This window comes from Bacillus sp. DHT2, from assembly GCF_026241455.1.
Lineage (GTDB): Bacteria > Bacillota > Bacilli > Bacillales > Bacillaceae_G > Bacillus_A > Bacillus_A pseudomycoides.
Map to the genome: position 1 here is coordinate 1 of NZ_JAPHWH010000013.1, position 115,343 is coordinate 115,343.

100 protein-coding genes and 3 pseudogenes (1 of these 103 running past the window's edge) are annotated in these 115,343 nt (G+C 35.1%); 72 read left to right on the forward strand and 31 right to left on the reverse strand.

Translation table 11 applies throughout. From position 1 onward, the window contains the following. Window positions 1-121: 121 nt before the first annotated feature. Window positions 122-373 (reverse strand): annotated as a pseudogene (locus tag ORL93_RS24025) (Rpn family recombination-promoting nuclease/putative transposase); the annotation flags it as partial. 209 nt (window positions 374-582) lie between these two features. On the opposite strand from ORL93_RS24025, the pseudogene ORL93_RS24030 reads away from it, so the two are divergent. The 8 genes and pseudogenes from ORL93_RS24030 to ORL93_RS24065 all read left to right on the forward strand — a co-directional run. Beyond that, window positions 583-741: pseudogene (locus ORL93_RS24030) on the forward strand (sporulation protein YhbH); the annotation flags it as partial. Window positions 742-1,127: 386 nt separating this feature from the next. Further along, on the forward strand, window positions 1,128-1,676 hold the full coding sequence (locus ORL93_RS24035) for an NfeD family protein (protein WP_097794587.1): 549 nt from the start codon (window positions 1,128-1,130) through the stop codon (window positions 1,674-1,676). A 12-nt stretch (window positions 1,677-1,688) separates the two neighbouring features. Further along, entirely contained in the window at window positions 1,689-3,248 is a 1,560-nt protein-coding gene (locus ORL93_RS24040; protein WP_006093447.1) for a flotillin lipid rafts scaffold protein FloT, read from the forward strand. 1,396 nt (window positions 3,249-4,644) lie between these two features. Then, window positions 4,645-5,358: a response regulator transcription factor gene (locus ORL93_RS24045; RefSeq protein ID WP_006093449.1), complete on the forward strand. Its 714-nt coding sequence runs from the start codon at window positions 4,645-4,647 to the stop codon at window positions 5,356-5,358. Then, on the forward strand, window positions 5,355-6,413 hold the full coding sequence (locus ORL93_RS24050) for a sensor histidine kinase (protein ID WP_018765619.1): 1,059 nt from the start codon (window positions 5,355-5,357) through the stop codon (window positions 6,411-6,413). The genes ORL93_RS24045 and ORL93_RS24050 overlap by 4 nt, the downstream gene beginning before the upstream one ends. Before the next feature lie 120 nt (window positions 6,414-6,533). Further along, window positions 6,534-8,837 carry a binary toxin-like calcium binding domain-containing protein gene (locus tag ORL93_RS24055; RefSeq protein WP_018781887.1) on the forward strand — a complete coding sequence of 768 codons (2,304 nt, stop codon included), beginning with the start codon at window positions 6,534-6,536 and terminating at the stop codon, window positions 8,835-8,837. A 361-nt stretch (window positions 8,838-9,198) separates the two neighbouring features. Then, complete coding sequence (locus ORL93_RS24060; RefSeq protein WP_000587631.1) at window positions 9,199-9,510, forward strand: heavy metal-binding domain-containing protein; 312 nt, start codon at window positions 9,199-9,201, stop codon at window positions 9,508-9,510. Between the two features lie 222 nt (window positions 9,511-9,732). After that, entirely contained in the window at window positions 9,733-10,002 is a 270-nt protein-coding gene (locus tag ORL93_RS24065) for a hypothetical protein (RefSeq protein ID WP_033795860.1), read from the forward strand. Window positions 10,003-10,155: 153 nt separating this feature from the next. Here ORL93_RS24065 and ORL93_RS24070 read toward each other — a convergent pair whose 3' ends face one another. Next, a complete protein-coding gene (locus ORL93_RS24070) occupies window positions 10,156-10,950 on the reverse strand; it encodes an EcsC family protein (RefSeq protein ID WP_098018065.1) in 795 nt (264 codons plus the stop codon). 466 nt (window positions 10,951-11,416) lie between these two features. Here ORL93_RS24070 and ORL93_RS24075 point away from each other — a divergent pair, with 466 nt between their 5' ends. The 3 genes from ORL93_RS24075 to ORL93_RS24085 all read left to right on the forward strand — a co-directional run bounded on the left by ORL93_RS24075 (window position 11,417) and on the right by ORL93_RS24085 (window position 14,371). After that, the gene (locus ORL93_RS24075) at window positions 11,417-12,001 is read left to right on the forward strand and encodes a DUF4274 domain-containing protein (protein WP_257130430.1); all 585 of its coding nucleotides are present in this window, start codon (window positions 11,417-11,419) and stop codon (window positions 11,999-12,001) included. Window positions 12,002-12,068: 67 nt separating this feature from the next. After that, window positions 12,069-13,679: an ATP-binding protein gene (locus tag ORL93_RS24080; protein ID WP_179864006.1), complete on the forward strand. Its 1,611-nt coding sequence runs from the start codon at window positions 12,069-12,071 to the stop codon at window positions 13,677-13,679. Further along, window positions 13,679-14,371, forward strand: a complete 693-nt coding sequence (locus tag ORL93_RS24085; protein WP_098018068.1) for a response regulator — start codon at window positions 13,679-13,681, stop codon at window positions 14,369-14,371. The genes ORL93_RS24080 and ORL93_RS24085 overlap by 1 nt, the downstream gene beginning before the upstream one ends. Window positions 14,372-14,497: 126 nt before the next feature. On the opposite strand, the gene ORL93_RS24090 is transcribed toward ORL93_RS24085, so the two are convergent. Continuing rightward, complete coding sequence (locus tag ORL93_RS24090) at window positions 14,498-15,805, reverse strand: CitMHS family transporter (protein WP_098018069.1); 1,308 nt, start codon at window positions 15,803-15,805, stop codon at window positions 14,498-14,500. Window positions 15,806-16,059: 254 nt separating this feature from the next. On the opposite strand from ORL93_RS24090, the gene ORL93_RS24095 reads away from it, so the two are divergent. The 7 genes from ORL93_RS24095 (at window position 16,060) to ORL93_RS24125 (ending at window position 21,789) form a co-directional block, all read left to right on the forward strand. Beyond that, a complete protein-coding gene (locus ORL93_RS24095) occupies window positions 16,060-16,314 on the forward strand; it encodes a hypothetical protein (protein WP_016113028.1) in 255 nt (84 codons plus the stop codon). 167 nt (window positions 16,315-16,481) lie between these two features. Next, complete coding sequence (locus ORL93_RS24100; RefSeq protein ID WP_098018071.1) at window positions 16,482-17,756, forward strand: right-handed parallel beta-helix repeat-containing protein; 1,275 nt, start codon at window positions 16,482-16,484, stop codon at window positions 17,754-17,756. Further along, window positions 17,756-18,274: a nitrous oxide reductase accessory protein NosL gene (locus tag ORL93_RS24105; RefSeq protein ID WP_006093458.1), complete on the forward strand. Its 519-nt coding sequence runs from the start codon at window positions 17,756-17,758 to the stop codon at window positions 18,272-18,274. Before ORL93_RS24100 ends, ORL93_RS24105 begins: the two co-directional genes overlap by 1 nt. A gap of 95 nt (window positions 18,275-18,369) precedes the next feature. After that, complete coding sequence (locus tag ORL93_RS24110) at window positions 18,370-19,182, forward strand: ABC transporter permease (RefSeq protein ID WP_098018072.1); 813 nt, start codon at window positions 18,370-18,372, stop codon at window positions 19,180-19,182. Next, window positions 19,179-19,874: an ABC transporter ATP-binding protein gene (locus tag ORL93_RS24115; RefSeq protein ID WP_098018074.1), complete on the forward strand. Its 696-nt coding sequence runs from the start codon at window positions 19,179-19,181 to the stop codon at window positions 19,872-19,874. The genes ORL93_RS24110 and ORL93_RS24115 overlap by 4 nt, the downstream gene beginning before the upstream one ends. Before the next feature lie 167 nt (window positions 19,875-20,041). Further along, window positions 20,042-20,986, forward strand: coding sequence for an alpha/beta hydrolase family protein (locus ORL93_RS24120; protein ID WP_098018075.1), 945 nt, complete (start codon window positions 20,042-20,044; stop codon window positions 20,984-20,986). Beyond that, window positions 20,959-21,789, forward strand: coding sequence for an ankyrin repeat domain-containing protein (locus tag ORL93_RS24125; RefSeq protein WP_018781893.1), 831 nt, complete (start codon window positions 20,959-20,961; stop codon window positions 21,787-21,789). The genes ORL93_RS24120 and ORL93_RS24125 overlap by 28 nt, the downstream gene beginning before the upstream one ends. Before the next feature lie 48 nt (window positions 21,790-21,837). Here ORL93_RS24125 and ORL93_RS24130 read toward each other — a convergent pair whose 3' ends face one another. From ORL93_RS24130 to ORL93_RS24155, 6 genes are read right to left on the reverse strand one after another with little or no spacing between them, the layout of a single operon-like run. Next, the gene (locus tag ORL93_RS24130) at window positions 21,838-22,983 is read right to left on the reverse strand and encodes a hypothetical protein (protein ID WP_098018077.1); all 1,146 of its coding nucleotides are present in this window, start codon (window positions 22,981-22,983) and stop codon (window positions 21,838-21,840) included. Further along, window positions 22,980-24,317, reverse strand: coding sequence for a F390 synthetase-related protein (locus ORL93_RS24135; protein WP_040119109.1), 1,338 nt, complete (start codon window positions 24,315-24,317; stop codon window positions 22,980-22,982). The genes ORL93_RS24130 and ORL93_RS24135 overlap by 4 nt, the downstream gene beginning before the upstream one ends. Next, the gene (locus ORL93_RS24140) at window positions 24,310-25,161 is read right to left on the reverse strand and encodes an MBL fold metallo-hydrolase (protein ID WP_097794594.1); all 852 of its coding nucleotides are present in this window, start codon (window positions 25,159-25,161) and stop codon (window positions 24,310-24,312) included. Before ORL93_RS24140 ends, ORL93_RS24135 begins: the two co-directional genes overlap by 8 nt. Next, a complete protein-coding gene (locus ORL93_RS24145) occupies window positions 25,158-26,144 on the reverse strand; it encodes an NAD-dependent epimerase/dehydratase family protein (protein ID WP_018765606.1) in 987 nt (328 codons plus the stop codon). Before ORL93_RS24145 ends, ORL93_RS24140 begins: the two co-directional genes overlap by 4 nt. Beyond that, window positions 26,141-27,304, reverse strand: a complete 1,164-nt coding sequence (locus tag ORL93_RS24150; protein ID WP_097794595.1) for an ATP-grasp domain-containing protein — start codon at window positions 27,302-27,304, stop codon at window positions 26,141-26,143. Before ORL93_RS24150 ends, ORL93_RS24145 begins: the two co-directional genes overlap by 4 nt. Next, entirely contained in the window at window positions 27,294-28,283 is a 990-nt protein-coding gene (locus tag ORL93_RS24155) for a beta-ketoacyl-ACP synthase III (protein WP_006093467.1), read from the reverse strand. The genes ORL93_RS24150 and ORL93_RS24155 overlap by 11 nt, the downstream gene beginning before the upstream one ends. A 639-nt stretch (window positions 28,284-28,922) precedes the next feature. On the opposite strand from ORL93_RS24155, the gene ORL93_RS24160 reads away from it, so the two are divergent. From ORL93_RS24160 to ORL93_RS24215, 12 genes are all read left to right on the forward strand, one after another. Then, window positions 28,923-30,020 (forward strand): ABC transporter ATP-binding protein, encoded by a 1,098-nt coding sequence (locus ORL93_RS24160; RefSeq protein ID WP_141556358.1) that lies wholly within the window; start codon window positions 28,923-28,925, stop codon window positions 30,018-30,020. Then, window positions 30,020-30,952, forward strand: a complete 933-nt coding sequence (locus ORL93_RS24165; RefSeq protein WP_098018078.1) for a carbohydrate ABC transporter permease — start codon at window positions 30,020-30,022, stop codon at window positions 30,950-30,952. The genes ORL93_RS24160 and ORL93_RS24165 overlap by 1 nt, the downstream gene beginning before the upstream one ends. Beyond that, window positions 30,949-31,770: a carbohydrate ABC transporter permease gene (locus tag ORL93_RS24170; RefSeq protein ID WP_018781900.1), complete on the forward strand. Its 822-nt coding sequence runs from the start codon at window positions 30,949-30,951 to the stop codon at window positions 31,768-31,770. Before ORL93_RS24165 ends, ORL93_RS24170 begins: the two co-directional genes overlap by 4 nt. Window positions 31,771-31,797: 27 nt before the next feature. Further along, window positions 31,798-33,174 (forward strand): ABC transporter substrate-binding protein, encoded by a 1,377-nt coding sequence (locus tag ORL93_RS24175; protein ID WP_098018079.1) that lies wholly within the window; start codon window positions 31,798-31,800, stop codon window positions 33,172-33,174. Between the two features lie 523 nt (window positions 33,175-33,697). Then, window positions 33,698-34,369 (forward strand): response regulator transcription factor, encoded by a 672-nt coding sequence (locus ORL93_RS24180; protein WP_265959626.1) that lies wholly within the window; start codon window positions 33,698-33,700, stop codon window positions 34,367-34,369. After that, a complete protein-coding gene (locus ORL93_RS24185; protein WP_098018081.1) occupies window positions 34,366-35,628 on the forward strand; it encodes a sensor histidine kinase in 1,263 nt (420 codons plus the stop codon). The genes ORL93_RS24180 and ORL93_RS24185 overlap by 4 nt, the downstream gene beginning before the upstream one ends. Window positions 35,629-35,943: 315 nt before the next feature. After that, the gene (locus ORL93_RS24190) at window positions 35,944-36,729 is read left to right on the forward strand and encodes a hypothetical protein (RefSeq protein ID WP_051091458.1); all 786 of its coding nucleotides are present in this window, start codon (window positions 35,944-35,946) and stop codon (window positions 36,727-36,729) included. Window positions 36,730-36,750: 21 nt separating this feature from the next. After that, window positions 36,751-37,572: a C39 family peptidase gene (locus ORL93_RS24195; RefSeq protein ID WP_139358571.1), complete on the forward strand. Its 822-nt coding sequence runs from the start codon at window positions 36,751-36,753 to the stop codon at window positions 37,570-37,572. Window positions 37,573-37,956: 384 nt separating this feature from the next. Continuing rightward, window positions 37,957-39,564 carry a sensor histidine kinase gene (locus ORL93_RS24200; protein ID WP_003194978.1) on the forward strand — a complete coding sequence of 536 codons (1,608 nt, stop codon included), beginning with the start codon at window positions 37,957-37,959 and terminating at the stop codon, window positions 39,562-39,564. Continuing rightward, window positions 39,561-40,268, forward strand: coding sequence for a response regulator (locus tag ORL93_RS24205; protein ID WP_265959627.1), 708 nt, complete (start codon window positions 39,561-39,563; stop codon window positions 40,266-40,268). The genes ORL93_RS24200 and ORL93_RS24205 overlap by 4 nt, the downstream gene beginning before the upstream one ends. A gap of 122 nt (window positions 40,269-40,390) precedes the next feature. Then, on the forward strand, window positions 40,391-41,737 hold the full coding sequence (locus ORL93_RS24210; protein ID WP_018781906.1) for a 2-hydroxycarboxylate transporter family protein: 1,347 nt from the start codon (window positions 40,391-40,393) through the stop codon (window positions 41,735-41,737). A gap of 68 nt (window positions 41,738-41,805) precedes the next feature. Beyond that, entirely contained in the window at window positions 41,806-43,011 is a 1,206-nt protein-coding gene (locus ORL93_RS24215) for an NAD(P)-dependent malic enzyme (protein ID WP_265959628.1), read from the forward strand. 325 nt (window positions 43,012-43,336) lie between these two features. Here ORL93_RS24215 and ORL93_RS24220 read toward each other — a convergent pair whose 3' ends face one another. Together ORL93_RS24220 and ORL93_RS24225 are read right to left on the reverse strand one after the other, a co-directional pair. Next, complete coding sequence (locus ORL93_RS24220) at window positions 43,337-43,876, reverse strand: DUF4871 domain-containing protein (protein ID WP_040119113.1); 540 nt, start codon at window positions 43,874-43,876, stop codon at window positions 43,337-43,339. Window positions 43,877-43,995: 119 nt separating this feature from the next. Then, window positions 43,996-44,922, reverse strand: coding sequence for a DMT family transporter (locus ORL93_RS24225; RefSeq protein WP_265959644.1), 927 nt, complete (start codon window positions 44,920-44,922; stop codon window positions 43,996-43,998). Window positions 44,923-45,041: 119 nt separating this feature from the next. Here ORL93_RS24225 and pdxR point away from each other — a divergent pair, with 119 nt between their 5' ends. After that, window positions 45,042-46,439 carry a MocR-like pyridoxine biosynthesis transcription factor PdxR gene (pdxR, locus tag ORL93_RS24230; RefSeq protein WP_265959629.1) on the forward strand — a complete coding sequence of 466 codons (1,398 nt, stop codon included), beginning with the start codon at window positions 45,042-45,044 and terminating at the stop codon, window positions 46,437-46,439. Window positions 46,440-46,479: 40 nt separating this feature from the next. Here pdxR and ORL93_RS24235 read toward each other — a convergent pair whose 3' ends face one another. The 3 genes from ORL93_RS24235 to ORL93_RS24245 form a co-directional block, all read right to left on the reverse strand. Then, entirely contained in the window at window positions 46,480-46,992 is a 513-nt protein-coding gene (locus tag ORL93_RS24235) for a GNAT family N-acetyltransferase (RefSeq protein WP_097794606.1), read from the reverse strand. Between the two features lie 191 nt (window positions 46,993-47,183). After that, a complete protein-coding gene (locus tag ORL93_RS24240) occupies window positions 47,184-48,560 on the reverse strand; it encodes a HAMP domain-containing sensor histidine kinase (RefSeq protein WP_265959630.1) in 1,377 nt (458 codons plus the stop codon). Window positions 48,561-48,701: 141 nt separating this feature from the next. Next, window positions 48,702-49,373 carry a response regulator transcription factor gene (locus tag ORL93_RS24245; RefSeq protein ID WP_003194961.1) on the reverse strand — a complete coding sequence of 224 codons (672 nt, stop codon included), beginning with the start codon at window positions 49,371-49,373 and terminating at the stop codon, window positions 48,702-48,704. 337 nt (window positions 49,374-49,710) lie between these two features. Here ORL93_RS24245 and ORL93_RS24250 point away from each other — a divergent pair, with 337 nt between their 5' ends. Further along, complete coding sequence (locus ORL93_RS24250) at window positions 49,711-49,833, forward strand: hypothetical protein (RefSeq protein ID WP_003194959.1); 123 nt, start codon at window positions 49,711-49,713, stop codon at window positions 49,831-49,833. 420 nt (window positions 49,834-50,253) lie between these two features. On the opposite strand, the gene ORL93_RS24255 is transcribed toward ORL93_RS24250, so the two are convergent. Both ORL93_RS24255 and fdhD read right to left on the reverse strand, forming a co-directional pair. Further along, window positions 50,254-50,760, reverse strand: a complete 507-nt coding sequence (locus ORL93_RS24255; protein WP_006093482.1) for a GNAT family N-acetyltransferase — start codon at window positions 50,758-50,760, stop codon at window positions 50,254-50,256. A gap of 318 nt (window positions 50,761-51,078) precedes the next feature. Then, a complete protein-coding gene (gene fdhD / locus ORL93_RS24260) occupies window positions 51,079-51,888 on the reverse strand; it encodes a formate dehydrogenase accessory sulfurtransferase FdhD (RefSeq protein ID WP_018765589.1) in 810 nt (269 codons plus the stop codon). 293 nt (window positions 51,889-52,181) lie between these two features. On the opposite strand from fdhD, the gene fdhF reads away from it, so the two are divergent. The 8 genes from fdhF (at window position 52,182) to ORL93_RS24300 (ending at window position 64,579) form a co-directional block, all read left to right on the forward strand. After that, complete coding sequence (gene fdhF, locus ORL93_RS24265; protein WP_003194950.1) at window positions 52,182-55,124, forward strand: formate dehydrogenase subunit alpha; 2,943 nt, start codon at window positions 52,182-52,184, stop codon at window positions 55,122-55,124. Window positions 55,125-55,136: 12 nt separating this feature from the next. Continuing rightward, the gene (locus tag ORL93_RS24270) at window positions 55,137-55,619 is read left to right on the forward strand and encodes a helical membrane plugin domain-containing protein (RefSeq protein ID WP_097794608.1); all 483 of its coding nucleotides are present in this window, start codon (window positions 55,137-55,139) and stop codon (window positions 55,617-55,619) included. Between the two features lie 203 nt (window positions 55,620-55,822). Next, on the forward strand, window positions 55,823-57,694 hold the full coding sequence (locus ORL93_RS24275) for a glycerophosphodiester phosphodiesterase (protein WP_265959631.1): 1,872 nt from the start codon (window positions 55,823-55,825) through the stop codon (window positions 57,692-57,694). 550 nt (window positions 57,695-58,244) lie between these two features. Continuing rightward, on the forward strand, window positions 58,245-59,378 hold the full coding sequence (ald, locus tag ORL93_RS24280) for an alanine dehydrogenase (protein WP_018781915.1): 1,134 nt from the start codon (window positions 58,245-58,247) through the stop codon (window positions 59,376-59,378). 104 nt (window positions 59,379-59,482) lie between these two features. Continuing rightward, window positions 59,483-60,898 carry an amino acid permease gene (locus tag ORL93_RS24285; RefSeq protein ID WP_018765586.1) on the forward strand — a complete coding sequence of 472 codons (1,416 nt, stop codon included), beginning with the start codon at window positions 59,483-59,485 and terminating at the stop codon, window positions 60,896-60,898. Between the two features lie 122 nt (window positions 60,899-61,020). Continuing rightward, window positions 61,021-61,584, forward strand: coding sequence for a class I SAM-dependent methyltransferase (locus tag ORL93_RS24290; RefSeq protein WP_003205860.1), 564 nt, complete (start codon window positions 61,021-61,023; stop codon window positions 61,582-61,584). 223 nt (window positions 61,585-61,807) lie between these two features. Further along, entirely contained in the window at window positions 61,808-62,185 is a 378-nt protein-coding gene (locus ORL93_RS24295; protein ID WP_003195140.1) for an ArsR/SmtB family transcription factor, read from the forward strand. A 27-nt stretch (window positions 62,186-62,212) separates the two neighbouring features. Further along, entirely contained in the window at window positions 62,213-64,579 is a 2,367-nt protein-coding gene (locus ORL93_RS24300) for a heavy metal translocating P-type ATPase (RefSeq protein WP_097795433.1), read from the forward strand. 171 nt (window positions 64,580-64,750) lie between these two features. Here ORL93_RS24300 and ORL93_RS24305 read toward each other — a convergent pair whose 3' ends face one another. Then, the gene (locus ORL93_RS24305; protein WP_003195138.1) at window positions 64,751-66,214 is read right to left on the reverse strand and encodes a nicotinate phosphoribosyltransferase; all 1,464 of its coding nucleotides are present in this window, start codon (window positions 66,212-66,214) and stop codon (window positions 64,751-64,753) included. A gap of 264 nt (window positions 66,215-66,478) precedes the next feature. Here ORL93_RS24305 and ORL93_RS24310 point away from each other — a divergent pair, with 264 nt between their 5' ends. The 3 genes from ORL93_RS24310 to ORL93_RS24320 all read left to right on the forward strand — a co-directional run bounded on the left by ORL93_RS24310 (window position 66,479) and on the right by ORL93_RS24320 (window position 69,760). Further along, complete coding sequence (locus tag ORL93_RS24310) at window positions 66,479-67,756, forward strand: helix-turn-helix domain-containing protein (RefSeq protein WP_265959632.1); 1,278 nt, start codon at window positions 66,479-66,481, stop codon at window positions 67,754-67,756. Further along, window positions 67,753-67,881 carry an NprX family peptide pheromone gene (locus ORL93_RS24315; protein WP_018765584.1) on the forward strand — a complete coding sequence of 43 codons (129 nt, stop codon included), beginning with the start codon at window positions 67,753-67,755 and terminating at the stop codon, window positions 67,879-67,881. Before ORL93_RS24310 ends, ORL93_RS24315 begins: the two co-directional genes overlap by 4 nt. Before the next feature lie 178 nt (window positions 67,882-68,059). Next, a complete protein-coding gene (locus ORL93_RS24320) occupies window positions 68,060-69,760 on the forward strand; it encodes a M4 family metallopeptidase (protein WP_097795435.1) in 1,701 nt (566 codons plus the stop codon). Between the two features lie 46 nt (window positions 69,761-69,806). Here the strand turns inward: ORL93_RS24320 and ORL93_RS24325 are convergent, their stop codons facing one another. Further along, window positions 69,807-70,355 (reverse strand): TVP38/TMEM64 family protein, encoded by a 549-nt coding sequence (locus ORL93_RS24325; RefSeq protein WP_006093499.1) that lies wholly within the window; start codon window positions 70,353-70,355, stop codon window positions 69,807-69,809. A 178-nt stretch (window positions 70,356-70,533) separates the two neighbouring features. On the opposite strand from ORL93_RS24325, the gene ORL93_RS24330 reads away from it, so the two are divergent. The 5 genes from ORL93_RS24330 to ORL93_RS24350 all read left to right on the forward strand — a co-directional run bounded on the left by ORL93_RS24330 (window position 70,534) and on the right by ORL93_RS24350 (window position 74,501). Beyond that, window positions 70,534-70,836 (forward strand): metal-sensing transcriptional repressor, encoded by a 303-nt coding sequence (locus tag ORL93_RS24330; RefSeq protein ID WP_097795436.1) that lies wholly within the window; start codon window positions 70,534-70,536, stop codon window positions 70,834-70,836. A 16-nt stretch (window positions 70,837-70,852) separates the two neighbouring features. Next, window positions 70,853-73,243, forward strand: a complete 2,391-nt coding sequence (locus tag ORL93_RS24335; protein WP_018765581.1) for a heavy metal translocating P-type ATPase — start codon at window positions 70,853-70,855, stop codon at window positions 73,241-73,243. 103 nt (window positions 73,244-73,346) lie between these two features. Next, complete coding sequence (gene copZ, locus ORL93_RS24340; protein ID WP_003195128.1) at window positions 73,347-73,550, forward strand: copper chaperone CopZ; 204 nt, start codon at window positions 73,347-73,349, stop codon at window positions 73,548-73,550. 144 nt (window positions 73,551-73,694) lie between these two features. Then, window positions 73,695-74,213, forward strand: coding sequence for an RNase A-like domain-containing lipoprotein (locus ORL93_RS24345; protein ID WP_033798615.1), 519 nt, complete (start codon window positions 73,695-73,697; stop codon window positions 74,211-74,213). 15 nt (window positions 74,214-74,228) lie between these two features. Beyond that, window positions 74,229-74,501: a hypothetical protein gene (locus ORL93_RS24350; protein WP_265959633.1), complete on the forward strand. Its 273-nt coding sequence runs from the start codon at window positions 74,229-74,231 to the stop codon at window positions 74,499-74,501. Between the two features lie 4 nt (window positions 74,502-74,505). Here ORL93_RS24350 and ORL93_RS24355 read toward each other — a convergent pair whose 3' ends face one another. From ORL93_RS24355 to ORL93_RS24365, 3 genes are all read right to left on the reverse strand, one after another. After that, window positions 74,506-75,759 carry a VanW family protein gene (locus ORL93_RS24355; protein WP_006093503.1) on the reverse strand — a complete coding sequence of 418 codons (1,254 nt, stop codon included), beginning with the start codon at window positions 75,757-75,759 and terminating at the stop codon, window positions 74,506-74,508. 246 nt (window positions 75,760-76,005) lie between these two features. After that, window positions 76,006-77,019, reverse strand: a complete 1,014-nt coding sequence (locus tag ORL93_RS24360) for an LCP family glycopolymer transferase (RefSeq protein WP_018781923.1) — start codon at window positions 77,017-77,019, stop codon at window positions 76,006-76,008. Between the two features lie 194 nt (window positions 77,020-77,213). Next, a complete protein-coding gene (locus ORL93_RS24365; protein ID WP_006093505.1) occupies window positions 77,214-78,392 on the reverse strand; it encodes a NupC/NupG family nucleoside CNT transporter in 1,179 nt (392 codons plus the stop codon). 91 nt (window positions 78,393-78,483) lie between these two features. On the opposite strand from ORL93_RS24365, the gene gloA2 reads away from it, so the two are divergent. From gloA2 to aspA, 3 genes are all read left to right on the forward strand, one after another. Then, on the forward strand, window positions 78,484-78,870 hold the full coding sequence (gene gloA2 / locus ORL93_RS24370) for an SMU1112c/YaeR family gloxylase I-like metalloprotein (protein ID WP_199666032.1): 387 nt from the start codon (window positions 78,484-78,486) through the stop codon (window positions 78,868-78,870). 160 nt (window positions 78,871-79,030) lie between these two features. Beyond that, on the forward strand, window positions 79,031-80,347 hold the full coding sequence (locus ORL93_RS24375; protein ID WP_018781926.1) for a hemolysin family protein: 1,317 nt from the start codon (window positions 79,031-79,033) through the stop codon (window positions 80,345-80,347). A 183-nt stretch (window positions 80,348-80,530) separates the two neighbouring features. Further along, a complete protein-coding gene (gene aspA, locus ORL93_RS24380; protein ID WP_097795441.1) occupies window positions 80,531-81,964 on the forward strand; it encodes an aspartate ammonia-lyase in 1,434 nt (477 codons plus the stop codon). A 104-nt stretch (window positions 81,965-82,068) separates the two neighbouring features. Here the strand turns inward: aspA and ORL93_RS24385 are convergent, their stop codons facing one another. Further along, window positions 82,069-83,688 carry a lactate permease LctP family transporter gene (locus ORL93_RS24385; RefSeq protein WP_003205851.1) on the reverse strand — a complete coding sequence of 540 codons (1,620 nt, stop codon included), beginning with the start codon at window positions 83,686-83,688 and terminating at the stop codon, window positions 82,069-82,071. A gap of 884 nt (window positions 83,689-84,572) precedes the next feature. Between ORL93_RS24385 and ORL93_RS24390 the strand changes: the two genes are divergently transcribed. Together ORL93_RS24390 and ORL93_RS24395 are read left to right on the forward strand one after the other, a co-directional pair. Continuing rightward, complete coding sequence (locus tag ORL93_RS24390; RefSeq protein WP_003195107.1) at window positions 84,573-84,860, forward strand: ArsR/SmtB family transcription factor; 288 nt, start codon at window positions 84,573-84,575, stop codon at window positions 84,858-84,860. A 178-nt stretch (window positions 84,861-85,038) separates the two neighbouring features. Continuing rightward, on the forward strand, window positions 85,039-85,218 hold the full coding sequence (locus tag ORL93_RS24395; protein WP_003195106.1) for an acid-soluble spore protein H: 180 nt from the start codon (window positions 85,039-85,041) through the stop codon (window positions 85,216-85,218). 29 nt (window positions 85,219-85,247) lie between these two features. Here ORL93_RS24395 and ORL93_RS24400 read toward each other — a convergent pair whose 3' ends face one another. Beyond that, entirely contained in the window at window positions 85,248-86,639 is a 1,392-nt protein-coding gene (locus tag ORL93_RS24400; protein WP_265959634.1) for a peptide MFS transporter, read from the reverse strand. A 380-nt stretch (window positions 86,640-87,019) separates the two neighbouring features. Beyond that, on the reverse strand, window positions 87,020-87,985 hold the full coding sequence (locus ORL93_RS24405; protein ID WP_003195102.1) for an ABC transporter substrate-binding protein: 966 nt from the start codon (window positions 87,983-87,985) through the stop codon (window positions 87,020-87,022). Window positions 87,986-88,180: 195 nt separating this feature from the next. Here ORL93_RS24405 and ORL93_RS24410 point away from each other — a divergent pair, with 195 nt between their 5' ends. Genes ORL93_RS24410 through ORL93_RS24420 form a run of 3 tightly spaced genes read left to right on the forward strand, consistent with a single transcriptional unit; the run spans window position 88,181 to window position 91,121 of the window. Beyond that, window positions 88,181-89,185, forward strand: a complete 1,005-nt coding sequence (locus ORL93_RS24410; protein WP_097795442.1) for a FecCD family ABC transporter permease — start codon at window positions 88,181-88,183, stop codon at window positions 89,183-89,185. Next, a complete protein-coding gene (locus ORL93_RS24415) occupies window positions 89,182-90,240 on the forward strand; it encodes a FecCD family ABC transporter permease (protein WP_097795443.1) in 1,059 nt (352 codons plus the stop codon). The genes ORL93_RS24410 and ORL93_RS24415 overlap by 4 nt, the downstream gene beginning before the upstream one ends. Window positions 90,241-90,293: 53 nt before the next feature. After that, entirely contained in the window at window positions 90,294-91,121 is an 828-nt protein-coding gene (locus tag ORL93_RS24420) for an ABC transporter ATP-binding protein (protein WP_097795444.1), read from the forward strand. Window positions 91,122-91,148: 27 nt separating this feature from the next. Here ORL93_RS24420 and ORL93_RS24425 read toward each other — a convergent pair whose 3' ends face one another. Beyond that, on the reverse strand, window positions 91,149-91,880 hold the full coding sequence (locus ORL93_RS24425) for a class I SAM-dependent DNA methyltransferase (protein WP_098641346.1): 732 nt from the start codon (window positions 91,878-91,880) through the stop codon (window positions 91,149-91,151). A gap of 214 nt (window positions 91,881-92,094) precedes the next feature. Here ORL93_RS24425 and ORL93_RS24430 point away from each other — a divergent pair, with 214 nt between their 5' ends. Together ORL93_RS24430 and ORL93_RS24435 are read left to right on the forward strand one after the other, a co-directional pair. After that, complete coding sequence (locus ORL93_RS24430; RefSeq protein ID WP_016113089.1) at window positions 92,095-93,285, forward strand: glycine C-acetyltransferase; 1,191 nt, start codon at window positions 92,095-92,097, stop codon at window positions 93,283-93,285. 35 nt (window positions 93,286-93,320) lie between these two features. After that, window positions 93,321-94,295 (forward strand): L-threonine 3-dehydrogenase, encoded by a 975-nt coding sequence (locus ORL93_RS24435; protein ID WP_265959635.1) that lies wholly within the window; start codon window positions 93,321-93,323, stop codon window positions 94,293-94,295. An 86-nt stretch (window positions 94,296-94,381) separates the two neighbouring features. On the opposite strand, the gene ORL93_RS24440 is transcribed toward ORL93_RS24435, so the two are convergent. The 4 genes from ORL93_RS24440 to ORL93_RS24455 all read right to left on the reverse strand — a co-directional run bounded on the left by ORL93_RS24440 (window position 94,382) and on the right by ORL93_RS24455 (window position 99,276). Continuing rightward, complete coding sequence (locus tag ORL93_RS24440) at window positions 94,382-94,660, reverse strand: hypothetical protein (protein ID WP_097795447.1); 279 nt, start codon at window positions 94,658-94,660, stop codon at window positions 94,382-94,384. A 154-nt stretch (window positions 94,661-94,814) separates the two neighbouring features. Then, complete coding sequence (locus ORL93_RS24445) at window positions 94,815-96,698, reverse strand: vWA domain-containing protein (RefSeq protein ID WP_265959636.1); 1,884 nt, start codon at window positions 96,696-96,698, stop codon at window positions 94,815-94,817. A gap of 3 nt (window positions 96,699-96,701) precedes the next feature. Then, window positions 96,702-97,595 (reverse strand): ATP-binding protein, encoded by an 894-nt coding sequence (locus tag ORL93_RS24450; RefSeq protein ID WP_018765567.1) that lies wholly within the window; start codon window positions 97,593-97,595, stop codon window positions 96,702-96,704. A gap of 151 nt (window positions 97,596-97,746) precedes the next feature. Next, complete coding sequence (locus ORL93_RS24455; RefSeq protein ID WP_097795449.1) at window positions 97,747-99,276, reverse strand: cardiolipin synthase; 1,530 nt, start codon at window positions 99,274-99,276, stop codon at window positions 97,747-97,749. A 184-nt stretch (window positions 99,277-99,460) separates the two neighbouring features. On the opposite strand from ORL93_RS24455, the pseudogene ORL93_RS24460 reads away from it, so the two are divergent. From ORL93_RS24460 to ORL93_RS24470, 3 genes and pseudogenes are all read left to right on the forward strand, one after another. Continuing rightward, window positions 99,461-99,703 (forward strand): annotated as a pseudogene (locus ORL93_RS24460) (hypothetical protein). An 87-nt stretch (window positions 99,704-99,790) separates the two neighbouring features. Next, window positions 99,791-100,105, forward strand: a complete 315-nt coding sequence (locus tag ORL93_RS24465; RefSeq protein ID WP_097795450.1) for a hypothetical protein — start codon at window positions 99,791-99,793, stop codon at window positions 100,103-100,105. 129 nt (window positions 100,106-100,234) lie between these two features. Next, window positions 100,235-100,579 (forward strand): MFS transporter, encoded by a 345-nt coding sequence (locus tag ORL93_RS24470; RefSeq protein ID WP_323055353.1) that lies wholly within the window; start codon window positions 100,235-100,237, stop codon window positions 100,577-100,579. A 79-nt stretch (window positions 100,580-100,658) separates the two neighbouring features. Here the strand turns inward: ORL93_RS24470 and ORL93_RS24475 are convergent, their stop codons facing one another. Further along, window positions 100,659-102,083, reverse strand: a complete 1,425-nt coding sequence (locus ORL93_RS24475; RefSeq protein WP_003195241.1) for an amino acid permease — start codon at window positions 102,081-102,083, stop codon at window positions 100,659-100,661. A 454-nt stretch (window positions 102,084-102,537) separates the two neighbouring features. On the opposite strand from ORL93_RS24475, the gene treR reads away from it, so the two are divergent. From treR to ORL93_RS24530, 11 genes are all read left to right on the forward strand, one after another. Next, window positions 102,538-103,248 carry a trehalose operon repressor gene (gene treR, locus ORL93_RS24480; protein WP_097795451.1) on the forward strand — a complete coding sequence of 237 codons (711 nt, stop codon included), beginning with the start codon at window positions 102,538-102,540 and terminating at the stop codon, window positions 103,246-103,248. 159 nt (window positions 103,249-103,407) lie between these two features. Continuing rightward, the gene (treP, locus tag ORL93_RS24485) at window positions 103,408-104,835 is read left to right on the forward strand and encodes a PTS system trehalose-specific EIIBC component (RefSeq protein ID WP_018781939.1); all 1,428 of its coding nucleotides are present in this window, start codon (window positions 103,408-103,410) and stop codon (window positions 104,833-104,835) included. 13 nt (window positions 104,836-104,848) lie between these two features. Then, entirely contained in the window at window positions 104,849-106,510 is a 1,662-nt protein-coding gene (treC, locus tag ORL93_RS24490; RefSeq protein WP_006093525.1) for an alpha,alpha-phosphotrehalase, read from the forward strand. 400 nt (window positions 106,511-106,910) lie between these two features. Beyond that, window positions 106,911-107,882 carry a phosphotransferase enzyme family protein gene (locus ORL93_RS24495; RefSeq protein ID WP_097795453.1) on the forward strand — a complete coding sequence of 324 codons (972 nt, stop codon included), beginning with the start codon at window positions 106,911-106,913 and terminating at the stop codon, window positions 107,880-107,882. A gap of 164 nt (window positions 107,883-108,046) precedes the next feature. Beyond that, window positions 108,047-109,507, forward strand: a complete 1,461-nt coding sequence (locus ORL93_RS24500) for an alanine/glycine:cation symporter family protein (protein ID WP_018765564.1) — start codon at window positions 108,047-108,049, stop codon at window positions 109,505-109,507. A 169-nt stretch (window positions 109,508-109,676) separates the two neighbouring features. Continuing rightward, a complete protein-coding gene (locus tag ORL93_RS24505; protein WP_003195229.1) occupies window positions 109,677-110,405 on the forward strand; it encodes an amino acid ABC transporter ATP-binding protein in 729 nt (242 codons plus the stop codon). A 12-nt stretch (window positions 110,406-110,417) separates the two neighbouring features. After that, entirely contained in the window at window positions 110,418-111,248 is an 831-nt protein-coding gene (locus tag ORL93_RS24510; RefSeq protein ID WP_003195227.1) for a glutamate ABC transporter substrate-binding protein, read from the forward strand. A 65-nt stretch (window positions 111,249-111,313) separates the two neighbouring features. Continuing rightward, the gene (locus ORL93_RS24515) at window positions 111,314-111,970 is read left to right on the forward strand and encodes an amino acid ABC transporter permease (protein WP_026008548.1); all 657 of its coding nucleotides are present in this window, start codon (window positions 111,314-111,316) and stop codon (window positions 111,968-111,970) included. Further along, window positions 111,971-112,615, forward strand: coding sequence for an amino acid ABC transporter permease (locus ORL93_RS24520; protein WP_003195223.1), 645 nt, complete (start codon window positions 111,971-111,973; stop codon window positions 112,613-112,615). Between the two features lie 233 nt (window positions 112,616-112,848). Continuing rightward, entirely contained in the window at window positions 112,849-114,273 is a 1,425-nt protein-coding gene (locus ORL93_RS24525; RefSeq protein ID WP_003195221.1) for an amino acid permease, read from the forward strand. Continuing rightward, window positions 114,251-114,631: an OsmC family protein gene (locus ORL93_RS24530; RefSeq protein ID WP_018781945.1), complete on the forward strand. Its 381-nt coding sequence runs from the start codon at window positions 114,251-114,253 to the stop codon at window positions 114,629-114,631. The genes ORL93_RS24525 and ORL93_RS24530 overlap by 23 nt, the downstream gene beginning before the upstream one ends. Window positions 114,632-114,688: 57 nt before the next feature. On the opposite strand, the gene ORL93_RS24535 is transcribed toward ORL93_RS24530, so the two are convergent. After that, window positions 114,689-115,343 carry the 3' portion of a sensor histidine kinase gene (locus ORL93_RS24535; protein WP_097795454.1) on the reverse strand. The gene runs 719 nt beyond the window's last position, so the window shows 655 of its 1,374 coding nt (coding positions 720-1,374); its start codon lies beyond the right edge, outside the window; its stop codon occupies window positions 114,689-114,691.

A 115,343-nucleotide genomic window follows, 5' to 3' on the forward strand; every position in this document is an offset into this window, starting at 1 on the left:
TATGCGTTCCTTCATGCAACCAACCCTGCCATTACTAGCAACGCTGTTTCGGGTGGAAATATTCTTGACAACTAGAATAGCGTATCCTTATGGATGCGCACTATTATGAAGCGACTTCTTGTCGCGCCTGGATCTCAATATTCACTTGAGTTCCATTATCGAGTGTTGCTAGTAAATCTAAAATGGATAACTTATCATCTTCGTATGACTTATGAAGATGCGGGTCTTCCAATTGTAGAGATGTAATCGGTGCATCCAAAGATTCCTCTAAAATGGCATTTAAGAACCCTGTTAAAATCTCTTCATTTCCTTTGGTTCCAAATAACTGTTTAAAAGCAAAATCGATTCGTAAATTTACTAATTGGTTGGACATGGGTTTTCTCTCCCTGACGATCATTTCTTTTTATTTTATAAGATAATTCCTTACATATGCAAATACTACTATTGTGAGTCTACCTTATATTCATGGCTAAGAAGTATTGTTTCAGAAATTACGAGCAAAGGTACTTCTTCGCTAATTATTTTATCAACAATGAATATAGCTGCTATGTTCAACCAGTAATAACATTAAGGGTATATGATGGAGGGCTCAACCAGTACAATCGTCACAGTACGCTTATGTCAGCCTATAAAAATATTAAAGATGAGAATTTCAGATACTATATTTTAAAGCAGAAAGCTGATGTGTTTCATGCAATGAAGAGCTTTTTTAGAGAAGAATCAGGTGAGAAAATGGCGTAACCCCTTTTTTAAGGGGTTTTTTATCATTTTAACCGAGAAGACTCCCTCCTCAAGCTCGTGTAGAGGTAGGTGGGGGGAGTTCAATAAGATTGAGTTTAAATAATAGAATATTCATTCATGTGTAATAAAAGGGAAAAAATCGAAGTAGAAATATTTATATAACTTTACTTTTTATGTAAAATAGTATATTATATAAATATATAATATAACGGTTATTTTCTAGGAGGAGCCTGTCACCATAGGCTCCTCCTGTTCTTTTTTAAGCAGCCTGTCGTACAGGTTTTTTTTAAAAGATTAAATAACTGAAAATTAGGAAAAATAATTTTTGAAAGAGGTGAGGCATACATATAACAAAGAGAGAGGTAATGATGAAAGGGGGATAAGGCATGACATTGTTGGGTTATCCGCTTGAGACAATTTATTTATATGGATTTATTATTGCTACCGTACTTACTGTTATTTATATCTTTTTTGGAGATATATTTGAATCCATATTTAGCTTCGGAGGTGGATCTACATCTATTGTAACGTTGCTGCTCAGTTTCTTTGCCATGCTTTGTGGTTTTAGTTATATAGGAGAGTATTTATTTACTTGGAATAGTATTGTTATTTTTAGTCTTTCTTTCGGCATATCTTTTATTGGAGTTTTTCTAATGAAAATATTGATTTTAAAACCAATTGCAGAAGCTGAACAAAATACAGTGCAACGTATGGCTGAATTTGTTGGATGCAAAGGAGAAGTGATTATTACCATCCCGAAAGAAGGATTTGGAGAAGTATTAGTTTCTTCGCAATTTGGAAGTAATGCGATACCGGCTAAGACAATTGGAAAGAAAGATATTTTACAAGGAACCGAGGTCATTATTGAGGAAGTTCAAGATGGTGTTTTGCTTGTACAGAACATCGCTTATTCTTTAAAAAAACCAAAGTTATAAGGGGGAATTTGAATGATTCCATTAATTATCGGTGGTATATTACTCGCAATCTTACTTTTACTTATTTTGGTGTTTATCACAAAATACCGTACAGTTGGTCCTGATGAGGCGCTGATTGTAACAGGAAACTGGCTTGGTGGCGGGAAAAACGTTGTCACAACAGATGATGGTAAAAAAATTAAAATTATTCGTGGTGGTGGTACATTTGTTGTACCAATTATGCAACGAGCGGAACTTCTTAGTTTATTAAACTATAAATTAGAAGTTGGAACACGTGATACGTATACAAAGCAAGGGGTGCCAGTTACGGTAAATGGTGTTTCTATTATTAAAGTAGGTTCAACAATTGAAGAAGTATCTACAGCAGCTGAACAATATTTAGGGAAAGAAACGGAAGAGTTAAAAGTTGAAGCGAAAGAAGTATTAGAAGGCCATTTACGTGCTATCTTATCTTCAATGACAGTGGAGGATGCTTATAGTAATAGAGAGCAATTTGCACAAAAAGTACATGAAGTTGCTTCGACAGATTTGAAGAAGATGGGGCTTCGGATTGTCTCCTTTACGATTAAAGAAATCATGGATAAAAATGGTTATTTAGATGCTTTAGGTCAACCGCAAATCGCAACAGTGAAACGTGATGCAACAATTGCGAATGCAGAGCGTGAAAAAGAAGCACGTATTGAAAAAGCTCGTGCGGAGAAAGAAGCAAAAGAAGCTGAATATCAACGCGATGCACAAATTGCAGAGGCTGAAAAGCATAAAGAATTAAAAGTACAATCATATAAGAGAGAGCAAGAGCAAGCACGTGCCGATGCGGACCTTTCTTATGAATTACAACAAGCAAAAGCACAACAAGGTGTTACAGAAGAGCAAATGCGCGTTAAAATCATTGAGCGTGAAAAGCAAATTGAATTAGAAGAAAAAGAAATTGCACGTCGTGAAAAACAATACGACGCGGAAGTAAAGAAGAAAGCAGATGCAGATCGTTATGCAGTGGAACAATCAGCGGAAGCGGAAAAAGTAAAACAAATGAAAAAAGCAGATGCAGATCAATATAAGATTGAAGCAGAAGCAAGAGCACGTGCGGAAGAGGTGCGTGTAGAAGGTTTAGCAAAAGCCGAAATTGAAAAGGCACAAGGGCAGGCAAAAGCAGAAGTTCAAAAAGCGCAAGGTACAGCGGAAGCGGATGTTATCCGATTAAAAGGTTTAGCAGAAGCGGAAGCGAAGCAAAAAATTGCGGAAGCGTTCGAATTATATGGGCAAGCGGCAATTATGGATATGGTTCTTAAAATGCTTCCAAGCTACGCAAAAGAAATTGCAAGCCCACTTAGTAACATTGATAAGATTACTGTTGTGGATACAGGCGGCGGTGGAAAAAACAGCGGAGCTGGAAAAGTGGCAGGATATGCGACTGATCTAATGGCAACGATGCAAGAAACATTAAAAGCTTCTTCTGGTATTGATTTAAAAGAACTATTAGAAAGTTTTGCTGGAAAAGGTGCTGTGCAGCAGGTGGTGAGTGAGAAGCCTGTTGTGCAAGTAGTGGAAGAAAACGAGAAAAGTGAAAAATAACGAAGAAGGCCTCTAGCATTAGGGGCCTTTTTAGGCTCTAATGCAAAGCGAAAATGAAAGAGAATATAGCGCATATATTTCTAGCGGAATTATATTTGATGATATAAGTGCAAACAATTGATGGATGAATTCTTTCTAGTTTGGACAGGTTGATTCTGTAAATCTATTTTTCTTTTTCATACTGATCATGTCCTTTTTTAGATTGATAGTATCAGTATGTCAAGGTTTTATAAATTTCTCGCACCAGAATCTCGCTAGCATCATACATGCCGCACTCATGCTTTGGAAAGAAATAATCCCCATATATGATTGGTAAATTCAAATAAAGCTTCAGATGAAGAACAAAGAAGTAACCCCAGTATAATCAATTTTTGATTGAATCTATCTATATTCCGGTGATAGGAGGTGTTAGTAATTGAGTAAATGTAAATGTAGCAATATTTCATTATATCAGTAACTAATTGTAACGTATTCATATAAAAAGACATTATAGGAACAACAAGATCGATTCCTAAAAATAAAGAAATTGAATAATATCAAGGCTAAAGATATCTTTTCTGCTGCATACAATTATGTTATTTCTTTCAATGTGTTAAATTTAATTGAAATAAAGTAAATTTAGATTAATGGAGAAATGATTGTGTGTTAAACTACATTAAAATATGTTTAATTATAATTCGTTACACAACTTGCTACAAGAACATTAGGAGGATTAGAAAGATGAGGAAATTGAAAGCAAATATATACAAGTATGGAAGGGCTAATATCCTTTACTAAACAAGCTCATTTCAATGGAGGAAGTATTTGGAATCAATCCTGATATCGAAGAATTTCAAAAAGGATTGAAAATAGCGTTAGAGAAACAGAATTAATTTAATATGGGGAATTTGAACTTCATATAGCGTTTGAAAAAGCTACTTTTATTCAAGGGAGATTACAAATAGGATGGACTGTTGTGTATAGCGTAACTCAAATGTTTTTATAGTTATATAAACAGAATTGTTAATGTGACATAAAAATTATTGTGTAACTCCATTTTTATCCCGCATTAACGGACAGTAACACTCCCACCTCAAAATTTAGCGAAAGCAAAGAAGTTAGGTGGGAGATGAACTGTCCGTAAAAGCCCGATTCGTTCAACTAATAATCAGTGGGGGATGAAGAAAACCCCCACTGATTAAAGTTTCACTTTATTTTTAACATTCTTTAAAGATGGTAAGAAGCGAGAAATATCTTAGGAAGGCTATTTATATCAGCATTATTTCGTAAAAGCATAATAAAAATCATGTATTTTTATCCCGCATTAACGGGCAGTAAGACCCCCACTGATTAAAATTTCACTTTATTTAGTGTGCTGTTATCGCAGTTTTTATAAGGAACAGAGGAGACTTAATGTATGAAAAAAAGAATTGTAATCATAGAAGATGAAGATAATATCCGAGAAATATGTAAACGGTACTTGGAAAGAGAAGGATATGAAGTATACACCGCTGTAAACGGAACAGAAGGTTGGAATGTATTTCAGCAATATCAACCAGATTTAATTATTCTAGACTTGATGATGCCGAAAAAAGATGGCTGGGAATTATGTGAGGAAATTCGCCAATACTCTAATGTCCCTATTATTATGTTAACCGCTAGAGGAGAAGAAAGAGATCGAATTTTAGGATTAACAATGGGCGCGGATGATTATGTGACAAAGCCGTTTTCACCTCGTGAATTAGTATTAAGGGTGCAAATTATATTAAGAAGAGGAAATCAAGCAACGATACAAGAGAAAGAACCTGTATCAGAAATGATAGAGTTCCTAGATTTGAAGATTGATCCAACGAAAAGACGTGTATTTGTTTGTGGACATGAAATTGAGTTAACAGTGAAAGAATTTGAGGTACTTTATATAATGGCAAAACATCCAAAACAAGTATTCTCACGATCTCAACTTCTTGAACAGATATGGAATTTTGAGTATGAAGGGTGCACAAATGCAGTAACTGTGTTAATGAGTCGTCTACGTGAAAAATTGGAGAAGCATACAACAAAGAATCGTTGGATTCATACAGTTTGGGGCATAGGATATCGCTTTGAGCCAGATGGAGGAAATGAAACATGAAGTTACGGAATCAATTGTTATTGATGAATTTATTAAGCACGGGAATCATAGTAATTTCGATCTGGTATAGTGACAGAAGAATGTTACTTAGACCGGAACAAACACGGCTATTAATAGGAATTGTGATGGTAGCGATGATTCTTTCAACGATTATTTACTGGTTAATGACACGTCCTATTATGAGATCTATTCAAAATTTAATTGCATTAACGAAACAATTTAGTGATAGACACTTTGAAACGATGTATATAATCGGGAAAGAACCAGAAGAGTTTAAAGAATTAGCGACAGCTTTTCAACAAATGGCTAAAAAATTAGAAGAAAGCTTTACTAAGTTAGAACAAGGAGAAAAAGCACGTACAGAACTAATTGCGAATATTTCCCATGACTTACGAACCCCTATGGCTAGCATACAATTGATGATAGAAGCGTTACAAGATGGTTTAATTGAAGATCCTAATATGAAAATGCAGTATCTAACAACAATCCTAAACGAAATTCAAAGATTAAGTGGATTAATTAATAATTTGTTTGAGCTTTCTAAGCTAGAACTTGGACAAGGAGCCTTTCATCCCAGTTTAACACATGTGGACAGCATTCTATTAGAAGTACTAGATTCCCATGCGATCTTATTGAAGGACAAAAATATCCATTTGCAATTGCACGTTTCGGATACATTGCCACGACTTTGGATTATGCCATGTAAAATAGTGCGGGTTATCAGTAATTTGTTACATAATGCGATTCGGCATTCCCCCACATTTGGAACAATCGAGTTAATTGTGGAGGAAAATAAACAAAAACAGCAAGTTACATTCATTTTGCGTGATGAAGGGGAAGGGATTTCTTACGATGATCAATTACGTATATTTGAACGTTTTTTCAGAACAGATCCATCAAGAAGTTCACAATCTGGAGGGTCTGGACTTGGACTCGCCATTGCAAAATCACTAGTTGAAATACACAAAGGAGAAATTGGTGTTCAAGATCGTTCGGATGGGAAACAGGGATGTGAATTTTGGTTTACTCTTCCCATTGCATCAGAAAAGAAATAATACGGTTGAAAGACTTTTGTAACATTTATGAGAGAGAAATGAAAGATTTGTTAGCTATGATGAAGTTAATCTTACTAGTAGATGTTCTAACTCATCTAGAAAACAAGGAGAAAAATGACGATGAAGAAATTAAAACCAACACTTAGTGTATTAGGTAGTGTAACAATGGCACTGACTTTGGCATCCCCTGCGTTAGCTGAAACAACACCTGAACAAGACGGAAAAGTGGAAACTTTTAAAGAAAATAAAAATATGAAGGAAGGGCAAAATATTATCTATGATGGTTCTGAAAAAAAGGGAATCATAATTATGGAAGAGCCTCAGGAAAATAATGACTGGGATAATGATGGCATTCCTAATGATGTAGAAGAAAAAGGGTTTAAAATTGTATTTAATAAAAAGACAGGGAAAAATGAAGCCCAACCATGGGATCAACAGCAAGACTTTGGTGAAAAGAGATTTATAACAAATCCTAGGAGTGCAAACTCAGATGGAGATCCTTTTACAGATAGCTATGAAGTGGAGCATTATGGCAGTGATTCTGATGTAGATTTCAATCCCATGATTGCGAATGTGCCAAATCTACAAATTGCTGTAAAACGCATCGATATTACTCCAGTTGCTAGTATTACAGATTCAAATGGTGAATCACGTACTAAGAGTTGGGAAAAAAGTTTATCGGTACAACATTCTTTTAATGTAGGTTTAGCTGGTGAAGCCGGTGCTGAGGGATCAGCAGCGGGTCCTGTACCTTCAGGAAAAGGATCGTTAAATGTGGGGTATGGTTATTCTAATACAAAAACAGAAACAGAAAGTATTTCTAATAGTTTTGATTGGTCAACAGCAACAACTGTTGATTCAGCTAAAGCAGCAAATGTGCGTTTCCATCTAGAATATAAAAATACGGGTACAGCATCTGCTGGGGATGTTTCACCTCACTTTAACATTCGATTAGGAAATAAAATTATCAATACTGTAAAGGCAACACAAGACCGTTATAAAGCAAACTTGTTAACTACAGAAAAAGGTGGAAACAATAAAACTGAAATTCTAATGGACAGTGTAGAAGGTCAAGCGGATGTGAAAATTTCCCTAACACTGGATGAATTAAAAGCAGTAGAACAAGGGGCACCTCTTTCTATTGAAGTATTGCCTACTAGTACGATGAATGTGTATACAATGAAAGATGGGAAATTTGAAAATTTAGGAGATTGGGCGCATTTTGCGTCTAATGTAAATGCTTCTACTACATTAGTAGAAACAAATTTGGGTTCTATACCAAAATTTAGAGTGTATACACCAAAAAAGGATAAAACAAAACCTGCTAGCGTTGATCATAATCTTTCATTGGACGAATTTTTTAAAAATAGCGGGATAGATAGTTATGCTTGGACAGCAAACGCTGTAGTAAATGGTCAGCTAAACAAAAATCTAGTTCGTTATGGTCCAAATCGTTCTCTTTTAGAACGAGGTGTGAACCTTGGTTTCTTTGATAACCGCGCACTACGACCAACTCTATCATATAGCAGTTATGATTATAGCAAGAAAAAGATTTACGCATCGGTTATACCAGGTTTATTTAATATAAGTGAAGAAATCTTTGTTACGGTTAATAATAAAGAAGGTAAGCAACAAAAGGTAAAATTAGTTCGAAATAAGAATTCAAATGTGTATGAATCTAAAGAGAATGAACCTGTAGACTTAGCAGTAAACAAAAGAGCTCTTGGAGAAACCCCAGTTAAGTTTGAACTCAATGATGTCCAAAATAATAAAACTGAAGTTTCTGTGCCTCTTGTTTCAAATAAAAGCTATCTAGAGGCTATCGATAAATTAGTAGTAGATAATTCCGGAGAACCTATTCTAGAAGGAAAACAGTACTATTTGAAGACGAATGTTAACATACGTGAAGGTGTACAGGAGGATTGGCACATTGGTTTAAGCCAAACAATTAATGGGCGATATGTACACTTTTCACCTCAGTCCAATTGGGATAGATTGAGACTCGGTCCTATACAAAAGGCAATACATGGAGCAGACATTCAAGCAACACCAGTAATGATAGAAAGAAAAGGACAGCCTAAACCAGGACAACCATTCAAAAAAGATGAAGAAGTGTTCCTTAAGTTTACTAACAGTAGTTATAGTGGTTACCAGTATTTAAATATTGGAAATGGTTATGATTATAACTGGTTAGATACTGAAAACAATAGATCTTCTATTAAATTAGACAAGCTTCCTAATGAGAAGAGTTTCTATCTAAAATCTGATTCTACTTATATCACATTTAGACAAAATAATTGGACTGCTAGTGTCGCAGATAATGGTAGCGCCCCAGTTGTAGCTTCTAGTGAGTTTATTTTAAAACCTGAGCATACAAATTCACCAGGTAATAACCATAAATGGGAATTAGAAAGCATTAAGTAAAGTAAGAGATTATAAGGCCGCAAGTATGGTTTTAGAAAACTTAGCGACCTATGCATATTTGAAAGCTACGTGCGGTAACAATTAAAAAAGTTAAGTTTATCTCGTTAGTTGAGCGGACAGTAATACTCCTGCCTAAAAACAAAGAGTAGAAGTATTACTGCCCGTAAAATGCTAGTTGGTGAGGACTGATAATCAGTGGGGATGAAGAGTTTGCCACTGATTATCAGTCCTCACCCATGAAATCTTACAAAACTGTCATCTTTATGTAAGGTTATTAGATAGTCTATTTATTATTTCAATGTGATAATAAAGGTATAAGAAATACCAGTAAATTTTTAGATATTATAGGAGAGTGTCAGTAATGATTATAACAACAACTTCAACGATTCAAGGAAAAGAAATTATTGAGTATATCGATATTGTAAACGGTGAAGCGATTATGGGTGCAAATATTGTACGTGATCTATTTGCTTCTGTTCGTGACGTTGTCGGTGGCCGTTCTGGTGCATATGAAAGTAAATTAAAAGAAGCACGTGATATTGCAATGGAAGAGATGAAAACTCTTGCGAAGCAAAAAGGTGCAAATGCAATTGTTGGTATTGATGTAGACTACGAAGTCGTTCGTGATGGAATGTTAATGGTTGCTGTTAGTGGTACAGCTGTACGTGTATAAAATAAAAAGTATAATTGCTAAAGCACCTTGTTAAGAGTGAGGTGCTTTTTCTTTTTTGGAAAATTAGAAAGGTGAAACACCTAAAAGGAAATAATATCTTATTTTCTTTAAGTTACTTTAGTGTTTTTTTGCACCATTAATATTTCTAATTATGGTATATTTTTTAGCGGAAGAAGATGTTCAATTCATAATAAATATATTTTTAATAAAAAGGAGAATATTTTGTTAAAAAAAAGTAGGGTAACTACAAGTATATCGATTTTAATACCAGTTTTATTGATCTTACTCATAGTTAACTTTATAAATGAAATTATTTTAACTGTATTTCAGGGGATTTCTCTTGTTTTACCTTTATTTCTTTGTCCTATTGGATTTATTTTAGCTATTTTTTCTTATAAAGTAGATAAAAATAATGGAGCAAAGATTGGGATCGTATTAAATGTGTTAGTATTCTTAATTCCTTTTATTTTGCTGATACGGGGAACGATGTGATTTCTATTTTGGTTATATTTAAATAGAGTTACCTTCTCTAAAGGGGAAAAACGTAGAAAGATCTTTGATAATTTTTGAGGGATTCTGGTGCAAGAAATATATGTGGTATATTCTCTTTTATTATATCTTTGCACCAGCCCGCCTTTTTAGACACTATTTAGAAGTGTATTTCATTCCTTCTAGTCTATCTAGTACCCTTCTTTTCTTATAAAGCATCTTACCTACTTCAGCAATTTCTTCAATCGTTTTTCGATTTAAATAAGCACCAAAAACCATACCAGCAATGGGAATCATCTGAAATAGTTTCTTCCAACCGTAATTGTCACGATATACAGTAAACACTTCGCGCCATGATTTAATTTGGGACATACTGTCGTCGTGATTGACACGAGCATCAAAATGTTTTAATTCATGAAGAATGGTTTGTTTTCCTACAATATCAGACGAGGAAAATTGTAAGCATTTTACGATAAATAATCTCTCTTGAATATCTTCAGGATTATAACCGTAGCAAATTGCAATTTCTTGCAGAATGTTTAGTGACATGCTTAAAACAGCTGGAATATCAATTGCTAGGGTGAAAATGCCACCAAAACCAGTTGTGGCCCCTTGTGCAGTTGCGACAGATTTTCTATTTTCGATAATTTTATCAACGATTGTATCCATCTCACTTAAAAGGGATTTTTGAACATCTGTTAAAGAAGCTGCGTTTTCAAATTTCTTTATTGTTGTTTGTGGATGAATTAAATATTTACTTCCAGAATTGAGATATTGAATGAGCTCATCTAGTAAAATATTAATTTTCTTATGGATAAACCTTGGAGTTAACTTATCAAGAATAGTAAATGGAATTTTCCCCCACTTTTCAAAGAACCAAAGATCTTCCTGTTCTTTCTCCCATTTTTCAATGATTGCGATTTCCTGTAATAAAAGTTCTTTTGACTCCATTTTTCGCCCTACTTTCTTATAACCGTGTCTTTCTATTTTACTGGGTATTTTTTGAATAATAAATAAAATTTAGCGTTTGTATTTATATTGGATGCTGTAAATAAGAAAAAGAGATAAGAGAACCGGCTTGAAGGAAGTATAGAATTAGATAACGTAATACAGCATTTCAGTTGGGATTTCTTGTGTAGGAAGTAGATATACGAGTACAATAAATATGTTAGTTTTACTTAACTTTTAACATTTGAATAAGCTTAATTGATTTTTGTGAGGTATCCTTTTTTACTGATAAAGGGCTTAATCCATTTTTAGATATCAGTATTTTCTGTAAAAAAGAGACTTTAGTTCGAAAGTGGTGGATGAAATGAATATACTGTTTGAAGCAATTAAGAGTAAAAATCTTGAAAAAGTGATAGGGGCTATGCCAAAGGTGGATATAAATGAACAAGATCAGTTTTGAAGAACTTCTTTGCATTACGTAATTGTAAAAAAGGCTCCTATTGAAATATTCAAAGAATTACTAGCCTTCGGGGCGAAAACAGGCATAACAGATCGTTTACATGAGTCAGTACTTACTAAAGCAATTAAGTTTAATAATAAACAAGCTGTGAAGTGTTTAATCGAAAATGGAGTGGAACTGAATCATTCAGCCGGGATAAAGAAAACTCCTTGGTTTTTAGCAAGACATAATCCTGAAATAGCAGATTTATTATTGGAAACAAAAGGAGCTATTCGACTGAAATTAACAGAAAGCGAACAAGCAATCATCGATGGTTGTTTGTATGGAGAACCTGCTGAAGTAAATGTTTATTTGACTCAATTAAATACTCCGGAATTGTTACATGCTTTTGTATTACATTTTAATTGGGATGATGATTTACAGCTGATGAAAATGGTATTGCAACATGCTAATTGTCAGGAAATAACTGCTATTGAAATGTTTGATTTAGTAGATGGGGATTATTGGCTGAATCAGGGAGATAGTAGTGATGAAGAAAGGGAGTATGTAGATTTTGTACAACATCTTTTAAGGAGGTTTCCTAATATATTATAAGCTATTTTTTCATATTGTTTTGTATTAAGGAGATTATACAGAGTAATGGGCAATGAAAGTTAGGGGAATGATTTTGAAGGTTAAAAAATTAAAATTACAGCCAAGAATTACATTGACGATTGGTACACTCATTTTCTTTGTTATTGTTTTAACGAGCTTTCTTTTTTACTATATTGTATCTGAAACGGTGGAAGAGCAAATTGGTAAAAGGGCATTACACGTCGCAAAAACAGTTGCTGCCATACCTGAAATTCAAGAAGCATTTCAGAAAGAAAACCCATCTGCTATTATTCAACCGATTGTTGAGAAAATAAGAGTAGAAACAGATGCCGATTTTATCGTGGTAGGAAATAAAGATGGGATTCGTTATGCGCATCCTTTGCGAGAGAGAATCGGAAAAGAGATGGTTGGTGGGGATAACGAGGGGGTTTTAACGGATGGGAAATCATATATTTCAAAAGCGACTGGGACGTTAGGTCCTTCTTTACGTGGGAAAGTACCAATTCGTGATCAGACTAATCATATTATCGGTGTTGTATCTGTTGGTTTTTCTATGGAGGATATTCATGAAGTGGCAGAAGCATACGGTAAGAGAGTATTTTGGATTGCTATTGCTGGGTTAGTAATTGGAATATTTGGTTCTATATATTTAGCACGTAGTATAAAAAAATTAATGTTTGGTTTTGAACCAGAAGAAATTTTCTCTCTATATGAGGAACATAGTGCTATCATTCAATCTGTACGAGAAGGAATTATGGTAATAGACAAAGAAGGTTGCATTCGTTTAGTCAATCAGGCGGCGTATGAAATTCTTTCTCTTGAAAAACATCAGACTATCATCGGGGATTCTATTTTGAAAATTATTCCGAACTCCTCAATATTAGAAGTGCTCCGAACTGGAGAAGAGCAATTTGATCGATATTTAGATATAAGGGGACAAGCTGTTATTGTAAATCGATTACCTATTAAAGTAAACAATGTGGTAATGGGAGTCGTTTCTAGTTTTCGCTTGAAGTCAGAAATGGATCAGTTAACTGAAGAACTATCTCAAGCGAGGCGTTATACAGAAGCACTTCGAGCGCAGACACATGAGTATAACAATCTTTTGTATACGCTTTCGGGTCTTATCCAATTAGAGTCATATGATGAAGCATTGGAGCTTATTCATAAAGAGACTGCTGTATACCAAGACTTTGTTCAGTTTATTATGGAACGTATACAAAATCCGTGGCTAGGTGGAATTTTAATAGGATTTTATAATCGAGCTAGAGAATTGAAAATTGATTTTATTTTAGATCGCGAGAGTAGTTTGCAAAAGTTAGGTTTGCATATTGATAGTAATCATGTTGTTTCTATTGTAGGTAATTTAATTACAAATGCATTTGAAGCAGTTGAATATAATCAGGGATATGAAAAGCAAGTTAGAATGTTTGTGACAGATATTGGAGAAGAGATTGTCATTGAAGTTGAAGACTCAGGTCTTGGGATTGATGATGAGGTAATTACATGTATATTTGATAAAGGCTTTTCGACAAAAGAAGGAGAAAAACGAGGTTATGGGTTAGCAAAGGTAAAAGAGTTAGTTGAAGATTTAAATGGGAGTATGGCGCTAGAAAAAGGGGAGCTAGGTGGTGCACTGTTTATAGTTGCATTGCCAAAGGAAAGAGGCGAATTGTAATGAACGAGGGGATTGAAGTACTGATTGTAGAAGATGATATTCGCATCGCAGAGATTCATCGTCGGTTTACTGAAAAAGTAGGGGGATTCAAGGTAATTGGGACTGCAACAACAGGAGAACAAGCGAAAGAGTGGTTAGATCTTGTCTCGCCGCAACTTGTTTTATTGGATGTCTATTTACCTGATATGCAAGGGACGGAACTTGTTACATATATCCGGCGTAACCTAAATGATACGGATATAATTATGATTACAGCGGCATCAGAAGTCGAAATTGTCCGTCATGCATTGCGAGGTGGGGTGTCGGATTATATTGTAAAGCCACTTATGTTTGATCGTTTCAAAAAAAGTTTAGAAAACTATCAAAAAAAAATACAACAATTAAAACAAACTGAGCAACTATCTGCAGAACAAATTGAGCATTTGTGGTTTAAAGGACAGGTGGAATATAATCAAATTGTTTATGCCCCAAAAGGAATTGATCCTTTAACACTAATAAAAATTAGAAAATATGTATCTAACGTTGGACAAGAAGGAATTACGGCGGAAATGTTGAGTGTAGAAGTAGGCGTAAGCCGATCGACAGCAAGACGCTATTTAGAGTATTTAATTTCTGAAAAGACGGTTTATGCAGAACTTATATATGGAAATGTTGGAAGACCAGAAAGAAGATATTTTCAGGTCTCTTCATAAAATGAAATGTTAACCAGTGGAAGTATTACTATCTACGAATAGCGGAGAAAAACATAGAATAGAAAAAGTAGAGACTTCTATGGTCTCTACTTTTCGAATAGGAAGGATGAGGATATTTATTTCATTTTATATTGGAATGATGCCAGTAATAATACCGACTATTAACATGACCATTGTTGTTCCAACTGCCCAAAGTAAAGTGAAGCGTTGATGTTCACCAAAATCAACCTTTGCCATTCCAACTAATAAATAAGTGGATGGAACGAGTGGACTTAATAAGTGAACTGGTTGTCCAAGGAGAGAGGCACGCCCCATTTCAGCGGCACTAATTCCATAAGCTGCAGCGGCTTTTGTGAGAATTGGCAATACACCAAAATAAAAAGCATCATTGGACATAAAGAATGTGAAAGGCATACTTATAATAGCTGTAATAATAGGAAGCTGTGGTCCGAGCGCATCAGGAATAAGGGCAACTAGGCTTTGTGCCATCGCATCTACCATTTTTGTCCCCGATAAAATTCCAGTGAAAATTCCAGCGGCAAATACTAAAGAAACAACCGCTAATACATTTCCTGCATGAGAAGCGATACGTTCTTTTTGTTCTTCCAGACTTGGATAATTAATCATAACTGCAATAGCAAAAGCAACTGTAAATAATACAGGAAGTGGCATAACCTCTATGATAAGGCAGACGAGAAGAGCGATTGTTAATAAAAAGTTAATCCATAATAATTTGGGACGCTTATAGCTAGTAGCTTCTGTAGTTGCTGCTTGTTCATCCATCAGTGCCTTTTCTTTTTGTGTATATTGTATATCGACAATTCCTAAGCGCTTTCTCTCTTTTTTTCCAAGGAAGCAAGCAACAAAAACAACCCATATTGCTCCACCAATCATTGCTGGAATAAGTGGTGTAAATAACTGTGAAGCATCGAGAGTAAGTGCACTCATAACCCTAGCTGTTGGACCACCCCAAGGTGTAAGATTTGTAACCCCAGCTCCTAGCATAACAACTCCAGCTAATATAAGCGGATTCATTCCAAGGCGTTTATATAGTGGATACATTGCAGAAACTGTAATCATATATGTTGTTGTGCCATCACCATCCAATGAAACAATAATAGTAAGAATTGCTGTACCAACAACAATTTTTAATGGATCACCGTTTACAATCTTCAAGATTTTACTAATGATTGGATCAAATAATCCACTATCAATCATAATTCCGAAATATAAAATGGCAAACATAAGCATAATACCAGTCGGTGCTAATTTCTTAATCCCGTCTAGCATCATTGGTCCTACATTTGCATAAAATCCCCCAATTAATGCAAATATAATAGGAATTAATATTAATGCAACTAATGCTGACATACGTTTGGTCATAATTAAAAACATAAAGACAAAGACCATCGCAAACCCGAGTACCGCTAACATGTAATCTCCCCCTCTGAAAATGATTGCGCTTTCAATGAATGCTGAAAATTCAGAAAAACCTTTCTATTTATCATAAAGGATGGAATATGTATGGTAAATAATTAGAAAAATAACGTTATTAAACGCATAATCGTTATTTTGTTCATTTTGTTCATGAATTTTATTTTGAATTTTTAAAAATATAATGTGTTTATTGTAGGAGTGATAGAATAGATGAGAAAATAGAGAAGCGTGAAGTAGGGAGTAGATTTTGAATGAAAGCAATGATTGAAGAGATTTATAGTTCATATAAAGGAAGAGTAGAAGAGATTTTCGTTGATGAATCATCTTACGTATATGAATGGGAAAAATTAATGACGATTCGAAAAAATGACGGAACACTGGAGAAAGTAGCAGTGGGAATTAGTGGTCATATACGATCTGTAAATATAGAGGTTGGTCAGGAAATTGATATGGATACACTGTTACTTAAGTTAGAAGATGATTTATTGATTACGGGCTGCGAATGATAGAAGATGTGTAGAAATTGCTACACATCTTTTTTTTATTAGCAAAAATTCCATTTATTACAAAAAGTGCATTGTTTTTTCACAAATCTCACACAAATCTCACACAACTCTTTGGTATTCTCCTAAATGAGTAAGTAAATAGAATTTGATAGAGAAGGGAATTACATATGAAAATGATTCGATTTTCTTTTCTCTTATTTTTTGTATTACTTTGTATCCCATTTCGTATTCATGCTGAAACAACAATTCAATCACAAATTGATGATACTCCTGCGTACGGAACTGTAAAGCTAAAAAATGGTATGTATAATGAAACGATTGAAATATCAAAACCTATTACGTTGGAAGGAGAGAAAAATACGAAGATTCGTTTTTGTGGTAATAAACCTGTTATTAAGGTGAATGGGGAAAATGTTACTGTTAAACGACTAAAAATAGAGCAGTGTAAGAAAAGAGAGGGAACAGCCGCTGTATATGTTGCAGGAGCCGGGCATAATTTCACTGATTTAGAAATTCGTACACAGCAAATTGGGATGAAGTTGGAAGGTACTCAAAATACGAAAATCCAGAATAGCAGTATTCTAGGAGAAGCTAACGGTAATGGAATTGATTTATGGAAGTCCCATTGGAATCAAATTGAAAATGTTCGAATGAAAAATGTAAGGGATGGGATTTATTTAGAGCAAAGTGATAATAATCAAATATTAAGAAATTCCATTAGGCAATCTCGTTATGGTATTCACCTTATGTATTCTGATGGTACGAATGTGAGCAATAATATATCACAATATAATATAACTGGTGCGATGATTATGGGTACGAAAAGAACGACTGTAAAGGGAAATCAATTTATCAATAATAGAAGAAATGTTCATGCGCAAGGATTACTTTTGTACGATGCGATAGAAACAGAAGTTATGCAGAATCAAGTTACTAACAATAGAGTGGGAATGTATGTTGAAAAGGCGAAAGATAATCGGATTATAAAAAACATCGTTACAAATAACTTTATTGGAGTGCAATTAAAAAATGCAAATGAAAATGAAATAGCTGAGAATACCTTTTTAAGTAATATCAATGGCTCACAAGCTACGAAAAGCACGAATAATGTAATTCATCGTAATTATTGGGATGGTGCTTTAAAAGTAGATTTAAATCATACAGGTATTAGTGCATTACCTTATAAGGCTGATTCTTTTTTTTTAGTTTTAACGCAGGATATTCCTGAATACCAGTTGTTTTTTCATTCGCCTGGGATGCTTGTTTTACAAAATTTAATCAAAATTCCAGATGAATCGATGTTAATTGATTATAAACCAAGTATGAGTATGCAGTTTTCGAAGATAGAAAGAGGTACAGAAAGTCAATTTGAAGCTTGGATTATTAGTGTAAGTATGTTGCTTATGGGAAGTATATTGTTCTTTTTAGGGAGGAAATATTGATGAAAATAAAACATGTTGTATTTGTTATGTGTATGTGCCTAGTATTTGCAGTGGTAGGGTGTGGAAAGAAGGGCGCAGAGCCAGTCGCGGTCGATGAAAAAAATGATAAGTGTGATGTTTGTAATATGGCAGTAATGGATAATCAATTCGCAACGGAAGTTATTTTAGAAAATGGTAAAGCGCTAAAATTTGATGACATTGGTTGTATGTATAAATGGATGGACGAACATAAAAATGAAAAAACACAAGAAAAATTTGTTCGAGATTATCATACAAAGGATTGGATTTCATTAGATAAAGCTACTTATGTGTATGATAAAACAATTAAAACGCCAATGGCATACAATGTAATTTCTTTTAAAGAGAAAAAAGATGCTGAAAACTTTGTATCTAAACATGCTGGAAAAGTCCTTTCATATAAAGAGTTAACGGATCATAAATGGGAAATGAATAAAGAAATGATGGGGAAAATGAAGAAGGAACATGGGAAAGAGAATAACTCAGGGCACTCCCATTAATATAAAATAAAATGGAAAGAGGCTTTATAGCCTACAAATAGCTGGATAAAAGACAACCTTAGGCGGTTGTCTTTTTCTATAAAAAGGGTGATGATATGTGGAATATATGCTATTCAGAGTGGCGTAGAACAGTAAGAGAAAAGTCCTCGTATACATTTTTATTACTTTGGATTGTAATACTTTCTTTATTATTTTTGATGGAACGGAATGTACCATCCTTAGCAGGATATACGAACACAATGGGAACGATTTTAAACTTAATTTTATACATTATCCCTTTATTTATGTTAATCGCAGGATCATTTTCAATTGCAAATGAGATGGAAAATGGACAATGGCGGCTTCTGTGTACATATCCTTTAACTACATCCTCATATATAATAGGAAAGATTGCTGGTCAATTTATAGCGCAAATTATTCTTTTTACACTTAGCTTTGGAAGTAGTGTAATGATTGGATTATTAAGTGGAAGTATGTTTAAAAGTAGCTGGATACTAGCAATTTACTTATTTTCTATTATTCTTATATTCTTTTTTATAGTTTTAGGCATAACAATTGGTGCATTTTCTTTGACAAGGTGGCAAGCGTTAGCAATTTCAATTGCAGTTTGGTTTTTACTCATTATGATGTGGCCTACGGCAGTAATTAGTATTCTTAATCTTGTTCCATATACGATGATAGCGTCGCTTATAAAAGTTTTTGTGTTTTGTAATCCGGCTGAACTGCTAAGAATCATATTTGTTATTCAATTAGGGGGAGGGGCAGTATTTGGACAATCCTATGATCAGCTTGTGATGTTTTTTCAGAGTGGGGCAGTAGTTATAGTTCTTTTTATGTATAGTGCGATCTATACAGTAATCTTCTTATTATTAGCTGCTTGGCGACTAGAAAGGAGAAGAAACCAATGACGGTATTGCAAATTGATGGAATTTGTAAGCAGTATAAAAAGAAAACGGCATTATTTCCTACTTCGCTACACGGTAGAGATGGGGAATGTATTGTACTATGCGGTGGAAACGGAGCGGGGAAAAGTACGATCCTTAATATATTAGCAGGAATCTCTTCACCTACATCTGGAACAGTAAGGTTACAGGACATAGAATTGCGTGAAAATAGAAGGCGATATGTAGCTGAAATTGGTTATATGCCAGATGATTTTCATGCGCAACAATCTATGACTGTACAAGAGTTTCTATCATTCTATGCAGCTTTTCGGAAGGTAGGAAAAGAGAGAGTTCAGGAAGTAATTGCATTACTTGGATTAGAAGAGAAGCAAAGCGAGTGTTTACACAGACTATCAAAAGGAATGAGACAAAGGCTTTTATTTGGACAAGCGTGGCTCGCCAAGCCTAAATTACTACTATTAGATGAACCAACAAATGGTTTAGATCCATATTGGGTAAATGAATTTGTTACATTATTAAAAGATATAAAGAGAAGTGGTACAATCATTGTTTTTTCTACACATATGATGGATGTAGCAGCAGATATTGGAGATGTGATTCTCTTTATGGAAGATGGAAAGATTACACAAGAAATAAGAGATGATGGAAATACGGAAAACTTGATATTACAATTATTGCAGCTTCATCGTAAGTAACAGAATAGATTTTTTCATATAATCCAAACAGCTGTTGAATCATTTTCAACAGCTGTTTGGATTATATACCTGTTCTTACTTTTGATAATATAGGCATAGAATATAGTAGGAAAGAAGAGCGATTGCAACGATTATCATTCCTGAAAAAGAATGAGAGGCGAATAGAAATGGGGAAAGAACTGTCTGTGACAATTGAAAGTACTTTTACACTTCAAGGAACATTAACAATTCCTACATATTATTCAGAAACATATCCAGTTATTATGTTGATTGGTGGTACTGGGAAGGGAAATCGTGATGGAAATACAAGTCGTTTACAGTTAAACTTATATAAAGAATTAGCTGATTATTTTACCTCTTTAGGATTTGCAGTGCTTCGTTATGATAAACGTGGTACTCATAAAAGTAAGGGAAATTACTATAAAGCAGGGATAACAGATTTTATTGATGATGCTGCTTTATGGATTAGATTTTTAAAGGATCATCCGCAAATAGATCCGAAACGTGTTATTATTGCGGGGCATAGTGAGGGAGCTTTGCTTGCACCAGCTGTCTACGTCAGAGAATCGGTTGCGGGATTAATATTACTTGCTGGTGCAGCAGAACCATCTAAATTGTTGCTCGAGAGACAAGTAGATAAAGTTGCTAACGAGTTAGAAATAACGTCAGGATTCAGAGGATGTTTATCTAAAATGTTGAAAATTCCGCAGCATATAAGAAAGCAAAATGAAGTACTGATGAAAAAGGTGCAACATTCAACAAAAGCTGTTATATGGATCAAAGGTACAAAAGTGAATGCAAAATGGCTAAGAGAACAGTTACAATATAATGTAGTTACATATTTAGAGCAAGTATCATGTCCTGTTTTAGCAATTACGGGAGACAGTGATATACAAGTGCCACCTGAGCATGCTAAACTGATTGCTTCATATGTTAATGGTGAAGCAGAGTGGCATATCATTCCGAACATGAACCATATTTTAAGAAATTATGAACATAAGCATACAATGATTCGATTAATGAAGGAATATGAGGGGCTTATGGATAAATCTATTGAAGAAGAGTTGTTACATGTGATGAAGGGATGGTTAAAAAAACATTATCTTTCATAGGAGCTGTAGTTGTGAGGAAACAAAATTTTTTATTATTTATGTTGTTAGGGCTTTTCATTATGATAGTAGCTTGTGAGAAGCAAGAAGAGGTTGAATCTAAACCGGTTCAAGTGAAAAATGAAAAAAAACAAGAGAAGACGCATAAAGAGGAAGAAGAGAACAAAGAGAAAAAGAATATGAATTTAATGGATAAGCAATTATTACTTTCTGCAACATTAGGCGATACAGAAACAGTTATGAAATTAATAAAAGATGGAGCTAACATAAATGTATCAGGGGATAAAGGAGAAACACCTGTAATGGCAGCGACGTATCATAATCATGTTGAGACAGTGAAAGCATTGATCGATGCAGGTGCAGACATTGAATTGCCAGATGAAAATAAAGAAAATCCATTCCTTTATGCGAGCAAAGAGGGCTATGTTAATATTGTGAAACTAACAATTGATGCAGGAACAAATATTAGAGAAACAAATCGTCATGGTGGAACAGCACTCATTCCAGCGGCTGAAAGAGGACATGTGGAAGTTGTAAAAGAGCTAGTAGGTCGCACAGATATCGATGTGAATTATAGAAATGACCGTGGTTGGACGGCATTACTAGAAGCAATTGTTCTTGGAAATGGCAGTGAAAATCATAAACAAATTGTTCAGTTACTCATTGATCATGGGGCAGATGTAAATATGGCAGATCGAGACGGCGTTACTCCACTAGAGCATGCGGAAAATCGAGGTTTTAAAGAAATCGCAAATATGCTAAGAGTAGCAGGAGCAAATGAAATTATCAAACAATCTACAGAATAATGTAGGGTATAGAAAAAGAGATAAGAGGGAATCTTATCTCTTTTTTATTTAAAAGCGATGTTTTTTTGCCATCGGTTCTATACATGTATTTAATATCCAACTTAAGATTCTCCAGACTTTTTGTTGTTTATGTGGCAAATGGTCATTATATATATAGCTGTATTCAATCCGCTGTTTTGCACCACGATTTCGTTTGAACTCTCCAGCCCCAGCGCTACAATGACAAATTAAATTTTTTTCGATAGAATCTATTGTAATAAGGAGGGAAAGAATGCGATATAAGCCTTGTTGCTGATCAGAGTTTGTATCATATCCAAGTATAGGAGTTGTCATAACTCCATCTCTAATAAAGTAAGCAATGACACCATCAATTATCCCCTCTTTTTTTATAACTTTTATCTCAAATAAATGATGCTGAAGTGCATTCCATAAATAAGCTGGTGTAAACATTGGATTATGATCGGAATATTTCTCGATATATAGTTGATTGTATAACTCGGAAATCTGTAAAATATCCTCTTTTGTTAACTCCTCATTCGTAATTATTTCATAATTACTTTTCTTTAATAAACTTTTATCATTTAATAAGTCTTTTCGTGTTTTTCGATTCATTTTTTTATAGTCTTTTGGATTAAATAAATATACAGAACGAGACATAATTTTATTGTAACCTACAGTAGACAATGCTTGTGTAATTGTAGGGTATAATTCGCTATTTAAAGAACGGAATAAAATTGTATGCTCTGGAAATTTCTCAACAAGTAAATTCGTAATCTGTTCGATTTGTTGTTTATTGATAGAATGGTAAAGGTTTGTTGATAGCATCCAATTATTTACTATAATTACTTTATTAATATTCGTTCGTCGTAGCCAGCTTCCGATAAGATGAATCGGATAGGTTAGTAACTTCTCTAACCACGGTTTTTTTAATTCCCATAACTCTTCTAGCGCATAGGATATGTAATGTGTATAAGGAGAACATACATATGAATTTTCAAACTCCTCATGATTAACAGTAACTGGTAATACAAGATCGTCAATTTCTAATAGAAAAAGTTGAGTATTAACATTTTCAATAAATGCTGTAATGCCATTTTGTAAGAGTGGTAGGAAGCTGTCTCTTACATATGCTCCATCTCGTTTTGTGGTCCAGTCGATGCTGTGTAGAGAATGAATATCATGTAACTTAATCATATATTCTCACCATGCTTTATAAGGTTTTCTATTCTTTTTAGTTTTTTATCATATAACTGAATATCATAATGTGAAAAGAAAAAGTGTGGTGCAACACATTTTTTAGTGGCCCATAGTGTATGTAGCTCCTGTATTACGATAGATTTACATGATTTGAAATGTTCAGGTGGTACTTTAAGTTTAATCTCAATTTTGTCTGTGCTATGCTGAATCACTTTAAATTCTTGAATTTCATTAGATGCAAACATAATTGCTCTTCGAATGAAATCAGGAAAAATAGATATCTCACTCTTATCCAATTCACTTATCCCAATAAATATATCATCACATCGACCATCAATTCGTTCTAATGCTAAGAAGGGAGAGCCGCAGGCGCATGTTGTTTTTTTCTCAATTAATATGTCATTGAGACGGTAGCGGATTATAGGCTGTGTTTTCCTCATGAAATCAGTAATAATAGGAACGAATATCCCTCTTTCCTGATCTAGGTATTCTTTTTCAATATGAACGAGGTCTTCATTGATATGTAATGTACCATGTTTACATGTTGTAGCAAGAAAGCCTTCTGTACATTGGTAAATTTGGTGTACTGTTTGTTGAAAAATTGTACTGATAAACTCTCTATCAATATCTTCAAGTACTTCTGCTACAGAGATAATTTTTTTGGGACAAATCATAATAAGTCCTTCTTGTTGCCAATGAGCGATTTTTCGCAACATAGAAGGAGGTGCAATTAAAATAGATGGATTTACTTCATTTAGTCGAGCGATATGTTGCTGAAACGAATCTAGTAAATCAAAAAAATGAAATGAGATTCGCTTATTTTTTGTCGCTTCATATAAATTGCTGTTCGCTCGTAGGAAAAAAGCGATAGTGTGTTTATGTAGAATGCTAGAAGGAAGTACTTTACCGATAATAGAACCAGCCCACATCGTTTGTTCTTCCTCAGAAACGAGAAAAACTCCGCGATTTCCACTAGTGCCTGATGATAGCCCAACAGTTATATTACGAATAGTCGGAGAAAAATTCCGGGTCTTTTCAGCCTCAAATGCTACATGAAAGGCTTCTTTCTTTGAAATAGAAACTGTATTTAATGTATCAAAATTTTCCATCATTACCTCTTTATTAATGATAGGGAGTGCAGCCAAGTTCCCTTTTTCGATTTCTTTTGAAAAAGGTGTATATAACTGGCGATAGAAAGGGGACATCTCTACAGTGAACAAAAGTTGTTTTTTTATTTGTTGTTTATGAAATTGTTCCAATTGTTCGCGAGTTGAAAATCGTAAGCGATATTTTGTTTTCAAATATTGCTGGAGAATTCGTAATTTATTCATAGTACACCCCTGCTTTAATTTGATTCCATGTGCGTTCGCAATGAGTTGGAAGAATTTCAATTTCAGGTGATATTTGCGATAAATGATGTAATTTTTCAATGTTGAGACGATAAGATTTTGCATCCCCAGTTAAAAGATTGGCGATCTTACTTGGAAATACAAGGTTTTCATACGTTTTACTTAGCCACACTGCATCTGCACAAAGAAAAACAATTTTATTACTATGTAAATGGACGAATACACCAAATTGTCCAATTGCATGTCCCGTTAAATCAACAGCGAGCAATGAACCATCACCAAACACGTCATAAGCCTCTTCAAATTTTCCATATGTAGGAGGTAAGCTTGATGGTGGGATTTGATCAATGAATGTCAGCCGTTGTTCTAAATCAATTGGTAATGTGTCTTTTAAGCAGCCTTTTAATAGAGCACCAAATTTACTTCTCTTTTTTATATCTTCATAAGCTTTCGCGAAGGTTAGTATTTTTGCTTTCGGAAAGTCAGGTAGCCCTGCTGTATGGTCACCGTGAAAGTGAGAAAGAATAATATATTTAATTTCTTCTGGCTGGATGCCATCAAGAAGTAGTTGCTGTTTAATAGATTGCTCCTCTGTAAAATGAACAGGGGTAAGTTTAGCGTATACAGAGTAAGGAAATTTTCTTGTTGCTTCTTTAAAGTGCTGAGCATATCCGGTATCAAACAAGATATAACCTAAGCTTGGATGTTGAAGTAACCCCACTGTAGCTGGAAATCGAATTTGCCTCCAACTCCCCTTGGAATATGCAACTTTTTCAGGGTGTGTACAATATCCTGTATCGTATAGCTTTAAGGATTTGATTTTCATTGTGTTTTCCACCATTCTACAAATTTTGTGATTCCTTCTTCTATGCTGATATTCGGAGCATAGCCTAGTTCTTTTTGAGCTTTATCAATGCTTAAAGTCTGACTTTTTGAAAGTACACTAACTGTATATTTTGTGAGAATAGGTTCTTTTCCAAGTAAAATGGTTTTTGAAATACCTTCTAGTATAGCGGCAATTGTAAAAGCGGCTTTGTAGGAAATCTTTTTATATTGAACCTCTTTACCAAGGCGTTTCATCACATTCTCAATTACTTCATATAAATTTACACGTTCACCATTTGTTATATTATATTTTTGACCTAATGTATGTTTAGGTGAATGCATACAAAGAAGTAAGGCATCTACAACATTATCGATATAGGTAATATCGACGAGTACATCTTCTGTACCGATTCTTGGTAGAGCGCCTTTTTCACATACTTTAATAAGGCGCGGGAGAATGGCGTTATCTCCTGGACCAAATAAAGCACGTGGGCGTATCGTGATAACAGGTAAACCATGATTGAATGCTTGATCAATAGATTGCTCAGCTAAGTACTTTGTTTTCGCATAATGGTTTACAAATGTATCAGGAAGTTTCGCATTTTCTACTACATCTTGTCGTTCATCATAATAGAAATAAATACTCGGTGTTGATACATGGATGAGGCGTTTTATACCAGATTTTTGACTTCCTTCGATAATATGCTTTGTTCCTAATACATTCGCATTGTAAAAATCTTTATATTTGCCCCAAGGAGAAGAAAGGGCACCGCTATGAAAGATATAGTCTTTATCTTTACAGACTTGTAGAACACTATGCCTGTCTTCAAGAGGGCAATAGACAAACTCAATTCCATTTCGCTCTAATAATTTTCCGATTGTCTTATTTCTCCCGGTTGCTGTTACTTCATAACCCATACTCGCTAATCGAAAAGCAAGTTTTTGTCCCAGAAAACCAGTTCCTCCAGTTACTAGCGTTTTCATAAATTTTCACCGTCCCATGATATGTCATATGTTGTTTGCTCCAAAATAGTCCGTCCATGTTTATAGCTTTCATTCCATAATTTATACATGCTATAAAACTGATAAAAAAATGTTTTTTTATCAGAGCGACTATAAATAATATCTGGATAGGAACATAGGACTTTCCACCATCGTTTACGTGTTTGTTTGCTTTTTAAGTAAGGAGTTCCGTATAAAAGTATTGCTAATCGAATTGCACATTGGGAGTTGTGCTTAGGAATGCGCATATTGTTCACCTTTTTAGCAAAAAAAGCGGATACTACTTCTTCGTCGAATAAATGTAATCCACTTGTGGTACGTGGATTACATTCAATCGGAATAGCGTCTCCATCTTCTGTAATGATAAAATCAAAGGCGATTTGCCCAGAGAAATTTAGCTCCTTTACGATATGTTCAACAAATTGGTCAATTTTTGGATGGTTAATATGCTCGAAAGCAATAGTAGCACCTAAACCCGCCGTGAATTCCGTTTTGTAAACAGAGTGAGCTAATACCTTCCCAGATTGTACAATACTGTAGGAGCAATGCTGCGTTCCTTTTATAAACTCTTGAATGATATAATTTTGCTTGTCCATCGTGATGCCTTTTTCAATATCTTCTTTTGTAATAAACGTTACTTTGTCAGAAAAACGAGAGAAAATAGGTTTTAACACAAAAGGAGTGGCGGGTGATGTTTGCTGAATCATTGCCTGTATGATCTGTTCGTTATTTGTTCTATATGTTGCAGGAACTTGCCAACCTAATTTCGTTACTAACTGAATAAATTCCCACTTATTATGAAGTAATGCAAGTTTCTGAAATTCGTCTACAAATATATGACAAAATCGGCTTAATTTCTCTTTATGTCTGGATATATAAAATATTTCTTCACAAGTAGGAATAAGTAAATCTACATCATGACTTTGAATAATTAATTGTAGTGCAGAGATACATTCATCTGTTTTCCATTTTGGAGAAGGAATTTCATAAAAATAATCAGTGCTCGTTGAAACTTTGCTTAATGGATAAGGAATACTATCTGCAATAATGACGGTATGTCCGTTTTTCTTAAGCAGCCTGCATAAATGCAATGCTGCTGGTGCGCGTGCGCCAGTAATTAATACTGTTTTCTTAGTACTCAAGGAGAATGCCTCCGATAGAAAGCCCAGCAGAAGTACCTAGTAATAATATTTTATCTCCACGTTGCACTTTCTTTTGTTTAATTGCTTCGAAAAGAGCGAACGGAATGGATGCAGAAATCATATTCCCATAGTCTTCAAAAATAGTCATAAAGCGATCCTCATCGACGCCTAGCTTTTTACGAATTAGTTTCATAGCTGGTCCACTTGCTTGGTGTGGAACAATTAAATTGATATCATTTAACGAATAACCTGTATGCATAAGTAGTTTTTCGATAAAATCTAACATATATTTAGAGGACAACTTGAAAATAGCTCTCCCATTCATATCGAATAAGAAATCCTCTTTTCGTTCTTCGCTATATTCTCTAGGATGAATCATCGTTCCCCCGCCGCGAATTTCCGATAGATGTGCGCCAGAGCTATACGTTTCCATATGAGAAGCTATAATGGAAGAAGTGTGATCACTTTGGGTTACAACAACGGCCGCTGCGCCATCGCCGAATAAAATGCTGCTTTCATTTTGTCCCCAATTTAATCCTACAGAAGAAATTTCAGAAGAAATGATAACCACATTTTTGTATCTCCCGCATTCAATTGCGTAAGAAATTGTATCAAGTGCTGTTACGAAACTTAAGCATGTTGAGTTAATATCAAAACATGGAATACCAGAATGCTGTAGCCCAAGTTGTTCTTGAATAAGTGATGCAGTAGAAGGAATTGCCTGCTGGATTGTTCCGCTTCCGCAGATGATACAATCGATATCTTTCCATGTTAAATTCGCATCTGCTACAGCTTTTTTTGCAGCTTCAGCTCCCATATAAGAAGAAGTTTCCTCATCGACAAAGTATCTCGTTTTCACTCCAGCCTTTTTTAAAGTCCAGCCTTCAGAGACTCCTAACATACGATCTATTTCAAAAGAATCTACTTTTCGTTTTGGAACATATACACCAATACCTTTTATTTTAATATACCTTTTCATCCCATATCGCCTCTTAATCTTTTCATAAATTTATAAAATTCTATCATATTATATACTATTATAGAAAAAATATGGAAAAAAGTATTTTTAGGAAATTTAGTATTTTTATAAATTATTTCTATTTAATTTGTGTCGCTGTAAGAAAAGAAATAACTAACTTTATAGTGAGAAATAAATAATTAATGTGGTGAAAATTGTAAAAAAAAACAAAAAAATATTAACATGTGATTAACATCTTGTTAACAAATCATCAAAACTAACTTAATAAATAAGTAATATAGTAAAGGTAACAACGTAACTAGGGTAGAGAACATTTGAGAACACCCGCTTACATATAACAATCTATTTATATTTCTTACATTTACTCTAGTTTATAGGGGTTAAGCGAGAAGAAGGTTGTTCTATGTAGATTGGTGTTTTAAATTTGCCTACATGCATATTAGAAATACGTAAAAAGCTGAGGGAAATCAATATTTCAGGAACCTTTTCTTTATAAAGTAACTAGTAGAGAAGGTGTTTTTTCCTATTATTGCAGGAAGCTTCATTCAAACGTAAGAAGAGGCGGAGATTACAGGTAAAGCAGATTTCAATAAGCCATTGTGAAGTATGGTTATAAGAACAAAAAAGGAGTGCAAACTGATGATTGAATTAAGAGATGTGTCAAAAGTTTATAAGAATTCAAAGGAAATAGCAGTTGAAAATGTGTCGGTGCAGATTCAAAAAGGTGAATTTTTTGTTCTAGTTGGTCCTTCTGGGTGTGGGAAAAGTACATTATTGCGAATGATTGCAGGTTTAGAAGAAATTACTTCTGGGGCGTTACTTATTAATGAAAATGTTGCAAATGATTTAGAACCGAAAAATCGAAATCTATCAATGGTATTTCAAAATTATGCTTTATATCCACATTTGACGGTAGAAGAAAATATTTTATTTGGATTGAAAATACGGAAAATTCCAAAAGAGGAAAGACAAAAACGATTGATAGCAGCAGTAGAAATGGTAGGGCTTACGGAATATACAAAGTCGAAACCAGGTCAATTATCAGGTGGACAAAGACAACGTGTTGCACTGGCGCGAGCAATTGTAAGTCAAGCGCCAATTTGTTTAATGGATGAACCCCTTTCTAACTTGGATGCAAAGTTGCGTGCACAAATGCGCATTGAAATTAGAGAGATCCAGCAGCGACTAGGTATTACGATGATTTATGTGACCCATGATCAAATTGAGGCAATGACAATGGGGGATCGCATTATGGTGTTAAACAAAGGGAGTATACAACAGGTAGGCACACCGCTCGATATATATAACTATCCTGCAAATGAATTTGTTGCAGGCTTTATCGGTTCACCATCCATGAATATTGGTAATGGAATCGTAGGTAAAGGTATGGGGGGATTACATGTTGATGGATTACAAATCCCGTTGTCTTCGGGGCATTTACAACAGTTTTCAGAACAAAAGGTGCGCTTAGGAATTCGTCCAGAACACATCGTATTAGCTGAAGATGGCCAAGAAGTTACACTGCAATCTGTAGAAGTATTAGGAAATGAAACAATTTTAAATTTTATAGTAAATGAAAAAACATGGAGTGCAAAAGTAATCGGACAACTTATTTTGAAAAAAGGTGATAAAGTTAAATTGCAATTTCCAGTACAGAAACTATGTTTCTTTCATAACGATACAAATGAAAGGATTCGATTCGTTGCCGAAGAAGAGTTGAAGGCGGTGGCGAAATAATGATTGAGGTAGAAAATTCACCTGTTCAAACAGAAGTTTCAAGAAAAAAGGCATTATGGGGCCGTACGAAAGGTTTGCGCACAGGCTTGTTATTTTTAGCACCTTCCATCATATTATTTACAATTTTTTTGTTTTATCCATTATTTCGTACTATCTATTATAGTTTTTATTTAACAGATGTTCATGGTGAGGCAAATCTTTTCGTAGGACTGGAAAACTATCAATATTTATTGTCTGATCCAACTTTTTATAAAAGCATAAAATCTACTTTACTCTTTGTATTATATACAGTTCCAACTAGTATTTTGTTTGCACTGTTTCTTGCTTTAATTGCAAACGAAAAAATAAAAGGAATAGGCTTGTTTCGAGTTTTATTCTCTTCAACAATGGGAATTTCAGTAGCAGCTAGCGCAGTAATCTGGTTATTTTTATTCCATCCGAGTGTCGGTTTATTCAATAATATACTTGGTTCGATGAATCTTCCTGCAATTGCATGGCTAACAAGTCCAGATTGGGCATTATTTTCTGTATCAGTTACAACAGTTTGGGGAAATACGGGGTTTGCATTTTTAGTTATATTAGGTGGTTTGCAAAATATTGATACGACTCTATACGAGAGTGCATCTATTGATGGTGCTAGCTATTTACATAAACTTCGGCGCGTTACATTACCGATGCTATCTCCTACATTATTTTTTATTATAACAGTTACTGTAATTAGTGCATTTCAAAGCTTTGGACAGATTGATATTTTAACGCACGGTGGACCGAACGATGCAACAAACTTAATTGTGTACTCTATTTATAAAGAAGCTTTTGCGAATCATCAATTTGGTACAGCGAGTGCACAGGCAATGGTATTATTTATTTTCATTTTTCTTGCCACATTACTTCAATTTAAGTTTGCAGAGAGAAAGGTGCATTATAAATGATTACGAATAAGTGGAAACAACATATTCTTTTATACATACTGCTTACCATAAGCGCAGTGATGGTCTTTTTTCCAGTTCTATACGCATTTTTGCTAGGGTTCATGACGCCAGAAGACATTCAAATGAGAAGAGTGTTCCCGACACAATTTACATTCGATAATTTTGTGCATATTTTTCAGAAAGTACCGCTGTTTTCTTATTTATACAATAGTTTTATAGTTTCAACAGCAGTGATGATTGGGCAGCTTGTTGTATCAAGTTTAGCTGCTTATGCATTTGTATTTTTAAATTTTAAAGGACGAAATTTTATTTTCTTTCTGTTTATTTCAACGATGCTTATCCCATGGGAAGCAACGATGGTACCGAACTTTTTAACGGTACAACAATTTGGATGGATTAACACATTTACTGGAATGACGGTTCCGTTCTTTGCAACTGCTTTTGGAATCTTTTTATTACGTCAGCATTTTATGACGCTTCCAAATGAGTTAAAAGAAGCTGCCTTTATCGAGGGGATTGGCCATGTGAAGTTTTTATTCCGTGTTGTCATTCCTTATTGTAAAACAAGTTTTATAACACTAGGTGTATATAGCTTTTTAACAACATGGAATATGTATTTATGGCCTCTTCTAGTTACGAATGATGAGAAAATTAGAACCGTACAAATTGGGGTGAAACAACTTCAATCTCAGGAAGTTGCAACAGATTGGGGCAGTGTGATGGCAGGAGTTACAGTTATTGTGATTCCGACTTTAATTTTATTATTTTTAGGTCAGAAGCAGTTGCAACAAGGTTTAACAAAAGGGGCAATTAAATAAACATACATATGAAAAGGTGGGATTGAGATGAGATTTTGGAAAAAAGGTGCTGTTATTATAATGGCAGCAACGATGGCTTTATCAGGTGCAGCTTGTTCAAGTAGTAAAACAGAGGGGAAATCTGAAGCAAAGGAAAAAGTAGCTCCCGTAGAAAAGAATGGAGATAAAACAGTTATTCGCTTTTGGCATGCAATGGGTGGAAAAACGCAAGGTGTGTTAGATGGAATTGTTGCAGATTATAATAAGTCACAAAATAAATATGAGGTGAAAGCTGAATTTCAAGGTTCCTATGAAGAATCTTTAACGAAGTTTAAAAATATAACAGCTTCAAAAGAATCACCAGCTCTCGTTCAATCTAGCGAAATTACAACGAAATATATGATTGATAGTAAAAAGATTACACCGATTGATAGCTGGATTAAAAAGGATAAATATGATACATCGAAATTAGAAAAAGCGATTACGAATTACTATTCAGTTGATGGGAAGATGTATTCCATGCCATTTAATTCATCTACACCAGTATTAATTTATAATAAAGATGCCTTTACAAAAGCGGGGCTCGATCCGGAAAAAGCACCGAAAACATACGCTGAATTAAAAGAAGCAGCAAAAAAATTAACTGTTAAAGAAGGCGAAAGCGTAAAACAGTACGGTTTTTCAATGTTAAATTACGGATGGTTCTTTGAAGAGCTTTTGGCAACACAAGGTGGGTTATATGTTGATAAAGAAAATGGGCGTAAAGGTGCAGCGGAAAAAGCTGTATTTAACGGAAAAGAAGGACAAAAAGTATTTGGCTTATTAGATGAACTGAATAAAGCTGGTACATTAGGAAAGTATGGGGCGAGTTGGGATGATGTTCGTGCCGCATTCCAATCTGGACAAGTTGCGATGTATTTAGATTCTTCAGCAGGTGTTCGTAATGTGATTGATTCGTCTAAATTTAATGTAGGAGTAGCATATATCCCATATCCAGAAGATGTGAAACAAAACGGAGTTGTTATTGGCGGTGCATCACTATGGATGACGAATATGGTCTCAGAAGAAACACAAAAAGGTGCTTGGGACTTTATGAAATACTTAACAAAAGCAGATGTACAAGCAAAATGGCATACGGAAACAGGTTATTTCTCTATTAACCCAGATGCATATAATGAGCCTTTAGTAAAACAACAATATGAAAAATATCCACAGTTAAAAGTAACGGTAGAACAGTTACAAGCAACAAAACCATCTGTTGCAACACAAGGTGCACTTATTAGTGTATTTCCTGAATCCCGCGATGCAGTTGTAAAAGCGCTAGAAGCAATGTATGATGGGAAAAATAGTAAAGAAGCATTAGATGAAGCAGCAAAAACAACAGATCGGGCAATTAGTATTTCGAACCGTACAAATCAAAAATAAAAGAAAGCCGTATCTGTAAAAAAGATACGGCTTTCTTATCTTTCCTTTGCTTGTTGTCTCATTTCTTACTTTAAGTATAGCGGGTAGCAAGTCTTGTAACTATCGAATTAGGTGACATGAGGATTACAGTGTTGTAAGGGTACAAATTCTCCTTTTTGAAACTCCTTTTGTTAAGGGAAAGTTAAGGAATAGCTTTCATAATAAAGTACATATATAAACGGATGGTAAATGAGCGAGAAAATGATTCATGTTATGACAGGTCTACATAGACAATGATATATAATTATTATAAGTACGTAGGATTTAGAGGAAGCAAGGCAAGGTGAAGTGTTCGGATACAAGACTGGAAATCGTTTGGAAGTAAGGATAAGTATGTTGTGCTGCTCTCTTTTGTTATTATGAAAAATGATAACAGTAAGTATTTATCCCGCTATTCGCGGGCTACTAATAATCAGTGATGGATGAAGAAAATCACCACCGATTAAAGTTTCACTTTATATTTGATGAAAGGTGAGAAAGTGGTATGCGCTTATTAGTTGTAGAAGATAATGCACCTTTATTGGAATCAATTACACAAATTTTATGTGATGAGTTTGAAGTTGATACAGCAGTGAATGGAGAAGATGGTTTATTTTTGGCGTTACAAAATATTTATGATGTAATACTTCTTGATGTGATGTTACCGGTGATAGATGGTTTTGAAGTAATTCAAAGAATACGGAATGACAAAATTGAAACACCTGTCTTGTTTTTGACTGCTAAAGATTCTTTGGAAGACCGTGTGAAAGGATTAGATTTTGGAGGGGATGATTATTTAATAAAGCCATTTCAAGCTCCCGAGCTGAAAGCGAGAATTCGAGCTTTATTACGAAGAAGTGGTAATTTAACAACAAAGCAAACCATTAACTACCGTGGAATCGAATTGTTCGGAAAGGACAAGGATATTCAAGTGGATGGAGAAGCAATTAAATTAACATTAAAGCAATATGAACTTTTAGAGTACCTCATTCAAAATAGTGGAAAGATTTTAATGCGTGAACAAATCTTTGATCGCGTTTGGGGATTCGATTCAGATACAACGGTAGCCATTGTTGAAGTGTATGTTCATCATTTACGAAAAAAGTTGGAGCCATTTGGTTATCAAAAAGATATTCAAACCGTTCGTGGGATTGGATATATGTTAAAAGAACAATGAAAAATAAGAGTATGTTTCAAAGAACCCGCATTCAACTTACCGTGTTAAATTCATTAGTGTTTATTATATTAATTGGAGTTCTAGGGAGTATTATCTATGGCTATACATATAATCGTATTTATAGTGGAGTAGATAATTCGCTAGAAATGTTTAAAGCAAAAGAGAAGAAACATTCTAAGTCTAATCCAAAAGGATCCGTTAAGGATATTCGTATTGGAGATCCGAGGATTACTGTACTGTTATGGCATGGAAAAAAAGTAGCCCTAATAGATAAGAATCCTAAATTTGTTGATCCTGTTTTTGAAGAAAATGCTTTAGCGTTTTTCCCAGAACAATTAGAGGGTTTTCAGGATATTGAAATCAAAGGGAAGAGTTTTCGAGCGTTGGCTTTTCAGCATAATACTGAATTTGGACAAATGACAGTTCAATTTGTACGCGATACAACAGCAGAAAGGGATATGTTGCATACGTTACTGCTAATTCTTATAGTTGGATGCAGTATAGGAAGTTTATGTGCAATTGGGATGGGATTTTTCTTAGCTGGAAAAGCTCTTGTACCAATTCGTAATTCTTGGGAAAAGCAACAACAGTTTGTTTCTGATGCATCTCATGAATTAAGAACACCACTAGCGGTCATTCAATCTAAAACGGATGTACTATTTCAGTCTCCTTCCGCCACGATAGAGGAAAAGGCAATTGATATTTCTACAATTTCAAAGGAGTGTAGAAGGTTATCGAAGCTTGTTGCTAATTTATTATTATTAGCTCGTTCGGATTCGAATCAAATTGAAATGTATAAAAAGGAATTTGCATTAGATGAATTATTAAGGGAAGTAGTAGATCCTTATACAGAAATTGCTGCGTATCAAGAGAAAAAGATGACATTGGAAATCAAATCTAAAGTATCTTTTATTGGTGATAGAGAACGAATTCATCAAATGGTGGTAATTTTATTAGACAATGCGATGAAATATACTGATGTGGGCGGAACGATTCAAGTAGCATGCATGCAAACCAATAGTTCAATTACGATTCAGGTAAAAGACAATGGAATTGGAATAAAAGAAGAAGAGATTCCAAAGTTATTTGACCGTTTTTATCAAGGAGATAAGGCAAGAACGAAGGCAGAAGGTGCTGGTTTAGGTCTTTCAATTGCCAGCTGGATTGTAGAAAAGCATAATGGGAAAATAAAAGTAGAGAGTAAAATGAATGAAGGTACTTGTTTTGAAGTGATTTTACCTAAAAATCAAAGAATATAAAGAAATTGGAGACGATCTTGTTTTTACAAGGTCGTCTTTTTGTTAAGGGAAAGTTAAGAAATATTTTTAATAATAGAGTTTACACAGAATGAGAAGGACAAAAGAGAGAAAAAGTAATCACTTTGTATTCTTTTTGAGGATAGCTAGATAGTTATGTTCATGGGTAATTTTAATAGGAACCGAATTGAGCATATCTTTTACGATAATGTGGGGAAAATGGAAGAGGAAGCATCAGAAGAAAATCACAGTGTAAGAAATGTAAAGGGGAGATGAAATTTGGAAAAGAAAAAGATAGTGTCATTATTTGTTATTGGAATGTTGAGTTTAAGCGTAATGGGAGGCGCTTCCTCTTCTATGATGTCAAAAGGAGAAACGGACTTTGTTCAGCGCAGTAAAGAACAACTAAATGATGGGAAAATACATGTGGCACATACAGAGGAAAAAGCAAAAAAACTAGGAATTGAAACGGATGGTAAAGAACAAATTACATTAGAAAAAGAGATTCATGAAACTGAAGTTGATCAGGAAGCAAAACAGCTAGGGATTCCTACTGAGGGAAAAGATGTGGGGGCTCTTTCAGAAGAAATCTATGAAACCAAAGTAAAAAAAGAAGCAGCGAATTTAGGAATAATAATAGATAATACATCTATTGTGGATTTAATAAATCAAATTAATACAATCAAGATCAATGATGAAGCAGATAAACTTGGGGTTTCAACCAAAGGAAAAGAAATAGAAGAGATTGCAACCGAGATTTATGGAACGAAAGTAAAGGAAGAAGCGAAACAGCTAGGGATTTCTCAAAAAGGAAAAGGTATAGAAGATTTGGCACAAGAAGTATACGAGGGGAAAATTCAGGCCGAAGCAAAAGAACTTCATATTGATTTATATGGTAAAGATATTTACCAAGTGCTAAGAGAAATAAATGAGCAGAAAGTAATACAAATTGCAGACGAGCTTGGCATAGATAGTACAAATACAAATATTCAACAGTTAACAGAGAAAATAAAAAAGGAACAACCTGAAAAGGGAAAAGAACTTGTCTTTTTACCTATGGTTCAAACAGATGCGGATGCATTTTATTCGTATTTAACGAATTAAAAAGGACGTGAAGATAGAAGAATGAAGCGAAAGTGGAAGGTGTATATATGTTTGATTGTATTAGGGATATTTATCTGTAGTGTATATATGAAACGGAGCGGCATAATGCCTGTTACTAAACGTGTAGAAAATGTAAAGAGAATCGTCTCAAACAAATTTGTTCAAAAGGAAAGCGGTAAGAATCAGCTTGTCACTCCAGTTGCGCAAGCAAAAAAGAAAAAGACGCTGGGGAATGCAGATGAAGAAAAAGTATTATTGCAAAATGTACCTTTTATCCAGCAGTTACCAGAGTTAGATAGAGGCTGCGAAGTAACTAGCTTAGCCATGATGTTACAGTACGCAGGTGTTTCAGTAGGTAAGATGACGCTGGCAGATGAAATACAGAAAGTTGCCTTTTCAAATGATGGTGTACGCGGTAATCCACATGAAGGGTTTGTAGGGAATATTTATACTTTTTCTGAATCAGGATATGGTGTGTATCATGAACCGCTTTTTCAGTTAGCAAATAAATACTTACCAAATCAAGTTGTTGATTTAACAGGTGAAAATATAAATGAAATTTATAAAACTGTAAAAGAGGGCAAGCCAGTTGTTATGATTACAAATGCAACATATGCTCCTTTGGATGAAAATGAATTTGATACATGGGAAACAGATGCAGGTAATGTCTCTATTACGTACAATGAACATTGTATTCTTCTTATTGGTTATGATAAGGAGTTAGTTTATATTCATGATCCGCTTAGTGATACTGCAAGTGTAAGTGTTCCACGCGAAAGCTTTGAACAGGCATGGGTACAGATGGGGAGTCAAGCTATTAGTTATGTGCAAAATTCAAAGTGAATGGGACAGAAATGGAGTTAAGAAGAGAAAGTGATGATTATATTTAACAAAAACAAGAGGAATTCAGCATAATTTTTTATACTGAATTTTTCTTGTTTTTGTTTAGTTATACATCGGGAGATAGGAGAGAAAGACAATGATGAATATTTCTCGTTTGCAAAAATCGCTACCATTTATTATTTTACCATTTGCGAACGGTAATATTCTCATCTCAAGATTCAGTAAAAACAAAGAAAATAGGTGGGAGATAAAATCCTCGTAAAATCCCGTTTGCTGAGGCATGATTAAAGTTCAGTTGTATTAAAAAACGTTGTATTCATAAAAAAGAATAAGTAAGATAGATTTCGCGTGTAGTAAAGAAGAAATAAGGGAGACAATAAAGGGATGAGAAAAAGAAAAAAATTGTTAAGTTTATGGAAAACGATTACGTTGCTGGTATGTACTGTTATTTTACTTTCTTTACTTGTAACAGATATATTAATTAGTCATAATGTCGAACGTACGACGGAAGAAAGTCAAGCTGAAAAAGCAAAAACAATCGCGCGTATTGTAGCAAATTCACCACTTGTAATTGATGCTTTAGCAGGAAGAAAAGATATATCTGAAATTCAAACGTATACAAATCGGTTGTTAAAAAATACAGATGTTCAATTTATCGTGGTCATGGATATGAATGGCATTCGCAAATCTCACCCAGATCCTCAAAAAATCGGCCATCACTTTGTAGGGGGAGATGAAGGGATAGCCTTAAAAGGAAAAGAACATGTATCAATGGCAGAAGGAACATTGGGAATCTCTATGCGAGTGTTTGTACCTGTTTTTTCTGAAACGAGAGAACAAATGGGGGTTGTTGCTGTCGGAATTTCAGCTGATAATGTGCATGAGAGGATAAAAGAGAGTAGATACATTATTTATATCGGTGTCGGTGTTGGAATCTTAGTTGGAATTATAGGTGCTATTTTATTAGCTAGACATATTAAGAAAATTTTATTTGATCTTGAACCTAGCGAAATCGCAAAAATTTTAGAAGAACGGAATACGATGTTACAATCTGTTAAAGAAGGAATTATTGCTGTCGATAAAGATGCGAGAGTTACTTTAATTAATAACGAAGCGAAACGGTTATTTAAGAAAAGTGGTCTCGAAGAAGATTTTATTGGTAAAGATGTTGAGAAGTATATGCCCAACTCATGTATAAAAGAAGTGTTACAAACTGGGAAAGCACAATTGTATGAGGAACAAAATCTTTATGGAATTACCATTGTTACAAATAGAGTTCCTTTATATGTTAAAGGAGAAATTGTTGGTGCTATTGCAACATTTCGTGATAAAACAGAGATTAGGCAATTAGCAGAACAATTAACGGATATTCAACTTTATGCAGAAGCGCTCAGGGCACAATCTCATGAGTTTATGAATAAGATGCATGTTGTATTAGGGCTTACACATATGAAGCATTATGAACAATTAGAGACCTATATTAGTAACATGGTCTCGGAGCATCAATATGAAATTGGTGGTGTGATGCGAAAAATAAAAAATCCTGTATTTGCAGGATTTATGCTTGGTAAACTTAGTTACGCAAGGGAAAAGAGTATACAACTCATTGTAAGCGAAAATTCTTACTTACCAGAGCCGTATGATGAAAGTATTATTCATGAACTCATTACAATTGTAGGAAATTTAATTGATAATGCATTAGATGCGGTGATAAATTGTCAATATAAGCGAGTAGATATTTCTATTCAATATCATGATAAGATGATTATCACAGTTAAAGATACAGGAGTTGGAATCCGGCAAGAAGAAATTGACAAATTATTTGTCAAAGGGTATTCCTCAAAAGGAGAAAATCGAGGATATGGTTTGTATCTTGTAAAGGATAGTTTAAAGCGAATAAATGGGGATATACAGGTAGAGTCTTTGTTAGGGAAGGGAACGACTATAACCATTGAAATACCATACAAAAGTAGGGATGAGATAGGGATATGATCAAAGTTTTGATTGTAGAAGATGATCCAATGGTAGCGATGTTAAATAAGCATTATTTAGAGCAAGTAGGAGGGTTTGAACTTGTTCATATAGCTAATTCTGTGAAAGAAGCAGTAGAGATATTAAAGGAATCGTCTATAGATTTCATATTGCTTGATATTTTTATGCCTGTTGATACAGGATTTGAATTGCTACTGCATATTCGGAATCAAGAAAAAGAAATTGATGTTATCATGATTTCAGCTGTGCATGATATGGGAAGTATTAAAAAAGCACTTCAATATGGGGTTGTTGATTATTTAATTAAACCATTTACATTTGAAAGGTTTAAGGAAGCATTAACCGCATATCGAGAAAAATTTATCTTTATGAAAGAACAGCAAAAAATTAGCCAGTCTGAATTAGATACGTTGATTTTACAAAAAGAAAAAGTAGAAACTTATGTGAATAAAGAGCTGCCGAAAGGGCTAACAAGACAAACATTAAAGTTAATTTGGAAGCAAATAGAATCACTTCATGGACAAGCATTTACAACAGATGAAATGGCTCAATTAGTTGGAATTTCAAGGGTGTCTATTCGAAAGTATGTAATGTTCTTAACTGAAATTGGAGTTTTAGAAAATGAAATGGTTTATCAACATGTGGGGAGACCAGTAAGTAAATTACGATGCATCGATGAAAACAAAATACGTTTGTATGTATAAGCGGCTTATATAAGCCGCTTATACTTTTTTTAATTACAAAACTAATTACAAAACTTACAAAAACTATTTTTACTATTGAAAGCGTTTTAATATTGTAGATAAGAATATAAGGAGGTGCCTACATGGGGATTCAAAAAAAAGTGGAAGCGGTATCACCCGTGGAAACAACAGAGGTGGAACAAAAGTCTTTTGTTTCGAAAATTATGAATATTAAAATTGGTGTTATACCTTTACCGTTATATATCGTATTAGCAGCTATTATTTATGGAGCATCTGTATATAACAAATTACCTGCTGATATGATTGGTGGATTTGCAGTCATTATGATCATGGGGATTTTCTTAGGTGATATTGGGATGAGGATTCCGATTTTAAAAAATATTGGTGGACCAGCAATTCTTTCATTATTTATTCCATCTTTACTAGTGTTTTTTAATTGGATGAATCCAGCTTCAATGGAAGCAGCGACGATGCTAATGAAAAAGTCGAACTTTTTATATTTATATATTTCTTGTTTAGTAGTCGGAAGTGTTTTAGGAATGAACCGTAAAGTGTTAGTACAAGGGTTTGTTCGTATGTTTATTCCGTTAGTTGTAGGAACAATTGCATCTATTGCAGTTGGATTATTAGTTGGATCATTATTTGGATTTGAAATGAAGCGAACGTTCTTCTTTATCATTGTACCAATTGTGAGCGGTGGTATCGGAGAAGGTATTTTACCACTTTCCTTAGCTTACAGTGACATTTTAAATCAATCATCAGCAACATTTGTATCTCAGCTTGTGCCAGCAGCGGTTATCGGAAATATGTTTGCGATTGTAAGCGCTGGATACATGAAGCGCTTAGGTGAGAAAAAACCAGAGCTTAGCGGTAATGGTGCATTGGTAAAAACAGGTGATCAAGATGAATTATTAAAAGAACAAAATACAGAAAAACCAATTGACTTCTCATTAATGGGAGCAGGTTTATTAATTGCATGTACGTTCTTTATCTTCGGTGGATTTGCTTCTAAATTTATTGGTATTCCAGGGGCAATCATTATGATCTTTTCAGCAGCACTTGTAAAATACTTTAAATTAATGCCAGCAAAAATGGAGCAAGGTGCATATCACTTATATAAATTTATTTCGACAAGCTTAACGTGGCCATTAATGGTTGGTTTAGGATTGTTATATATCCCATTAAAAGATGTAGCAGCTGTTCTTTCAGTTGGATATGTTGTGGTGTGTGCATCAGTAGTATTAACAATGATAACGACTGGTTTCCTTATTGGGAAAGTCATGAAAATGTACCCAGTTGAATCTGCGATTGTAACAGGATGCCATAGCGGATTAGGCGGAACTGGAGACGTTGCGATTTTATCAGCATCAAATCGTATGGAATTAATGCCATTTGCGCAAATTTCCACGCGTTTGGGCGGTGCTGCAATGGTTGTAACAGCAACAATTTTATTAAAAATGTTTTCGTAAATTATTATCATACAAGCTAGCTATGTAAAAACGTAGCTAGCTTGTCAAATTAGGAGGAGCTTATTTATATGTTAGAAAGTCAAATTAATGAACGTTCATTATTACTTCATAAAGAATTGGTAGGGAAAATTGAAATTACAAGTAAAGTAGAAGTAAATTCAGCAGATGATTTAAGTTTGACATATACACCAGGAGTGGCTGAGTCTTGTAAAGCGATCGCTGCAGATGAAGAAACAGCTTATGACTATACAGCGCGCGGTAATATGGTTGCAGTTGTTTCGGATGGAACAGCAGTACTTGGATTAGGTGATATTGGCCCGAAAGCAGCCATGCCTGTTATGGAAGGAAAAAGTATTTTATTTAAAAAGTTTGCGAATGTAGATGCATTTCCGCTTTGTCTTGGAACGACTGATGTAGATGAAATCGTAACCATTGTTAAAAACTTAGAACCTACATTTGCAGGTATTAATTTAGAAGATATTGCAGCGCCGCGCTGTTTTGAAATTGAAAAGCGCTTAAAAGAAGAAACAAATATTCCGGTGTTTCATGATGACCAACATGGAACAGCAATTGTTGTTTTAGCTGCGGTTATTAATGCGTTAAAAGTTGTAAACAAACAGATGGATGCAGTGAAAATTGTCATTAATGGTGCTGGTTCGGCAGGGATAGCAATTGCTAAATTACTGTTACAAGCTGGAGCGCAGCATATTACATTAGTAAGTTTAGAAGGAATTGTTTGTGAGGGTGAATCATGGATGAATCCGGCACAAATAGAGATTGCAAAGAAAACAAATCGCGAATATATACGTGGAACATTAAAAGAAGCGATTTATGAAGCAGACATTTTTATCGGTGTATCTGCTCCTAATGTGTTAACAACAGAACTTGTACAGACAATGAGTGAAAAACCAATTGTGTTTGCAATGGCGAATCCAATCCCAGAAATATACCCAGAGGATGCACTAAAGGCTGGTGCTGTTGTAGTTGGAACAGGGCGTTCTGATTATCCAAACCAAGTAAATAACGTGTTGGCATTTCCTGGTATATTCCGTGGGGCATTAGATGTACGTGCAACAGATGTTACAGAGGAAATGAAATTAGCTGCAGCATATGGGATCGCTAACATCATTACTGATGAAGAACGTAATGAAAACTATGTAATTCCGAATCCGCTAGATAAAAGAGTTGTCCCAAGTGTTGCAGCTGCAGTAGCAAAAGCAGCAATTGAATCAGGAGTAGCGCAAATTACAAAAATGCCAAGTTATTTAAAATAATAATAAAAAAGCAGTGCCATCTTCTTAGAAGGGCGCTGCTTTTTTATTGAGATAAGAGATCAAAACAATAAAGAAATCGTACTCCCGCTTATTGTTTTATATGATTAGTAATAAATATTTCGCTCTGCATTATTTATTCAACTCCATTGCAACTTGCTTTCCATTTACGAAAACCTCTACCACTGCCACTACAACATCCATCACTTTTTTCATCTCTCATCTCTCCTTGTTTGTTGTTGCATTTCTTATTTTTAGTATAAGAGAGAGAGGGAGATACAACTATCGAAGTAGATGACATAAGAATTACATTGTTGTAAGGAAGAAATTAAGCTTTGTCACTCTTTTCTACATGAATAACAATTTGCTCATAATATTTCTCATCAATATATACATTTAATACCCATAATCCGGGGGAAGACAGTGACATAAGAAGAGGTAGTTCTTTTGTATTTGAATGAATGGGAGTAGGAGTAGTCCAAGTCTGTTCAGAAGCTTCATCTGGAAAGAGTACGGGAGTGGGTGTTGTAGATCCTTGTTTTAGAGCAATAATAGATAGTTTACCAGATGGCATTTGTGGATCGAGGAAGAACCACATCTGTTTATTTTTCTCATTGGCAATGAAAGTACTATCTGCAATTGCAATCTTTCCTTCAATACCTTTTAACGGCATCTTTCCTTCTACAAAGGAAGGGCTTTCTTGCCAGTAAACATCCTTTAAGACACTAAGGTGAAAAAAGGTGGGTGCGTTAGTTTGAGGTTTAGAGATTTCGGTTATTTCTTTTATCGGTTCCTTGGAATTTTGCCCTAGTGAGGTACAGCCAGTGATGATACAGGAGAAAAGTAGCACGGTTCCAATTTTTTTCATCTTGCCACACTCCTATTTTTCATAGTTAGTGTAATTGTATTTGCTAGAAGACAGGACAATTCCTTTTAATTCATAAAAAGAGGTCATAAGTTTAGTATGACCTCTTTTGACATTTTGTACTATATTTGTTCAGTTGTAAATGTAGGCTCTGCATCTTTTGCTGGCATTGTTAAGAAAATAACAGCAATGACGATACACACACCGCCTAGTAATTGGTATGCTCCGAAAGATTCTTTTAGCCAAGTGATGGAAACAATAGCTGCTACAAGCGGTTCAATACTAGATAAAATACTTGTCTCTGTTGCTGATAAATATTTTAGACTACCAATGTAAAGAAGGAAAGAAAGTGTTCCACTTACAATGATTAGAATTAGCATAGAGAATGTTTGCAACGTAAAGGTTTGTGAAAGTTGTTTCCATTCGAAGAAGCGATTACAAATAAATAGTGCAAGACCCCCGATTAACATACCCCAGCCAATAATAAGAGCCGTCCCCCATTGTTTAATAAGGGAAGCTGGGTGCAGCGTGTAAAAGGCAAAACCAATTGCTGTTAACACCCCAAATAAAATCGCTTCTTTCGATAAGACAATATTTTGGGCGGATCCATTTGTAATGATAAAGTATGTTCCTGTCAGGGCAGAGACAATTGCCAATACTTGCATAATGGAAGGAAGCTTTTTATGTTGCACTGCAACATAAATAGTAATGAGAACTGGCCCTAAAAATTGAAATAGAGTAGCGGTAACAGCGTTGCTAATATGCACTGTTTCGATAAAAGCATACTGTGCGCCAAGCATCCCGAGAATAGAGAAAATGATAAGTTGTAAAAGATGGCGTGGGTGTTGCCAAATACGAAATATATTTTGTTTTTTGGTAAGTAAGAAACATAAAATAAAGACCCCAGCAAGCAATAGGCGAATTACTAAAAAATCGATAGATGATACCTTAGTATGTTGAAAAAGCCACTGAATCATCGGACCTGATACTCCCCATAAAGTAGCTCCTGTAATAATCATAATGAGGCCGAGTCGTCTGTTGTTGTTCATCATCATGATGTTCCTTTCTAAGATTGATTTTTAAAAATTCACATGATAGAAGGAATTATATATAACTTCTGGTACTATAAAAAGTATCAATAATTCATTTTATAAAGGGGTCAGATTTCATGTTAGAATTAACACCAAATTTGAATATGGAGGAAAAAATCCCACTGTATGTACAGTTATACGAGTATATAAAAGCAGAAATAAGAAGTGGAAAAATCCCTCCTTTGACGAAGCTCCCAGCAAAAAGAAAGTTAGCGATGCATTTAGAGGTAAGTAAAAATACAGTGGAATCGGCATATGAACAGCTTCTTGCAGAAGGATATATTGAATCAGTTTCACGTAAGGGGTATTTTGTATGTGAAATTGAACAAATGGTACATACAGTGAAAAAAAGAGAAGTTGTTAAGGAAGTACTGCATAGGGAACAGAAATATAAATATGATTTTACACAAACAGGTGTAGATGCAAATGCATTTCCATTCTCGGTTTATCGAAAGATTTCAAACGAGGTATGGCAACTAGAAAATAAGGATCTACTCTTTCTTGGCCATCCCCAAGGTGAAGCGAGTTTGCGTGAGGAGATGGCGAAATATTTATATGAATCAAGAGGTGTGAGATGTTCAGCAAGTCAAATTGTAATAGGGGCCGGAACACAATTTTTAATAAGAATGTTGTTTCAGCTGCTAAAGGGAAGTCATTTTGCAGTTGAAAATCCAGGATATCACCGGAAATTGGTTACCTTTGAGAAAGGAGAAGAAAATGTTCAGATGCTCTCGCTTGATGAGGATGGGATTTGTATTTCAGATTTAGAAGGTAGTAATGCAAATGTTGTGTTCGTTACTCCATCTCATCAATTTCCGTGTGGAATGATTATGCCAATTAAAAGAAGGATGCAACTATTACAATGGGCACAAGGGGAGCGTGGACGTTATATTATCGAAGATGATTATGATAGTGAGTTTCGTTACTCTGGAAAGCCGATTCCAGCATTGCAAGGGCTTGATACAGAGGGAAATGTAATTTATATGGGAACATTTTCAAAAGCATTGCTTCCATCATTACGTATGAGCTACATGGTGCTGCCTAAACAGCTAATTGAGTTGTATCAAACACAATATTTATTTTATACACAAAGTGTTTCAAGAATCGATCAAGAAATCATTAGAAGGTTTTTAAATGAAGGATATTGGGAAAAACATATTCATAAGATGCGAGTCGTTTATCGGAAAAAGAGAGATGCTCTTGTCTCAGCGATAGAAAGGTACTTTTCTAATAAGGTGGAAGTAATCGGAGAAGATTCTGGCTTACATATCTTATTAAAGGTTCACAATGAAATGTTAGAAGAAGAATTAATAAAAAGAGCAGCTGAAAATAGTATAAAAGTATATCCAGTTTCTATGTACTATAAAGAAGGGACTACTTCAAAAAATACAGTTTTACTTGGGTTTGCTATTTTATCAGAGGCAGAGATTGAAGAGGTAATTCAGTTGTTATATAATGCGTGGTTTGCAATGTAAAATGGTAATAAAAAAATCCTCATACTTGAGGACTTTTTTATTAGTTTTCTTCATCTAAGAATAAAACCATATGCTCTTCATCCCAGTACTGGCCGTTATATTTTAAAGAGCGCTCTTGTACACCAAATGTTTTAAATCCTAATGATTCGTAAAGTTTTTTTGCACCATTGTTTCCGACAACAACATCAAGCATAACTTGTTCTACTTCTAATGTTTTTGCAAGTTCAATACACTCTTTAATGAGGGATTTTCCTGCTCCAAGCCCACGCGCTTTTGGAGATACATATACTGAACCAATCTTTGCTTTATGCTCTTGTTTCACGTATGGTTTCGTTTCCAAGGTTGCAACCCCGATTAATTTACCGTCTTTAAATGCACCTAGTGTATAGTTTTCATCTTGTGCTAATTTCTGTGCTTTATACTCAATCGGGCATTCTTTATTAATAATATCTTCATAAGAAGAACTAAAAGCCTCTGGATTTTGTTTTAATCCTTCTACACGAAGTTCTAAGTAAATTTCTGCCTCTTGTTTTGTTAATACATGGATTTCCAATCGTATCACCCTCCGAACCTTTCACAGTTGTATTTACATTGTATATTGAAATAAGAATAATTTCAAAAGGTCAGCTCGTACTAGTAGTATTTTAATGTGTTTACTAATAATTTGCGAATAAATATTGGCTATTAATATAATATCACCAGCAGTTTTGAAGTAAAGACACTACTGGTGATTTAACGTACATATTATTCAATTGGTAATTCAATAATAAATTCAGTTCCAATTCTTAACTTACTTTTTACTTGAATGGAGCCGCTGTGTAATTCAACAATTTCTTTTGCAACAGCTAGACCGATTCCTTTCCCCCCTGTAGCTCGAGTTCTTGATTTATCAACTCGATAAAAACGATCAAAAATATGTGGAATATCTGCCTGTGGAATACCTTCTCCTTCATCTTGCACACTTATAGAAAAAGTATTCTCATTTTGTGATGCGTGTACAGTAATAATTGATTGTTCATAAGAATGCTGATAGGCGTTGTGTAATAAATTTAGCATAACTTGTTCCATTCGGCGTTCATCCATACATACATCGAGGTTATCTACACAGTAGAACTTAATTTTCATTTGTTTTTTAGCAAGTGTAGTTTTTGTTTTCTCAATCATGCGCTCTAGAAAAGGCAAGAGTGGAACTTTTTGTTTTTTTATAATAAATTGATGTTGTTCTAGCTGAACAAGATCGAATAAATCTTGAACGAGTCCTGTTACACTATCGGTTTCATCTTCGATAATTTGTAGGTATTCTTCACGTTCTTCTTTAGATAAAGAATCTCTTTTAGCAACTTTCGCATAACCTTTCATATATGTGAGTGGTGTGAGCAGTTCGTGTGCTACACTTGCAAGAAATTCATTTCTTTCTTTTTTCATGTAGGCTAATTCACTGGATAATTCTTCAATTGTTGTTGCTAAACTACCGAGTTCATCATTGCGTTTAATTCCTAATTTAATTGGTTTATTCAGCTTTAACATTTTTTCTGTTGCACGTTTCATTTTAATAAGAGGATCGGTAATGACACGAGAAAAGATAAATACAGAAATGGTTGTTAAAATAAGAGTTAGTATACCTATAATAATAAATTGACGTGTTAAACGAAGAATCATTTTTTCTAAGAAGGCTGTATCTAAAAACATATGTACATACCCAGCTATTTGTCTATGAATGATAATTGGCGTTGCTGTTGAAATAAATTTCGATGTTTTCCAATTTTTCTCAACCAAAGTTCCATCTATTGAAGTACAGTTTATTTTGGAGGCAAGTTGCTTTTTCATTTCTTGTGTTACCGGATCAGAAGAGGAAAGGATTTGCCCATTAGTGTCTGTTATGACTAACTTTGTATCTGAATTAGAATGTGATTCCATTGCTGCAGCATGTTCAAAAGTTCGTGGCCCATAACGTCTTGAAATAAAGTTACTATAGCGCTTTCCTTTTTCTAAAAGGGCGGATTTTTCTTCCTCGATACGCATGTTCGCCAGACTTGTATGACAAGATACAAAGGCAATTGTTTCAATACATAAAGCTAATATTAAGAAATATGTACCAATTTTGAGCGAAAGTTTGTTCATTTTTTCACCATACCTTTATTTCACATTAATGGCCAGCGGAAGAAATCTCACCACTGACCAAAGTTTTATCACGTGTTGTTTAACTAATTCTAAGTGTGAGGTGAGTCATGTCCCACTTAGAAAAGTTTCGCATTATTATTTTCATTCGCTTTTCCACTTATATCCCACTTTATAGATAGTCTCTAAGTATTTTTCAACAGGAAAGTCTTTTTTTCGTAATTTATCACGGATATTGCGAATATGTGAGTCAACAGTACGATATTCAATATCTGTTTGATAACCCCATATTTTTTCAATTAAATCATCACGGCTATAAGCTCGGTTTGTATTTTGTAAAAACAGTCCTAGTAATGAAAACTCGATAGGTGTAAGGGGAATTTTCTCGCTGTAAACAGTAACAGTATGTTTTGTTTTATCCCATTCAATGCCATTGAAGCTTATAAAACCATCCTTTTTTGTTCGGCGCAGTACAGCTTCAATTCGTGCAACTAGTACTTGTTCGTCAAAAGGTTTTGTAATATAATCATCGGCTCCCATTGTAAGTCCTTTTACCATATCGTAGTTTTGATTACGAGCTGTTAACATTATGATTGGAACATTGCTGATTTGACGGATTTGATAACATGTATCCCATCCATCCATATTGGGCATCATCACATCTAGCAAAATGATATCGAAGTTCTTTTGTTGAATTAGTTCAAGAGCTTCTATACCTGAATTGGCTTTCATACAAAAATAACCACGTGGGCTCAAAAATAAATCTAACAATCGCAACATGCGTTCTTCATCGTCTACTAATAAGATTTTAATCATAGTCTTGTGCACCTCAAAACATTCATTCTACTTTGTATAGTTTACATGAAAATAATAAAAAACTCTGTTTACGTGATTGAATTGTAGTGTATTTTTTCTACTAAGGCAATTGACATAAAAAATGCACTACTTTTGCACAACTCTTTTTTATAATAGAAAGCGTAGCGACACAAAATACCCTATGTTGCGACATAACGTCATGTCATTTTATTTATAAAATGACAATTCCATTCTATTGTGTATGTGAGATAGTGAGGAATTTCGTATTCACCTCGCATCGGATAAGGAAAATCTCCTATCTCACACTTTTTTTATTGTTATAAAGGGGACTATACACGTGAGTAAAAAAGAAGAACGTTTACAAAAAGATAAACAAGAGCGCAATGCTATTGTGATGTGTATTGCCGTATCTATGCTAATTATTGTGACGTGTGCTAATAAATTTTTCGGAATTCTATAATAGATGTAAAGGCTCATTGTTTCATTTTGAGAAACAATGAACTTTTTTATTTGTACGTAAAAATCCCCTGTATGCTATGTACAGGGGATTTTTGTATAGGAAGGAATCAAAAAATGATAGAAGCTTTATACAATAAACCAAGGAAGAATTGCTAATCCTGAAGTGACGATTATTGTACCAAAAATGAACAAAATAAGATGTTTGTGCTGTTTCATATCTGTTATTCCTCCAATTACTGATTTCATTCTATTACTTCTATTATTTTTTCATCTCTCATGTCTTTTTGTTGTGATTTCGTACTTTTAGTATAGCGAAGAGGAGGGAATAGAACCATTCAATAAGATGACGGGAACATTACATTGTTGTAAGAAAAAACACCTTTATCGAAAGGTGTTTTTTATATAAATTGATGCTATACAATTAGTCATTTAAAAATAAAACCATATGTTCTTCATCCCAATACTGTCCATTGTGCTTTAAGGCACGTTCTTGTACGCCATACGTTTGGAAGCCAAGCGATTCGTATAATTTTTTCGCAGCTTCATTTCCCATAACAACATCAAGCATGAGCTGTTCAACATGTAGTTTATATGCATTTTCAATAATAGCTTTTATTAATGCACGTCCAGCTCCAAGACCACGAGCTTTTGGAGAGACATAAACAGAGCCGATTTTTGCTTTATGTTCTTGTTTAATAAATGACTTTGTTTCTAATGTAGCAATTCCAATTAAATCATTATCTTTAAAGACACCAATTGTATATTTATTAGGGTTATCTAACCGTTTTGCCATTGCAGCAATAGGATCCTCATGTTTTAATACATCTTCATAAGAGGAACTAAAGGCTTCTGGATTTTGTGTTAATCCTTCCATACACACTTTTAAATAAATTTTTGCATCCTCTTTTGTTAATAAACGAATTTCCATAGCTGTAACCTCCTCAGTTTATCCTGCTTTATAGGAAAATAAATAATCTGCTTTAATATTTAAAGAAGAAATTTGTAATCCGTAAGGGTCTGATGATTATATTGATAGAACATCTACTGTGTATTCATAAACATATTCTGTACGTATTCTTTCTTAATTTGTAAAAGAATAAGAAGATATATGCGAGGAAGACAGGTGTCTTCATTTGTTTTTTAGTAATTCACTTTATGTAATGAAATTATATATTAACTTTATTAACTATTCAACAAATAAATATATTACATTTTTATAACTAAAAAACGATCCCTTTAGCAGGAATCATTTTGTTTCTGGTATATATCCTTCAACTCGTTCTGGATGAGTATAAATATTACAGGAGTCATTACGAATAAACCCAACTACAGTAATGCCTAAATCATGAGCGAGCTGTAATGCTAATTTTGTGGGAGCTGATTTAGAAAGAACAATTTCGCAACCGATTTTAGAAACTTTGAGTAAAATTTCAGATGAAATACGACCGCTAAATGCGATGATTTTTCCTTTGACAGATATGTTATTACGTAAACAATGACCATATATTTTATCTAATGCGTTATGTCTTCCAATATCCATTCTTGATATGAGAACGGTATTTCGATCGCACAGGGCGGTATTATGAACCCCGCCTGTTTGACGAAACGTAGTAGAAGATTGCTGTAAGGTGCTCATTAAATGAAAGCATTCTTCTGGAGTAATTGTTACATGTATATCATGTAAAGTTTTTGCTTTTGCTGCATCGTTTACAAAAACAAACCCTTGTCTACTTTTGCCGCAACAAGAAGTGACATATCGTTTGTTATATAGCGTTTGATAGAGTGGATTGATTTGTGATGTTTTTACATGAGCAACCCCTTTGTCTTTCTGTATCCATAACTCATCAATGTTCTCATAAGAAGCAATAATTCCTTCAGAAATTAAAAAACCTATTATCATATCTTCAATATAATTTGGAGTGCATACAACTGTTACATATTCTTCCCCGTTTAATTTAATTGTTACAGGGGATTCTGTAACAACTTCATCTTCTCGTTCGGAAAAGGCTCCTCCTTGATAACGTATCATTTTATATGTTTCTTGGACAGGCTCCATACTATTTTCCCCTTCGTATGTATTTTTCTTCCTATTCATCATAAAACATTGAAAATATAAAAGCATCCGTTATCTATATTATCAGAAGATTATTTGGTGATTATTGTATATGTGAGATATAATAGAGTAGTAGAATAGTGTCATTTTAGGCTTTTGTAGTATACCTTATAGCATCAAGAATCGACTTCTAAGATAGGATTTCAACAGAGCGTTTCAAAAAATGTACAGCAATATAGTTTTGAAAACGGATTCAAAACTATATTGTACAGTTAGTTGTAAGGAGAGGGGAAACTATGGCAGAACAAACGGTTCGTGTAACCGTAGATGGAAAGGAATTTCTTTCATCTGGTGAAAAGACGATACTGCAATTATTTAACGAAAGTAATTTAGAGCACCCACAAATTTGTCACGTACCAGAGGTTGATCCAATTCAAACTTGTGATACATGTATTGTAGAAGTGGATGGAAAATTAATGCGTGCTTGTTCAACGAAATTAGAAAATGGTATGCATATCGAAAGACAATCAGCGCGCGCAAAAGAAGCACAAACGGAAGCGATGGATCGAATATTAGAGAATCATTTATTGTATTGTACAGTATGTGATAATAATAACGGGAACTGTAAAGTCCATAATACGGTACATATGATGGGAATTGAAGAACAGAAATATCCATATGAACCGAAAGTTAGTGCAAAAGAAGTGGATATGACTCATCCATTTTATCGTTACGATCCCAATCAATGTATTGCTTGTGGACAATGTGTAGAAGTATGTCAGAATTTACAAGTAAACGAAACATTATCGATTGATTGGAGTTTAGATCGTCCGCGTGTTATTTGGGATAATGGGGTGAGTATTAACGATTCCTCTTGTGTTAGTTGCGGACAATGTGTAACAGTTTGCCCTTGTAACGCATTAATGGAAAAATCTATGCTTGGGGAAGCTGGATTCATGACTGGATTGAAACCAAATGTTTTAGACCCAATGATTGATTTTGTAAAGGATGTAGAACCTGGATATAGTAGTATTTTAGCAGTTTCAGAAGTTGAATCTGCAATGCGTGCAACGAAGATTAATAAGACGAAAACAGTTTGTACATTTTGCGGTGTAGGCTGTTCGTTTGAAGTGTGGACGAAGGATCGTCAAATTTTAAAAGTACAACCTGTATCAGACGCACCAGTAAACGGAATTTCTACATGTGTGAAAGGAAAGTTCGGATGGGACTTTGTAAACAGTGAAGACCGTATTACGAAGCCTTTGATTCGTCAAGGGGATATGTTCGTTGAAGCATCATGGGAAGAAGCATTAGAAGTTGTTGCGTCTAATATGCAACATATTAAATCGGAACATGGTAGTGATGCATTTGGCTTTATCTCTTCTTCAAAAGTAACAAATGAAGAAAACTATTTAATGCAAAAGTTAGCTCGTCAAATATATGGAACAAATAATGTGGATAACTGTTCTCGTTACTGTCAATCGCCAGCAACAGATGGTTTATTTAAAACTGTTGGTATGGGCGGTGACGCTGGGACAGTGAAAGATATTGCTGAGGCAGGACTAGTCATTGTTGTCGGTGCAAACCCGACAGAGGGACATCCAGTACTTGCAACACGTGTAAAACGTGCTCACAAATTGCATGAACAAAAACTAATTGTAGCGGACCTTCGCAAACATGAAATGGCAGAGCGTGCTGATCTATTTGTTCATCCGCGCCAAGGAACTGACTATGTATGGCTTGCTGGTGTAACAAAATATATTATTGATCAAGATTGGCATGATAAAAAATTCTTAGATGAAAATGTGAAGAATTTTGATGAATATAGCAAGATGTTAGAAAAATATACACTTGATTATACGGAAAGTATTACAGGTATTTCTAAAGATACATTAAAAGAAATGGCTCGTATGGTATATGAAGCAGATGGTACTTGTATACTTTGGGGTATGGGTGTTACACAAAATACAGGAGGAAGTACAACATCTGCAGCGATTTCAAACTTACTTCTTGTAACAGGTAACTATCGTCGCCCGGGTGCAGGTGCATATCCACTCCGCGGACATAATAATGTACAAGGTGCTTGTGATATGGCAACATTACCAAACTGGCTTCCAGGTTATCAAGCGGTATCGGATGATGCAATGCGTGCGAAATTTGAAAAAGCATATGGAACTACGATTCCGAAAGAGCCAGGGCTAAATAACATTGCGATGCTACTTGCAGCAGAAGAAGGGAAATTGCGTGGTATGTATGTTATGGGAGAAGAAATGGCTTTAGTAGATTCAAATGCAAATCATGTACAGCATATTTTAGCAAATCTTGATTTCCTTGTTGTTCAAGATATGTTCTTATCAAAAACAGCGCGCTTTGCGGATGTTATTTTACCAGCAGCACCAAGTTTAGAAAAAGAGGGAACATTTACAAATACAGAGCGCCGTATTCAACGTTTATATGAAGTTATGAAACCGCTTGGTGATTCTAAACCAGACTGGTGGATTTTACAAAAAGTAGCACGTGTACTTGGTGGGGATTGGAATTATGAGAACCCAAGTGAAATTATGGATGAAATTGCATCACTTGCGCCGCTCTATTCACAAGCAACATATGATCGTTTAGAAGGATGGAACAGTTTATGCTGGGGAAGTCATGACGGTAGTGATACACCGTTATTATATGTCGATGGTTTTAATTTCCCTGATAAAAAAGCCCGTCTTTCACTAGATGAATGGGTGCCGCCAGTTGTAGCGCCAGAAGACTACGATTTATTATTAAATAATGGTCGTATGTTAGAACATTTCCATGAAGGAAATATGACAAATAAATCAGTGGGGATTCTATCCAAAATTTCTGAGGTGTTTGTTGAGATTTCGCCTGAGCTTGCTACTGAGCGGAATGTGAAAGATGGTGGCCTTGTAGAACTGACATCACCGTTTGGGAAAATCAAAGTACAGGCACTTATTACAGATCGTGTGACTGGAAACGAGTTATATTTACCGATGCATGCGACAGTAAATGAAGAAGCGATTAATATTTTAACAGGAACAGCGACAGACCTATATACGTGTACACCGGCTTATAAACAAACGATGGTGAAAATGCGTGTACTACGTGAAAAAGGAAATCGTCCACTTCCTGCTTCAAACCCAAGAGATAAAAAGCGTCATCCGCAAAATGGTGTTGAAATTCAGCAGAAATGGCAGAGAAAGCAGTACGTATCACTTGTGGATCAGAACTAGGGGGCGAAGAACGTGGCAAAAGAAATTACATTGATTCAGAAAAAGGTCATTACAGAAGCAGAAAAGAAACAACAGTTATCAGATGAACTGCTAACCCAATTAGCTGAGAATCGTGAAGCGGTAGAAGAGACGATGCAATTGTTAGCACAGTTGCAACAAGCTGGCATATTAGATGCAGCAATTAGTTTGCTTGCTGCAAAAGAAGATGTTTCTAAAATTGCTGTTGAGCAATTAAATCGTGAACCGGTAAAAAATGCATTAAATAATATGATGGGGGCAGGAGAAGCGCTATCTTCTGTTGATCCAGAAGTAACAAAACAGGTGACATCGGGTTTAGTTACAGGATTACAATTTGCAACAGACGAATTAAAAAAGGGTAGGAAAACAAAGGTTATGGACTTCTTTAAAGTATTAAAAGACCCGGATATTAACAGAGCCATTACTTTTGGATTTAGCTTTTTAAAAGCATTTGGACAAGGATTAGAGAAAAAATAAGGTGAAATTTTAGTCAGTGGGGGTCTTACTGACCGTCAATAGTGTGGTGAAAATGAGAAAGAGTGATGGGGGTGTGCCTGTCACTCTTTTTGGGATGTATAAGAGTGTTCATATTAAGCGGAATATATTATTATAAAAAAGATGGATTTGAAATAGAAATATGGAATCCATCTCAAATATAGTGTTAGAATTTGGAGGAATTTATGCTACACCGTAAAAGACTATCTATACCAGGAGTCATGAAACATTCCTTTCAAACAGTACAATTTGCTTTTTGGAATGTGTTGGCGTTTCAGCTTGTTTATAAACTATTAGCAGCCATTGTATTTATACCGTTATTCGGTATGACTTTTAATAAGTTGTTGTATTGGGGCGGCTATGCAAATGCGACAAACGATGAATTGCTAGCTTTTTTGAAAACTCCATATGGTATCGCAGCTATTTTCATTTTATCGATATTGGCACTTTTTCTCATTTTTACGGAATTTGCGGTACTTATCATTATTTCGTATTTTGCACATAAACGACAAAGGGTAAAATTGCGTCCGATTCTGTATAAAACAGTAACGTATTTACCTTCTCTTTTCACATATTGTTTACCAGGATTTATTTTGTATGCGGTAATCTTGTTACCTCTTTTAAGCGTCGGTTATAAATCTGCACTAATCCCTGAAATTCAAATTCCTAATTTTATTACAGGAGAATTGTTTAAAACGACAATGGGGCAAGTAGGGTATTATACCCTTTTTGCTGTAGTTGCGTATTTAAATTTGAGATGGATTTTTGTTTTTCCTATTATTGTTTTAGAAGAAAAACCATTTCGCACAGCTGCACGTAAGAGTGCAAAGTTGGTAAAAGAAAGCTTTTTTAAAGTCTTATTCTTTTTAGTCGGACTTTTTATCTCGATAGGGATTATGTTCGTTTTATTTATGGGTCTGTACTTATTACTTTTATGGTGTGTGTATGAATTTACGAATCCCAAAGGAACATTTGCTTTATTAGCGGAATCTACCCTATCTGTATTTTTGACGAGTACATTATATTTATTTAGTTTTATTGTAACGCCGTTTTATATTATGGCATTGACAAGACTTTATTTACAAAAGGTTCCAGTTGAAGATGTTTTATTAGAAGAAGGCTTAGATTATTCCAAAACAAAAGCAGATAAATGTTTTTTTAAAAAGCATCGTTTGAAGTTTATTGGTGTATATATTGTTGGTATTTTCACCGTGGGCGTGGTTGTTGCTTTTATTGTGACGTTTATTACGAATTCATATAAAGAACCCGTTATTATGGCGCATCGTGGATATGTTTCCAAAGGAGTAGAGAATACGAAAGAGGCCTTGCAAGGTGCGATTGATGCAAAAGCAGAGTATGCTGAAATTGATGTGTTGCAAACAAAAGATGGTGAATTGGCAGTGATACACGATTTGAACTTAAAGCGTCTTGCGAATGCCAATGTACAAGTATCGGATTTGACGATGGATGAGCTTCGAAAGCTTACTCTTCATCAAGATGGATTCACGGGAAGAATTAGTACACTTGATGAGATGATTAAGCTTGCGAAAAACAAGATAAAACTCAATATAGAAGTGAAATTGCACGGAAATGAAAAAGATTTTGTAAAGAAAGTATTGAAAACAATAAAGGAAAATGACTTTGAAAAACAATGTGTCATTCAAACATTGCATTATCCGCTCATTAAAGAATTTAAACGTGCAAATCCAAACATAAAGGTAGGATATATTTTATATGCAAGTAGAGCAAATTTAAAATACGTTCAAGCAGATTTTTATGTTGCAGAAGAATATATGTTAAATAAAAGCTTAGTAAAAGCAGCACGAAAGTTAAATAAGCCAATTTATGTATGGACTGTAAATGATATGGAAAGCTTTAAAAAATATTATAAGCTTAATGTCGATGGGATTGTTACAGACTACCCTGTGGATGCACAAGAAGCCGTTAAAATGATGAAAGAGCAAGAAGAAAGTGAAACAGATGTGTTTGATAAGATTACAGAAACAACGGAAGATTTATTTTCAAAGTTATTCATAGGTTATCCAGCTGCCGGTTAAATATCGGTAGCTGTTTTTATTATATAAGTACAAATTGAAAAACCGACATAAAATCTAATTTTTAGGTGGGAGAGAGCATTCGGTCATGCATAGAAGCGGTCAAATTCTTTTCCTATCCCATGCCAAGAACAACCGAGTGTAAAGTCACCTTCTTCTCTTCATAGCAGTCATTTATATGTTGAAAAATTAAAATGGATTTATATAAAAAAGAATATACTTCTAAAATGTTACAGGGGATTTTAATTGCATATGTATGCGGTTTGTATTGTTTTTTCACATTGTTATATTATTGTCAAATAATAAAATATTAACGTTGGATTGCAAAGGTTATAATAAAAAGAGAGTGATAGATAAACGGAATATGAGAAATCCCGCTGAAAAATAAAGTTCTTTATATTTACACTATTCAAAATATAAAAACTTTTAAAATCTAGTATGTTAGCGTTTTCATAACTTTTAAGTTATGCTAGAATAAGGACATAAGTTATTAATTATTAAAAAAAGAAAAAAGAATTCCTTTTTTCTGTTAATTATAAGGGGGCATTTCATTATGCGTATTGGGGTACCAACAGAAATTAAAAACAACGAAAACCGTGTGGCAATGACACCAGCTGGTGTTGTACATTTAGTTCGTAACAATCACGAAGTATTCATTCAAAAGGGTGCAGGTATAGGATCTGGTTTTACAGATGCTGAGTACGTTGAAGCAGGTGCAAACATCGTTGATACAGCTGAAGAAGCTTGGAACATGGATATGGTAATGAAAGTTAAGGAACCAATTGAAAGCGAATACAAGCACTTTAGTGAAGGTTTAATCTTATTCACATACTTACACTTAGCTCCAGAACCAGAATTAACAAAAGCATTAATTGAAAAGAAAGTTGTTTCAATCGCTTATGAAACAGTACAATTAGAAAACCGTTCTTTACCATTACTTGCACCTATGAGTGAAGTAGCTGGTCGTATGTCTGCACAAATTGGTGCACAATTCCTTGAGAAAAACAAAGGCGGCAAAGGTATCTTACTTGCAGGCGTTCCAGGAGTAAAACGTGGCAAAGTAACAATTATCGGTGGTGGACAAGCTGGTACAAATGCTGCTAAAATTGCAGTTGGACTAGGTGCGGATGTAACAATCATCGACTTAAGTGCAGAACGTCTTCGTCAATTAGATGACATTTTCGGTAACCAAGTGAAAACTCTAATGTCTAACCCTTACAACATCGCAGAAGCTGTAAAAGAGTCTGATCTTGTAATCGGTGCGGTATTAATTCCAGGTGCAAAAGCGCCAAAACTTGTAACAGAAGAAATGATTAAATCAATGGAACCAGGTTCTGTTGTAGTAGATATCGCAATTGACCAAGGTGGTATTTTCGAGACAACTGATCGTATTACAACTCATGATAACCCAACTTATGAAAAACACGGCGTTGTTCATTATGCAGTTGCAAACATGCCAGGTGCGGTTCCACGTACATCAACTCTTGCATTAACAAACGTAACAGTACCATACGCAGTACAAATTGCAAACAAAGGCTACAAAGAAGCTTGCCTAGGCAACTCTGCATTATTAAAAGGTATTAATACATTAGCTGGTTATGTAACATTCGAAGCAGTTGCAGAAGCTCACGGTGTAGAATACAAAGGTGCAAAAGAATTATTAGAAGCAGAAACTGTATCTTGCTAATTGAAGCATAATACAAACTAAAAATCGAACAATATTTAATACAACATGATAAGAGCTAAGAGAGAAGACCTCTTAGCTCTTCTTAGTCAAAGGGGGCATACATCGTGGCCAACCTATTTAAAAAGAAATCCGTTACGCAACTGTTAGGGGAAAGTCAAAGTAAAACTTTGACGAAAACACTAGGGGCATTTGACCTAACAATGCTAGGGATTGGTGCGATAATCGGTACAGGAGTTCTTGTATTAACTGGATTAGTGGCAGCAAGAGATGCTGGTCCAGCAGTTATTTTTTCATTTATGATTGCAGCAATTGTTTGTGGATTTGCAGCATTATGTTATGCGGAAGTTGCTTCGACACTTCCTGTTTCAGGTAGTGTATACACATATTCTTATGCAACAATTGGTGAGTTTGTAGCCCATTTAATGGGATGGACGTTACTATCTGTATATGTTGTAACAACAGCGGCCGTAGCTGGCGGATGGACAGGTTACTTCCATAACCTGATAAGTGGATTTGGATTGGAAATTCCAAAAGCGCTGTTAACGATTCCATCTCAAGGTGGTATTGTGAACTTGCCAGCAGTAATCATCACGCTCGTATTAACATGGTTGTTATCACGTGGTACGAAAGAGAGTAAGCGTGTAAATAACGCAATGGTATTAATTAAAATTGCTATTGTTGTCTTATTTATTGCAGTTGGTGTATTCTACGTAAAACCAGAAAACTGGGTACCATTTACACCGTACGGTTTAAGTGGAGTCTTTGCCGGAGGAGCAGCAGTATTCTTTGCTTTCCTAGGTTTTGATGCATTAGCAACTTCAGCAGAAGAAGTAAAAAATCCACAGCGTGACCTTCCAATTGGTATCATTGCTTCGTTAGTTATTTGTACGATTATTTATGTTGCAGTTTGTCTTGTTATGACTGGTATGGTTTCTTATAAAGAATTAGATGTACCAGAAGCAATGGCTTATGTACTAGAAGTTGTCGGACAAGATAAAGTAGCTGGTGTAATTGCTATTGGAGCTGTAATTGGTATTATGGCTGTAATTTTTGCTTATATTTACGCAACAACACGTGTATTCTTTGCAATGAGTCGTGACGGTTTATTGCCAGAATCTTTTGCGAAAATTAACAAGAAGACAGAAGCACCAACATTTTCAACTTGGTTAACAGGGATTGGTAGTGCTTTAATTGCTGGATTTATCGATTTAAAAGAATTGTCGAATTTAGCGAATATTGGAGCGTTATTAACATTTGCGATGGTTGGTGTATCTGTTATCATTCTTCGTAAAACACATCCGAATTTAAAGCGCGGATTTATGGTACCACTTGTACCAACTTTACCAATCATTTCAATCGCATGTTGTCTATTCTTAATGTTCAATCTACCATTAACAACATGGATGTACTTCGGTGCTTGGTTAGCAATTGGAGTAGTTGTATACTTTGTTTATTCGAAAAAACATAGTCATTTAAAAGAAGATACAAGTTCGCAAGATAGCTTAGAAAAAGCTAATTAAGGGGATATAATAAATTGTAAGCCTTGTGTGCCTAGGGAGCGCGCAAGGTTTTTTCTTTTGGTCAAAGGAGGAAAAAGTAGTATCTTGTAGAATTTATATGTTGAAATATTCAAAGGGGTGAAATGATGGTTGTAAAAGACGAATTAAAAATTGTTGTTGGTGCAGGAGAAATTAACAATAACCCAGGATGGTTACATACAAATGAAGATGAATTGAATTTATTAAAAAGAGAAGATTGGATAAAAAGGTTTGATAGTAACTCTTTAGAGGTAATTTTAGCGGAGCATGTATGGGAGCATTTATCATATGAGGAAGGTGTAGAAGCAGCGAAAGTGTGTTATGAATTTTTAAAGAACGGTGGTTATATTCGCTGTGCGGTTCCGGATAGCTTTTTCCCGGATGAAGAATATCAAGAAGGGGTACAAGTTGGGGGACCTGGACCACTAGATCATCCAGCGGCGAGCCATAAAATTGTTCACAATTATAAAACGATAATATCCATGTTTGAGAGCGCAGGATTTCAGGTGAAGCTTTTGGAGTATTGTGATGAGAGTGGAGAGTTTCATTATAATGATTGGGATGAAAAAGAAGGATTTATTTATCGGTCTAAACGCTTTGATCATAGAAATCAGGATGGAAAGTTAGGGTTTGTTTCTTTAATTGTTGATGCAGTGAAAGGTGAATAAATGAAGAAAAAAGGATGTACGAAAGGATAGAAACTTTCGTACATCCTTTTTGTATGAAGAATATAACGGATGTGGAAAATAAGTGATATGTTTTTAAATTTGAACAAAATGTTCGGAAAATTTGTTACGGATTTTATTGACACATATGAATGGGCGCTCATATAATAAAAGTATAAGATATATGAATGGTTGTTCATATGTTCAAATGAAGAGGTGAGCTATAATGGCTGAAAATAAAGTAGAAACATGTCAAGAAGCATGTTCTCAAACAATTATCCATGGAGAAGTTGTTGATCAAGTGAAACAAACGATTCCAGCTGACGAAAGTTTAAGTAAAGTGGCAGAATTATTTAAAGTATTAGGTGACCGTACGCGTACCCGCATTTTACACGCATTATTTGAAGCAGAAATGTGCGTATGTGACTTAGCGTATTTACTCGGCATGACACAATCATCTATTTCTCATCAGTTGCGTGTTTTAAAGCAAGCAAAACTTGTGAAAAACCGTAAAGAAGGAAAGGTTGTGTATTATTCATTAGCTGACCATCACGTAATTCATATCTTTGAGCAAGCATTTGAACACGTAAATGAGGAAGAATAGAAAATAAAAGCACAAGGAGGGAGAAAGATGGCAGAAGCACTAGTGAAACGAAAACTTGTGTTAGAAGGATTAGATTGTGCGAACTGTGCAATGAAAATTGAAAAAGGGGTCGGAGGATTAGAAGGTGTCTCCTCTTGTTCCGTGAACTTCGCAACTAAGACAATGACTTTAGAAACAGAACAAAATAAAGAAAATAATGTTGTTGCTGAAGCGAAACAGCTTGTTACGAAATTAGAACCGCACATTCAAGTAAAGGATGAACAGAAAACAAAAGTTGTAAAAGAAGTATTTGTATTAGAAGGGCTAGATTGTGCAAATTGTGCAATGAAGATTGAAACAAAGGTAAAAGAGATGCCTACGGTTTCAGCGGCCGCTGTTGACTTTGTATCGAAGAAATTAAAAATAGAAGTGGCAAATAAAAAAGAGCTTGAAACGACAGTACAAGATATTAAAAATATTGTTCATAAATTAGAGCCAGATGTAAAAGTTGTCCGTGAAGAAAAAACAGGTCATGATCATGGACATAGTCACGATCACGGTGAAGGAAATGTGAAGAAAATGCTATGGCGCTTAGCGATTGGTGGTGTTTTAACAGGAGTCGCTGCACTTGCAGGATTACCACAAATGATAACAATTCCACTTTTCGTTATCGCATATTTACTCATTGGTGGAGATATTGTTTGGCGAGCTGTGAGAAACATAACACGCGGGCAAGTATTTGATGAAAACTTTCTAATGGCAATCGCTACACTTGGAGCATTTGCAATCGGGCAATATCCAGAGGCTGTCGCAGTTATGCTGTTTTATCAAGTAGGTGAGTTATTCCAGAGTATTGCGGTGAATCGTTCTCGAAAATCGATTACTTCATTAATGGATATTCGTCCTGATTATGCAAACGTTAAAGTTGGCAATGAAACAAAACAAGTCTCACCGGAAGATGTACAAATTGGAGATTATATCATTGTTAAACCAGGTGAGAAAGTACCATTAGATGGGAAAGTAGTTGAAGGAACATCAATGGTAGATACTTCAGCATTAACAGGTGAATCTGTACCGCGTGAAGTAGAAGTTGGGAAAGATGTATTAAGTGGTTTTGTGAACCAAAATGGTGTGTTAACAATTGAAGTAACAAAAGAATTTGGTGAATCAACTGTATCGAAAATTTTGGATTTAGTACAAAACGCAAGTAGCCGAAAAGCACCAACAGAAAACTTTATTACGAAATTTGCGCGTTACTATACTCCGGTCGTAGTTATTACAGCAGCGGCATTAGCGTTTATTCCACCTCTTATTTTAGAAGGGGCTACATTCTCTGATTGGATTTATCGTGCATTAGTGTTTCTTGTTATTTCTTGTCCATGTGCATTAGTGGTATCTATTCCACTTGGATTCTTTGGCGGTATTGGTGGAGCCTCTAAAAACGGTATTTTAATCAAAGGAAGTAACTATTTAGAAGCACTGAATGATGTGAAACATATCGTCTTTGACAAAACAGGAACATTAACAAAAGGTGTATTCAAGGTAACGAAGATGGAGCCAAATGGAGCAACTACAAAAGAAGAACTCCTTGAATATGCTGCATTTGCGGAAGTTTATTCAAATCATCCAATTGCACAATCTATTCGAAGTGCATATGGAAAATCAATTGATGAAAATATGATTGGGGATTATAGTGAAATTTCCGGTCATGGTACAGTTGTAAAAGTACAAGGTAAAGGAATTTTTGCGGGCAATGCAAAATTAATGAAAAAAGAAAATATTACATTTGAACAGCCGCAAACAGTGGGCACGCTTGTTCACGTTGCTGTAGACGGTGCATACGCTGGTTATATTGTCATCTCAGATGAAGTAAAAGAGGACTCAAAACAAGCAATTCAAAAGTTGAAAGAACTTGGTATTAAGAAAACGGTAATGTTAACAGGTGATGCGAAATTAGTTGGAGAAGCTGTTGGTAAGGAGCTTGGCTTAGATGAGGTTCACGCTGAATTATTGCCACAACAAAAAGTAGAAGAAATTGAAAAAATTGATAGTGCAAAACAAGCGAAAGAAAAAGTTGCGTTCGTTGGTGATGGTATTAATGATACACCAGTATTAGCGAGAGCAGACGTCGGGATTGCGATGGGTGGATTAGGATCTGATGCAGCAATCGAGGCGGCGGATATTGTAATCATGACAGATGAACCTTCTAAAATCGCAACGGCTGTCAAAATTGCCAAACGTACACGGAACATTGTATGGCAAAATATTATCTTTGCACTTGGTGTGAAAGGACTGGTCTTATTACTTGGTGCATTTGGAATTGCAACAATGTGGGAAGCTGTTTTCTCAGATGTGGGCGTTACGCTACTTGCTGTATTGAATGCGATGCGTGTGCTTAGAGTGAAAGATTTGTAAAATAAAGTGAAACTTTAATCAGTGGGGGATATCTCCCACTGATTATTAGCCCTCACGAATCGGGCTTTTACGGGCAATTTATCTCCCAGCTAACTTCTTTTGCTGAACTTTGAGGTGGGATATTACTGCCCGTAAATAGCGGGGTAAAAAGAGAAGCGAAGGCTTCTCTTTTTATTTTTGTATATTTTTTGCAACCTGATCCCGTACAGTTTGAATGTAATTCATTTTATGATCCCAGCATTCTTGGCTTAAATCTACAGGATATTCTTCGGGATTTAGTGTTCTCATATATTCTTCCCAAAATAGTGCTAAGCTGTTTTCTGTGTATTTTTGAATGTCTAATATGTTAGGTAATTCATATGTTCTTTTACCATTTGTGAAAATGTTATGATGAAGCTCGCGTGCTTCAAAGTTTGTCACGAATTTACTGATGTACGTATGGACAGGATGGAACATTTTTAAACGTTCTTCCTGCTCAGGTTCTTCTGATTCTAAAGCGATATAATCACCTTCTGCATGATTGTTAACGCGATTAATGATTCGATAAATTCGTTTTAATCCTGGCGTTGTAATCTTTTCAGGATTAGAAGAGATTTTAATCGTATCATTTAATGTGCCATTCGCATCCTCAATCGCAACTAACTTATAAACAGCTCCTAAGGCAGGTTGCTCAAATGATGTAATTAATTTTGTTCCGACGCCCCATACATCAATTTTTGCCCCTTGTGATTTTAAATGCATAATTGTATATTCATCTAAATCACTAGAAGCGATGATTTTTGTATTTGTAAATCCAGCTGCATCAAGTAGTTTTCGTGCCTCTTTTGATAAATAAGCCATATCGCCGCTATCAAGACGAATACCATAAAAATCAATGCGGTCACCAAATTCTTTCGCGATGCGAATGGCATTTGGTACACCAGATTTTAATGTGTCGTATGTATCGACAAGAAAAACACATTTTTTATGTGTTTCAGCATACTTTTTAAATGCAATATATTCATCACGGTATGCTTGGACAAAGGAATGAGCATGCGTACCAGCAACTGGAATACCAAATCGTTTTCCAGCACGGACATTGCTTGTAGAAGAAAATCCACCGATAAAGGCTGCGCGTGTACCCCAAAGGGCCGCATCAAATTCATGAGCACGGCGTGTACCAAATTCTAATAGTTCATCATTGTTCGCTGCGTGTTTCATGCGAGCTGCTTTTGTAGCGATTAATGTTTGGTAATTCACAATGTTTAACAAGGCGGTTTCAATAATTTGAGCTTCACCAAGCGGTGCGTCAACGCGCAATAATGGCTCGTTATTAAAAACCACTTCTCCTTCTTGCATACTACGAATTGTCCCGGTAAACCTCATGTTTTGTAAATACTGTAGAAACTCTTCTTCAAATTGTAGCTCTTTTAAATAAGTGATATCACTTTCGGTAAAACGAAAATTCTCTATGTATTCTATAATTTTTTCAAGACCAGCAAAAATGGCGTAACCATTTTTAAATGGAAGCTTTCGGAAATATAAATCAAAAACAGAGCGGCGATTATGAATGCCGTCTTTCCAATATGTATAAGTCATGTTGATTTGATATAAATCTGTATGTAAGGCGTAACTATCATCTTTATAATGATTCATTGTGAAAACACCTCCGTAATTTGGTTATATTATATCGTTTTTTCTAGTTTATGCCAAAGAATCCATTTCTAATAAGAAAGAGTGATTTTAATGTTTGGTAATATAGGTGATATAACATGTTTTTAGCATGAAATTTAGCTACTTCAATTGGAATAAAACAAATTTATCGAAAAACTTTTGGAAAATTTACATTTATCAATTTATATTTTTGGTATTTTTATGTATTATTAAAGTAGTGGGGGTAAATGAGAATGGAGGAGGACAATGCAACAAACTTTAGAAAAAATCGGCAAACAAGTTTTTTATAAGCGGCTGCAGCAAAAAATGACACAAGAAGAATTATGTCAGGGCATTTGTTCCGTCTCATATTTAAGTAAGATTGAAAATGGAAAAATAGAAGCATCGGAGGAAATCTTGCAGTTGCTCTGCGTGAGGTTAGAGATTGCCGTGTCGGATTTGAGAGATGTAGAAGAAGAAGTGAAAGAGAAATTAGATGATTGGTTAAACGCATTAGTTCATTTGGACAAGCAACAGGTTGAACGCATATATAAAGAATTACAGTCTGAAATGAAAAATGTCTTAGATTTTGAAATTATAAATTATTATAATCTGCTGTATACACGTTATTTGATTATGAAAAGAGATCTTTCTGCGCTTGAAGAAGAACTAGAGAAATTAAAGAAGATGTATAAGAAGTATTCTCCGTTTCAGAAGTTGCTGTATACGTATAGTAGGGCTTTATTATATTGCATGCAATATAAATATAAACAGGCATTAGAGCATTTGTTAAAAACAGAGTCTATGGCGAAAGAACAAGGTTATTATGAAACGGGGATATATTATAATTTAGCACTTACGTATAGTCAGATGGAAATCGATCATATGACATTGTACTTTGCGAATGTTGCGTTAGAAGGTTTTCGAAATGAATATAAGTTTCGGCATGTAATCAACTGTCAACTTTTAATCGCTTTCAGTTATATACGAAAAAAACAGTATAGTGAAGCTATGGGAATTTATAATCATATTTTAAGAGAGGCTGATTCTTTTGCGGATAAAGATAATATCATGTCAATTGCCTTGAATAATATGGGGTACTTATATTATCGTCAAAATAATTATGAAAAAGCAAAAGAATATTATTTGGAGGGTCTACAGTATAAAAAAGAAGAAGATTTAAATTATATTGATGCTATGTATGAGATTTCTTTGCAATGTATTCAGTTAAAAGAATTTGAAGAAGCGAGAGGTTGGATTGAAAAAGGAATTTCTGCTGCAAGAAAAGATGATAGGTATAAAAGTATGTTGCACTTATTATTAATTCTTCAATATAAGTATTATGGAAAAAAAGAGGTATATAAGAAGTTTTTAGAAATAGAAGCAGTGCCTTTCTTTAAGGGTGAAAAAAATATGAAAGATTTAAAGAAGGTATACTTAGAATTAGCGGAATACTTTGAAGAATCATCGGAATTTCAAGAAAGTAATCGATATTATAAATTAGCAATTATGTTGTTAGAAGAAGAAGGGGGGGTTATAGTATGAAAAAGATAATCTTAGGAACTTTTGTAATTATAACGGTTTTAGCGGTAGCATTCGATGTGCAGTGTGCTTGGAAACCAGATAACTATGGTCAAGAAACGAATGCAGCAGAAACAGTAAATGTATAGTAAATTACCAAAAAAGGCCCTTTCCAAACGGAAAGGGCCTTTCTCAATAATTGTTCGCCAAAATTCTACAAAACTTGAGAAAAGATTTTTTTGAATTTTCAGTATATCAATATTGGAAACCTAATGCTAATATAAAATTACTCTTTTTCAAAAAATTTTTTATTAGGGGGAAGGTTATATGAAAAAGAAGAGTTTAGCATTTGTATTAGCGGCAGGAATGGCAGTTACAACATTTGGAGGGACAAGTTCTGCATTTGCAGATTCAAAGAATGTGCTCTCTACGAAAAAGTACAATGAAGCAGTACAGTCACCTGAGTTTATCTCTGGAGATTTGACTGGAGCAACTGGAAAGAAAGCAGAATCTGTTGTATTTGATTATCTAAATGCAGCAAAAGGAGAGTATAAGTTAGGGGAAAAGAGTGCAGAGGATTCTTTCAAAGTGAAACAAGTGAAAAAAGATTCTGTAACTGATGCAACAGTGGTACGTATGCAACAAGTATATGAAGGTACACCAGTATGGGGGTCTACTCAACTAGCTCATGTTAGTAAAGATGGTTCATTGAAAGTTTTATCTGGAACAGTTGTACCTGATTTAGATAAAAAGGAAAAATTAAAAAATAAAAATAAGATTGAAGGCAAAAAAGCAATTGCAATTGCACAGCAAGACTTAGGATTAACTCCAAAATATGAAGTAGAGCCATCAGCGGATTTATATGTATATCAAAATGGTGAGGACACAACTTATGCATATGTTGTGAAATTAAACTTCTTAGAGCCAAAACCAGGAAACTATTATTATTTCATTGAGGCAGAAAGCGGTAAAGTATTAAATAAATACAATACAATTGATCATGTGAATGGTGAAAATCAAGCACCACTTAAGCAAGAAAATGCTAAACAGGAAGGTAAAGCAGTTGTAAAACCTGTTACAGGGACAAATAAAGTTGGAACGGGTAAAGGTGTACTAGGGGATACAAAATCTATTAATACAACACTATCTGGATCTACTTATTATTTACAAGATAATACACGTGGAGCAACGATTTTCACATATGATGCGAAAAATCGCTCTACATTGCCAGGGACATTATGGACAGATACAGATAATGTTTTCAATGCAAGCCGTGATGCAGCTGCAGTAGATGCTCATTATTATGCGGGTGTAACATATGACTATTATAAAAATACGTTTAATCGAAACTCCGTTAATGATGCAGGGGCGCCGTTAAAATCAACGGTCCACTACGGAAGTAATTACAATAATGCTTTCTGGGACGGTTCACAAATGGTATATGGGGACGGGGATGGTTATACATTTACTTCATTATCAGGTGGATTAGATGTAATTGGGCATGAATTAACGCATGCTGTTACAGAAAATAGTTCGAATTTAATTTATCAAAATGAGTCAGGTGCGTTAAATGAAGCGATTTCTGATGTTTTTGGTACATTAGTAGAATACTATGATAATCGTAATCCAGATTGGGAAATTGGTGAGGATATTTATACGCCTGGCAAATCGGGAGATGCGCTTCGCTCTATGAGTGATCCAGCGAAATATGGCGATCCAGATCATTATTCTAAACGTTATACTGGTTCAAGTGATAACGGTGGTGTTCATACGAACAGTGGTATTATTAATAAAGCGGCTTACTTACTAGCAAATGGTGGTACGCATTACGGTGTAACAGTAAATGGCATTGGTAAAGATAAAGCAGGCGCAATCTATTATCGTGCAAATACACAATATTTCACTGAATCTACTACGTTTAGTCAAGCGCGTGCTGGCTTAGTACAAGCAGCTGCGGATTTATATGGTGCGAACTCTGCTGAAGTTACAGCGGTGAAGCAGTCATATGATGCAGTTGGTGTAAAATAGGGTTCATTCTTCTTTAGAAAAAATAAAAAGGAGCATCTGCTCCTTTTTATTTTTTCTTCCACTTCTTCCATATATATAATACCCCGATGCAACCGGCAATCGTGATAATCCACTTTGCTTCACTTGTTCCGTTCATGACATGGTATGCAGAATACACTTCAATGAGTAATGCCGGTATTTTTCCTAGTGTACTTGCAATACTGAAAGAGAATAGCGATATTGTTCCTAATGCTGCAAATAAGGTGATAATGCTTGACGGAATAAATGGAACAAGCCGAAATGATAGAACGAGTAAAAATGCCTCTTTACCTTGTACATAAAGAAGGCGTTCTACTTTTGGATAATTGTTTAATTTGTTATGAGTCAATTTTTGAAAACCTAGTCGATAGAAATAAAATGAGACAATTGCTCCCAATGCTTCGCCTGCGATTGAAATAATTGTTCCATCTGTTAAACCAAAAAGTTGTATGTTGATGGCTGTTAAAAATATGCTTGGAATAAATCCTGCCAAGCTGATGATGATATTGAATAGAATACTGAGTGGAATTGCAATCGTGTGATGCTCTGTGAGTAAATTGTGAATCATTTCTTGCATATAGTTATAGTCCTTTGTCTTTTTTAGCATTACACCATATTTGGTCAATATAGGCAAGTGTGGATTTTAATTAAAAAATATAAATTTTCACAGCTAAAAACTTGCACCATTATACCCCCTCCTCTATATACATTATACCCCTTACAGGTATAATGTATATAGAGGAGGGGGTATACAGATGGACCATTGTTCAAATCAAGAAAAGATGGTTCCGCGAACGGACGAAGAGATCGAGAAGGTTGTAAAACGCTTAAAAAGGATTGAAGGTCAAGTGCGCGGTATACAAAAAATGATTGAAGAAAATCGTTATTGTGTAGATGTATTGATTCAAATTTCTGCGGTGCAAGCAGCGTTAAATAAAGTCGGTTTTTCATTGTTAGAGCGACATACAAATCATTGTGTCGCTAAAGCGATTCAAGAAGGTAATGGAGATGAGTCTATTCAAGAGTTAATGAAAGTCATCAAACAGTTCTCAAATTAGAAAGGAGACGAACTGTATGGGTCAGACAAAACAGATCACGGTTGGTATTGATGGGATGACATGTTCAGCTTGTTCAGCCAGAATTGAGAAGGTGTTAAATAAGTTAGAAGGTGTAGAAGCAAATGTAAATTTAGCTATGGAACAAGCAACGGTTCAATACGATGTGGACGCGCAATCTGCAGAGTCAATCACAAATCGTATTGAGAAACTTGGTTATGAAGTTCGGACGAAAAAGGTAAGTCTAGATATTGATGGAATGACGTGTGCCGCATGTTCAAATCGGATTGAAAAAGTAATTGGAAAAATGGAGGGAATCGAGAGTATTACTGTTAATCTGGCGATGAACACTGCAACAATCGTATATAAAGATGGCCCTATTACTATAGAATCTATTTTAGAAAAAATAACGAAACTCGGTTACAAAGGAAAGCTCCAAGAAGAGACTGAACCAAATAAAAAAGCAGACAAATTAAAAGGGAAACGAAAACAGCTATTTCTTTCTATTCTGTTATCATTACCGCTTCTCTATACAATGGTAGCGCATATGCCATTTGAAACGGGACTATGGATGCCGCATTTTTTAATGAATCCGTGGGTGCAATTATTGTTTGCAACACCAGTACAATTTTATATCGGTTCACAATTTTATATTGGCGCATACCGTTCTTTACGAAATAAAAGTGCGAATATGGATGTGCTTGTTGTACTTGGTACATCAGCCGCGTATTTTTATAGCTTATATGAAGGTTTGAAAACATTACAAAATCCATCGTATTCACCGCAGCTGTATTTTGAAACGAGTGCAGTGCTCATCACATTAATTCTTGTTGGAAAATATTTCGAATCTGTTGCGAAAGGAAGAACAACGGAAGCGATTTCAAAATTAGTAAGTCTCCAAGCAAAAGAGGCATTGGTCATTCGTGATGGACGTGACATGTTAATTCCAATCGAAAGTGTTGTTATTGGTGATACCATTGTTGTAAAACCAGGTGAAAAGATACCTGTAGATGGTATTGTTTTATCAGGTATTTCGTCAGTTGATGAGGCAATGATTACCGGTGAATCAATCCCCATGGATAAACAGGTCGGTGATGCTTTAATAGGTGCAACAATTAATAAAAACGGTACGTTAACAATGCGTGCTGAAAAAATTGGAAAAGATACAGCCCTTGCAAATATTATTAAAATTGTGGAAGAAGCGCAAGGGTCTAAAGCACCAATTCAGCGCATGGCAGATACAATTTCTGGTATATTTGTTCCAATCGTTGTTGTTGTTGCAGCAGTTGCCTTTTTAATTTGGTACTTTGCCATTACTCCGCAAAATTTACCGCAATCTCTTGAAGTAGCTATAGCAGTATTAGTAATTGCCTGCCCTTGTGCACTGGGACTGGCAACACCAACTTCTATTATGGTTGGAACAGGGAAAGGTGCAGAGAAAGGAATTCTTTTTAAAGGTGGAGAGTATTTAGAAGCAACGCATAAAATTAATGCTGTTTTATTAGATAAAACGGGTACGGTTACAAAAGGGAAACCAGAAGTAACAGACGTAATGATCCTGCAAGATGACATGCTTTTATTTGCGGCTTCCGCAGAAAACGTTTCTGAACATCCGCTAGCCTCTGCAATTGTAGAATATGGAAAACAAAATCAAGTTTCTTTACTACCTGTAGAAACGTTTCGTGCAGTACCTGGGCATGGAATTGAATCGATTATAGAAGAGAAATCAGTTATCATTGGGACTCGAAAATTAATGAGTGAACACAGCGTCAATATAGCGGAATATGAGAATGTAATGAGTGAGCATGAAGCAAACGGAAAAACGGTTATGCTTGTAGCAATTGCGGGTCAGTTTGCAGGAATGATTTCTGTTGCCGACACGATAAAAGAAAGTTCAAAAGAAGCTATTCATACGATGCAATCTGCGGGAATTGATGTTTATATGGTAACAGGAGACAATAAACGAACTGCTGAAGCAATTGCAAAACAGGTTGGTATCAATCATGTATATGCAGAAATATTGCCAGAGCAAAAGGCAAATATTGTAGAACAATTACAGCAAAAAGGAAAGCAAGTAGCAATGGTTGGTGATGGTATTAATGATGCTCCAGCACTAGCGAAAGCGGATATAGGGATGGCGATTGGAACAGGTGCAGATGTAGCAATTGAAGCAGCTGATGTTACATTGGTTGGAGGAGATTTAGGGCATATCCCACAAGCAATTGATTTAAGCCAAAAAACGATGAAAAATATTCGTCAAAATTTATTTTGGGCATTATTTTATAATGCGATTGGTATCCCCATTGCGGCAAGTGGCTTGTTAGAACCTTGGGTAGCTGGAGCAGCGATGGCATTTAGTTCTGTTTCGGTTGTAACGAACGCTTTGCGTTTGAAGCGTGTTAAAATATAAAGTGAAGCCAATGTTTTTACGAGCAATACACCTTATTATAGGTTATGCTGCTCATAAATAATAAATAATAAATAAAAGATTTATAATTAAGGAGGAATTGGAAATGACTGTAACATTGAATGTACAAGGAATGACATGTAATCATTGTAAAATGGCTGTGACAAATGCATTGCAAGAACTAAACGGAGTAAATGGCGTAGCAGTTGAATTGCAAGCGGGCACAGTAGCTGTTGAATATGATGAAGCAAAAGTGAATATAGAGCAGTTAAAAGATGCCATTGAAGAGCAAGGATACGATATTGTATAAAGTGAAATTGTTATCAATCAGGCAAATGTTCATGTAGAAAAAATAAGACAAAGCGTGTAGGGTTTTAGAATTCTACACGCTTTTTTTATATGTGAAATTGACTTTTTGTGAAGTTACGATAATAATCATGAAAGAGGTGATATGATGAAACGATTATGGGGTACTTTCTTGAGTAGCTTGTTTGCAATGGTTCTTATCTTAAGCGGTTGTACGGGACAAGAGCAAAACAAAGCGAACCCGAAAGAAAATAATTCAACATCAGTAGAAAAAATTAAAGATACGATTTTAGATGAAATGGAAGGACCGCCGAAAAATGGCCATACGATAGAACGACATGTTGGGAAAACAGAAGATGAGCTAAAGAAGCGGTTGCAGACAGATAAAGTATCAGCTGCAAGTACATATTATGATAAAGAGATAGCAACAAAAGCTGTAAAAGATAGCTTAAAGCAACATGAGCAGGAAATTGAGAAATGGTTAAAGAACTCCAAAGAAAATCGTCTTGTATTAAATACGAAGCATTCATTTCCTGTTGGAAAAACGGTATTAAAGCGAGATATGAGTGTAAAAGATAAGCTTATGAATACAGTTACCGTTTTGGCGAGAGATAAATCAGGGGCATTAGGATTTAAAATCATTACTTCCTATCCATCAGATAAGTAAGAAAGGGGGGGGAGCATGTATCCGACACTTCAATATTTCTTAAGAGCATATTGCACGTTAAGTGTGTATGAGGATGAAATAATAAATGTAATGACTGAGTTTCTAGAACAAGAGGATCAGGAAACAATTGAAAAATTAAAAAGCGAGTTATTACATATAAAGCAGACAGAGGCATGGGAAGAAGGTTGTTTAATAGTAGCTAAACAAGGAACCCGTATATGGTCTTTAGAAGAGACGAGGGAACATATGGGGACATTTGTACGTTTATTGCAAAATAAAAAGGCGTGAATCATCACGCCTTTTTGTATACGCTTTTTGAAATTTGGCCATTTGAGATGACTTGACCGTTTTGTGTTACTTTTTTATATGTGACAGCCGTAATTTTATTTTCAGTCTCGCCAATTACTTTTGATGAAACTTCTACGTTCTTGCCAGTAGGTGTACCGAAAATACGTGTAGTTATGCTGCTACCATTGGAAAACGCTTGAATGTAAATATATTTTCCAGTATTATTTTTGAATTTTAAATCTGGGCCATAATCTGCTACAGCAGCATCTTGACCAAGTGGCAAGTAATGAACAGGCATAGAGTGGTTACTACGAGCAACAACTCCTAAATCAGCACGTAATGCTGCCCCATATAGGGTACTACTCACTTGGCAAACCCCACCACCGGCGCTCTGGACAACTTTTCCTTGTAGGAATACAGCAGCAGATCTATAGCCATGCGCAGCATCTGTAATACCAACGCGTTCATTGAAACTAAATGTTTCATCAGGTGCTACAATTGCTCCGCTTAAAGTATTAGCAGATTTGTTTACATTAAAGGATTGGCTCCCGTTTCGACCAGCCATAGGAGTAGAATATTCAGCAATCACTTGTGTAATCCCCATATTTTGCATATCTTCTGTAGAGCGTTCGGGCTTTATAGAGGCAATTGGGAGCTGAATATCTTGTGTACCAGCAGTAATTGCTTTTGCTGTTAATTCTTTTAATTTATCTTTATCAACTTTTTCGCCATTTTGACTTTGACTAATATTTACTGTTGTTCCGGAAACACTTAATTCAGCATTTACAGGTTTCTCTAAGGTTTCATTATATTTTTCTTTTATAAAGGCTTCATAAGTAGTTGTATTTAACTGTGGCGTTAGTTTATATTCACGTTTTAACTCGCCATTTTCAGCTTGTTTTCGCATTTTATAGCGATTTATCACATTTCCTTTTTGCTCTTTAAAGATCTTTTCGACAATTTCCGTTTCTTTATATTCAACACCTAAGTCTTTCCACGTATAAGCTTGTGTATTGCCTTGGAATGTATAGTTAAGAGATTTTTTGTTTGATTCATCAATTTTTTGTTGAATAATTTCTTGAACATCTTTTTTACTTTTACCATCAAGAGAAGTGCCTTCAAATGTAGTATGTGGTAATACATTTATATCAAGCTGTTTATTCAATTTAGACACGTATTGATAACCACCAATCCCACCTGCACATAGTAATATTCCACCAGTGACAGCAGAACCAATCAGTAAGTTACGTAGCTTCATTTACTTCCCCCCAAAAAATTAATATATAAGGTCATATGTATTCATTTTTAATGTATAAATGATAAAAATAGTATTATGTATGTACTAGTATACTATTATTTTAATTGTGGGTGTAATATTTTTATAAAAAACGTTACAATTTTGTAACATTTGTCTCTTTTTGTCATTATTTGCGAAAGAAAATGAAAGTATTTTGTTGAAAATTATAATAAAAAGGCTGCTGGGAAAGTCCTAGCAGCCTTTTTATTATAATTTTTTATGTTCAGTTTTATTCGTAACATCGAGATGTTGTTTCAATGTTTTAGATATGTCCTGTACACTCTTTTCGTCAGGAATGTAGTAGTAGATGCCACCTATATATTTATCGTCACCTTTTACTTGAAGTTTATCCATCTTTAGATTTGAGCCCATTGTGCTCTTTGTAATTGTCATCATGTCATCAAATGTTAAGTTTGTTTTTAAATCATGATCAACAGCATCTAATAAGCTGCTAATTTTATTAATGGAATTTATGGATAGCGCTTTTTGAGCAATGGCTTCCAAAACAAGTTGCTGACGCTGACCACGCATATAATCGCTGTCGATATGACGAGTTCTAGCTAAAGCAAGTGCTTCTTCACCATTTAAATGCTGACGCCCTTTTTTTAGATGGATTGCACCTGGTTCGTCCTTACTATTTTGTTCTGTAAATTCAACAGGAACATCAACATCGATGCCACCAAGGGAATCTACAATTTTTATAAAGGATTTAAAGTTAAATTTAACATAATAGTCAACAGGAACATTTAAAAAGTTCTCGACTGTATCAATTGTACTATCTACGCCTCCAAATACGTGAGCATGCGTAATCTTATCTTGTTTATCGCGTGATTTAATATATACACGAGAGTCACGTGGTATACTAACAAGTTTTACTGATTTATCATTTTTATTAATTGTTGCAAGTAATAATGCATCGGTACGCGTTGCTTTGCCGTAAGATTTTTCACGGAGGTCACTTTCATCAACACCCATAATAAGGACAGAAACATTGTCCGTCATCGGCTTAACAGCTTTTTCTCGTTTATCCGATTTATCTCCTCTATCTAATTTAGAATATGCATTATTTACAATTGATTTTGCTTTACTGTATATATGGAAGGAATAGCTTCCGCCACTAATTGTTACAATAAGTAATGGAATGAGAATAAACCATAGTAGGCGTCTTTTTTTAAATCGCCTCTTTGAGGTTCTATTCGTGTTTTCTACATCAGATTTCATTATTTAGTTCTCCTTTAAATCATTCAATTTGCATATTATCTTATAATGCATAGACGAGACACATAAAAGACATTGTACGCTAAATAGATGTTGTTGTACATGTATAAAAAAATAGATGTCTCGAGTATTTATGAGACATCTATTCGTATTGTATACAAAAAGTATGAATAAGAAAAGGATTAAATTTTACCTTCTTATAGCATAATGCTTACAATAATTGCAGATAAAATGCTGACGAGTGTCGCACCGTACAACAGTTTTAAACCGAAGCGAGCAACGACATTTCCTTGTTCTTCATTTAATCCTTTAACGGCACCAGAAATAATTCCTATAGAAGAGAAGTTTGCAAAGGATACAAGAAAAACTGAAATAATGCCTACTGTACGAGGAGTGAGGCTGTTTGCAAGCTTACTGAGATCCATCATGGCTACAAATTCATTCGTTACAAGCTTTGTAGCCATAATACTTCCTGCTGCGACAATTTCGTTACTTGGCACACCAATAAGAAAAGCGATAGGAGAGAAAACATAACCAAGTAATTGCTGAAATGTAATTCCAAAAATAATATGGAATAAATCATTGATACAGCTAATTAAGGCAACAAATCCAATCAGCATAGCACCGACAACAATAGCAACACGAAATCCATCTAGAATGTATTCTCCAAGCATCTCAAAAAAGGTTTGCTTTTCACCCTTAATTTCTAGAATATCTTCTTCTTCTTTAACATCATATGGATTAATAATAAGTACGATAATAAAGCCGCTAAATAAATTTAAGACAAGAGCAGTTACTACATATTTTGGTTCAATCATTGTCATATAAGCACCGACGATTGACATCGATACGGTCGACATGGCGGAGGCGCATAGTGTATAGAGACGATGTTTTGGAATTTGCGCAAGCTGTTTTTTTACGGTAATGAATACTTCTGATTGGCCTACAATGGCAGAAGCGACAGCATTATAAGATTCAAGCTTTCCGAGTCCATTTATTTTACTAAGGAACAAACCGATCCAACGAATACAGAATGGTAATATTTTAAAATGTTGTAAAATACCAATTAAGACGGAGATGAAGACAATTGGTAAGAGTACATTTAAGAAGAAGGGCATTTCACCTTTATTCGTAATACCACCAAATACAAAGTTTACCCCAGATGCAGCATAGGCCAATAATTTCGTAAATACATTAGAAATCATGGTTACAAGTATGAGGCCGATTTCTGTATTTAATAGTAAAAAGGTTAAAATTAACTGTATAATAAGCATAATGAAAATCGGTTTGAATTTGATATGCTTTTTATTGTTACTTGCAATGAAGGCAAGAAAGAAAACAACGGCAAGACCGAGAAAAAAAGTAACAAATTTCATAATAAGCCTCCTTATGATATGTTCTGTTATATAGGTTTTTCATTTCAAGGGAGAATATGCATGTTTGGTAAAGAGAGGAATGAAGTAGAGTATGAATATATCTAGAGTGCATCATATTGCAATCATTTGTTCTGATTACAAAATATCTAAAAATTTTTATGTTAATATATTGGGATTTAATGTGTTGAATGAAGTTTACAGAGAAGAAAGGGATTCGTATAAATTAGATTTATGTGTAGGAGGACAGTATCAAATTGAGTTATTTTCATTTCCAAATCCTCCAAAGCGGCAAAGTTTTCCTGAAGCAGCTGGTCTTAGACATTTAGCATTTGCAGTTACAGATATACATGAAGCAGTGGGGCATCTAAAGCGATGTGGAATAGAGACAGAGCCAATACGTGTTGATGAAATAACAGGGAAACAGTTTGTGTTTTTTCAAGATCCTGATTGTTTACCATTGGAGTTATATGAGGACTAAAATTGGGGAAATTTATATAGGTTTGCTTTTTGACAAATGAAGAGAATAAGAACAAAGTGAAACTTCCATTCGTTTTTTATTCAATCAACTTCTTTGATTGGGAGAAAACTTTTTTTAAAAAGGAGGTGTAACTTTAGCTAAGAAAAGCTAAAGGTGTTCTTTGGAAATTGCTAAATTAATCATGGTTGTTATTCTTATTGCATTAACTGGTTTTTTTGTGGCAGTTGAATTTGCGATTATAAAAGTGCGTAGTAGTCGCATTGATCAGCTTGTAGGAGAAAAAAAACGTGGCGCACTAGCAGCTAAGAAAGTGATTTCAAATTTAGACGAATATTTATCCGCATGTCAGCTCGGAATTACAATTACAGCTCTAGGACTAGGTTGGTTAGGTGAACCAACGATAAAGCATGTATTAGAGCCGTTATTTTTAAAAATTGAATTTTCACCTGCAATTGCGAGTACTGTTTCTTTTATTATTGCATTTGTCGTTATTACATTTTTACATGTTGTGATTGGAGAGCTAGCACCAAAAACCTTTGCCATTCAAAAAGCGGAGCAAGTAAGTTTGTTGCTATCTCAGCCGCTCATTTATTTTTACCGGATTATGTATCCGTTTATTTGGGCTCTAAATGGCTCAGCTCGCCTCGTGACTGGCATATTTGGATTATCCCCTGCTTCTGAGCATGAAGTTGCACATTCAGAGGAGGAATTAAGACTTATTTTATCGGAGAGCTATAAAAGCGGAGAAATTAATCAGGCGGAATTTAAATATGTAAATAATATTTTTGAATTTGATAATCGGTTAGCAAAAGAAATTATGGTTCCACGCACTGAAATAGTTGGTTTATATGAAGATGAACCGTTCGAAACACATATTAAAGTGATTGGACAAGAAAAGTATACAAGGTATCCTGTATTTGGAGAGGATAAAGATGAGATTATTGGGATGGTTAATGTAAAAGACTTATTTATTCGCTATATGGATGGTGGACAAAACGAAGAATGTTCTATTATTCCGTATACGAGACCTGTTATTGAAGTTTTGGAAAATATCCCAATCCATGACTTGTTACTGCAAATGCAGAAAAGAAGAATTCCCCTTGCCGTTTTATATGATGAATATGGGGGGACGGCGGGAATTGTAACACTTGAAGATATTTTAGAGGAAATAGTTGGTGAAATTCGGGATGAATATGATGAAGATGAACATCCACCCATTGAACATATAAGCGAAACGTATAAAATTATCGATGGAAAAGTACTCATTAGTGAAGTGAATGATTTGCTCGGTTTACATTTGTTTGCTGACGATGTAGATACGATTGGTGGTTGGATTATGATGCAAAAACAGACAATTATTGAAGGTGATGTCATTGAAACGAATGGCTGGATTTTCAAAGTTCTTGAAAAAGATGTGCATCAAATTAAACGAGTAGAAATAAAAAAAGTTGAAGTGGAAGATACAGCAATTGCGTAATCTTTATAAATTAGAAGTATGAGTGCGTCATCGATTTTGCAGAAAAATAATATTGTTTGCGCTTTCAAAAAAGGTGCTATATATTGAAAGAAGATATAGAAATATATCTCTTACAAAAATCATATTTTTATAGAAATCGTTTTTAGGTCATCGATTTAGAATGAAAAGTATAGGTGATGAAAAATGGTAGCAACGAAAGGGATACGTATTGAAAAAGATTTTTTAGGAGAAAAGGAAGTACCAAATGCAGCTTACTATGGTGTTCAAACATTACGAGCAGTAGAAAATTTTCCGATTACAGGATATCGTATTCATACGTCATTAATTAAAGCAATGGCAATGGTTAAAAAAGCTGCAGCACGTGCAAATATGGAAACAGGTTATTTGCACGCAAATATTGGGGAAGAAATTGCAAAATCGGCTCAGGAAATTATTGATGGGAAGTTTCATGAGCAGTTCATTGTAGACCCAATTCAGGGCGGGGCAGGGACTTCTATTAATATGAATACAAATGAGGTTATTGCAAACCGTGCACTTGAGAGAATGGGGCATGAAAAAGGAAACTATGCAATCATTAGCCCGAATACACATGTGAACATGGCGCAATCAACAAATGATGCGTTCCCAACAGGAATTCATATTGCGGCGCTTATGATGCTAGAAGAACTTCTTATTACAATGGATGCACTTCATCGTGCATTTATCGATAAAGCAAAAGAATTTGATCATGTGATAAAAATGGGGCGTACACATCTGCAAGATGCAGTTCCAATTCGTCTTGGGCAAGAATTTGAAGCATATAGCCGAGTGCTTGGGCGTGATATAAAACGCATTAAGCAGTCTCGTCAACATTTGTATGAAGTGAATATAGGCGCAACGGCTGTTGGGACCGGATTAAATGCAAATCCAATTTATATTGAGCAAGTTGTAAAGCATTTACGCAGTATTAGCGGATTTCCACTAGTTGGTGCAGAACATTTAGTGGATGCAACGCAAAACACAGATGCGTATACAGAAGTATCAGCAGCACTAAAAGTATGTATGATGAATATGTCTAAAATTGCAAATGACTTGCGCATTATGGCATCTGGCCCACGTGTCGGATTGGCTGAAATTCAATTACCAGCTCGTCAACCAGGATCATCTATTATGCCAGGAAAAGTAAATCCAGTTATGGCAGAAGTAATTAATCAAGTGGCCTTCCAAGTTATTGGAAATGACCATACAATATGTTTAGCATCAGAAGCAGGACAATTAGAACTAAATGTAATGGAGCCGGTGTTAGTATTTAATTTAATTCAATCCATTAGTATTATGAATAATGCATTCCGCGTATTTCGTGAGTATTGTATTAAAGGTATTACTGCAAATGAAGAATTGTTAAAACAATATGTCGAGAAAAGCGTTGGGATTATTACAGCGGTGAATCCTCATATTGGATATGAGACGGCATCTCGCATTGCTCGCGAAGCGATTGAAACAGGTAAATCTGTTCGTGAGCTTTGCTTAGAGCATGGTGTGTTAACAGAAGAGGAACTTGATATTATTTTGGATCCATATGAAATGACACATCCCGAAATTGCTGGTGCGTCGCTATTGAAGAATAAAAAATCCTGATACTGTATGTATTAGGATTTTTTTATATTAAAGTATAAGAATGAGTGAATGGTTAGAAAGAAAAAGATAAAAAACGATCCCACGTGAGGGATCGTTTTCATCTTTTAAAAGATATTAAATATAGAGTTAAGTTGAAGTAAACTAATTATGACTAAGAAAATCAAACTATATTTCATTGCTGTTTTAAATAGGACAGATTCTTTACCGACTAGTCCAACTGCCGCACAAGCAACTGCTACAGATTGTGGTGATACCATTTTTGCCATTGTCCCGCCGACTACGTTTAAAGCAACAAGTGTAGAAGGTACGATATCTAATTGTGCTGCAGTTACTGCTTGAAGTGGTGCAAATAATGAACCACTTGATACTACAGAACCAGTTAAGAATACGCCAATCCAACCTAAGATTGGAGATAAGATTGGGAAGGCCTTACCAGTAGATGATAAAGCTAGTCCAAGAGTAGAAGACATACCAGAGTAGTTTGTTACATATGCTAATGCAATTACACTACAAATTGTATAAATTGGAGCTTTCAACTCTTTTAATGTTTCAATAGTTAGTTCTTTAACCAATTGGCCTTTTGCGCGATATACGAGTAAAGATACGATAATTGCTAGTACAATTGCAGTAGTTGTAGATGAAAATACATCTAGCTTGAAGATTGCTGCAAATGGTGTATCCGCATTTACAATTGGTGTTGTTTTAATAACGTGATTGTGTAAACCAGGAATCTGGATATTAAATACTAAGTTTGCTAACGCACCGTTTGGAGCGAATAAACTTTTGATTGCTTTTAAATTGAAAATTGTTACGAATGCAGTTAAGAATGCAAATGGTGACCAAGCGTATAAAATTTGTTTCATTGTGTAGCTATGTTTTTCTACTTGTTCTTCAGTTTGAGCTGAAGATTTTGGTTGCCATACACGTAGGAATAATGCAAGTGCAACCATGCTGACAACTGCAGCGAAAATATCAGTTAATTCTGCGCCAAGGTAGTATGTTACAACGAATTGAGTAATAGCGAAGGAACCACCACTTACAAGGATACCTTGCCAAGTTTCTTTAATTCCTTTAAAGCCATCTACCATTGCAACAAGTAAGAATGGTAATACAAAGCTAATGAAAGGTAATAATGTTACAGTTTGACGACCGACAGTTAAGGCATCTATTTGTGTTAATTGAGCAGGCACTGTAACTGGAATACCCATTGCTCCCATTGCTCCACCAGCAATATTTGCAACTAAACAAATACCTGCTGCTTTTAATGGGTTAAATCCCATACCTACAAGTAATGCTGCTGTAATTGCAACTGGTACACCAAATCCAGCTGCACCTTCTAAGAAAGCACCGAAAGAATAAGCGATTAATAACACTTGAAGGCGACGGTCATTTGTAATACTTGAAATACTGTCGCGAATGACATTAAATTGTTCAGTTTTTACTGTTAATTTGTAAAGGAAAATAGCTGCAATAACAATTGTACAAATTGGATAAAATCCAGCTGCTACACCAAATGCAGCTGATGATACAGCCATAGTTGCAGGCATTTTGTAAACGAATATGGAAAGAATGATTGCTAAAATTACGCTATAAAGTCCTGATAAATATCCTTTGATCTTAAATACTGTTAAACAAAGAACAAAGAATAAGATTGGAAGAGCAGCGACAAGTGCTGATAACCAAATGTTGTTCAACGGGTCATAAATTTGTGTCCAAGTATTCATAATAATGACAACTCCTATCTATAATATGTGAAGACATTCACATTATTTGTGAAATAATTCACAATCACCTTACATTGCCTAGTATATTCCTCTTCAACACTATTGTCAACGTAAAAAAGTATAATTATTCCATGATAGTGTTAACTGTAAAAATTCCGTTACATTTTGTTCATAAACTAGACAAAAAGAGGAATCGTGTATATTAAAGTACACGATTCCTAATTTATCCCGCATTAACGGGTAGTAAGATCCACACTTCAAGATTTAGAGGGAAATGAGGAAGATAGGTGGGGATGAAGAAAACCCCACTGATGGACTCTCCATATACTCAACCATATTTTCAGATGTCATTGGTCCTACATGTTTAAAATGAATAATTCTTTTGTCATCAAGAATAAAGGAGGAAGTTTTGGATAATTGTATAGTCAAGTGCAATATTAATTAAGACTATTATTAACCGCTTTTTAATTGTGGATCCTCCTCTTTACCAAAAATTTAACTATTTTCATCGTAACAAAGCAATTTTTATAGGTCGAATAACTAAAAAGATTACATTCACATATCATTTAAGAACAATATTTTACAATATTATTACGGTAAATATTGTGAGTGAAAAAATATAACAAAAAGGTTGAGAAAACAGCATTTAGAAGCAAAGTATTCCGATCTGTATTTTTTGCTTTTTCACTAAGCCGTGTAGTATAATATTCAAAATCAGCAGGGGTTTCTGCCCTTAATTGTATGTTGATAAAAGGAGGAAATAATTTTTTTATTTTAGGTTGATAAAGTTGTGTCGTAACAGGAAATATAAAAACAAATATATAAAAATAAATAAAGAGAAAATAAAAATGAAAAAATAAAAATGAAAAAATGAGGGGAACTTTATGAATCAAAATCAATTTGATTGTCGTATTTCAGAAGAGGATGTACAAATGCTACGAGCGTTAGCTCACCCGCTCCGTCTTCGCCTTGTAATGGAGCTTATGGGGCGTGGAACTTGTAACGTAACACAATTGCAGGAAGTATTAGAAATTCCGCAATCTACTGTTTCACAGCATTTAACGAAATTAAAGCAGAATAAAGTTGTTCGTTTTGAAAGACGCGGCTTAGAAGTATATTATCAAGTGCATAATGAGAAAGTAAGTGAAGTTGTAAAGACATTATTTTCATAAAATTGAATATTATAGAAAAAAGACGTGCGGAAATGCACGTCTTTTTTCTATAAAAATAGGCGTGAAAACCCCACTTTAAGATCTGAAGGAGATAAGTGACAGGAGTTTTCACGGAATATATTTCAAAGAGAAATGAGAAGATAAATAAGAGTGTAATAAGTAAAAGGAGGAATGAAGGATGGATGTAAAGCGCGTAAAACAAATTTTATCATCTTCGAGTAGAATCGATGTAACTTATCATGGTGTACCGGTTTGGATTGAAAGTTGTGATGAGGGACGTGGGGTTGCAAATGTACATGATGTGAAAGCACCAAATGAAACAGTACAAGTAGATGTTACAGCGCTAGAAGAGCAATAAAAAAAGCGGAGAATTTTCTCCGCTTTTTTTTATTCCATCATATGTGCAATTTTTTTAGAGAACATAAGAAGTACTAACCCAAGTACGATTACGATAATACCGATGCTTGCGAATACTTCTAGATATCCTAAAGATTGTGTGAAGGCAGCTAGTGCGCCAGCTAGATAGTTCGCCATACCAGAACCAGCTAACCATACTCCCATTAATAGGGATGCTAATTTTACAGGAGCAATTGCACTTACCATTGATAGACCGATTGGTGATAAGAATAGTTCACCAATTGTATGGAACAGGTATGTGAATACGATGAATAATAAGTTTGCTTTAGTAGCAATATGTGCTTCATCGCTTCCAGTTTTCAGAACAGCTAATGTTAAAACAAGGTAGCCAATGCCTAGTAAAATCATACCAAGTGCCATTTTTGTTGGAACTTTTAAGTCACCATTTTTTGTTTTAGATAGTTTCATCCATAACATAGATACGAATGGTGCTAATAGTACGATAAATGCTGGGTTAACAGATTGGAACCAAGATGTTGGAACTTCCCATCCGAAAATTGTACGATCAACAAATGTGTTTGTATATAGTGTTAAAGAGCTACCAGCTTGTTCAAAACCTGCCCAGAAGAAAACTACGAAGCAAGTTAAAATGATGATTGCCCAAGTACGGTTCTTTTCTTGTTTTGTTAAAGGTTTTTTCTCAATTACTTTTGCGTTTTTGTCTTGTGACTTTTTACCTACAACTGTTGTTCCTGCATTACCAAGGTAACGAGGAGCTAATAGGTTAAAGAAAATCTGTCCAACAATCATACCGATACAAGCTGCAAGGAACCCGTATTTATAACCCATAACCATAACGCCATTAGCGCTTGTTTTAAAGAAATCTTCTGCAAGGAATCCGCAAATTAGTGGTGCAAAGAAAGCCCCTACGTTGATACCCATGTAAAAAATTGTAAAAGCACTGTCACGGCGTGAATCATTTTCACCGTATAGTTCACCTAAAAGTGTAGAAATATTTGGTTTGAAGAATCCATTACCGATGACTAATAATCCTAGTCCTAAAAAGAGACCGGTTTTTGTATTCATTGAAAATAGTACAAAGTTACCAATTGCCATAATAATACCACCAAGGGTAATTGCATGACGTCTTGTAATAAAGTGGTCAGTTAACCACCCACCTGCAATTGGTGTGAAATATACTAATGCTGTAAAAATTCCGTATAATTGTACTGCAAAAGCCTTGTCGAATCCAAGACCGCCGCTTACAACAGTTGTTGTTAAATAAAGAACTAAAAGGCCACGCATTCCGTAGTAACTAAATCTTTCCCACATTTCTGTTAAGAACAACAAATATAATCCAGGTGGATGTTTTTTTGGTGATTGTTGTTCTTCAGCTTTTTTTAATTTTAAAGCTGCATCCATTTTGCTTCCCCCTAATCCTGTATAACGGATATTTATGTAATCATTTTAATTTACAAAATATTTAGAAGTCAATAGAATTATATGGAAATAGAAAGAAAATTTCTTAAACAATCTATTGAATCTCTATCCGTTATCGTATTTTTCCCTGAAAACGAGATAATAAGCGTTTTCAAATGTAGTATTTGAATTCTAAAAGAAAATAAAATAAAGATTAATCAGAAAATTTAGATTAAAACAATTCTTCTGATATAGAGAAAATATATTTTATTTGTTATTATAATATAACATATTGAGAATAAAAATACAAAATGAAATAATGTGACACTTTTATGAAATAAAAAACAGTTCCCCTTTTTGGGGAACTGTTTTGAATAAAGAGTTTATTTTACAAATCGTTTTTCAATGTCATCTAGCATTAAGTTCGCAGCCATTACACCGCCAGCTGTATTCCAAATCACATCGTCAACTTTGTATACTTTACCGTTTTTGGAAGCATTTAAGTTTTTGAATAGAGGATCGTTGATATATTCTTTTTCTAATTCAGAACCTTTTTTCTCATTACCTTTATCATATGTGAAGTAGAAGATGATATCGCCATCCATTGCAGGAATGCGCTCTTTAGATACATTGCGTTCTGCAAAGTCATTTTTGTTTTGATCACCAGGACGTTTGAAGCCAAGCTCTTTTAAAATAACACCAGAGAATGTATCGCCATGATAAATACGAACATCACCAGGCATAAAGCGTACCATAGAAATTTCTTGATTTACTTTATCCCCAAGTTTGCCTTTTAAGTCTTTTATACGTTTGTCGTAATCAGCTAATACCTTTTGACCTTCTTTATCTTTATTTACTGCTTTTGCATAAAGTTTAAAGTTATCTTTCCATTCACCGCGTAGTGTTTCTGAGAAAACAGTAGGAGCAATGCCTTTTAATTGCTCGTATATCTTTTCGTGACGCAGTTTGTTACCAATGATTAAGTCGGGTTTTAAAGAAGCAATTGCTTCTACATTGGGTTGAAGCTCGGTACCGACAGTTTTTACATTTTTTAGTTTATCCTTCGTATGTGGATACCATGGGTTACCGGTAGGTGATTCAGCCGCACCGACTGGTGTTACACCAAGGGTAAGTAAAGCTTCTGTTCCTTCATTTGTTAAAACAACGACACGCTTTGGATTAGCAGGAACTTCTGTTTTACCCATTGCATGTTCTACAGTAATCATTTCTTTCTTTTCTTCTTTTTTAGGCTCAGCCTTGTTATCAGATTTCCCACATGCCCCTAAAAGAAGTGAAAATGATAGTACGAATGCAAATAACGCAAACGATTTTTGTTTGACGAAATTCATTATGTATCCCCCTACATATTGAGAATAGTTTTCATTATCAAAATCGATATTACGATTTTATAAATATATTGTCAATAGTAATAATTTACAATCATTATCACTGCAACTGAAAATAATTATTACTATCATTGACAATGCGAATTAAGTTACAATACACTAACAACGTATCATTATACATTGAAGGAGAAACGCTGCATGTTATTAAAAACAAATCAAGCAAAATGGGTTGGATTATTTGTTGGAATCATTGCAGTTATTGCTTGTATTTGGGGGAGTATTATTTTGGGATATACAAATACAAGTGGGAAATTAGCATTGGATGCTTTTTTTCATTTTAATGGTTCGAATGAACATATTATTATTCAAAACGTACGTCTTCCACGTGCGCTTATCGCAGCTAGTGTTGGTGCTAGTTTAGCCATCGCTGGTTGTTTTATGCAAACTTTAACTAAGAATCCACTTGCTGCTCCAGATTTTATTGGATTAAACTCAGGTGCTGCCTTTTTTATTGTTGTAGCCATTGTTGTTTTTTCGATAACATCTTTGTCAGCGTTTACGTGGATCGCCTTTTTAGGTGCAGCAGTTGCTGCAGCACTTGTATTTGCTTCTAGTTCTTTAGGAAAAGAAGGGACAACTCCTCTTAAGTTAACGTTGGCAGGGGTAGCGATAAGTGCCCTATTCTCTTCTTTGACACAGGGACTGCTTGTATTAAATGAAAAAGCGTTAGAAGAAGTGTTGTTTTGGCTTGCTGGTTCCGTACAAGGTAGAAAGTTAGAAGTATTACAATCCGTATTTCCATATTTATTAGTTGGTTGGATTGCCTCTCTCCTGATGGCAGGGAAAGTGAATACGCTAATGATGGGAGAAGATGTAGCAAAAGGATTAGGACAACGAACTGTGATGATGAAGGCATTTGTACTACTTATTATTGTTTTATTATCAGGTGGATCTGTTGCTGTTGCAGGACCAATTGGATTTGTTGGAATTATTACCCCTCATTTCGCAAGAGCTCTTGTTGGTGTAGATCATCGCTGGAGAGTTCCGTATAGTGGTTTGCTAGGTGCCATTCTACTATTATTTGCAGATATTGCTGCGAGATATGTGATTATGCCACAAGAAGTTCCAGTAGGAGTTATGACAGCATTTATTGGTGCACCATTCTTTATTTATATTGCACGTAAGAGAGGGCTTAGCAAATGAAGAAGTATATTCCGTTTCGTATAGGAAAAGACGGCCTCTCGTTTTTAATGTATAAACGAGCTTGTCTCGTCTTATTCAGTTTATTAGTCATTTTAACTGGTTTGTTTTTTGCAAGTGCGGGTATGGGGGAGATGAAAGTAGCTCCATATGATGTATGGCAAGCAATCATTGGAAACGGTGATGCAATGTCAAATATGGTTGTCAATAAATTTCGTATGCCACGTATTCTAATTGCAATTCTTGTAGGAATAGCTCTTGCTGTAGCAGGTTGTATTTTACAAGGACTCGTTCGAAATCCGCTTGCTTCGCCTGATATTATTGGAATTACAGGTGGTGCAAGTGTAGCGGTTGTATTATTTCTTGCTTTATTTAGTGATAAGAACAATGCATTAACAGTAAGCATTCATTATATGCCGCTAGCAGCATTTATTGGTGCAACTATCGTCGCATTTTTTGTATATTTATTCGCATGGAGAAATGATGGATTATCAGCAGTTAGTCTTATTTTAATAGGTGTCGGATTTTGGGCACTGACAAAGGCAGCGACAACATTATTTATGCTGTTAGCGCCAATCTATCAAGCGAGCCAAGCAAATGTATGGATTACCGGTACTGTTTACGGATCTTCTTGGCAAAACGTAGGGGTATTAGCACCTTGGGTTCTTATCTTAACAGTGGTTGCATTTATATCGGCGAGACATTTAAATGCACAAGAACTTGGTGATGATATTGCTGCCGGACTTGGGATTCGTTTAACAAAATCACGTTTTTTCCTGCTACTCCTAAGTACGGCGTTAATTGGGGGAGCGGTTGCTTTTGCAGGTGGAATCGGATTTGTTGGTTTAATGGCGCCGCATATTTCAAGAAGGTTAGTTGGTTCTTTATATGGTGCATTACTTCCAGTAGCAGCTATTGTCGGTGCGATTTTAGTACTTGCTGCCGATTTAATTGGGCGCACAGTCTTTGCTCCGCTTGAAGTTCCAGCAGGTGTATTTACATCAGCAATCGGTGCTCCGTATTTTATTTATTTACTTTATAAAAGTCGAAATTCATAAAGGAAAAAAATACATAGATGATTTTCTGTCTATAAAAAACGGAGTAAAGGAAGATGAACATGCAAAAAGCACTAGAGACTAAATCGTTAACATTGTCTTACGGTGAAACAACTATAATTAATGAGTTAAATCTAGAGATTCCAAAAGGAAAAATTACGATTTTTATCGGTTCTAACGGCTGCGGAAAATCAACTTTATTACGTTCGCTTGCTCGTTTATTAAAACCGACATCGGGTGATATTTTATTAGAAGATAATGCAATTCAAAATATGCAAACGAAGCAAATTGCGCGTCAAATGTCAATTTTACCACAAGGACCTCAAGCTCCAGAAGGACTTACTGTACTGCAACTTGTGAAACAAGGACGTTACCCATATCAAACATGGCTGAAGCAATGGTCAGAAAAAGATGAGGAAATGGTACAAAGAGCGCTTGCTGCAACAGGTATGACGGAATTTGTTGAACGTGATGTTCATGCTCTTTCAGGTGGACAACGTCAGCGCGCTTGGATTGCTATGACGCTTGCACAAGATACAGATATTATTCTGTTAGATGAGCCGACAACATACTTAGACATGACACATCAAATTGAAGTGCTAGATTTATTATTTGAATTAAATGAAACAGAGCAAAGAACAATCGTTATGGTACTACATGATTTAAACTTAGCGTGCCGCTATGCAGACAACATTGTAGCCATTCAAGATAAACAAATTTATGCGCAAGGTAAACCAGAAGAAATTATTGATTGTAAATTAGTTCGTGATGTATTTCGGATGGATTGTCAAATCATAACCGATCCGTTATTTGGAACGCCGCTTTGTATTCCGCAGGGAAGAGGAAGATGTTTACTTCCACAAGCAGCGCAGGTAGTGAAATGAAAAAAGCGATGAAATTTCATCGCTTTTTTATTTTTTACAAGAAAACAAGAGAAAAAGAGGAATACGCAATCGGCGTGTATATTCTTCTTCGCTTTGAAAATGGTTTCGTTTTGGTATTGCTTCTCGTAAATCTGTAATTGTAAATCCAGCTTGTTGTAAGAGTGTAAAATATTGTTCGATGGTGCGGTGATATTTAATGACATCCTGTTCAATCCATGGTTCAATACGCTCTCCAGTTTTGAAATAATTGTCGATAAGCCAACTTGTTCTCTTACCACTAGTTTGTAAACTCTCCAATGAAGAAGTAATAACAGGATGTTGAACGCTAAAAGTGAAGATGCCGTCGTTTTTTAAAGTTTGATAAACATTTTGAAAAATAATATCGAGATGTTCAATATAGTGCAGAGCGAGTCTAGATGTAACAAGGTCAAAAGTAGAAGAGGGATATGTATAGTCTTTGAGGTTTATAAAATGGACGATTCCATTTTTATTTTCTAGTTGTTTTATAGCTTCTGTATACATAAGGTGAGAGCCTTCAATACCGGTATAGGATAAACAACCTTTTTGTAATAACTCTACACCGAACTGGGCATCACCACATCCTAGATCAAGAATTGTCTTTTCTTTCACATCACCAATGAGCTGCAATAAGGCCGGTTTTTCGATTGTATCATTTGGATTATCATTTCGATATCTACGCTTCATGTACTGTTCAAAAAAAGAATCGTTATTATATACTTCAGATTCTGTAAATGCCATTTTCTCAGCTCCTGAAAACATTTTTTTCATTCTATCAAACAATTGAAGTAAATCATAGATTTCTTGTATTTAATCCTATATAATTAAAAGTTGTAAGCGTTTTCTTTAAGCTATTTTTCTATAATAAATTTCGAAAACGTGTTAAGCTAGTAGAGGGATTATTAGCATTATTAAGATAATAATCCGCTTACATGAACGATAGGGAGGCTTCACGATGTCTAGTAAAACACTCGCAAACTTTTTAGAAGAAAATTTAGAGGATTTAAAAGCAAAGGGGCTTTATAACGTAATTGATCCGCTAGAAAGTCCAAATGGACCAATCATTACAATTGGCGGGAAAGAATATATTAACTTATCTTCAAATAACTATCTTGGTTTAGCAACAGACAATCGTCTGCAAGAAGCAGCAATTGGTGCAATTCATAAATATGGTGTTGGTGCAGGGGCGGTACGTACAATTAATGGTACTCTTGATTTGCATATCAAATTAGAAGAAACAATTGCAAAGTTTAAACATACAGAAGCAGCGATTGCATATCAATCAGGATTTAACTGTAATATGGCAGCGATTTCAGCTGTTATGGATAAAAATGATGCGATTCTTTCTGATGAATTAAACCACGCGTCTATTATTGACGGTAGCCGCTTATCGAAAGCAAAAATTATCGTTTATAAACATTCTGATATGGAAGATTTACGCAAAAAAGCAATCGAAGCGAAAGAATCCGGTCTTTATAATAAATTAATGGTTATTACAGATGGCGTTTTCTCAATGGATGGTGATGTTGCGAAACTACCAGAAATCGTTGAGATTGCAGAAGAGTTAGATTTAATGACATATGTAGATGATGCACATGGTTCAGGGGTACTTGGACAAGGTGCAGGGACTGTAAAACATTTTGGCCTTTCTGATAAAGTAGATTTCCAAATTGGTACATTATCAAAAGCAATTGGGGTAATTGGAGGATATGTAGCAGGGAAGCAAAACTTAATTGATTGGTTAAAAGTTCGTTCACGTCCATTCTTGTTCTCAACAGCTTTAACACCAGCGGATGCGGCGGCTTGTATGAGGTCTATTGAAATTTTAATGGAAAGTACAGAACTACATGACCGTTTATGGGAAAATGGCCGTTATTTAAAACAAGGTTTAAAAGAGTTAGGCTTTAACATTGGAGAAAGTGAAACACCAATTACACCTTGTATTATTGGCGATGAAGTATTAACACAAGAGTTTAGTAAACGTTTAAATGAAGAAGGCGTATACGCAAAATCAATTGTGTTCCCAACTGTAGCAAAAGGAACAGGTCGTGTTCGTAACATGCCAACAGCGGCTCATACGAAAGAGATGCTTGATGAAGCAATTCGTAAGTATGAAAAAGTGGGAAAAGAAATGGGAATCATTTAACACAATTACATCTTTTGAAAGCTTGCAAATGAGGAGTGGGGAAAATGAAAAAAATTCTAGTAACCGGTTCTTTAGGGCAAATTGGTTCTGAACTTGTAATGAAACTTCGCGATGTATACGGTGCATCAAACGTTATTGCGACAGATATTCGTGAAACAGATAGTGATGTTGTAAAATCTGGTCCATTTGAAACATTAGATGTAACTGATGGTCAGAAACTACATGATATTGCGAAACGGAATGAAGTGGATACAATTATTCATTTAGCAGCTTTACTTTCAGCAACTGCAGAAAAAAGGCCGTTATTTGCGTGGAATTTAAATATGGGTGGGCTCGTAAATGCATTAGAAGCAGCACGTGAGTTAAACTGTAAATTTTTCACGCCAAGTTCAATCGGTGCGTTTGGTCCAACAACGCCAAAAGATAATACACCGCAAGATACAATCCAGCGTCCTACTACAATGTATGGGGTAAACAAAGTAGCAGGAGAATTGTTATGTGATTACTATTATCAAAAATTTGATGTTGATACGCGCGGCGTACGTTTCCCAGGTTTAATTTCTTATGTGGCTCCTCCAGGAGGCGGTACGACGGACTATGCAGTTGAAATTTATTATGAAGCAATTAAAAAAGGTGCTTACACCTCTTACATTGCGGAAGGCACATACATGGATATGATGTATATGCCAGATGCACTGCAAGCAATTGTTTCATTAATGGAAGCAGATCCAAGTAAGTTGATACATCGTAACGCTTTTAATATTACCGCAATGAGCTTCGAGCCAGAACAAATTGCAGCAGCAATTCGCAAGCATATTCCGACGTTTACAATGGATTATGCTGTGGATCCAGCTCGTCAAACCATTGCTAACAGCTGGCCAAACTCAATTGATGCAACAGCAGCGAAAGAAGAGTGGGGCTTTAAAGCGGAGTATGATTTAGATAAAATGACAGCTGATATGCTTGCTAAATTAAAAAAAAAATTAGCAACTGAGTTAGTATTTAGCTAATGAAAAAAGAGCCGATTCAATTTTTTGAATCGGCTCTTTTTGTCAGCATACCTAAACGTAGTCTAGGGAAGAAATAAGTTTTTTCGTTATATAGACTTTACCTTATTTGTATCTAGACTTCCTGGTTTGGTGCTAGATTCAGGGTATTGTTGTTCCGTTTCTTCATATTGTTTCTCATATTCGTAGCTAAATGCTTTATGCGCTTTTTGATCTTTCTCCCAAGGAGTCGATTTTCCTAACTTTCTGTTAGTGGAAGAACCGTAAGGGCCCTCAGGAAACTCTTCGGGAATGACATATTGATGTCTTGCTTCAGCAGCTGTAAGATCCGTATATTGTTCATCCTTTTTTGTGGACAAATGAAACATCCTTTCAAATATATTTGATAGTAGACTTCTTCTTTAATATACCCAAAAAGATTTCTATGAATTTTTCATTTCCTTTTATCAGCGCTTTTTTGAATATATCGACCGTTAGATAAATTTCAACTAAAAAACAGGAGCTAAAATCAGCTCCTGTTTCCTATTCAATCGTCTTTAGTAATAATTTTTTCAATAACGGTTTAATCTTTAAGCGTAAATCTTCAGCATGATTCGCCACTAAGAAGTGATGGTTATAAATATTTTTCATTAATTGATATGTTGCTTCTTTTGCTTCGCCTTCTTCGATGAAAATCCCGATGGCTTCCATACCGCTTTTACGAGCAAGTTTAACCGCTTCGTGTGTATCTAAAATACCGTCTTGCTGATAGTCTAATGCAGATGGTTCACCGTCTGTAAAGACGAGCAGGAATTTGTGTTTCTCTTGCCTTTTTGCAAGCTTTTCAGAAACGATGCGGATAATGTAACCATCCCGATTGTCTTCCTCTTCACGAAGCTGCATAATTTCTGGACCAACGTTTGGTAACGTTGAATTTTTGTATGTTACAACTTCATGAATTACGTTTGGCTTATCTTCTGGTGTTGCACTAGAAGCATCTTCCCAAAAACCACTAATCGCATGAGGGATTTTTAACGATTTTAATGCTTCATGGAACAGAACAACACTCTTCTTTGTTTCTTCCATTTTATTATACATAGAGCCAGAGCAGTCCACTAATAACTGAAAGGCAACATCAAGCTCTTGTGATTCTTGTCCTTTTTTATAAAACATACGTGGTTGCTTTTCTGTATAAATACGTAGAAATTTTTTACGAAGTCTTCCGTAGTATTTATCGCTATTCGCGTTTGTTTTGTTTTCAATCGTTTTTTCAATAATTTTCTTTAATTCTTTTACGTCTTTATTAATGACTGACTTGATGGCTTGATAGTCTTTCTTATCGTCAGGGGTTGGTTTACGAGCTTCTTTAAATGTATGTGACGCACCAACGTTATATTTACCGTATATGCCCTCATTTTGACTAGAAGCATGGGAAGCTCTCGCATCTTCAGTATCAGCGCCATCAAAATTCGACTGTGTACTTTTTTGCGAAGTACCTTGTACTGAACCGAGTGCCTGATCACCATCTTCAGACTCACGAGCCGTATCGCCCATCATATTTGTTTTCGTACCACTTTCTAATTCAAAACGTAAGAAGTTTTCATTTTCATTATTTTTATTTTCACGATGCCATGTAGAGAAGCTTTCATTAATTTTGCTCTTATTATCGTCATCATCTACGATTTGGACATCATCATTTGCTAAATCTTCTACGCGCCCATCTTTTTCTTCTGCAATAACAGATAAATAGAGTGGCGCATGCCCAAAGTAGTTATTAATCATATCATTTTCAAGAAAACCTTCTAAGCGATAACGGATTTTTTCAACAATATACATTGTATCTTCCGTATTACGAGCCTGAAATGCTTCATGTAAAATAGCTTCAACTTGCTCAAAATATTCGTTGTTAAACATTTCATATTTATCGCTTGTTAGTGAAAGATAGCATAGACAAAATAGACGATCTCCATGATAGTTACGAACACGATTTATTTCATTTTGTGAGCCAAAATAATTTCGGTACATTTCCTTGCGTCGTCTAAAGATATGTTTCGTTCCAGGACGTAGGCTTTTTACAATTTCTTCAACTCGTAAATCTTCTAACAGAACAAATAATTGTGTTAAAAACTTTTTAAGAGGAGACTCTTGTAATTCGATCGCATAAGAGCGAATTAACTTCATGTCTGAGTAATGTTTATTGCCAAGTGCTTTTAAAAACACTTCGCTTTTTAATCCGATTACTGTATCTTCTTCTTTGCGATCATCCCAAAAGTGACTGATGACAACCTTTTTTTCAACTTCGTCGTAATAAGCTTTATAGCCATACTCTAAGTAAGCATCATCTTCTTTTAGAAGAGCATACATTAAATTTTCCATTTGAAGAAACAGCGACGCATCAATTTTTTTGTCACTAAAAATTTGTCTCATGAATTATCCCTCAAAGAAATAGCTTTCGGCTAATTCACGGACAGTCATTTGTTCTGTTTCATCATTTAATTTCGCGATGATGCTTCGCTCAATTGCACGCATAACAGGGATATATACGCCTAAATCACATGCATCGATAATACCACGAATACTTGCTGCTTCTTCACTTACACGTCCATCACGAGCAAGTGGCATGAGGTCACTTGCGAATGCCACAAACTTTTCAATTGTTGCAATGTCTTTCAATTTTGATTCGGATAATAATAGTTGTTTTAATGTATCGCCTTGAATATAAGGAACTTCAATGATAACAAAACGGTTTTTTAATGCTTCATTTAATTCACTTGTTCCAACATAACCTTCGTTGATTGCAGCAATTACACGATATTCTTCATCACCATATACAACTTGCTGTGTAAATGGATTTGTAATCATTTTACGGTAATCCAATGCACCGTGAAGAAGTGGAAGTGTTTCAGGTTTTGCCATATTAATTTCATCGATATATAGGAAATGCCCATTTTTCATTGCTTTCATAAGAGGACCGTCAACGAAGGAAACTTCAGATGCCCCGTCTTTTGTTTTTAATGTATTGTATCCTAAAATACCTTCCACATCTAAATCAACCGAACAGTTAATACTGTGCATTGGTTTTTGGAATAAGGAAGATAGAGTTTCTGCAAGGACTGTTTTTCCGCTTCCGGTTGGTCCCTTCAGTAGAATATTTTTACCAAGCAGAAGTGCTGTAATTGCATCCTCAATAATGCTATTATCCGATGCTTTGTACATTTTTGTACCGATTAAATGTCCATTTTCACCAGCTGCTTGTTTGTTTTTTTCGTGAATTGTTGCCAGTTGCTGCTTTAAATCAGCATGTATATGAAATTGTTCTAACATGTATTTCCCACCTAACATTATTTTCATAAAGTAAACAATACATCTTATGATAACTTGTTTTAATATGGTATGCAAAGAAAAGGAGAGGGAGAAGAATGTACCATAATAAAAGAAAAAAGTAACCAAAATGACTTTGATTACTTTTTTGTAATTATAATAAAGGGGAAATTAGGCGCATTAGAGATTCTAGTATTCGTTTTTTAATACTTCTTTTTTGGAATGATTTCCATCTAATTTCAGTTGAATGGTTAAAATCTTCTTCAAAATCATGTTTAATATCAAGAACTGTCTTGGATTCATAAAGTACGCTAATGATTTCATAATTTAGTTCAAAGCTGCGGACATCCATATTTGCCGTGCCAATTGTTGCAATTGTATTATCAACAAGTACAATTTTAGCGTGCATAAAACCATCTTTATAGCTGTAAATTGAAGCTCCTGCTTTTAGGAGTGGTGTAAAGTATGATTGAGATGCTTGATCACTAATGATGCTATCGCTCTTACCTGGATATAGAATGCGGACATCTATTCCAGCCAGTGCACTTAAACGAAGTAATGTTAAAGTTTCTTGATCCGGAATGAAGTAGGGTGTCGCAATCCAAATTGATTTCTTAGCAGAAGCTATAACAGCAAGTAAAGTATTGCGAATGCTTGTATCATCTGAGCTTGGTCCACTTGCTACAATTTGAACAGCACCTTCTGCATGAGAATTTTCTTTACCCGGAAAGTATTTTGTATTCATAAATTGATCCCAAGAATAAGTATTTAAACCACTAGAGGCATAGAGCCAATCCTCAAGAAATATTGCTTGTAATTTGTATAATGCTTTCCCCTCTATTCGTAAGTGACTGTCACGCCAAATTGGGAATTTTTTAGAACGACCAAGATACTCATCACCAACGTTGAGCCCTCCGGTAAAACCAATTTCTCCGTCGATAATGATGATTTTACGATGGTTACGATAATTGACTGTTTCAAGTAGCCACGCTGAAAATATAGGATCGAATTCCACAATTTCAATTCCTGCATCTTTCATAGGCTGTAAGAAGCGTTTTCGCAACGTATTGCTTCCGAGTCCATCATAAAGGAACCGTACAATTACACCGGAATTTGCTTTTTTTATTAAAGCGTCTCGAATTTGTGTACCAATTTCATCTGCTCGATAAATGTAGTATTGAATATGTATATGGTGTTTTGCATGTTCAATCGCTTGTGAAATTTCTGGAAATGTTTGTTCACCGTTAGTTAAAAGTTTTGTGGTTGTTGCATCGGCGACAGGGCCACCTCCAAACTTTTGTACCACTTTTGTTAAATGCATAGAGTGTTCACTTAATGAAGAAATAGATGATACATCTAGCTGCCTTCCTTCTAAAATTTCACGGAATAATTTTCGCTGCTCTTCTGAACGATGAAGATGTTTTTTTCTTCTCCAGCGACTTCGGCCAAAAATAGAGTATAAAAGTACACCGACAACAGGAAGAAGAGCCAATACTAAAAACCATGCTAATGTGCTTTGTGGGGAACGGTTTTCAATAAAAATAACGAAAGAAATTCCTACAATTGTGATAGACCATAAAGCACCAACGAAGGTGTATAGTGAAATAATGGACGTATCTAAAAGGAAAAGTACGATAGATACAAGTGTAAATACAAATAATAATTGAACGATAGGATTTTTCATCTGTATAAATCTCACCTATTCTTTCTTAAATATAGGATTCTTATATGGAAGCTGTAATCTAACATTTCTATTATAAAACGTTTTATTTTTTTGTACCAATCTAGACATTTTACCCATGCCTTCCGCATTTGTCCTACATAAGGTATATTGTTCCATTTTTCATATAAAAAGGAGTGTGAATGACATGAACGGAGTAAGTCGTCCGTTTGGTGGGTTTGGTCATGTCGGCGGATTTGGTCATGGTGGATTTTCCGGAGGCATTGGACGTCCACCGTTTTTTGGTGGTGGTTTTTTTCCAGGATTTGTAGCTGGTGCGTTACTTAGCCCTGCTTTTGGTTATGGTGGATAGGGTTATCCATATTACTCAGATTATCCATACTATACGGATTATCAGGACTATCCTTATTATTCATACAGCACATATTGATGAACGGGGAAGAACAAGTACTCATGTTTTCCTCATTTGTTCTGCGTATAGTAGTAAATAATCAGTATAAAAGGGGATGAAGATAAAATGCATGACATAAGAAATCATGGAGGATATCATCACAATCATCATAGCGGTCATCATCATGGTGGACATCATCCTCATCATGATGGAGGGCATCATCATGGTGGCGGATGGGGTGGTAGCTCATGGGGAGGAAGCACATTTTTTCCAGGAAGTTTTGCGGGTGGTTTGGTAGGGGGACTTACAGCAGGAGCTTTAACGAGCGGTGGAGGATATTACCCAGCACCATATCCGGTATCCTATCCAGCGCCATATCCAGTGTCTTACCCAGTAACCTATCCAACGCAGTATCCATATTCTCCATATGGCGGATTTTAATAAAAGACGTAGGTAAGCATACAAAAAACTATGGTAAAAAACAGACGATTGCAGTCTGCTTTTTTTATTTTTATGACGTTTATCATTAAATCGTATGTTTTTGAAAATATTCGATAATAGATTCTTTAAATGTTTTTGTGGTTCTATATTTGTGGTAATGAGATTGGAGGTATGACTGGTCATATTTTTATCGGTATTGCAACGGATTTATCTTCATGGAGAGTCGCATTAGGACTACTTGGGATTCTTACGGTCATCTGTAGTATTTTATTTTGGCGTACATTACCTACTCCAATGAACTCTAAGAAAAAAGTGCTTCATGTCCGCTCTATGTGGAATGCATATACAATACATTTCAAAAATAAACAATTAGTAGCGACCATTTTACTTGGGTTTACGTTAATGGGAGGACTTTCTTTGGTTCTATTAACTCGAAAAGAGTATCATATGGGGCAACATAAAAGTAATGAATAAGTATTCAAGAAATAAAAGAAGCTGTGAGCGAACAATCCAATGTATTTGGAGGGTTCTCACAGCTTCTTTTGTATTCGTATTAGCTTGCTTTGTTATTTGGTTGTTCTGAAACGGGAGTAGACGAATTTTTCATCAAAATTGGATAAAGAATAAGCCCTAATACAAATAATCCAATTCCTAAGAAAAATGTTTTCAAATCAGCTGTTCCAGTTTTAATAACCCAAATGGAATATAGAAATGCAAGTAAGGTAATGATTCCATCTTTTACTCGAGATCCTGGTGTTATATCATATGTTTCTCCTGTAACAACTAGTTTTAATTGATACAAGGTAGAAACAAGGTATGGAATTAAATAGGCTAAAGTTGCAACAACAATGGCAAAATTATATGCTTCTGAAACAGTGCCAGAGATTGTTGAAAATAAGAAAATTTGAGTCATAATATTTGTAACAAGCAATGATTTTGAAGGGCTTCCTTTTTTATTTGTTCTTCCAAAAAACTTAGGGAAAAGTCCATTCTTCGCTGCTTGATAAGGTACTTCTGAACTAACAACAATCCACCCTACAGTAGATCCGAATAATGATACAAGTGCAAGTAGTGCCATAATGTAAGCACCTTTATTACCAATTGCTAGGTTTAATGCATCCACCAATGGTTTTTGTGATTCTTTTAAAGCATCTTGCGGAAGAGCACCCATTGTGAGTAGGGTAATTGCCATGTAAATAAGAAGTGCAATAATTAATCCAAAGATCGTTGCTTTTTTCACATCACGCTGTGATTTTGCGCGATTAGACAGCATAACTGCTGACTCAATTCCTATAAATGCCCAAAGAGTTGCAATAGCAGCAGCATTTATTTGTCCGCCTAATGGAATCGATTGTCCAGCCTCATTCATAAATGTTTGGCCATCACCAAAATTAGAGGCGTTAAAAATAAATAATGTAATGACGATGAACATTGTAAATCCGATAATCTTTGCAATCGTTGCAAGGAGATTCATGTTGCCCGCTCTATCGATGTTTTGAGAAAGGATACATTGAATTCCCCATAGCATGATGCTACATACAGCAAATGTTAAACCTTTTCCAAGTTCTAATGAAAACCCGTTTAGTGAAAAAAGAACTTGCTTACTTTGTAAAACTGGGAAGAATGTAGACAAATATCCTGCAAAGGAAATAATAACAGAAGCAGTTGCAGCCCAGTTAGCAGCCCAGTATCCCCATGCCATGCTATATCCAGCAACTTTACCTGCCTTTTGAGAGGTAAACATTGCTTGTGCATAACTTTGTGGGCCAGCTTTTAACTCCGGTTTACGCACTGCAAGGTTTCCGAATACAAGTGCAATCATAAATACACCAAGTCCTGTAATTGTCCATGCAAGCGTCGATCCCATTGGACCTGATACTTGCGCTAAATTTGCTGGGAGCATAAATACGCCACCGCCAACCATATTTCCCACAACAAATGCTGTTAAAATCCATAAACCCCATTTTTTCGTTTCCATGTTTGTCTATCTCCTTTGTAGTAGTTTTGCTTATTCATCATCTTTTTACTAACGTTTTTTGAAAATAAAAAAGAGCCATGTAGATAAAAAATACCTACATGGCTCTTTGCCAAAGCGTAGGTACAATGGGAATAACCCTTGTACCTACGCGTGAATTTTTCCGCTAGGTTTCAAGGGTTTACGTATGATGATGATGTTTTTGTGCAAATGTAACTACAGTTGTATTATTTGTAAGCATAGTTCTTTGCTCCCTTTCTCCTCTGATTTTGAAGTTAGTATACTACATGTTTTTTAGAATGAAAAGAAAAATATGAAAAAAATTTATAAAAATGCGGATTGATGACTAAATATTTATATATACTTTCTTGTATTGGAAAATAAGTGAGAGATTGGAATGATTTTCTGTCATGCTATAATACAAGTAGAAATAGAAGGTGACAAGGGGTTATTCAAAATGATGAGTAAGTATGAACAGATCTATACGGAGATAAGTGATTCGATTGATAATCGTGAATTAAAAGAGGGATGTAAAATCCCATCTGAAACAGAATTGATGAAGCAGTATGAAGCAAGTAGAGGGACGGTAAGGAAAGCAGTCGATTTATTACAGGAACGTGGATATGTACAGAAAATACATGGAAAAGGCGTTTTTGTTTTAAAGCGAAAAAATATTGAATTTAACTTTGGTGGTATTGTGAGTTTTCAAGAGGAAAATGAACGTTTAGGGCGCCAATGTATAACAAGTGTTGTAGAGATGGAACAATTGTTAGTACCGAAAGAAATGGCTAAATTATTAAATGTAAAGACGAAAACGAAGGTAGATCATATTAAACGTGTTCGAAATATTGATGGGGAAAACGTGATTCTAGATGTAAACTATTTCGTATCTGAACATATTCCGGGATTAACGAAAGAAATTGCTGAGAAATCGATTTATAAATACATTGAGAAGGAATTAGGATTACATATTAGTTATGCACAGCGTGTTATTGAAGTGCAACCTTGTACAGATGATGATCGGAATTATTTGGATTTGAATGGAACAGATTATGTTGTTGTTGTAAAAAACTTTACGCATCTTTATGATGGTAGTCAATTTGAATATACAGAATCACGTCACCGTTTAGATATTTTTCATTTTTCTGATGTGGCGCGGAGAAAATAAAGAGATGAAACAGTGCCGTGTTTCATCTCTTTATTTTGTATATTTTGAGAACAAATGAAAAAACCTCACCAACTCGTATATACGAGTGTTGACTAACTTATATATACGAGTTAATATGTATTTGTAAACGGTATCAAAAAAAGAAAAGAGGGACGGAATATGGGGAAGGATTATCGTAAGATAGCAGAAGAAGTGCTGCAATATATTGGTGGGAAAGAAAATATTGAACAAGCAGCGCACTGTGTAACAAGACTACGCATCGCTTTGAAGGATGAAAGTAAAATAGATAGCGAAAAACTGCAATCGATTTCTTTAGTAAAAGGTGCGTTTCATAACGCTGGGGTATTTCAAATCGTTATTGGTCCAGGAGATGTAGATCGTGTATATGCTGAATTGATAACGCTTGCAGATATGAAAGAATCCACGGTAGCAGATGTAAAAGATTCAGGGAATCAAAAATTAAATCCGCTTCAAAAGTTTGTAAAAGTATTTTCTGACGTATTTATGCCGATTTTACCGGCGATTATAACAGCTGGTTTATTAATGGGAATTAATAACTTATTAGGTGCAAAGGATTTATTTTTTGATGGCAAAAATTTATTAGAAGTATACCCAAACTTAGGGGGACTGTGGGATTTAATTAATATGATGGCCAATACGGCATTCGTATTCTTACCAGCACTTGTTGGCTGGTCAGCAACAAAACGTTTTGGCGGCAGTCCGATACTTGGTATCGTAATGGGACTTATGTTAGTACATCCTGATTTATTAAATGCATGGAATTATGGAAAAGCAGCTGCAGGGCTAGAGGGACAAAAAATTGAGTACTTCAATATTTTAGGATTGTTCCAAATTGAAAAAGTAGGTTATCAAGGACAAATTTTACCGATTTTAGTAGCGGCATTTGTCTTAAGTAAAGTTGAGATTTTCCTGAAAAAACGTGTGCCAAATGCGATTCAATTATTAGTTGTTCCGATTACAACAATTGTTGTAACTGGTGTATTAGCGTTAGGAGTCATTGGCCCAGTTACACGTCATATCGGCGATTTATTAACAGCTGGTTTAGTTGGTGTATATGAAACAGTTCCTGCTTTGGGGGCAGTATTATTTGGCGCATTGTATGCACCGTTAGTCATTACAGGTATGCATCATATGTTTATTGCGATTGATTTACAGTTAATTTCGCAAAATGGTGGTACATTTATTTGGCCAATGATTGCACTTTCTAACATTGCGCAAGGTAGTGCAGCGCTTGCAATGTTTTGGATTTCCAAAAATCAAAATGATAAAAGTATGGCGTCTACATCAGCGATTTCGGCGTACTTCGGTATTACGGAGCCAGCGATGTTTGGCGTAAACTTACGAAATAAATTTCCGTTTTATGCAGCTATTACGGGATCGGCAATTGCAGCAGTATTTATCACGTTAAATGGTGTATTAGCACCAGCGATTGGAATTGGTGGGTTACCAGCATTTATTTCTATCATTCCGAAATCGATTCCAATGTTTGTTGTTGGGATGATAATCGCAGTAGTGGTACCATTTGTTTTAACATGGTTATTTGCAAAACGAGTAAAACAGAAGTAGGAGGCAGTTTAGTATGAAAGATTGGCATAAAAGCGTTGTCTATCAAATTTATCCGAAAAGCTTTAATAGTTACTACAACACAGAGACCGGTGACATAAAAGGGGTCACAGAGAAACTAGATTATTTAAAAGAACTCGGAGTAGATTACATTTGGTTAACACCGGTATACCAATCACCGCAAAATGATAATGGCTATGATGTAAGTGATTATTATTCTATTGATCCGTCTTATGGAACGATGGAGGAATTTGAAGAGCTACTAGCAGAAGCGAAAAAACGTGAGATTGATATTATGCTTGATATCGTTGTAAATCATAGCTCAACGGAGCATAAATGGTTCAAAGAAGCGAGTGAAGATAAAAATAGCCCGTACCGTGATTTTTATATATGGCGTGATGAAAAGAATAATTGGCAATCTAAATTTGGCGGTTCGGCTTGGGAATATGATGAAGAGACAGGGCAATATTATTTACATCTATTTGATAAAACACAAGCTGATTTAAATTGGGAAAATGAAAAACTTCGAGAAGAAGTATACGACATGATGCGTTTTTGGCTTGAAAAAGGTGTTAGAGGATTCAGGCTGGATGTCATTAACTTAATTTCAAAAGAACAGCATTTTTTAGATGATGAAGGAACATCGGCTACAAGCGACGGACGTAAATATTATACAGATGGACCACGTGTTCATGAATATTTACAAGAGATGAATCGTGAAGTGTTTGAAGGAAAAGATGTGATTACAGTCGGAGAGATGTCATCTACGACAATTGAGAATTGTGTCAAGTATTCGAATCCAGAGCGGAAGGAATTAAGTATGACATTTAGCTTTCACCATTTAAAAGTAGATTATCCAAATGGTGACAAGTGGACGAAAGCGGATTTTGATTTTTTGAAATTAAAAGAAATCATGTCGAAGTGGCAAACCGAGATGCAAGAGGGTGGCGGCTGGAATGCATTATTTTGGTGTAATCATGATCAACCACGTATTGTTTCTCGCTTTGGTGATGATAAACGGCACCGAAATGAATCTGCAAAAATGTTAGCAACAGCGATGCATATGTTACAGGGGACACCTTATATTTATCAAGGTGAAGAAATTGGGATGACGAATCCGGACTTTGATGATATTAGTAAGTATCGTGACGTAGAATCTTTAAATATTTATAAGATGAAGAAGGCGCAAGGGATGTCAGGTGAAGAAATTATAGGTATCCTGAAACAAAAATCTCGTGATAATTCGCGCACGCCTATGCAGTGGAATGGAGAAGTGAATGGTGGTTTTACAACAAGTACACCTTGGATTTCAGTTGCGGAGAATGCAAAAGAAATAAATGTGGAAAAAGCGCTACAGGATAAAGAGTCTGTGTTCTATCATTATAAAAAGCTAATTGAACTTAGAAAAACATATGACGTTCTTACAGAAGGTAAATATGCAGTTTTAGATATAGAGCATCCAAATATTTGGGCGTATACACGCACGCTAGATAATGAAGTATTGTTGGTTGTAAATAATTTTTATGGGGAAACAATCACATATTCCGTACCAGATGAGGTTCAGTTAACTGGAATGAAGCAAGAAGTATTATTATCAAATTATGAGGATTCTGGTGAAGATATTAGAAAGCTTATCCTTAGACCGTATGAATCCATTGTGTATCGACTTACTAAATGATTGAAAAAAGAGGTTGTATGTTTATAACATACAACCTCTTTTTAATTTAAAACACCACTATATATTTTTTGTACTATAAAGGTTACGTCCAATGGTATGTACAATTACATCATTTGATGAATGGGTAATTTATGGAAGTTGTTTTATACTAGTATTGTGTCTTGCCTTTTTAGGCCTAGTACACAGCCGGTGATTGGCTAGTGGAAGTTCTTCCATTTTACCAGTTCCGTTTTTTTGTTGGATAATAGAGGAAATATATTTTCTACAAGAAAGAAGGGACCGTTTTGAAAGATGTAGATTCTATTTCTAGGTAGAGGCAGAGTTTTTTAATTATATTCATAGAAGTATTTTCCATATTTATGGTAAATTAAATATAGAGATACATAAAGGAGGGCTACATATGGAAATAGCTGTAGAACGAGTTTTTACCAATAAAATTTTAGAAGAAGCTGCAAGAAGATTTAATGTTACAGTTGAAGAAAATCCGCTAGGTGATTTTGAGAATTATATTTTTCATGCAAAGGATGAAAGCGGAGTATCTTACGTATTAAGATTAACGCACTCTTCACATCGATCTGAAAAGCAAGTAGAAGCAGAATTAGATTTTTTACGGTATCTTGCAGAGAACGGAGCTAAGGTTGCAGCGCCATATTATTCAAAATCTAAAAAACTTGTAGAAGTAATACAAGCAGTAGATGGAACATTTTTTTATGTTTCTCTTTTTACCTATGCAACGGGTGAAAGAGTAAAGGGCGAAACATCTATTTATTGGGGCGATGCCCTTTTTGAAGCATGGGGAAAAGCAATTGGTCAACTTCATCGTCTTACAATTGATTATCCAAAAACGAAATATCGAGATACGTGGGAAGTAGAAGAAAAAGCAATTATTGATGAGTTAGATGACGAAAAGGTGCAAAATATAGCTTATATATTAATGGAAGAGATAAAGGCCCTTCCAATGGAAAAAAGAACGTTTGGTCTTATGCATGGTGATATTCATCAAGGGAATTTTCATTATGATGGGAAAGAGCTAACGATTTTTGATTTTGATGACGCGACTTATAATTACTTTATTCACGATTTGGCGATGGTTATCTATTATTCCGTTCTTTCAACCGCATGGACTGAACAAGAGAAAACATTGTTTGCACGTAAACAACTGCAAGTATTACGAAAAGGATACGAGTTAGAACATCAATTAGAGGAAAGTTGGTATGAATCGCTACCACTATTTTTGCGACTTCGTGATATTGGTTTGTATGGTACGATTCAGAAAAAATTCAAAGGAAAAGAAATGCCAGTACATTTTCAAAAACTAGCAGATGCCATTTATGTAAGAATTATAAAGCAGGAAGCAATTGTGAATATATAATACACATGTAACGTAACAAAGTATATAGCTCGAATATATACTTTGTTTTTTTATACAAAAATATGTTTGTTTTATCAAAATAATATTGTCATAGACTTTAGATACCTTTATAATTTTTATATATTCTGAATATTCTTTATAAAGTGAAAAGGAGGGGGAATAGATTGGAAGCTTTCGTTACTTGGCTAAATAATATTGTATGGAGTCCCGCACTTGTTTATTTATGTTTAGGAGTAGGTTTATATTTTTCAATTCGAACGAGATTTTTACAAGTTAGGCATGCAGGTGAAATGGTGAGACTTACATTTCAAGGAGAAAAATCAGAAGCAGGTGTTTCTTCTTTCCAAGCGTTAGCACTTTCTTTATCTGGGCGCGTTGGAACAGGGAATATTGCTGGTGTAGCAACAGCGGTTGCATTTGGTGGTCCGGGAGCTGTCTTTTGGATGTGGGCTGTAGCATTTTTAGGGGCAGGATCTGCTTATGTGGAATCGACACTTGCTCAAATATACAAGACGAAGCATCAAGGTCAATTCCGCGGTGGCCCGGCTTACTATATTGAAAAGGGATTAGGGGTTAAGTGGTATGCACTCGTGTTTGTCGCTGCAACCATTCTTGCAACAGGAATGTTACTCCCAGGTGTGCAAGCTAATAGTATTGCCTTGAGTTTGGAAACAGCTTTTGGTATTAATACATCTGTATCAGGAGCAGTGTTAGTTGTTGTATTAGCACTTATTATTTTTGGTGGGGTTAAGCGTATCGTTAACGTAGCACAGGTTGTTGTGCCATTTATGGCGGTTGGATATATACTTGTTGCTTGCGTAATTGTGTTTATGAATATTGAAAAGTTGCCTGAAGCATTTATGTTAATTATAAAAAGTGCATTTGCATTAGAAGCTGCTTTTGGAGGGATTATCGGTTTAGCAATTTCTTGGGGAGTAAAACGTGGTATTTATTCGAATGAAGCAGGTCAAGGAACTGGGCCACACGCTGCTGCTGCTGCTGAAGTATCTCATCCAGCAAAGCAAGGCCTTGTGCAAGCATTTTCCGTTTACATTGATACATTATTTGTTTGTTCAGCAACAGCATTTATGATGATTATTACAGGCATGTATAACGTATTTGATGCAAGCGGAAAAAATTTCATTGTAAATAAATTGAATGGTGCAGAACCAGGACCAGGGTACACACAGGCAGCAGTTGAATCTGTATTTCCTGGATTTGGAAACGGTTTCGTTGCAATTTCCCTATTATTCTTTGCTTTTACAACGATTATGGCGTATTACTACATTGCAGAAACGAATATTACTTATTTAAATCGTGATAAAGATCGTCCATGGATGTCACTTGTTTTAAAAATTGTTTTCTTAGGCGTTGTATTTTACGGCTGTGTCAAAACAGCAGCAACTGCTTGGGCTCTTGGTGATATCGGTGTAGGGATTATGGCATGGGTCAATATCATTGCAATATTACTTTTACAAAAACCGGCACTGCTAGCACTGAAAGACTATGAAAAGCAGAAAAAAGAAGGGAAAGATCCTGTATTTGATCCAAAGGAGCTAGGAATCAAAAATGCTGATTTTTGGGAGCATGAATACGGAAAAGATAAGAAAGAAGAAGTGTCATAATAAGGTACTTGTAGAACAATAACGGGCAGTATATCTGCTCGTTATTGTTCAAATAATGGGAATTTATGTCTGCATGGCCGAATAAAATTTGAAGCAGAGAAATTTCGCTTTATAAATAATCGCCCCAATTTAAAATACGATAGAAATAGAGAAGAAAGGAGGAAGAGAATTGATTGCCTTTCGTAATGTAAATAAGTTTTATGGTAGCTTTCAAGTCTTAAAAAATATTAATTTACAAGTTCAAAAAGGTGAAGTAGTTGTAATTGTTGGACCATCAGGGTCTGGAAAAAGTACATTGCTCCGCTGCATTAACCAATTGGAAACAATCACAGAAGGAGAATTAGTCGTACAAGATGTGGAAGTACATAATCCGAAAACAGATATGAATCAATTACGCCGAAATATTGGAATGGTATTTCAGCATTTTTATTTATATCCACACAAAACAGTGCTCCAAAATATTACACTTGCACCGATAAAAGTAAATAATATCTCAAAAGAAGAAGCGGAAAAAACAGCAATGTATTATTTGCAAAAAGTAGGGATTCCAGAGAAAGCGAATGTGTATCCGCAGCAACTATCAGGGGGACAACAGCAACGGGTAGCAATCGCAAGGGGATTAGCAATGAAGCCAGAAATTATGTTATTCGATGAGCCAACTTCTGCACTTGATCCAGAAATGATTGGTGAAGTGCTCGATGTTATGAAAACCTTAGCAAAGGAAGGGATGACGATGGTTGTCGTGACCCATGAAATGGGATTTGCACGTGAAGTAGCAGATCGTATTATATTCATGGATGAAGGACAAATCATTGAAGATACAAAGCCAGTGAACTTCTTTGCAAACCCAGAGCAAGAAAGAGCACGATTATTTTTAAGTCGAGTGTTGAACCATTAGAGGAGGGGTTTTATGTTTAAGATGAAGAAACTGTTCGTTTTAATTGTATTTTCATGTTTATTTACTCTGATTGTAGCAGGTTGCGGGAAGGAAACGTCCAAAGAAGTTTCTAAAGAAACTTCGGGCGGAAAAGTGGTAGATCAAATTAAAAAGCGTGGGAAATTAGTAGTCGGAGTTAAGAATGATACAAACTTATTTGGATTGAAAGACCCTGCAACAGGGAAGGTAGAAGGGTTTGATGTTGATATAGCCAAAGCGCTTGCGAAAAAAATTCTAGGAGACGAGAGTAAAGTAGAATTCAAAGAAGTGACGTCTAAAACACGTATTCCAATGTTGAAAAACGGCGATATTGATACGATTATCGCAACGATGACAATTACAGAAGAGCGTAAAAAAGAAGTTGATTTTTCAGATGTATATTTTAAAGCAGGACAGTCGTTACTTGTGAAAAAAGGGAGCAAAATCAAGAGTATTGATGATGTGAAAAGCGGTGTGACAGTATTGGCGGTAAAAGGATCAACTTCTACCCAAAATATTCGTAAAAAATCACCAGAAGCAAAGGTGCTAGAATTTGAAAATTATAGTGAAGCATTTACAGCATTAAAAGCAGGGAAAGGTGATGTCCTTACAACAGATAATGCGATTTTATACGGTATGGCAAAACAAGATGCAAATTATCAAGTTGTTGGAAAAATTTTCACGGATGAACCGTATGGAATTGCTGTTCAAAAAGGAGCAACAGATTTAACAAAGGTAATTAATGATTTGTTAAAAGAGATGAAAGCAAATGGAGAATACGATAAATTATATGAAAAATGGATTGGTGAAAAGCCAGAGAAGTAAAGTATAGAAAGAGTAAGAGGATGAGAGATACTCATCCTCTTCTTGTAAAGAAAGAGGGGGAGCATTTGCCTGATTTTTCTATTCTTACAAACAATCTTGATTTGTATTTAGAAGGATTTAAATATACAGTGATGTCCAGCATTGTTGCACTGATTGGGAGTTTCATTCTTGGTACGATTATGGCAGTGATGCGAATTGCACCCATTCGAGTTTTGAATTGGTTTGGCGCAGCTTATGTAGAATTCATTCGAAATATTCCACTTGTTTTAATTGCGTTTGTATTTTATTTTGCTTTTCCGGTAATGGGTGTTACATTAAATGGTTTTATTGCTGGTACGGCTGCACTTACAATCTATACAGCCGCATTTATTGCAGAAGCAATTCGAGCTGGAATCTTGTCAGTTCCGAAAGGACAGATGGAAGCAGCACGTTCTTCTGGCTTAACGTACGTGCAAGCGATGTATTATATCGTTTTACCACAAGCTATTAAAATAGTAATTCCGCCATTAGGTAATCAATTTCTCAATTTAGTAAAGAACTCATCTATCCTTGGCATTATTGCTGGAGCAGATTTGATGTATCAAGGAGATTTAATTTCAACAAGAACATTTGTTACATTTGATGTGTATATATTTGTTGGTATGTTTTATTTATTATTGACTGTACCGCTTAGTATGCTTGTGCGTTATTTTGAGAAACGCTTAGCGAAAGGAGCGGTGTAAATGGATTTTCGAGGTGCTTATACAGGCGATCATGTTTTATTTTTATTAAAAGGGCTACTTGTTACATTAGAAATAGCTGTTGTAGCGATTTTACTTAGTTTTATTATTGGTAGTATAGTGGGAACTTTACGATATGCAAAAATACCAGTCGTATCACAGTTACTAGCTTTTATCGTTGAAATTATTCGAAATTTACCACTGCTTTTAATCATCTTCTTTACATATTTTGCACTCCCAGAAGCTGGGCTGAAATTAGAGATTACAACGGCAGCAATTGTTGCTTTAACGATATTTGAAGCAGCGATGATATCAGAAATTGTTCGCAGTGGTTTATTATCGATTGAAAAAGGACAAATTGAAGCAGCGCGCGCGTCTGGATTATCATATATCCAAACACTTTGGCATATTATTTTACCGCAAGCATTGAGACGAATGGTACCACCGCTCGTCAGTCAATTTATCTCGTTATTAAAAGATACGTCACTAGCGGTTGTTATCTCCTTGCCAGAACTCATGCATAATGCCCAAATTATTAATGGACAAAACGTAAACTATATGATTCCTACATTACTACTTGTTGCTTGTATGTATTTTGTTGTCAACTACAGTTTATCACTTGTGTCTAGGAAATTAGAAAGCCGTTAACTCTTACATGAAATGAGATGTGAGAGTTTTTTTATGTTTTTTACATAGTTTAAAAGTTGGGGTTTGGAAGATATTTGGTTTTTTAGTAGTGTAATTGTAAGATAGATGAAAAAACATTATATTTTATCAGAAAAGTTTTAATTTTATATAGAAATTGTAACCGCTTTCGTGTATATTTTTATTATCAGAAAATTTTAAAAAGAGATAGAGGGTACTTGTAGGGGAGGATTACGATGCAGCAAACAACGAATGAGAAATTACATCGTACGATGAAGAGTAGACATTTATTTATGATTGCACTTGGAGGTGTAATTGGAACAGGTTTTTTTCTTGGATCAGGATATACCATTAACCAAGCAGGACCAGGAGGAGCGATCCTTTCTTATTTAGTCGGTGGATTTATTATGTATTTAACAATGCTTTGCCTTGGTGAGCTAACGGTAGCGATGCCGGTTTCTGGTTCTTTCCAAAAATATGCGACGAAGTTTATCGGTCCAGGAACAGGATTTATGATTGGATGGCTTTATTGGCTTGGATGGGCAGTTACAGTTGGTTTAGAGTTAACGTCTATCGGCTTAATGATGAAAAGATGGTTTCCAACTGTAGATGTTTGGGTATGGTGTCTTGTATTTGGAGTTATTTTATATATGTCAAATGCTATCTCAGCAAAGAGTTATGCTGAATTAGAATTTTGGTTCTCAAGTATTAAAGTAATTACAATTATTGCATTTGTTGTTCTTGGTGGTAGTGCGTTATTTGGTTTTTTACCGTATGACGGAAAAGAAGCAGCGCCTCTTTTTTCTAACTTTGTGAGCGATGGTGGATTGTTCCCGAATGGACTGGCTGCTGTGCTTCTTACAATGATTACAGTTAATTTTTCCTTCCAAGGAACAGAGTTAATTGGGATTGCAGCAGGAGAGAGTCAAGAACCGGAAAAAACAATCCCACGTGCAATTCGTAATACAGTATGGCGCATTATGTTGTTCTTTATTTTAACAATGACGATTTTAGTAGGTTTAATTTCATGGAAAGATGCAGGGGTTATTGAAAGCCCATTCGTTGTTGTATTTGATAAGATCGGTATTCCATATGCAGCAGATATTATGAACTTCGTTATTATCACTGCTTTATTATCTGTAGCAAATTCAGGATTATATGCGGCGACGCGTATACTATGGTCACTTGCAAATGAAGGAATGGCACCAACTTCCTTCAAAAAGGTAAATAAACGCGGTATTCCGATTACGGCATTAGTAGTTACAATCGCAGTAGCGGCATTATCTTTACTAACAAGCTTTTTGGCAGAGGATACAGTATATATTTACTTATTATCTGTTGCTGGTTTATCTGCAGTTGCAAGTTGGATTATCATTGCTTTATCACAACTTCGATTTAGAAGTCAGTATGTAAAGCAAGGCGGAAAAGTAGAAGATTTAAAATATAGAACACCGTTATATCCAATTGTTCCTATTTTAGCGTTAATTACAAATAGCATTGTTGTTATTAGTTTAGCATTCATTCCAGAACAGCGTATGGCGCTATATTGCGGCATTCCATTTATCATTTTCTGTTACGTGTATTATTATATAAATAAGAAACGGAAGCAAATTACGAAAGTGGAGATGGGAACAACGTATGAAACTAACAATCAAGCATGATGATATTGAGACAGAACTTTCACATGGTCAATTGTCTATTGGAAAAGAAAGTGGATATACACCGTTAGAGTTATTCGTTTCCTCTATTGCAGGGTGCAGTGCAATTGTATTTCGGACAATTTTAGAAAAGAAGCGTATTACATACGATACGTTTACAATTGAAACTGAAATTGGAAGAAGCGAAGTTTTACCAAGGCCGGTAGAAAGTCTTCATTTGCACTATAAAATAAAAGCAGAAGGAATTACACAGGTACAGTTAGAAAAAGCATTAGAGCTTGCGGTGAAGAATTGTACGATTGCTCAATCTGTGAAGGATAGTATAAAAATCACGGAAACAATTGAGTTAATTGGTGAATAAACTTTTGTAGAGCAAATAATGTGCGAAAAAGCTTAAGAGAAATTCTCTTAAGCTTTTTCACATACTGATTGGCAATGACATAGTAAAGCAAGAACCTTGATTTACTTCACTTGTAACAGTAATTTCTCCGCCATGTAGTTCGATTATTTCTTTTACAATGGCAAGTCCTAATCCAGTTCCACCAGTTGAACGAGATCTTGCTTTATCGACGCGATAAAATCGTTCGAAAATGTGTGGGATATCTTCTTCTGGAATTCCTTCTCCTGTATCTTGGATGGCAATTTCAAGTTGTGTTTTATGCTCTGTAACGGAAATGGTAATTCGAGAATGTTCAGGTGAGTGTACATACGCATTATTTAATATATTGATGATAACTTGTTCAAACCTTTGTTCATCAAGAGCTATAGAAAGTGAAGAAGGACATGTTGAAGAAACAATGATATGTTTTGCTTCATACATTATATTCACTTTTGTAACAATGCGAGAAAGAAAGGTTTGCAAGTGTACTTCCTTTGCTTGAATAGAAAAATTATGTTTTTCCATTTGAGCAAGCAAGAATAAGTCTTGTACTAAATTTGTAATATAATCAGCTTCATCTTTTATAATTGATAAATATTTTTGGCGCTGCTCAGGAGGTGTACTGTTTTTCATGGCGATATCTGCATATCCCCTCACATAAGTTAGCGGTGTTCTTAGTTCATGAGCGACACTT

Excerpts from the sequence above, each read along its gene's own strand:
- ORL93_RS24050 (WP_018765619.1), top strand. The coding sequence starts at position 5,355 with ATGAAGTTACGGAATCAATTGTTATTGATGAATTTATTAAGCACGGGA.
- ORL93_RS24295 (WP_003195140.1), top strand. The coding sequence starts at position 61,808 with ATGGCTGAAAATAAAGTAGAAACATGTCAAGAAGCATGTTCTCAAACA.
- ORL93_RS24255 (WP_006093482.1), bottom strand. The coding sequence starts at position 50,760 with ATGGAAATTCGTTTATTAACAAAAGAGGATGCAAAAATTTATTTAAAA.
- ORL93_RS24090 (WP_098018069.1), bottom strand. The coding sequence starts at position 15,805 with ATGTTAGCGGTACTCGGGTTTGCGATGGTCTTTGTCTTTATGTTTTTA.
- ORL93_RS24330 (WP_097795436.1), top strand. The coding sequence starts at position 70,534 with ATGGACCATTGTTCAAATCAAGAAAAGATGGTTCCGCGAACGGACGAA.
- ORL93_RS24205 (WP_265959627.1), top strand. The coding sequence starts at position 39,561 with ATGATCAAAGTTTTGATTGTAGAAGATGATCCAATGGTAGCGATGTTA.
- treP (WP_018781939.1), top strand. The coding sequence starts at position 103,408 with ATGGGGAAGGATTATCGTAAGATAGCAGAAGAAGTGCTGCAATATATT.
- treR (WP_097795451.1), top strand. The coding sequence starts at position 102,538 with ATGATGAGTAAGTATGAACAGATCTATACGGAGATAAGTGATTCGATT.
- ORL93_RS24335 (WP_018765581.1), top strand. The coding sequence starts at position 70,853 with ATGGGTCAGACAAAACAGATCACGGTTGGTATTGATGGGATGACATGT.
- ORL93_RS24060 (WP_000587631.1), top strand. The coding sequence starts at position 9,199 with ATGATTATAACAACAACTTCAACGATTCAAGGAAAAGAAATTATTGAG.
- ORL93_RS24200 (WP_003194978.1), top strand. The coding sequence starts at position 37,957 with ATGAGAAAAAGAAAAAAATTGTTAAGTTTATGGAAAACGATTACGTTG.
- ORL93_RS24465 (WP_097795450.1), top strand. The coding sequence starts at position 99,791 with ATGCATGACATAAGAAATCATGGAGGATATCATCACAATCATCATAGC.
- fdhF (WP_003194950.1), top strand. The coding sequence starts at position 52,182 with ATGGCAGAACAAACGGTTCGTGTAACCGTAGATGGAAAGGAATTTCTT.
- ORL93_RS24145 (WP_018765606.1), bottom strand. The coding sequence starts at position 26,144 with ATGAAAACGCTAGTAACTGGAGGAACTGGTTTTCTGGGACAAAAACTT.
- aspA (WP_097795441.1), top strand. The coding sequence starts at position 80,531 with ATGGTAGCAACGAAAGGGATACGTATTGAAAAAGATTTTTTAGGAGAA.
- pdxR (WP_265959629.1), top strand. The coding sequence starts at position 45,042 with ATGTTAGAATTAACACCAAATTTGAATATGGAGGAAAAAATCCCACTG.
- ORL93_RS24355 (WP_006093503.1), bottom strand. The coding sequence starts at position 75,759 with ATGAAGCTACGTAACTTACTGATTGGTTCTGCTGTCACTGGTGGAATA.
- ORL93_RS24155 (WP_006093467.1), bottom strand. The coding sequence starts at position 28,283 with ATGAAAAGGTATATTAAAATAAAAGGTATTGGTGTATATGTTCCAAAA.
- ORL93_RS24470 (WP_323055353.1), top strand. The coding sequence starts at position 100,235 with ATGTTTTTGTGGTTCTATATTTGTGGTAATGAGATTGGAGGTATGACT.
- copZ (WP_003195128.1), top strand. The coding sequence starts at position 73,347 with ATGACTGTAACATTGAATGTACAAGGAATGACATGTAATCATTGTAAA.
- ORL93_RS24455 (WP_097795449.1), bottom strand. The coding sequence starts at position 99,276 with ATGAAAAATCCTATCGTTCAATTATTATTTGTATTTACACTTGTATCT.
- ORL93_RS24315 (WP_018765584.1), top strand. The coding sequence starts at position 67,753 with ATGAAAAAGATAATCTTAGGAACTTTTGTAATTATAACGGTTTTAGCG.
- ORL93_RS24100 (WP_098018071.1), top strand. The coding sequence starts at position 16,482 with ATGAAAATGATTCGATTTTCTTTTCTCTTATTTTTTGTATTACTTTGT.
- ORL93_RS24165 (WP_098018078.1), top strand. The coding sequence starts at position 30,020 with ATGATTGAGGTAGAAAATTCACCTGTTCAAACAGAAGTTTCAAGAAAA.
- treC (WP_006093525.1), top strand. The coding sequence starts at position 104,849 with ATGAAAGATTGGCATAAAAGCGTTGTCTATCAAATTTATCCGAAAAGC.
- ORL93_RS24070 (WP_098018065.1), bottom strand. The coding sequence starts at position 10,950 with ATGGAGTCAAAAGAACTTTTATTACAGGAAATCGCAATCATTGAAAAA.
- ORL93_RS24430 (WP_016113089.1), top strand. The coding sequence starts at position 92,095 with ATGTCTAGTAAAACACTCGCAAACTTTTTAGAAGAAAATTTAGAGGAT.
- fdhD (WP_018765589.1), bottom strand. The coding sequence starts at position 51,888 with ATGGAGCCTGTCCAAGAAACATATAAAATGATACGTTATCAAGGAGGA.
- ORL93_RS24130 (WP_098018077.1), bottom strand. The coding sequence starts at position 22,983 with ATGATTAAGTTACATGATATTCATTCTCTACACAGCATCGACTGGACC.
- ORL93_RS24495 (WP_097795453.1), top strand. The coding sequence starts at position 106,911 with ATGGAAATAGCTGTAGAACGAGTTTTTACCAATAAAATTTTAGAAGAA.
- ORL93_RS24180 (WP_265959626.1), top strand. The coding sequence starts at position 33,698 with ATGCGCTTATTAGTTGTAGAAGATAATGCACCTTTATTGGAATCAATT.
- ald (WP_018781915.1), top strand. The coding sequence starts at position 58,245 with ATGCGTATTGGGGTACCAACAGAAATTAAAAACAACGAAAACCGTGTG.
- ORL93_RS24425 (WP_098641346.1), bottom strand. The coding sequence starts at position 91,880 with ATGGCATTTACAGAATCTGAAGTATATAATAACGATTCTTTTTTTGAA.
- ORL93_RS24085 (WP_098018068.1), top strand. The coding sequence starts at position 13,679 with ATGAACGAGGGGATTGAAGTACTGATTGTAGAAGATGATATTCGCATC.
- ORL93_RS24135 (WP_040119109.1), bottom strand. The coding sequence starts at position 24,317 with ATGAATAAATTACGAATTCTCCAGCAATATTTGAAAACAAAATATCGC.
- ORL93_RS24195 (WP_139358571.1), top strand. The coding sequence starts at position 36,751 with ATGAAGCGAAAGTGGAAGGTGTATATATGTTTGATTGTATTAGGGATA.
- ORL93_RS24190 (WP_051091458.1), top strand. The coding sequence starts at position 35,944 with ATGTTGAGTTTAAGCGTAATGGGAGGCGCTTCCTCTTCTATGATGTCA.
- ORL93_RS24095 (WP_016113028.1), top strand. The coding sequence starts at position 16,060 with ATGAAAGCAATGATTGAAGAGATTTATAGTTCATATAAAGGAAGAGTA.
- ORL93_RS24225 (WP_265959644.1), bottom strand. The coding sequence starts at position 44,922 with ATGAACAACAACAGACGACTCGGCCTCATTATGATTATTACAGGAGCT.
- ORL93_RS24410 (WP_097795442.1), top strand. The coding sequence starts at position 88,181 with ATGTTATTAAAAACAAATCAAGCAAAATGGGTTGGATTATTTGTTGGA.
- ORL93_RS24395 (WP_003195106.1), top strand. The coding sequence starts at position 85,039 with ATGGATGTAAAGCGCGTAAAACAAATTTTATCATCTTCGAGTAGAATC.
- ORL93_RS24440 (WP_097795447.1), bottom strand. The coding sequence starts at position 94,660 with ATGTTTCATTTGTCCACAAAAAAGGATGAACAATATACGGATCTTACA.
- ORL93_RS24320 (WP_097795435.1), top strand. The coding sequence starts at position 68,060 with ATGAAAAAGAAGAGTTTAGCATTTGTATTAGCGGCAGGAATGGCAGTT.
- ORL93_RS24385 (WP_003205851.1), bottom strand. The coding sequence starts at position 83,688 with ATGAATACTTGGACACAAATTTATGACCCGTTGAACAACATTTGGTTA.
- ORL93_RS24080 (WP_179864006.1), top strand. The coding sequence starts at position 12,069 with ATGATTTTGAAGGTTAAAAAATTAAAATTACAGCCAAGAATTACATTG.
- ORL93_RS24110 (WP_098018072.1), top strand. The coding sequence starts at position 18,370 with ATGTGGAATATATGCTATTCAGAGTGGCGTAGAACAGTAAGAGAAAAG.
- ORL93_RS24210 (WP_018781906.1), top strand. The coding sequence starts at position 40,391 with ATGGGGATTCAAAAAAAAGTGGAAGCGGTATCACCCGTGGAAACAACA.
- ORL93_RS24175 (WP_098018079.1), top strand. The coding sequence starts at position 31,798 with ATGAGATTTTGGAAAAAAGGTGCTGTTATTATAATGGCAGCAACGATG.
- ORL93_RS24215 (WP_265959628.1), top strand. The coding sequence starts at position 41,806 with ATGTTAGAAAGTCAAATTAATGAACGTTCATTATTACTTCATAAAGAA.
- ORL93_RS24310 (WP_265959632.1), top strand. The coding sequence starts at position 66,479 with ATGCAACAAACTTTAGAAAAAATCGGCAAACAAGTTTTTTATAAGCGG.
- ORL93_RS24105 (WP_006093458.1), top strand. The coding sequence starts at position 17,756 with ATGAAAATAAAACATGTTGTATTTGTTATGTGTATGTGCCTAGTATTT.
- ORL93_RS24290 (WP_003205860.1), top strand. The coding sequence starts at position 61,021 with ATGATGGTTGTAAAAGACGAATTAAAAATTGTTGTTGGTGCAGGAGAA.
- ORL93_RS24160 (WP_141556358.1), top strand. The coding sequence starts at position 28,923 with ATGATTGAATTAAGAGATGTGTCAAAAGTTTATAAGAATTCAAAGGAA.
- ORL93_RS24445 (WP_265959636.1), bottom strand. The coding sequence starts at position 96,698 with ATGAGACAAATTTTTAGTGACAAAAAAATTGATGCGTCGCTGTTTCTT.
- ORL93_RS24035 (WP_097794587.1), top strand. The coding sequence starts at position 1,128 with ATGACATTGTTGGGTTATCCGCTTGAGACAATTTATTTATATGGATTT.
- ORL93_RS24360 (WP_018781923.1), bottom strand. The coding sequence starts at position 77,019 with ATGAAATCTGATGTAGAAAACACGAATAGAACCTCAAAGAGGCGATTT.
- ORL93_RS24120 (WP_098018075.1), top strand. The coding sequence starts at position 20,042 with ATGGGGAAAGAACTGTCTGTGACAATTGAAAGTACTTTTACACTTCAA.
- ORL93_RS24040 (WP_006093447.1), top strand. The coding sequence starts at position 1,689 with ATGATTCCATTAATTATCGGTGGTATATTACTCGCAATCTTACTTTTA.
- ORL93_RS24045 (WP_006093449.1), top strand. The coding sequence starts at position 4,645 with ATGAAAAAAAGAATTGTAATCATAGAAGATGAAGATAATATCCGAGAA.
- ORL93_RS24185 (WP_098018081.1), top strand. The coding sequence starts at position 34,366 with ATGAAAAATAAGAGTATGTTTCAAAGAACCCGCATTCAACTTACCGTG.
- ORL93_RS24275 (WP_265959631.1), top strand. The coding sequence starts at position 55,823 with ATGCTACACCGTAAAAGACTATCTATACCAGGAGTCATGAAACATTCC.
- ORL93_RS24140 (WP_097794594.1), bottom strand. The coding sequence starts at position 25,161 with ATGAAAATCAAATCCTTAAAGCTATACGATACAGGATATTGTACACAC.
- ORL93_RS24420 (WP_097795444.1), top strand. The coding sequence starts at position 90,294 with ATGAACATGCAAAAAGCACTAGAGACTAAATCGTTAACATTGTCTTAC.
- ORL93_RS24055 (WP_018781887.1), top strand. The coding sequence starts at position 6,534 with ATGAAGAAATTAAAACCAACACTTAGTGTATTAGGTAGTGTAACAATG.
- ORL93_RS24510 (WP_003195227.1), top strand. The coding sequence starts at position 110,418 with ATGTTTAAGATGAAGAAACTGTTCGTTTTAATTGTATTTTCATGTTTA.
- ORL93_RS24390 (WP_003195107.1), top strand. The coding sequence starts at position 84,573 with ATGAATCAAAATCAATTTGATTGTCGTATTTCAGAAGAGGATGTACAA.
- ORL93_RS24405 (WP_003195102.1), bottom strand. The coding sequence starts at position 87,985 with ATGAATTTCGTCAAACAAAAATCGTTTGCGTTATTTGCATTCGTACTA.
- ORL93_RS24475 (WP_003195241.1), bottom strand. The coding sequence starts at position 102,083 with ATGGAAACGAAAAAATGGGGTTTATGGATTTTAACAGCATTTGTTGTG.
- ORL93_RS24525 (WP_003195221.1), top strand. The coding sequence starts at position 112,849 with ATGCAGCAAACAACGAATGAGAAATTACATCGTACGATGAAGAGTAGA.
- ORL93_RS24345 (WP_033798615.1), top strand. The coding sequence starts at position 73,695 with ATGAAACGATTATGGGGTACTTTCTTGAGTAGCTTGTTTGCAATGGTT.
- ORL93_RS24400 (WP_265959634.1), bottom strand. The coding sequence starts at position 86,639 with ATGGATGCAGCTTTAAAATTAAAAAAAGCTGAAGAACAACAATCACCA.
- ORL93_RS24240 (WP_265959630.1), bottom strand. The coding sequence starts at position 48,560 with ATGAACAAACTTTCGCTCAAAATTGGTACATATTTCTTAATATTAGCT.
- ORL93_RS24245 (WP_003194961.1), bottom strand. The coding sequence starts at position 49,373 with ATGATTAAAATCTTATTAGTAGACGATGAAGAACGCATGTTGCGATTG.
- ORL93_RS24170 (WP_018781900.1), top strand. The coding sequence starts at position 30,949 with ATGATTACGAATAAGTGGAAACAACATATTCTTTTATACATACTGCTT.
- ORL93_RS24125 (WP_018781893.1), top strand. The coding sequence starts at position 20,959 with ATGGTTAAAAAAACATTATCTTTCATAGGAGCTGTAGTTGTGAGGAAA.
- ORL93_RS24300 (WP_097795433.1), top strand. The coding sequence starts at position 62,213 with ATGGCAGAAGCACTAGTGAAACGAAAACTTGTGTTAGAAGGATTAGAT.
- ORL93_RS24450 (WP_018765567.1), bottom strand. The coding sequence starts at position 97,595 with ATGTTAGAACAATTTCATATACATGCTGATTTAAAGCAGCAACTGGCA.
- ORL93_RS24305 (WP_003195138.1), bottom strand. The coding sequence starts at position 66,214 with ATGAATCATTATAAAGATGATAGTTACGCCTTACATACAGATTTATAT.
- ORL93_RS24530 (WP_018781945.1), top strand. The coding sequence starts at position 114,251 with ATGAAACTAACAATCAAGCATGATGATATTGAGACAGAACTTTCACAT.
- ORL93_RS24350 (WP_265959633.1), top strand. The coding sequence starts at position 74,229 with ATGTATCCGACACTTCAATATTTCTTAAGAGCATATTGCACGTTAAGT.
- ORL93_RS24115 (WP_098018074.1), top strand. The coding sequence starts at position 19,179 with ATGACGGTATTGCAAATTGATGGAATTTGTAAGCAGTATAAAAAGAAA.
- ORL93_RS24325 (WP_006093499.1), bottom strand. The coding sequence starts at position 70,355 with ATGCAAGAAATGATTCACAATTTACTCACAGAGCATCACACGATTGCA.
- ORL93_RS24415 (WP_097795443.1), top strand. The coding sequence starts at position 89,182 with ATGAAGAAGTATATTCCGTTTCGTATAGGAAAAGACGGCCTCTCGTTT.
- ORL93_RS24520 (WP_003195223.1), top strand. The coding sequence starts at position 111,971 with ATGGATTTTCGAGGTGCTTATACAGGCGATCATGTTTTATTTTTATTA.
- ORL93_RS24365 (WP_006093505.1), bottom strand. The coding sequence starts at position 78,392 with ATGAAATTTGTTACTTTTTTTCTCGGTCTTGCCGTTGTTTTCTTTCTT.
- gloA2 (WP_199666032.1), top strand. The coding sequence starts at position 78,484 with ATGAATATATCTAGAGTGCATCATATTGCAATCATTTGTTCTGATTAC.
- ORL93_RS24220 (WP_040119113.1), bottom strand. The coding sequence starts at position 43,876 with ATGAAAAAAATTGGAACCGTGCTACTTTTCTCCTGTATCATCACTGGC.